At 38.5% G+C, this 115,343-nt stretch carries 91 protein-coding genes and 1 tRNA gene (1 of these 92 only partly in view); 64 read left to right on the forward strand and 28 right to left on the reverse strand.

Features of this window, described 5'->3' with window-relative positions; translation table 11 throughout:
* Positions 1–2,849, forward strand: partial view of a transcription-repair coupling factor gene (gene mfd, locus ACH30E_RS09495; RefSeq protein WP_490824616.1) — the 3' portion only. Its footprint begins 556 nt before the window's first position; 2,849 of the gene's 3,405 nt are visible here — the last part of the coding sequence; the start codon falls outside the window, past its left edge; it ends in the stop codon at positions 2,847–2,849.
* 57 nt (positions 2,850–2,906) lie between these two features.
* On the opposite strand, the gene ACH30E_RS09500 is transcribed toward mfd, so the two are convergent.
* Together ACH30E_RS09500 and gyrB are read right to left on the reverse strand one after the other, a co-directional pair.
* Positions 2,907–3,113, reverse strand: a complete 207-nt coding sequence (locus ACH30E_RS09500) for a hypothetical protein (RefSeq protein WP_026768059.1) — start codon at positions 3,111–3,113, stop codon at positions 2,907–2,909.
* 187 nt (positions 3,114–3,300) lie between these two features.
* On the reverse strand, positions 3,301–5,280 hold the full coding sequence (gene gyrB / locus ACH30E_RS09505; protein WP_294997057.1) for a DNA topoisomerase (ATP-hydrolyzing) subunit B: 1,980 nt from the start codon (positions 5,278–5,280) through the stop codon (positions 3,301–3,303).
* Positions 5,281–5,491: 211 nt separating this feature from the next.
* Between gyrB and ACH30E_RS09510 the strand changes: the two genes are divergently transcribed.
* Both ACH30E_RS09510 and ACH30E_RS09515 read left to right on the forward strand, forming a co-directional pair.
* Positions 5,492–6,415, forward strand: a complete 924-nt coding sequence (locus ACH30E_RS09510; protein ID WP_294997058.1) for a helix-turn-helix domain-containing protein — start codon at positions 5,492–5,494, stop codon at positions 6,413–6,415.
* A 163-nt stretch (positions 6,416–6,578) separates the two neighbouring features.
* Positions 6,579–8,207: an amidohydrolase gene (locus tag ACH30E_RS09515; protein WP_490824617.1), complete on the forward strand. Its 1,629-nt coding sequence runs from the start codon at positions 6,579–6,581 to the stop codon at positions 8,205–8,207.
* Between the two features lie 96 nt (positions 8,208–8,303).
* Here the strand turns inward: ACH30E_RS09515 and fumC are convergent, their stop codons facing one another.
* On the reverse strand, positions 8,304–9,701 hold the full coding sequence (fumC, locus tag ACH30E_RS09520; RefSeq protein ID WP_294997061.1) for a class II fumarate hydratase: 1,398 nt from the start codon (positions 9,699–9,701) through the stop codon (positions 8,304–8,306).
* A gap of 415 nt (positions 9,702–10,116) precedes the next feature.
* On the opposite strand from fumC, the gene ACH30E_RS09525 reads away from it, so the two are divergent.
* Positions 10,117–11,199 (forward strand): alkaline phosphatase family protein, encoded by a 1,083-nt coding sequence (locus ACH30E_RS09525; RefSeq protein WP_490824618.1) that lies wholly within the window; start codon positions 10,117–10,119, stop codon positions 11,197–11,199.
* Between the two features lie 456 nt (positions 11,200–11,655).
* Here ACH30E_RS09525 and ACH30E_RS09530 read toward each other — a convergent pair whose 3' ends face one another.
* The gene (locus tag ACH30E_RS09530) at positions 11,656–12,432 is read right to left on the reverse strand and encodes an enoyl-CoA hydratase/isomerase family protein (RefSeq protein WP_490824619.1); all 777 of its coding nucleotides are present in this window, start codon (positions 12,430–12,432) and stop codon (positions 11,656–11,658) included.
* A 56-nt stretch (positions 12,433–12,488) separates the two neighbouring features.
* Here ACH30E_RS09530 and ACH30E_RS09535 point away from each other — a divergent pair, with 56 nt between their 5' ends.
* Complete coding sequence (locus tag ACH30E_RS09535) at positions 12,489–13,091, forward strand: trimeric intracellular cation channel family protein (RefSeq protein ID WP_294997068.1); 603 nt, start codon at positions 12,489–12,491, stop codon at positions 13,089–13,091.
* Between the two features lie 61 nt (positions 13,092–13,152).
* Here the strand turns inward: ACH30E_RS09535 and ACH30E_RS09540 are convergent, their stop codons facing one another.
* From ACH30E_RS09540 to gltX, 5 genes are all read right to left on the reverse strand, one after another.
* Positions 13,153–14,163: a dienelactone hydrolase family protein gene (locus tag ACH30E_RS09540; RefSeq protein ID WP_490824621.1), complete on the reverse strand. Its 1,011-nt coding sequence runs from the start codon at positions 14,161–14,163 to the stop codon at positions 13,153–13,155.
* A gap of 126 nt (positions 14,164–14,289) precedes the next feature.
* Positions 14,290–14,640 (reverse strand): DUF2200 domain-containing protein, encoded by a 351-nt coding sequence (locus ACH30E_RS09545; protein ID WP_490824622.1) that lies wholly within the window; start codon positions 14,638–14,640, stop codon positions 14,290–14,292.
* 73 nt (positions 14,641–14,713) lie between these two features.
* Positions 14,714–15,130, reverse strand: coding sequence for a cobalamin B12-binding domain-containing protein (locus tag ACH30E_RS09550; RefSeq protein ID WP_490824623.1), 417 nt, complete (start codon positions 15,128–15,130; stop codon positions 14,714–14,716).
* A 29-nt stretch (positions 15,131–15,159) separates the two neighbouring features.
* On the reverse strand, positions 15,160–16,701 hold the full coding sequence (locus ACH30E_RS09555; RefSeq protein WP_490824625.1) for a glycosyltransferase family 39 protein: 1,542 nt from the start codon (positions 16,699–16,701) through the stop codon (positions 15,160–15,162).
* 122 nt (positions 16,702–16,823) lie between these two features.
* Positions 16,824–18,353, reverse strand: coding sequence for a glutamate--tRNA ligase (gene gltX, locus ACH30E_RS09560; protein ID WP_490824627.1), 1,530 nt, complete (start codon positions 18,351–18,353; stop codon positions 16,824–16,826).
* A gap of 156 nt (positions 18,354–18,509) precedes the next feature.
* On the opposite strand from gltX, the gene ACH30E_RS09565 reads away from it, so the two are divergent.
* From ACH30E_RS09565 to ACH30E_RS09600, 8 genes are all read left to right on the forward strand, one after another.
* Positions 18,510–19,121, forward strand: coding sequence for a polysaccharide deacetylase family protein (locus tag ACH30E_RS09565; RefSeq protein WP_490824629.1), 612 nt, complete (start codon positions 18,510–18,512; stop codon positions 19,119–19,121).
* A 381-nt stretch (positions 19,122–19,502) separates the two neighbouring features.
* Positions 19,503–20,270 carry a TatD family hydrolase gene (locus ACH30E_RS09570; RefSeq protein ID WP_490824630.1) on the forward strand — a complete coding sequence of 256 codons (768 nt, stop codon included), beginning with the start codon at positions 19,503–19,505 and terminating at the stop codon, positions 20,268–20,270.
* Between the two features lie 101 nt (positions 20,271–20,371).
* Positions 20,372–20,458 (forward strand) — tRNA-Ser (locus tag ACH30E_RS09575).
* An 80-nt stretch (positions 20,459–20,538) separates the two neighbouring features.
* On the forward strand, positions 20,539–20,799 hold the full coding sequence (locus ACH30E_RS09580; RefSeq protein ID WP_490824631.1) for a GIY-YIG nuclease family protein: 261 nt from the start codon (positions 20,539–20,541) through the stop codon (positions 20,797–20,799).
* 215 nt (positions 20,800–21,014) lie between these two features.
* Complete coding sequence (locus tag ACH30E_RS09585; RefSeq protein WP_490824633.1) at positions 21,015–22,367, forward strand: TlpA family protein disulfide reductase; 1,353 nt, start codon at positions 21,015–21,017, stop codon at positions 22,365–22,367.
* 475 nt (positions 22,368–22,842) lie between these two features.
* Entirely contained in the window at positions 22,843–25,635 is a 2,793-nt protein-coding gene (locus ACH30E_RS09590) for a TonB-dependent receptor (protein WP_490824634.1), read from the forward strand.
* A gap of 261 nt (positions 25,636–25,896) precedes the next feature.
* On the forward strand, positions 25,897–27,249 hold the full coding sequence (locus ACH30E_RS09595) for a beta-helix domain-containing protein (RefSeq protein WP_490824635.1): 1,353 nt from the start codon (positions 25,897–25,899) through the stop codon (positions 27,247–27,249).
* Between the two features lie 74 nt (positions 27,250–27,323).
* Positions 27,324–27,782 (forward strand): hypothetical protein, encoded by a 459-nt coding sequence (locus ACH30E_RS09600; protein ID WP_490824636.1) that lies wholly within the window; start codon positions 27,324–27,326, stop codon positions 27,780–27,782.
* A gap of 311 nt (positions 27,783–28,093) precedes the next feature.
* Here the strand turns inward: ACH30E_RS09600 and ACH30E_RS09605 are convergent, their stop codons facing one another.
* The 4 genes from ACH30E_RS09605 to ACH30E_RS09620 form a co-directional block, all read right to left on the reverse strand.
* A complete protein-coding gene (locus ACH30E_RS09605) occupies positions 28,094–28,531 on the reverse strand; it encodes a DUF983 domain-containing protein (RefSeq protein ID WP_490824637.1) in 438 nt (145 codons plus the stop codon).
* 52 nt (positions 28,532–28,583) lie between these two features.
* Positions 28,584–28,778 carry a hypothetical protein gene (locus tag ACH30E_RS09610; protein WP_490824638.1) on the reverse strand — a complete coding sequence of 65 codons (195 nt, stop codon included), beginning with the start codon at positions 28,776–28,778 and terminating at the stop codon, positions 28,584–28,586.
* 155 nt (positions 28,779–28,933) lie between these two features.
* Positions 28,934–30,211 carry a UDP-N-acetylmuramoyl-tripeptide--D-alanyl-D-alanine ligase gene (locus ACH30E_RS09615; RefSeq protein WP_490824639.1) on the reverse strand — a complete coding sequence of 426 codons (1,278 nt, stop codon included), beginning with the start codon at positions 30,209–30,211 and terminating at the stop codon, positions 28,934–28,936.
* Positions 30,212–30,722: 511 nt separating this feature from the next.
* A complete protein-coding gene (locus tag ACH30E_RS09620; protein WP_294994983.1) occupies positions 30,723–32,288 on the reverse strand; it encodes an SUMF1/EgtB/PvdO family nonheme iron enzyme in 1,566 nt (521 codons plus the stop codon).
* A gap of 387 nt (positions 32,289–32,675) precedes the next feature.
* Between ACH30E_RS09620 and porU the strand changes: the two genes are divergently transcribed.
* Both porU and porV read left to right on the forward strand, forming a co-directional pair.
* Positions 32,676–36,056 carry a type IX secretion system sortase PorU gene (gene porU, locus ACH30E_RS09625; protein ID WP_490824640.1) on the forward strand — a complete coding sequence of 1,127 codons (3,381 nt, stop codon included), beginning with the start codon at positions 32,676–32,678 and terminating at the stop codon, positions 36,054–36,056.
* A gap of 259 nt (positions 36,057–36,315) precedes the next feature.
* Positions 36,316–37,461: a type IX secretion system outer membrane channel protein PorV gene (porV, locus tag ACH30E_RS09630; protein WP_490824641.1), complete on the forward strand. Its 1,146-nt coding sequence runs from the start codon at positions 36,316–36,318 to the stop codon at positions 37,459–37,461.
* 82 nt (positions 37,462–37,543) lie between these two features.
* Here porV and ispF read toward each other — a convergent pair whose 3' ends face one another.
* Complete coding sequence (gene ispF / locus ACH30E_RS09635) at positions 37,544–38,038, reverse strand: 2-C-methyl-D-erythritol 2,4-cyclodiphosphate synthase (protein WP_490824642.1); 495 nt, start codon at positions 38,036–38,038, stop codon at positions 37,544–37,546.
* Positions 38,039–38,301: 263 nt separating this feature from the next.
* Between ispF and ACH30E_RS09640 the strand changes: the two genes are divergently transcribed.
* The 3 genes from ACH30E_RS09640 to ACH30E_RS09650 all read left to right on the forward strand — a co-directional run bounded on the left by ACH30E_RS09640 (position 38,302) and on the right by ACH30E_RS09650 (position 42,820).
* Positions 38,302–38,580 carry a GIY-YIG nuclease family protein gene (locus tag ACH30E_RS09640; RefSeq protein ID WP_490824643.1) on the forward strand — a complete coding sequence of 93 codons (279 nt, stop codon included), beginning with the start codon at positions 38,302–38,304 and terminating at the stop codon, positions 38,578–38,580.
* A 475-nt stretch (positions 38,581–39,055) separates the two neighbouring features.
* The gene (locus ACH30E_RS09645; protein WP_490824644.1) at positions 39,056–41,482 is read left to right on the forward strand and encodes an SLBB domain-containing protein; all 2,427 of its coding nucleotides are present in this window, start codon (positions 39,056–39,058) and stop codon (positions 41,480–41,482) included.
* A gap of 84 nt (positions 41,483–41,566) precedes the next feature.
* Positions 41,567–42,820, forward strand: a complete 1,254-nt coding sequence (locus ACH30E_RS09650; RefSeq protein ID WP_490824645.1) for a nucleotide sugar dehydrogenase — start codon at positions 41,567–41,569, stop codon at positions 42,818–42,820.
* A gap of 4 nt (positions 42,821–42,824) precedes the next feature.
* Here ACH30E_RS09650 and rfbA read toward each other — a convergent pair whose 3' ends face one another.
* From rfbA to ACH30E_RS09665, 3 genes are all read right to left on the reverse strand, one after another.
* Complete coding sequence (gene rfbA / locus ACH30E_RS09655; protein ID WP_490824646.1) at positions 42,825–43,682, reverse strand: glucose-1-phosphate thymidylyltransferase RfbA; 858 nt, start codon at positions 43,680–43,682, stop codon at positions 42,825–42,827.
* Positions 43,683–43,769: 87 nt separating this feature from the next.
* On the reverse strand, positions 43,770–44,822 hold the full coding sequence (gene rfbB / locus ACH30E_RS09660; protein ID WP_490824647.1) for a dTDP-glucose 4,6-dehydratase: 1,053 nt from the start codon (positions 44,820–44,822) through the stop codon (positions 43,770–43,772).
* Between the two features lie 17 nt (positions 44,823–44,839).
* Positions 44,840–45,790 carry a methylenetetrahydrofolate reductase gene (locus tag ACH30E_RS09665; protein WP_490824648.1) on the reverse strand — a complete coding sequence of 317 codons (951 nt, stop codon included), beginning with the start codon at positions 45,788–45,790 and terminating at the stop codon, positions 44,840–44,842.
* 52 nt (positions 45,791–45,842) lie between these two features.
* Between ACH30E_RS09665 and metK the strand changes: the two genes are divergently transcribed.
* From metK to ACH30E_RS09855, 38 genes are all read left to right on the forward strand, one after another.
* Entirely contained in the window at positions 45,843–47,093 is a 1,251-nt protein-coding gene (metK, locus tag ACH30E_RS09670) for a methionine adenosyltransferase (protein ID WP_490824649.1), read from the forward strand.
* A 91-nt stretch (positions 47,094–47,184) separates the two neighbouring features.
* Entirely contained in the window at positions 47,185–48,507 is a 1,323-nt protein-coding gene (locus tag ACH30E_RS09675) for a UDP-glucose dehydrogenase family protein (RefSeq protein WP_490824650.1), read from the forward strand.
* Between the two features lie 69 nt (positions 48,508–48,576).
* Positions 48,577–49,146 (forward strand): dTDP-4-dehydrorhamnose 3,5-epimerase, encoded by a 570-nt coding sequence (rfbC, locus tag ACH30E_RS09680; protein WP_490824651.1) that lies wholly within the window; start codon positions 48,577–48,579, stop codon positions 49,144–49,146.
* Positions 49,147–49,190: 44 nt separating this feature from the next.
* Complete coding sequence (locus ACH30E_RS09685) at positions 49,191–50,126, forward strand: GDP-L-fucose synthase family protein (RefSeq protein ID WP_490824652.1); 936 nt, start codon at positions 49,191–49,193, stop codon at positions 50,124–50,126.
* Positions 50,127–50,539: 413 nt separating this feature from the next.
* The gene (locus ACH30E_RS09690) at positions 50,540–52,960 is read left to right on the forward strand and encodes an SLBB domain-containing protein (protein ID WP_490824653.1); all 2,421 of its coding nucleotides are present in this window, start codon (positions 50,540–50,542) and stop codon (positions 52,958–52,960) included.
* 19 nt (positions 52,961–52,979) lie between these two features.
* Positions 52,980–54,083 (forward strand): Wzz/FepE/Etk N-terminal domain-containing protein, encoded by a 1,104-nt coding sequence (locus ACH30E_RS09695; protein ID WP_490824654.1) that lies wholly within the window; start codon positions 52,980–52,982, stop codon positions 54,081–54,083.
* A 99-nt stretch (positions 54,084–54,182) separates the two neighbouring features.
* Positions 54,183–55,193 (forward strand): N-acetylneuraminate synthase, encoded by a 1,011-nt coding sequence (neuB, locus tag ACH30E_RS09700; protein ID WP_490824655.1) that lies wholly within the window; start codon positions 54,183–54,185, stop codon positions 55,191–55,193.
* Complete coding sequence (locus ACH30E_RS09705) at positions 55,187–55,633, forward strand: GNAT family N-acetyltransferase (RefSeq protein WP_490824656.1); 447 nt, start codon at positions 55,187–55,189, stop codon at positions 55,631–55,633. Before neuB ends, ACH30E_RS09705 begins: the two co-directional genes overlap by 7 nt.
* A gap of 14 nt (positions 55,634–55,647) precedes the next feature.
* Positions 55,648–56,487, forward strand: coding sequence for a sugar phosphate isomerase/epimerase family protein (locus ACH30E_RS09710; RefSeq protein WP_490824657.1), 840 nt, complete (start codon positions 55,648–55,650; stop codon positions 56,485–56,487).
* The gene (locus ACH30E_RS09715) at positions 56,488–57,930 is read left to right on the forward strand and encodes an aminotransferase class I/II-fold pyridoxal phosphate-dependent enzyme (protein WP_490824658.1); all 1,443 of its coding nucleotides are present in this window, start codon (positions 56,488–56,490) and stop codon (positions 57,928–57,930) included.
* Positions 57,930–58,628: an acylneuraminate cytidylyltransferase family protein gene (locus ACH30E_RS09720; RefSeq protein ID WP_490824659.1), complete on the forward strand. Its 699-nt coding sequence runs from the start codon at positions 57,930–57,932 to the stop codon at positions 58,626–58,628. The genes ACH30E_RS09715 and ACH30E_RS09720 overlap by 1 nt, the downstream gene beginning before the upstream one ends.
* Before the next feature lie 5 nt (positions 58,629–58,633).
* Positions 58,634–59,482 carry an imidazole glycerol phosphate synthase subunit HisF gene (gene hisF, locus ACH30E_RS09725; protein WP_490824660.1) on the forward strand — a complete coding sequence of 283 codons (849 nt, stop codon included), beginning with the start codon at positions 58,634–58,636 and terminating at the stop codon, positions 59,480–59,482.
* 1 nt (position 59,483) lies between these two features.
* A complete protein-coding gene (hisH, locus tag ACH30E_RS09730; RefSeq protein ID WP_490824661.1) occupies positions 59,484–60,140 on the forward strand; it encodes an imidazole glycerol phosphate synthase subunit HisH in 657 nt (218 codons plus the stop codon).
* The gene (locus ACH30E_RS09735; RefSeq protein ID WP_490824662.1) at positions 60,130–61,302 is read left to right on the forward strand and encodes an N-acetyl sugar amidotransferase; all 1,173 of its coding nucleotides are present in this window, start codon (positions 60,130–60,132) and stop codon (positions 61,300–61,302) included. The genes hisH and ACH30E_RS09735 overlap by 11 nt, the downstream gene beginning before the upstream one ends.
* Before the next feature lie 17 nt (positions 61,303–61,319).
* Positions 61,320–62,369: a GDP-mannose 4,6-dehydratase gene (gmd, locus tag ACH30E_RS09740; RefSeq protein WP_490824663.1), complete on the forward strand. Its 1,050-nt coding sequence runs from the start codon at positions 61,320–61,322 to the stop codon at positions 62,367–62,369.
* Positions 62,370–62,374: 5 nt separating this feature from the next.
* On the forward strand, positions 62,375–63,694 hold the full coding sequence (locus tag ACH30E_RS09745) for a hypothetical protein (protein WP_490824664.1): 1,320 nt from the start codon (positions 62,375–62,377) through the stop codon (positions 63,692–63,694).
* A gap of 3 nt (positions 63,695–63,697) precedes the next feature.
* Complete coding sequence (locus ACH30E_RS09750; protein WP_490824665.1) at positions 63,698–64,825, forward strand: DegT/DnrJ/EryC1/StrS family aminotransferase; 1,128 nt, start codon at positions 63,698–63,700, stop codon at positions 64,823–64,825.
* A gap of 5 nt (positions 64,826–64,830) precedes the next feature.
* Complete coding sequence (locus ACH30E_RS09755) at positions 64,831–65,871, forward strand: glycosyltransferase family 2 protein (protein WP_490824666.1); 1,041 nt, start codon at positions 64,831–64,833, stop codon at positions 65,869–65,871.
* Positions 65,868–67,163, forward strand: a complete 1,296-nt coding sequence (locus tag ACH30E_RS09760; RefSeq protein WP_490824667.1) for a DegT/DnrJ/EryC1/StrS family aminotransferase — start codon at positions 65,868–65,870, stop codon at positions 67,161–67,163. Before ACH30E_RS09755 ends, ACH30E_RS09760 begins: the two co-directional genes overlap by 4 nt.
* A gap of 265 nt (positions 67,164–67,428) precedes the next feature.
* On the forward strand, positions 67,429–68,592 hold the full coding sequence (locus ACH30E_RS09765) for a lipopolysaccharide biosynthesis protein (RefSeq protein ID WP_490847337.1): 1,164 nt from the start codon (positions 67,429–67,431) through the stop codon (positions 68,590–68,592).
* A complete protein-coding gene (locus ACH30E_RS09770; RefSeq protein WP_490824669.1) occupies positions 68,589–69,455 on the forward strand; it encodes a hypothetical protein in 867 nt (288 codons plus the stop codon). Before ACH30E_RS09765 ends, ACH30E_RS09770 begins: the two co-directional genes overlap by 4 nt.
* Before the next feature lie 2 nt (positions 69,456–69,457).
* Complete coding sequence (locus ACH30E_RS09775; protein ID WP_490824670.1) at positions 69,458–70,747, forward strand: O-antigen ligase family protein; 1,290 nt, start codon at positions 69,458–69,460, stop codon at positions 70,745–70,747.
* A complete protein-coding gene (locus ACH30E_RS09780; protein WP_490824671.1) occupies positions 70,734–71,969 on the forward strand; it encodes a class I SAM-dependent methyltransferase in 1,236 nt (411 codons plus the stop codon). The genes ACH30E_RS09775 and ACH30E_RS09780 overlap by 14 nt, the downstream gene beginning before the upstream one ends.
* 8 nt (positions 71,970–71,977) lie before the next feature.
* Complete coding sequence (locus ACH30E_RS09785; protein WP_490824672.1) at positions 71,978–72,919, forward strand: NAD-dependent epimerase/dehydratase family protein; 942 nt, start codon at positions 71,978–71,980, stop codon at positions 72,917–72,919.
* 24 nt (positions 72,920–72,943) lie between these two features.
* On the forward strand, positions 72,944–73,759 hold the full coding sequence (locus ACH30E_RS09790) for a transketolase (protein ID WP_490824673.1): 816 nt from the start codon (positions 72,944–72,946) through the stop codon (positions 73,757–73,759).
* A gap of 1 nt (position 73,760) precedes the next feature.
* Positions 73,761–74,687, forward strand: a complete 927-nt coding sequence (locus tag ACH30E_RS09795) for a transketolase family protein (protein ID WP_490824674.1) — start codon at positions 73,761–73,763, stop codon at positions 74,685–74,687.
* 72 nt (positions 74,688–74,759) lie between these two features.
* Positions 74,760–76,598, forward strand: coding sequence for a sugar transferase (locus ACH30E_RS09800; protein ID WP_490824675.1), 1,839 nt, complete (start codon positions 74,760–74,762; stop codon positions 76,596–76,598).
* Positions 76,595–77,551 (forward strand): aldo/keto reductase, encoded by a 957-nt coding sequence (locus ACH30E_RS09805; RefSeq protein WP_490824676.1) that lies wholly within the window; start codon positions 76,595–76,597, stop codon positions 77,549–77,551. Before ACH30E_RS09800 ends, ACH30E_RS09805 begins: the two co-directional genes overlap by 4 nt.
* Before the next feature lie 24 nt (positions 77,552–77,575).
* Entirely contained in the window at positions 77,576–78,427 is an 852-nt protein-coding gene (locus ACH30E_RS09810) for a TylF/MycF/NovP-related O-methyltransferase (protein ID WP_490824677.1), read from the forward strand.
* Positions 78,428–78,435: 8 nt separating this feature from the next.
* Positions 78,436–79,125 carry a hypothetical protein gene (locus tag ACH30E_RS09815; protein WP_490824678.1) on the forward strand — a complete coding sequence of 230 codons (690 nt, stop codon included), beginning with the start codon at positions 78,436–78,438 and terminating at the stop codon, positions 79,123–79,125.
* Between the two features lie 312 nt (positions 79,126–79,437).
* Entirely contained in the window at positions 79,438–81,369 is a 1,932-nt protein-coding gene (locus tag ACH30E_RS09820) for a polysaccharide biosynthesis protein (RefSeq protein WP_490824679.1), read from the forward strand.
* Between the two features lie 212 nt (positions 81,370–81,581).
* Complete coding sequence (locus tag ACH30E_RS09825; RefSeq protein WP_490824680.1) at positions 81,582–82,895, forward strand: inositol-3-phosphate synthase; 1,314 nt, start codon at positions 81,582–81,584, stop codon at positions 82,893–82,895.
* A 560-nt stretch (positions 82,896–83,455) separates the two neighbouring features.
* Positions 83,456–84,967 carry a capsule assembly Wzi family protein gene (locus tag ACH30E_RS09830; RefSeq protein WP_490824681.1) on the forward strand — a complete coding sequence of 504 codons (1,512 nt, stop codon included), beginning with the start codon at positions 83,456–83,458 and terminating at the stop codon, positions 84,965–84,967.
* Positions 84,968–85,083: 116 nt separating this feature from the next.
* On the forward strand, positions 85,084–86,736 hold the full coding sequence (locus ACH30E_RS09835; RefSeq protein WP_490824682.1) for a capsule assembly Wzi family protein: 1,653 nt from the start codon (positions 85,084–85,086) through the stop codon (positions 86,734–86,736).
* 263 nt (positions 86,737–86,999) lie between these two features.
* Entirely contained in the window at positions 87,000–88,403 is a 1,404-nt protein-coding gene (locus ACH30E_RS09840; protein ID WP_490824683.1) for an undecaprenyl-phosphate glucose phosphotransferase, read from the forward strand.
* A gap of 139 nt (positions 88,404–88,542) precedes the next feature.
* Positions 88,543–90,183, forward strand: coding sequence for a capsule assembly Wzi family protein (locus ACH30E_RS09845; RefSeq protein WP_490824684.1), 1,641 nt, complete (start codon positions 88,543–88,545; stop codon positions 90,181–90,183).
* Between the two features lie 149 nt (positions 90,184–90,332).
* Positions 90,333–92,606: an SLBB domain-containing protein gene (locus ACH30E_RS09850; protein WP_490824685.1), complete on the forward strand. Its 2,274-nt coding sequence runs from the start codon at positions 90,333–90,335 to the stop codon at positions 92,604–92,606.
* A gap of 12 nt (positions 92,607–92,618) precedes the next feature.
* Positions 92,619–93,704 carry a hypothetical protein gene (locus ACH30E_RS09855; RefSeq protein ID WP_490824686.1) on the forward strand — a complete coding sequence of 362 codons (1,086 nt, stop codon included), beginning with the start codon at positions 92,619–92,621 and terminating at the stop codon, positions 93,702–93,704.
* 203 nt (positions 93,705–93,907) lie between these two features.
* Here the strand turns inward: ACH30E_RS09855 and ACH30E_RS09860 are convergent, their stop codons facing one another.
* From ACH30E_RS09860 to ACH30E_RS09905, 10 genes are all read right to left on the reverse strand, one after another.
* Positions 93,908–94,669: a WecB/TagA/CpsF family glycosyltransferase gene (locus tag ACH30E_RS09860; protein WP_490824687.1), complete on the reverse strand. Its 762-nt coding sequence runs from the start codon at positions 94,667–94,669 to the stop codon at positions 93,908–93,910.
* A gap of 2 nt (positions 94,670–94,671) precedes the next feature.
* Positions 94,672–95,619, reverse strand: a complete 948-nt coding sequence (locus ACH30E_RS09865) for a hypothetical protein (protein WP_490824688.1) — start codon at positions 95,617–95,619, stop codon at positions 94,672–94,674.
* Positions 95,620–95,655: 36 nt separating this feature from the next.
* Complete coding sequence (locus tag ACH30E_RS09870) at positions 95,656–96,837, reverse strand: glycosyltransferase family 4 protein (protein WP_490824689.1); 1,182 nt, start codon at positions 96,835–96,837, stop codon at positions 95,656–95,658.
* Positions 96,838–97,419: 582 nt separating this feature from the next.
* Entirely contained in the window at positions 97,420–98,511 is a 1,092-nt protein-coding gene (locus ACH30E_RS09875) for an acyltransferase family protein (RefSeq protein WP_490824690.1), read from the reverse strand.
* Complete coding sequence (locus ACH30E_RS09880; protein ID WP_490824691.1) at positions 98,504–99,643, reverse strand: glycosyltransferase family 4 protein; 1,140 nt, start codon at positions 99,641–99,643, stop codon at positions 98,504–98,506. Before ACH30E_RS09880 ends, ACH30E_RS09875 begins: the two co-directional genes overlap by 8 nt.
* Complete coding sequence (locus ACH30E_RS09885; RefSeq protein WP_490824692.1) at positions 99,630–101,006, reverse strand: O-antigen ligase family protein; 1,377 nt, start codon at positions 101,004–101,006, stop codon at positions 99,630–99,632. The genes ACH30E_RS09880 and ACH30E_RS09885 overlap by 14 nt, the downstream gene beginning before the upstream one ends.
* 63 nt (positions 101,007–101,069) lie before the next feature.
* A complete protein-coding gene (locus ACH30E_RS09890) occupies positions 101,070–102,062 on the reverse strand; it encodes an NAD-dependent epimerase/dehydratase family protein (protein ID WP_490824693.1) in 993 nt (330 codons plus the stop codon).
* 4 nt (positions 102,063–102,066) lie between these two features.
* Positions 102,067–103,008: a glycosyltransferase family 2 protein gene (locus tag ACH30E_RS09895; RefSeq protein WP_490824694.1), complete on the reverse strand. Its 942-nt coding sequence runs from the start codon at positions 103,006–103,008 to the stop codon at positions 102,067–102,069.
* 157 nt (positions 103,009–103,165) lie between these two features.
* Positions 103,166–104,413, reverse strand: a complete 1,248-nt coding sequence (locus ACH30E_RS09900; protein ID WP_490824695.1) for an oligosaccharide flippase family protein — start codon at positions 104,411–104,413, stop codon at positions 103,166–103,168.
* A gap of 19 nt (positions 104,414–104,432) precedes the next feature.
* Positions 104,433–104,945, reverse strand: a complete 513-nt coding sequence (locus ACH30E_RS09905; RefSeq protein WP_490824696.1) for a hypothetical protein — start codon at positions 104,943–104,945, stop codon at positions 104,433–104,435.
* A 312-nt stretch (positions 104,946–105,257) separates the two neighbouring features.
* Between ACH30E_RS09905 and ACH30E_RS09910 the strand changes: the two genes are divergently transcribed.
* From ACH30E_RS09910 to ACH30E_RS09935, 6 genes are all read left to right on the forward strand, one after another.
* Complete coding sequence (locus ACH30E_RS09910; RefSeq protein WP_490824697.1) at positions 105,258–106,226, forward strand: class I SAM-dependent methyltransferase; 969 nt, start codon at positions 105,258–105,260, stop codon at positions 106,224–106,226.
* A gap of 82 nt (positions 106,227–106,308) precedes the next feature.
* Entirely contained in the window at positions 106,309–106,752 is a 444-nt protein-coding gene (gene dut / locus ACH30E_RS09915; protein ID WP_490824698.1) for a dUTP diphosphatase, read from the forward strand.
* A gap of 230 nt (positions 106,753–106,982) precedes the next feature.
* On the forward strand, positions 106,983–107,888 hold the full coding sequence (gene lolB1 / locus ACH30E_RS09920; protein WP_490824699.1) for a lipoprotein insertase outer membrane protein LolB1: 906 nt from the start codon (positions 106,983–106,985) through the stop codon (positions 107,886–107,888).
* 60 nt (positions 107,889–107,948) lie between these two features.
* Positions 107,949–109,295 carry a murein hydrolase activator EnvC family protein gene (locus ACH30E_RS09925; protein ID WP_490847338.1) on the forward strand — a complete coding sequence of 449 codons (1,347 nt, stop codon included), beginning with the start codon at positions 107,949–107,951 and terminating at the stop codon, positions 109,293–109,295.
* Between the two features lie 126 nt (positions 109,296–109,421).
* Entirely contained in the window at positions 109,422–110,933 is a 1,512-nt protein-coding gene (locus ACH30E_RS09930; RefSeq protein WP_490824700.1) for a glycerol-3-phosphate dehydrogenase/oxidase, read from the forward strand.
* Positions 110,934–110,967: 34 nt separating this feature from the next.
* A complete protein-coding gene (locus ACH30E_RS09935) occupies positions 110,968–111,678 on the forward strand; it encodes an MIP/aquaporin family protein (RefSeq protein ID WP_294997251.1) in 711 nt (236 codons plus the stop codon).
* Positions 111,679–111,899: 221 nt separating this feature from the next.
* Here the strand turns inward: ACH30E_RS09935 and ACH30E_RS09940 are convergent, their stop codons facing one another.
* Complete coding sequence (locus ACH30E_RS09940) at positions 111,900–112,997, reverse strand: AI-2E family transporter (protein WP_490824701.1); 1,098 nt, start codon at positions 112,995–112,997, stop codon at positions 111,900–111,902.
* A 423-nt stretch (positions 112,998–113,420) separates the two neighbouring features.
* Between ACH30E_RS09940 and atpD the strand changes: the two genes are divergently transcribed.
* Positions 113,421–114,923, forward strand: coding sequence for a F0F1 ATP synthase subunit beta (gene atpD / locus ACH30E_RS09945; protein WP_490824702.1), 1,503 nt, complete (start codon positions 113,421–113,423; stop codon positions 114,921–114,923).
* 154 nt (positions 114,924–115,077) lie between these two features.
* Positions 115,078–115,329 (forward strand): ATP synthase F1 subunit epsilon, encoded by a 252-nt coding sequence (atpC, locus tag ACH30E_RS09950; protein WP_294995720.1) that lies wholly within the window; start codon positions 115,078–115,080, stop codon positions 115,327–115,329.
* The last annotated feature ends 14 nt before the right edge of the window (positions 115,330–115,343 follow it).

Consider the following 115,343-nt stretch of genomic DNA (forward strand, 5'->3'; position numbering starts at 1 on the left):
GTATTCTCGATATTTATTCATTCGGAAATGAAAAACCCTACCGCGTCGAACTCTTTGGCAACGAAGTAGACAGCATCCGCATATTCGATCCGGAAACACAGTTGAGTGAGCGAAAATTATTACAGGTAAGTATCATTCCAAATGTTGAAACACAATTCAGCACAGAAGAAAAAGTTTCCTTATTTGAGTTTCTTAGTCCAAATACAACCATCTGGCTGAAAGACTGGGACGTTATATCCGAGAAAGTACAACAACAATATGATGAAATGCTCGGATTTGTTGAGCTGCTGAAAGACGGATACCAGATGAAAGGCAATGAGGATGATGAAGAGATCAGGGTGCTCAAAGAGATATCAGCAGAGGATTTCGTAACTATATCTTCGATCGAAGAAGCTATTCAACAAAGACATATCATCGAATTTGGTTACAAACCACAGCTGGCTAATTCAATCATTGAGTTCAACACAAAAGCACAACCTTCTTTTAACAGACAGTTTGATCTGTTGATACAAAACCTCTCTGTTCATGAAGCTGCTAAATACCAGATTTACATTTTCGCTGAGCAGGTAAAACAGCTTGAAAGACTAAACACCATTTTTGCCGACCTGAAAACGGAAATTCAATTTGTTCCGGTACCAACTGGCATTCATGAAGGCTTTATTGATGAAGACCTGAAAATTCTTTGTTATACTGATCACCAGATTTTTCAGCGTTACCACAAATACAAGGTTAAACAGGCTTATAATAAAAACAAAGCACTTACCCTTAAAACCTTACGGGATCTTCAGCCTGGAGATTATGTAACACATATCGATCATGGTGTGGGGACATATAGTGGATTGCAGAAACTTGAAGTGAATGGAAAACTACAGGAGGCGGTAAGGATTATTTATAAAGACAGTGATATACTTTATGTAAACATCAATTCACTTCATAAAATATCAAAGTATACCGGTAAGGAAGGAACGGTTCCGAAGATCAATAAACTGGGTAGTGATGTTTGGGCAAGATTAAAAGAGAAAACAAAAACAAAAGTCAAAGAAATCGCCTTTGACCTGATTAAACTTTACGCACAAAGAAAAGCACAGGAAGGCTTTGCACATACGCCGGATACTTACCTTCAAACAGAACTGGAAGCATCTTTTATTTATGAAGATACCCCGGATCAAAGTAAGGCAACAGCAGATGTGAAAAAGGATATGGAAAGTCCTTCACCGATGGACCGACTAGTTTGCGGTGATGTAGGATTCGGTAAAACCGAGATCGCGGTGCGTGCTGCTTTTAAATCGGTAGTAGATGGTAAACAGGCTGCCGTACTTGTGCCAACTACTATTCTTGCATTCCAGCATTTTAAAACATTCAAAGAAAGACTGAAAGATTTCCCTGTTACTGTTGATTATATCAACCGGTTTAAATCGGCTAAAGAGAAAAAAGAAACGCTGAAAAAAGTAGAAGAAGGTAAGGTTGATATCATAGTGGGAACACATGGTTTATTGGGGAAAGAAGTGAAATTCAAAGACCTTGGTGTGATGATCATTGATGAGGAACAGAAGTTTGGTGTTGCGCACAAAGAGAAATTGAAAACATTAAAAACCAATGTTGACTGTTTAACACTCACTGCAACACCCATACCACGTACACTGCAATTTAGTTTAATGGGTGCACGTGACCTCAGCATCATAAATACGCCACCACCTAACAGACAGCCTATACAGACAGAAGTGCAGGTGTTTAATGATGATTTTATACGTGAAGCTATTTATTACGAAACAGAGCGCGGTGGTCAGGTATTCTTCATACATAACCGTGTAGTAGGATTATCGGAAATGAGTGCCATGTTGCAGGGGTTATGTCCGGATTTAAGTATTGGGTTTGCTCACGGGCAATTAGAAGGACATGAACTGGAAGAAAGGATCATGGATTTTATTGACAAGAAGTATGATGTACTTGTTTGTACCAATATTGTGGAGAGTGGGGTTGATATACCGAATGTAAATACCATCATCGTAAATAATGCCCACCAGTTTGGATTAAGTGATCTTCACCAGTTACGTGGGCGGGTAGGGAGGAGTAATAAGAAGGCTTTCTGTTATTTACTTGCTCCTCCAATGAGTACTTTACCTACAGATTCGAGGAAACGATTACAAACCCTGGAGCAGTTCAGTGATTTAGGAAGTGGTTTCCAGATTGCCATGCGCGACCTGGATATACGTGGTGCAGGAAATCTGTTGGGAGGGGAGCAGAGTGGATTTATGGCTGAGATAGGTTTTGAGATGTACCAGAAAATCCTGGAGGAAGCGATCAGAGAACTGAAGCGTACTTCTTTCAAAGATTTGTTTAAAGAAGAGATCAGCAAGCAGGATGATTATGTGAGTGATTGTACCATTGATACCGATCTGGAAATACTCATACCGGATAGTTATGTTGAAAGTATTGCTGAGCGTTTATCACTTTATTCGAGATTGGATAATTGTGAGAAAGAAGAAGAATTACAGGCTTTCCACCATGAAATGTTAGATCGTTTCGGCCCGATGCCATCTTCTGTAACAGATTTGTTTACCACTGTAAGATGTCGCTGGAGGGCAGTAGAAATAGGCTTTGAAAAAATGACACTGAAGCAGGATACGCTTCGTTGTTATTTTATCAACCGACCCGACTCTCCTTATTTTGAATCGGCATTATTTAAAAATGTGCTGGCTTATTTACAAACAGGAACTAATAAGGCAAGATTGAAACAGGCGGGTAAAAATTTCTTACTGGTAGTAGATGATATCAAAGATATGGATGCCATGTTGCGATTCCTGGATGGTATGCATAAGGGAGTTATTCAGCAACCTGCAACTAATTAGCTATAAAAAAAGCCGCTCATTTGAGCGGCCTTGAATAAGTTTTTAAGGCAAGTCTTATTAAAATCCTTTTTTAGCAACGCCATCAGCAATTGCCTGTAAGGCTTTGGCTTCTCCAAGTATGGCCGCCATTTTATTTCCTTTTCCATCATGTCCGGCAGCCATATAACCGCCGCGTGCAGTTTTAGTAATCACTGCATCCTGCATGGGAACATTTTTTTCCTTGGTTTTCAGACAGTATGCCTTGATCATTTTTGAAGTGTCCATTTTTTAGCATTTAATGTGTTAGTAAATAAACTAGGGTTATGTTTCCACAACTTAGTCTTTTTTATTGAAAATCAAAAGCAATGGGAAAAATAGTAATCCACAGGGGGGCGGTCAATTGTCAATAGTGAATTGTCCATTTTTTAAGTTTTAAAACTATTGACAATTCACTATTGACAATTGACATCGCTTACACATCTATTTTCGCATACTTCGCATGGCTCTCGATAAACTCGCGGCGTGGGGCTACTTCGTCGCCCATCAGCATACTGAAGATGCGATCGGCTTCTGCTGCGCTTTCGATGGTTACCTGTTTCAGTGTGCGACGAGCAGGGTCCATAGTGGTTTCCCATAACTGGTCTGCGTTCATTTCACCCAAACCTTTGTATCGCTGAATGGTAACGCTGTCGTCTTTTCCGCCACCTAATTTTTCGATCCACATTTTCCTTTGCTCTTCATTGTAGGCGTATTGTTGATCCTTTCCTTTTTTTACCAGATAAAGTGGTGGTTGTGCTATGTATACATAACCTTGCTCTACCATTTCTTTCATGTAGCGGAAAATAAAGGTAAGGATCAGTGTAGCGATATGCGATCCATCCACATCGGCATCCGTCATGATGATGAGTTTGTGGTAGCGCAGTTTGGTAATATTTAAAGCTTTTGGATCATCAGGTGTACCAACTGTTACGCCAAGGGCGGTGTACATATTCCGGATCTCCTCATTTTCATAAATCTTATGTTCCATCGCTTTCTCTACGTTCAGGATTTTACCCCGGAGTGGAAGAATCGCCTGATAGCTTCTGTCGCGTCCCTGCTTTGCAGTTCCACCTGCCGAGTCTCCCTCAACAAGATAAAGCTCACATTTCTGAGGATCTCGTTCACTGCAGTCTGCAAGTTTACCAGGCAAACCACCTCCGGTAAGTACAGTTTTACGCTGTACCATATCACGGGCTTTTTTTGCAGCAACCCTCGCCTGTGCAGCTAATACGATTTTAGAGATAACATGTTTGGCTTCTTTTGGATTTTCTTCCAGGTAAGCTTCAAGTACGCGTGCAACGGTGGTCTGCACTACACCACTTACTTCACTGTTACCCAATTTTGTTTTAGTCTGACCCTCAAACTGAGGCTCTGGTACTTTTACAGAAATGATGGCGCTTAGTCCTTCACGAAAATCATCTCCTTCCACCTGCACTTTTGCTTTTTCAAAAAGCCCTTCTTTATCACCATAACTTTTGAAAACCCTAGTGAGTGCCTGACGGAATCCGGTTACGTGTGTACCACCTTCGATGGTATTGATATTATTTACGTAAGAGAAAATATGCTCTTTAAAATCATCATTATAGGTTAGTGCTACTTCAACCGCCACATTGGTGGTTTCATCATGTCCTTCCACATAAAGCGGATTAGCAATGATAGGGGAGCGGTGTCCGTTCTTGTCGAGCATCTCAACAAACTCTACGATACCGCCTTCGCTGTAAAAATTTTTTGAGTAAACATTTCCTTCCTCATCTTTTTCACGCAGATCAGTTAGTGTGATACTGATGCGTTTGTTCAGGTAGCTAAGCTCCCGCAAACGACCTTCCAGTATATCTTTCTTGTAAACTGTTTCCTGAAAAATAGTTGCATCCGGCCAGAAACGAACATGGGTACCAGTTATACTACTTTCACCGATTTCCCTCACAGGATACTGGGGAACACCAATTTTATATTCCTGTTCGAATATTTTTCCTTCGCGGTGAACGGTTACATGTAAAGTGGTACTGAGTGCATTCACGCAACTTACCCCTACACCGTGCAAACCTCCGGATACTTTATAGGTGTTCTTATCGAATTTACCCCCTGCATGAAGTACCGTCATTACAACTTCCAGGGCACTCTTTTTTTCCTTGCTATGCATGGCTGTAGGGATACCACGACCATCATCCTGTACACTGATAGAGTTATCCTCATGAATGGTTACGCTGATGTTTTTACAATAGCCGGCCAATGCCTCATCAATAGAGTTGTCCACTACTTCATAAACCAGGTGGTGAAGACCTTTTACACCCACATCGCCAATATACATGGCGGGTCTTTTTCTAACGGCTTCTAATCCCTCTAAAACCTGTATACTGTCGGCACCATAATTCTTATTCTGGGCCTCGTTACTGTTCAATTGTTCTTGATCCATAAATGCTTGTGAATCCTGTGTTTAAGTGAATTTTCGCAGGTCGACAAAGCTAACGAAAATAACCCTCTTTTTATGCTAAAAAAAAGGCTGGTTTTCCACATTTTACAGGCTATAAAACGGCTTTTTGCGACCTGCTTTTTTACAGTGTTATGACATCCCCACGGTCTTATTTTACGTTAATTTGATGTTTATACATTAATTTTGTAGACTGATGGTAGAAGTAATGGACATATTGAGGGTAGCGCATAAAGGTGGGATTGAGCCAACCATGGATCTTTTATACCAGAAACAGCAACATATTCCTGGTTCAATTCAATACAATATCAAGAGATATTATGCCCAGCACCCCTGGGTAGCAGACGATACAGGAATGATGGTTTACCACTATAATAGCCGTAAACCCGAGGAGAACTATCTGGAACTTCGGTATTGTACCACAGGAAACCGCTACTGCGCCGAAAAAAGTTGCGCACAATGCACCGAACTTCCTACCAATAATTGCAGCGGAAAACACCAGACAGTAGATGTATTCACTTTCCATTTTACTGCTACTTTTTTGCACCAGTTTGTACATAATGTAAAACTGAGCAACCGGAAAGACGAAGTACTCGCTTTCAAACATCCTTATGCTTTTACCAAAGTATTTCCACTTTGTAGCAAGAAAAGAAATGCACTGGATGCATTACTAAACCATAGTTATTCCGGCGCCCTTGAGAACATATTTGTAAATGCCAAAGTGCATGAACTGCTTTTATACAGTCTCGATTGCCTTGTAGATGAAAAAGAGGAAGGCTTTACCTGTAAATTCCTCGCCGATGAAAGTGGACGCGATCGTATTTATCAAGCCCGTGAAATTTTATTGCAACATATCGGCGATCCTATCACTATCAAGGAACTAAGCCGTAAAGTCGCCATGAACGAATGTTATCTTAAAAAAGGATTCAAAGAAGTTTTTGGTACTACAATTTTCGACTTCTACCAGCAACAAAGAATGGAACATGCCAAATACCTCCTTTATGAAAAAGGACTTAGCGTTACAGATGTTTCAGCGCTATTAGGCTATTCTTCTATCTCGCATTTTTCAGCCGCTTTCAAAAAACATACCGGCTTAAAACCCTGCGATCTGCTGAGATAATTATTACCGTTATGTAGCGGAACAAAATCTGAGAAAGATACTACCGGGCTTCACAAGCGATCTCCATGGACTATGGACCATAGACCATAGTCCATAGTTGCAAACCATCCTTGATTCGCATTAATAGATTTATTACCTTCCTTTTCCCAAAGCCATTAAAACTATGAGAAACTACCTCCTTATTGCCTTGCTATTTCTATTAGGTGCCTGCAACAACCACAAAGTTGATACCATCATTCATAACGCTGTGATCTATACGGTAGATAGTGCATTCACTACTGCAGAAGCAATGGTTATTGAAGATGGATTAATTGTTGCTACCGGTACAAATAAAGAGATCATGGAATCCTATCAGGCCGATGAACTGATAGATGCTGGTGGACAAGCCATTTATCCCGGTTTAATTGATGCACACGCACATTTTGTTGGATATGGACGATCATTGTTTCAGGTAGATTTATTTGGTGCCACTACCTGGGAAGAAACCGTGGCAAGGGTAAAAGCATTTGCCGATCAATATCCCGATATATATTGGATACAAGGAAGAGGGTGGGATCAAAACCGCTGGCCCGGTAAAAGTTTTCCTACCAATGAAGCTCTGAATCAATTATTTCCGGACAAACCTGTGGTGCTTACCAGGGTTGATGGACATGCTTCCATCGCCAATCAAAAAGCATTGGACCTGGCTGGTATCCAGGCCGGACAAACAGTAGTTGGTGGGTCAATTGAAGTGAAAAACGGACAACTTACCGGCGTACTGATTGATAATGCCGACAATAAAGTATATGCCCAAATACCCGCACCAAATAAAGCTACTTATACCCAATGGCTCCAGGCAGCTGAGAAAAATTGTTTTGCACAAGGACTCACTACCATCACCGATTGCGGATTACATTATACGGATGTTGAAGCAATCGATACCCTTCAAAGAGAAGGAAAATTAAACATGCGTTTGTATGTTATGCTTAGCGATGATGAATCGAATTATGAAAAATTTCTTACAAAAGGTCCTTATAAAACAGATCGTCTTTTCGTAAAAGGTATTAAAGTATATGCAGACGGAGCTTTAGGAAGCCGCGGAGCCTGTTTATTAAAACCATATTCTGACAGAAAAGATTGGTCCGGATTTCTATTACGTAATAAAAACCATTACGATTCTTTAGCCGCTGTTTTATCAAAAACAGATTTTCAAATGTGTACACATGCAATTGGTGATAGTGCAAACAGAGAAATGCTCAATATCTATAATAAATACCTGGGTGGCAAAAACGATAAACGCTGGCGCATAGAACATGCACAAGTAATACATCCTAACGATTTTAATCTCTTTGCCAGTGCAAGTATAATTCCGTCTGTACAACCTACTCATGGCACCAGTGATATGTATTGGGCGGAAGAAAGACTGGGCCCTGAAAGGGTGAAAGGTGCTTATGCTTTCAAACAATTATTGCTGCAAAATGGATGGATACCCCTCGGCACAGATTTTCCTGTTGAAGATATTTCTCCTTTCAAAACTTTTCTGGCTGCAGTGGTAAGAAAAGATGCAAAAGGATTTCCTGAAGGTGGTTTTCAAATGGAAAATGCACTAAGCAGAGAAGAAACCATTCGCGGTATGACCATCTGGGCCGCTAAAGCAAGCTTCCTCGAAAAAGAAGTAGGTAGCCTCGAAAAAGGAAAGAAAGCAGATTTTATTATCCTTGATCAGGATCTTATGAAAGTTGCACCCGAGAAAATATTGTCTACAAAAGTAAAAGCAACTTACTCTGGCGGAAAAAAAGTACATGGGGAATAAAAATAGCCACAGATTCACAGATTAATTCGCTATAATCTGTGAATCTGTGGCTAAATAAAATCCTATGCATTTAGCTGATAACAGTCAACTTAGCAACTAAATCTCCCCCACCATATCCCCAGGAATAACCCATGCATCAAATTCTTCCGGAGTAAGATATCCCAGCTTCACGGCCATCTCTTTTAAGGTAGTTCCTTCTTTATGTGCTTTTTGCGCAATTTCGGCTGCTTTGTAATAACCGATTTTAGTATTAAGCGCAGTTACCAGCATCAAGCTATTGTCTACATGTTTTTTGATATTGGCTTCCAAAGGTTCAATACCTACCGCACATTTATCATTGAAGCTTACACATCCATCACCGATCAGTCTTGCACTGTGCAGGAAATTATAAATCATTACCGGCTTAAATACATTGAGTTCAAAGTGACCTGTTGCACCGCCTATATTTATCGCAACATCATTTCCTAATACCTGTGCAGCAATCATGGTAAGTGCTTCACACTGGGTAGGATTTACTTTGCCTGGCATGATCGATGAACCTGGCTCATTATCAGGGATAAAAATTTCACCAATACCGCTTCTTGGTCCAGAACTCAGCATACGGATATCGTTGGCGATTTTCATCAGGCTAACTGCAACAGTCTTCAATGCACCATGGGCTTCAACAATGGCATCATGCGCAGCCAGCGCTTCAAATTTATTCTCAGCAGTTACGAATGGTAAGCCTGTGAGATTGGCAATATGTTTGGCAACATTTTCTGCATATCCTTTAGGGGTATTAATACCTGTTCCAACTGCTGTACCACCCAAAGCAAGTTCACTCAGGTGGGCAAGTGTATTATTGATGGCTTTCAAACCATGGTCTAGCTGACTAACATAACCACTGATTTCTTGTCCAAGGGTTAATGGCGTAGCATCCATAAAATGCGTACGACCAATTTTCACCACATGCATAAAAGCTTTGCTTTTAGCAGCCAGTGTATCCCTCAGTTTCTTAATGCCTGGAATGGTTACTTCCAACAATATTTTATAAGCTGCAATATGCATCGCTGTTGGAAAAGTATCATTGGATGATTGTGATTTATTTACATCATCATTTGGATGAAGGAATTTGTCTTTGTCGTTAAGATTACCACCCTTCATAACATGACCACGATAAGCAACAACTTCATTAACGTTCATGTTGCTCTGGGTACCAGAACCAGTTTGCCAAACTACGAGAGGAAATTGATCATCTAGTTTGCCGGAAAGTATTTCATCACAAACTTCTCCAATCAAAGTAGCTTTTTCTTCTGCTAAAACGCCCGCATCAAAATTGGTAAGAGCGGCAGCTTTTTTCAGGTAAGCAAAAGCCTGGATAATTTCTTTAGGCATTCTGTTGATATCCTGCGCAATGCGGAAATTCTCAATACTGCGCTGAGTCTGGGCGCCCCAGTAAACATGAGCAGGTACTTTAACCTCACCCATCGTGTCTTTTTCAATACGAAATTCCATGTTCCGGATTTTAAATGATCAGGTATAATGAATTGCGGTGCAAAGTTACTAAGAAGGAGAGGTAAATTGGGAAAAAACATTCCTTTTAGCTTCAGGCTGCAGGCCGCAAGCTAAAAGCCTTGATGGGTGCTTATTATAGAAATTCTGCTTTTAATGGTATTAAAGAGGGGGAGAAAATTTAAAGTCAGTTACTTAAAGAAATATTTGGTTGCCGTAAATGCATTATCTGTTATTAATAGAACACGGATTTTCATGATTTTCAGGATTTTTCATGATAGATCTTGAAAATCATGAAGATCTGTGTGCCATCCTAAGTGGGACTCGCAGCAAATTTCCCTGTTGCTTTGTATTTACGTTAAATAACGGATAAATACGATGGTTTTGCTTATTTTTCGTTCTTCTAAAATGATTTGATATGTATAAAATCCTTTTATCCCTTTGTTTAATCCTCAGTATTTCCAGCCGGGCACAACAAACGGAAAATATCATTATCATAACCACCGATGGCTTTCGTTGGCAGGAATTATTCAAGGGAATGGCTGAATCACTGGCAAAAGATAAGCGGTTTAACCAGGACGATAGCGCTGGCATTTTTAAGCAATTCGGGGCAGCTACCGAGGAAGAAAAGAGACAAAAACTGATGCCTTTTTTCTGGAATATCATTGCCAAAAAAGGACAAATATTCGGTAACAGAACCTTGGGGAGTAAAGTAAATGTTTCAAACAGATATTGGTTCTCATATCCGGGGTATAACGAGATATTATCGGGTTATGCGGATGACAGGATTGATGCGAATGATTATCCTGCTAATCCTAATATCACCATTACAGAATTTTTCAATCAACAACCGGCATTAAAGGGAAAAGTAGGTGCGTTCGGTGCATGGGAGGCTTTTAACAGAATATTGAACGAGAATAGAAGCGGCGTACCAGTAGTTGCCGCTTATGATACCTGTGGTGGTGCATCACCTAACGCCAATGAATTAATGATCAATAAATTACTCAGGGATTCCCAAAAGCATTGGGGGGAAGAATGTTTCGATGTATTTACCCATCATGCAGCTATGGAATACCTAAAAAAGGAAGCGCCTAAAGTTATGTACATAGCTTATGGAGAAACGGATGAATGGGCACATGGATGGAAATACAAATATTACCTACAGGCTGCACAGCAGGTAGATAAATGGATACAGGAAATTTGGAACTATATTCAATCTACCCCTGGTTATAAGGATAAAACAACTTTGTTTATTACCACCGATCACGGCAGGGGAGATAAGGATAAATCAAAGTGGACCAGCCATGGCAGCGATATTGAAGGGGCCGATGAAATATGGTTTGCAGTTATGGGGCCTGATACAAAAGCTGCAGGTGAATCAAAAAGAGAAGGGCAATATTTTCAGAAACAATTCGCTCAAACCATTGCCCGTTTAATGGGGTATGAGTTTAAAGCTGATCAGCCCATTGCAGAAGCCATTGATTCGCTATTCAGAAAATAAAAAATATCCGGAGATTTATTATTTTCCTGAAGCACTTAATTGCAATTGGCTTTTAGCTATTAGCCATTTGCAATTAACGCGAATTAAAGATTGAAGTATGCATTAAAGCTTATAGCGTATAATTGTTCAATATAGTCTCCAGGAAAGTTGGAATGCGATCTTTAGATGTCGCGTATGATGGAACACAGATTATCATGATTTTCAGGATTTATCATGATAGATCTTGAAAATCATGATAATCTGCGTTCTATCAATAACAAGGAGTGCACAAACAGCAACAAATATTTCTTTAACCAGCTCATTTTAAATCATCTAATTCGCTTGCCCTGTCATTTATTCGATTAAGAGCAGATAGCCTACAATTACCGCAAATCCTGGCTAACAGCTAACAGCTAAATGCTAAAAGCTGTTTTCCCCCACTCCTCGTTCAACCCTTGATTCGTATTATTAGCCAAATCATTTCCCCTTGAATATCGCTTTTCTTTTTTCAAGAAATGCAGTGGTTCCTTCTTTCATATCTTCTGTACCAAAACAGTCACCGAAGGCATTTACTTCAACAGCAAAACCATTTTTAGTTTCATCAAAAACAGCATTTGCAGCTTCAATACATTTTGCCACAGCAATAGGTGCTTTGGTATTGATTAATGATAATATAGCCGTGGCTTTAGCAATCAATTCTTCCTGTGGTACCACATAGTTTACCAGTCCGAGCTGAAGCGCTGTATTAGCATCAATCATGCCGGCACTCATCAATAATTCCAATGCCCTTCCTTTGCCTATTAGTTGCACCAATCTTTGTGTTCCGCCATAACCCGGAATTAAACCCAGGTTCACTTCTGGCTGTCCAAATTTCGCGTTATCCGATGCCAGTCTGAAATGGCAACTCATCGCCAACTCACAACCTCCGCCCAAAGCAAATCCATTAACACATGCTACAACAGGTTTTGGTGAATGTTCTATTTTAAAGAAAATATCCTGTCCCCTTTTGGCGAGTGCCTTGCCTTCTTCTACCGATGCGCCACTGAATTCGCTGATATCGGCACCTGCAACAAATGCTTTTGGACCAGCGCCGGTTATAATTACGGACTTAATAGCATCATTGCTATATACTTCATTCATTACAGCATCCAGATCGGCCATTACCTGCTGATTTAGTGCATTAAGTTTATCGGGACGATTTATGGTAATAATAAATATTCCATTTTCTAAACTGGTAACTAAAGTTTGATACATGGCAATTTGTTTTCACAAAAATACGATTGCAGACGGGTTCTTTTGTATTTTGTAATATGAATCTGATTGAGGGAATACTCTATACCGGAATTTTTGTTTTTGCTGCAACAGGAGCACTCAAGGCACGTACACATCAAATGGATATATTTGGTGCAACGGTTGTTGCTTTTGCTACCGCTTATGGTGGCGGTACTATAAGAGATTTACTGATTGGTATTCGACCTGTAAACTGGATGAACGATTATTTTGCATTAGGCCTGGTTGTTTCTGCAGTTTTAATTATTTCTCTCCTCAAAACCAATCCTGCACGTTTTCGTAGAACGCTTTTTTTTACAGATGCAATCGGATTGGGCATGTTTACTGCGGGTGGCATTGAAAGAAGCCTGGCTTATGGTGTAAATGAAGGTTATGCCGTAATTATGGGTGTAATGTCTGCCACATTTGGCGGATTAATTGCCGATATGATATGCGGGGAAGTTCCTAATCTGTTGAAGAAAGGAGAGCTATATGCTACTGCCTGTGCAATAGGAGGTGCGATATATATTTTATTGAAGAATACAGGACTGGCCTATAATCCTGGTTTATTTATTTGCGTGGTTATCATAGTTGGCATTCGCATTTTATCGAAAAGAAAAAGATTAAGGCTGCCGGAAATATAGTTGTAGGCCATAGACCATAGACCATAGTCCATGGTCCATGGTCTATGGTCCATGATCCCGATCAGTTAAACAGATAAGTCCTTAAAAAATCCAGCGTTCTTTTCTTCGCAAGTAAATTGGCCTTAGCATCTTCACTTGTTCCTGTACTTCCGTCGAAACTGTGTGCAGCATTATCATACACATGGAGAGACATAGGCGCCGATAAATTAGATTGCTGTGCTTTTAATATCAGTCCATCATACGCGCTGATATTTGTGTTATTGTCGCTATTACTATACAAGGTTGTATATAGCGGATCCTTTCCTGCTGCATGTATCATAATCGGCGCATAAGGAATATATTTTCCATTACTCGGTGTACCCGGGCGACCATAATAACTAAACATAGCAGCTCCGGGATAATAAGATACTGCCGCAACAAAACCACCTTCAGCGGGGCGCTGTGCTGGTGCAAGAACGCCATTTGTATAGGTAACACCTCCGCTTATGAGTGACCATGTAGGTTTACTCACAGCTTGTGCATCAACCATGGTGCTCAATACACTGGTACCTCCATGTGAAAAGCCGAGCAAAGCAATTTTATTTGATTTAATCCTGCTCAGTGTTCTCAGGTAACTAAGTCCTGCATAAGCATCTCTGGGACGGATGAATTCTGCGGCAAGGAAAATGTTTTCCGGTGGAGCTTTATCATGAAAATCTTTCACACCCCTGGCAGAGTAGCTGTCGACAAAAAGTGCAGCAATTTTATTAACCCTGAAGGAGTCGATCCAAATACTGAACTGACTGGTTAATTGTGTATTGGTCAGGTCCGAACTACTCCATAAACCACCACTTCCATGTTGTACTACCACTGCAGGTACACTTACTGAAGAAGCTGGTATAAACAGAATGGCTTTTAATGGGTCGCCACCGGTTGGATTGGTTAAACTGATCGTTTGAATTATTTCAGGCTGAGTATTATTGCCACCTGTAGGCGTTGTGTTTTGAGGTGTTTCAACGGCTTTTTTGCCGCAGGAAATCATGGTGAAAACCATGAAAAATCCGATGATTCCTTTGTGTAATATTTGTTTCATAAACATTGCTCCGGGTAAATGGGCTGCAAAGGTCCACATTGGAAATCTGTAAATGAAATTATATTGGTTCGGTCGGAGGAATAACAGGGTGAACGGTTGCTATAAACGGATGAATTACATAAAACCTTATTGTCGTAGAATCTTTTCCATCGCTTTCCCCTTCGCTAACTCATCAATGAGTTTATCCATATAGCGAATTTTTTGCATGAGAGGGTCCTGAATTTCTTCTACCCTATACCCGCATATAACACCGGTAATTTTTGAAACATTGGGATGCAACTGCGGGGCTTCCGCAAAGAAAGTTTCCAAACTTACTTTCTTGTCTATCTGCTTCTGGTAAGCTTTTTCTGTATAACCCGTTAACCAGCAGATAATGGTATCCACTTCTTCTTTTGTACGCCCCTTTTTTGTTGCCTTGGTAATATAATGGGGATACACACTTGCGAAAGACATTTTAAATACCCGGGCGTTATCCATTCTTTTTTGTTAGATTAAGTTTACGAAATCAACTGAGTATATTATTTCAAAATAGTTTACACAACATCAGTAATTAAAACTCTCTGTTTTCCCGCACCCATTCAGTAATATAACTAGCTATCTCACCTGTTGCTGTGCCTGGTGCAAATAGTTTTCCTACGCCCATATCGTTAAGCGTTTTCATGTCGTCTTCTGGAATAATACCGCCGCCAGTAAGTAAAACATCGTTCATTCCTTTTTCTTTCAGTAATTGAATTACTTTAGGGAATACCGTTAAATGGGCGCCACTGAGTATACTGATGCCAATTGCATCAACGTCTTCCTGTAAGGCAGCATTTACCACCATTTCCGGGGTTTGGCGCAGACCGGTATAAATAACTTCCATACCTGCATCCCTCAACGCGGTGGCAATTACTTTGGCACCACGATCGTGACCATCAAGTCCAACTTTTGCTACCAGTACACGTACCGGGCGATTAGAATTACTCATGCAATCGTTTTATCCTGCAAAAATACGAATCATTTCCTTTGAAAGCGAGCTTTCAGTGCGGCTACACTTCTTTCTGTAATTGCTTTTAGCGAGTCATTGCCATTTTCAAATAAGATGATTTTAGTGCCGGTTTCACGGAATAATGGATAATCGATAACATCCTTAACCGTATGTTTTTCAAATTGCTGAAAAACGATATCATCCTGGTCAGGCATATTTTTACCAATCAGGATGAGATGTTTGAAATTAAAATGGTCTGGCATCCAAAACAGGAATGATGCATTATCACTGTAAACGGTCGGGAGACCTACTGTTTTACTGTAATAATTTAATGCACCTGCTGTATAGTAACCACGACAATAAATCAAGGTTCTTTTTTGTTGACTATCCGGCAAACTTTTGTACAATGCCGCTGTTTTCTCGGCAAGTAATTTCCATCCAATCATATCAGCATAATCCTGTGGGAGAGGATGGTATTGCTGGTCTTCCCATTTAAAACTTCCGGTCTTATTTAATCCTCTTTTTTCATACCATGCTGCCAGAGTTTCTGGTTTTTGAATGGGAAGTAATAATCGAAGAATAAAGAAGCCCAAAATGATCGGAATAAAAACAAACACATAGCGCAGCGCGCGGGCCTTAACGACAGTTAATTTTTCCAGGTAAAAACCGCCGAAAGCAAATAACATAGGATAAACACCGGCAGCATAATAACTTTTACCATTCATATAGGTAAGTAATGCTATTACAAAAAGATAGGATAACCCGATACTGCGATAAGGTTTTCCGGCACTGGTAAACAAAGTGAAATACAAACCTGCTATCCAGATAAATACACAAGGAAGAAACATCATAAACTGATCTGTGAGGAAGTCTAATGGGTTTATAAACTGTAGCTGTTCTTCCTTCAGTTCTGCCATATGTGAAATAATAGGAAAATTATGGTTGTATTGCCACAATATATTAGGTAACATAATGATTAGGGCTAGCGCTGCAGCATAATATAGATGTTTATTGAGTAATACACTTCTTTGTTTTGTCAGTAGCAAACCTGCCAGCAGACTTGCCGTATAAAATGCAACGGAATATTTACTCAGCATGCCAAGTCCAACACTTATACCAAACACATAAAGCCAGGTGTTTTTCGATGTTTGGAAATATCGTATTAAGGCAAAAGCATTAAGGGTCCAGAAAAAAACATCGAGAAAGTTGGGATGGAAATAATAAAACAAACGAATATACCCAGTGCTGATAAATGGAACAAAAGCAAGCAGTATAGCAAATGAGCGACCGCCCAATGCAATTATGATCCTGCCCATCATTATAAAAGTAAAAGATCCTAATAATGCTGGCCACAATTTCACCCAAAAAATGGATGCCCCGAACGCATTACTTATCCAGGCCATGAATGATAGCATTGGCGGAACTTCTAAGAATCCGGCTGCGAGGTGTTTTCCTTCCGCGAGGTAGAGATATTCATCTCTGTGCAATTCATAAAATGGGTGAACTAGAAGAAAGGGGACTATGAATCGGATAATTGCCAGTACATAGAGAAGCCTTACAGGATTTTTCATGCAACTTGTTTGGAGGAAGATACAAATGATCCTGTTAATAAGTGTATTGATTGCCACTGAAGGCACAGAAAGACACTGAAAATTTCTGTGCTCTCTGTGCCTTCAGTGGCAATTATCTTTCCTTAAGCCAGCAAAGAAAGTGTATGCTTAATCCTTCCCACTGTATCTTCTTTCCCAATCAATGCCGCAATATCAAAAACCCCCGGACCAAATTTGCCTCCAACCAGCATGATGCGAAAAGGAAGCATTAGCTCGCCTGGTTTTAATTGATTGGCCGCTGAGAGTTCTTTGAATTCTTTTTCAAGATCAGCTGTTTCCCAAAGTGTACTTAGTTCGTAGGCGCGAATAAGCTCAGTGAAAAATAAATTTTTCTTTTCATCCCATTTAGGTTTGATTGAGTCTAAATCTACTTGTTTAGGTGCCTCAAAAAAGAAAAGAGTTTGCGCAGCAAAATCAGGTAATAATGTACAACGCTCTTTTACAAGATCAATTACTTTATGTAAAAAAGTAGGGGTGGTTATGGTAATATTTTGGTCTTCCAGCAAAGACTGTACTGCAGGAGCGAGTTTGTCTGCATCTGTTTTTTTTATCCATTCATGATTGTACCATTTGGCTTTTTCGTAATCAAATTTCGCACCTCCTTTATGAACACGATCCATAGAAAACTTTTGGATCAGTTCGTCCAATGTAAAAATTTCCTGATCAGTACCATCGTTCCACCCCAGCATTGCGAGGAGGTTAACAAAAGCCTCTGGTAAAAATCCTCTTTCTTTAAATCCAATGGTTGTTTCATTTGTTTTTGGATCCGTCCAGTCCATGGCAAATACAGGGAAACCCAGTCTGTCGCCATCACGTTTGCTTAGTTTGCCATTTCCATCAGGCTTTAATATGAGTGGAAGGTGTGCCCATTGTGGCATGCTGTCGATCCAGCCAAGGTATTTCCATAATAACAAATGAACGGGGGCGGAGGGTAGCCATTCTTCACCGCGGAAAGCGTGCGATATTTGCATCAGGTAATCATCCACTACTACTGCAAGATGGTAGGTAGGCATGCCATCTGCTTTTAATAATACTTTATCATCCACCTGTGAAGTTTGAAAACTTACTTCGCCGCGAATCATATCATTAAAGCTGACGGTTTCATTTTCCGGCATTTTAATACGAACCACATAAGGCATTCCCTCACTCATCAGGCGTGTTACTTCATCATCGCCCAGTGTAAGTGAGTTGCGCATTTTAGTGCGAATCTGCTGGTTGTATTGAGGAGAAGGGTTTTCAGAAGTTTTAAAGTTGTTACGCATCGCTTCCAGTTCTTCCGGCGTATCGAATGCATAATAGGCATATCCTGCATGAACCAATTGCTCTGCATATTGGCGATAATTCTCTTTACGCTCACTTTGCCTGTATGGCGCAAAAGCACCCCCGTGTTTTGGACTTTCGTCTGGAATAAGTCCGCACCATTCCAGTGTCTGAAAAATATAATCTTCTGCTCCCGGTACAAAACGCGTTTGGTCGGTATCTTCAATTCTAACGATAAAATCTCCGCCATTTTGTTTGGCGAACAGGTAGTTGAATAAAACGGTTCTAACCCCTCCCAGATGAAGTCCGCCAGTAGGTGAAGGAGCGAAACGTACACGTACTTTGTTTGTCATAGGGCAAAGATAAAGGATAGAATACAGACCATGGTCAATGGTCCATAGTCCATAGTAAATGGTCAAAGACCAATAGACTTAGTTTGTGACATTGTTCCAATCCAAATACTATGGCCTATGATCTATGGTCCATGGACTAAAACCTATCTTTGAAAAATGTATCTCTCCAAAACTCCATTCTGGCTTCGGGCTTTATACCCTTCTTTGGTATGGCGTATGCCTGGTAAGGAGAAAAAAATTTACCTGACTTTTGATGACGGCCCTCATCCGGTGGCTACGCCATTTGTGTTGGATGAGTTGGCGAAATATGGGGCGAAAGCCAGTTTTTTTTGTATTGGAAAGAATGTGGCGGCAGAGCCAGCTATTTTCCAACGGATTCTTGATGAGGGACATACCATTGGCAACCACACCCACCACCATTTAAATGGGTGGCAGACAGATGATGCTGCCTATCTGGAAGATATACAAACAGCAGATAAGTATATTCAATCGAACCTTTTTCGGCCACCCTACGGACGCATTAAGCGATCGCAGATAAATGCACTGCGGCAACAGCATTTCAGGATCATCATGTGGGATGTGCTAAGTGCCGATTTCGATACGCAGTTAACGCCACAGGCTAGTCTGGCCTATGTAGTTTACCATACCAAACCTGGTTCGATTGTATTGTTTCACGACAGCGAAAAAGCATGGGACCGGATGTCGTTTGCATTGCCGGCTATGCTGAAATATTTTTCAGGAGAAGGTTATGTTTTCGAGTCTTTATAATGTGGGGCAGAGATTAATGCTTTTAGGTGTTAGGTGTTAGGTATTAGGATTAGCTAAGAAAATATTAAAGCTCTAATAATACCTGGCGCCAGGCATCAAGCATCAATCCCTAACCCCTAATACCTAACACCTAACCCAGACGGGGGAAAAGGCAAAAAAATAGCCAGAGTAGACACTCCGGCTTTACATTTTAATCCGTACCCTATGAAAACAATCTTTTATCAGCTGTAGGCTGATATTAAATCTTTTGATCGCCTGTTGACCTTATTTCAAGGTACGCTGATATATAACGAGGGTTTTTGTCTTTTTATTTTTCAGCCGCTAAAAAAATCTACAAAAGCATCTTCTTGCATGCTGGAGATTTATTGTGAACTTTGCCTTATGATATTGATTGATACCCATTGTCACCTGTATTCTACTGAATTTGGTACCGAAAGCCAGGAAACCATTAACAGGGCCAAATCTGTTGGCATTGAAAAGTTTTACCTGCCAGCCATTGATAGTGAAGTAATAGATGCAATGTTAGGCCTGGAGGCAGCTAATCCTGGTGTTTGTTTTGCGATGATGGGTTTGCATCCTTGCTCAGTGAATGAAAGGGTGGAGCAGGAGCTTCAAATAGTAGCAGAATGGCTGGCCAAAAGGCCATTTGTTGCAGTTGGAGAAATTGGGTTGGATTTTTACTGGGATAAAACCTTTGCAGAGCAGCAAAGGGTTGCATTTGTGCAACAAATGGAATGGGCCCTCGAAAGGCGAATGCCCATCGTTATTCATACGCGGAATGCAATGCAGGAAACAATTGATATGGTAAAACCTTTTGCTGCCAAAGGATTAAAAGGAATTTTTCATTGTTTCAGTGGAAGTTATGAGTCTGCCAAACAAATTGTGTCGATGGATTTTATGTTGGGTATAGGTGGGGTGCTTACCTATAAGAATGCCGGACTGCCGGAAGCGCTTGAAAACATTGGTATAGAGCACATGGTGTTAGAAACCGATGCACCCTATTTAAGTCCAGTTCCATACCGGGGAAAAAGAAATGAAAGCAGTTATATGCTAGAAGTTGCCAAAAAGTTGGCAGAGGTAAAAAAACTACCGCTGGAAGAAATTGCAGCCATCACAACAGCCAATGCCCAAAAAATATTCGGAAACTGAGTGGTTTAGCGCTATTTTTGCCATCTTTTAAAATTGAGAGGAGTTCCGCCTGATGCGGATTGAAGGAGCAAGTCTTTCATTTCTCTCAAATAAAATAATACAGAGAGGTGTCCGAGTGGTTGAAGGAGCACGCCTGGAAAGTGTGTATACGGGAAACCGTATCGAGGGTTCGAATCCCTTCCTCTCTGCTTCTATTAATTTTTTATTTGGTATTAATTCACGTATTAATACGAAGCAATCATCAAACCAGGAATGCGACTTTTGTTTGATGAGTCTAAACCGACACTTTTACGTATATATACTATACACTTCAAGATTTAATCGCTATTATATTGGTCAGACGCAAAATTTCAATGATAGATTGAATAGACATAATAGTGGTTATGAATCAGCTACTTCACCCTACATACCTTGGGTACTTGTATGTCTGATTGAAAAGCCAACAAGATCAGAAGTAATGTTACTGGAGAAGAAGTTGAAAAATTTGAATAGACAAAGGCTACTTGCATTTATTGAAAAATATAGCTAAGAGGGCCGAGACGATCAGCCAGGGCTGATGTCTCGGTGCCGACCGTTAGCGTCGGCATTCGAATCCCTTCCTCTCTGCAAACGTCAACTGTCCCGCTACTCGGGATTTTTTTTTGCATAAATCTTTGCTCAGGTATTGCTTTAAAGTAGTTATTTCATTAACAGCCACTGCCACTGGTTATTGAAAAAGTATTATCTTGATCCAATACAAACTGCATGAAAATAATTGTTCATTTTTTAATTATTCTTTGTTTAGCTGTTTCCGGATACGCACAGCCCAAACAGGCATCAGCTACCTTAAAAGGTAAACTGGCCCATTTTGGAGCAGTAGCCACATTGGAAGATTTTTCAGAAATTCAATACATGGTACCTAAATCTTATAATAAGGTTATTGTACCTGAAGTTGATTCTACTTTCGCTATCACAATTCCGCTAAAAGAACCTGGTTATTTTCGACTTGGTAGAAACAAGCTTTATTTATCGCCAGGAGATGATATGCAAGTATTGATTGATCATGCTGATGCATCTAAGTCTACATTTATCGGACAAGGAAGTATAGCCAACAATTACCTTAGAAATGTTCCTTTTCCAAAGGGGGGGTCTTTTCTGGAAGCAGGTAAAAACCTTCAGGATACGCCAGAAGAAACCCTGTTGTTTCTCCTGAAAATCTTCCAGCAAAAAGAAAATGAACTTGCTGCATTGAAGAATATTGGTTCGGCATTCAGGAAACTTGAAAAGGCAAGAAACAAGGCTGATTTAGTAAATAGTATGCTGTCTGTCAAATCTTATGCAGCATATAAATTGAAGAAGGAACCAAAGGAAAAAATAACAGCTTACACAGAAACCTTCGATCGTATCTCAAAACCAGTAAAAGATTCTTTGTTGAATAATTTTGCGAATCCATCTTATTTGCAAATAGAAGTTTATCGGGATATAATAGATGAGTTGGATCTTTCAAATCTAACCCCTTCTTTTAAACAGGCATTTGCAGATTGGAACAATGCTTATACGCTCGCATATAAAAAAATTAAGCCGGAAAGTAATAAAGCAATGGTGCCTGGCTATAAAAAGGATATTCAAGCGATCAGGTCAAAAAAATATCGTGATATTTTAAACTTGCTGGTTATGGACAAATTAAAATTCGGCAATGGTGACCAGGCAATTGATTTTATGGTCTATAAAACCGATGGAACAAAAACCAGCCTTTCTAACCTAAAGGGAAAAGTCATCTATATTGATATTTGGGCAACCTGGTGTGGCCCATGTTTGGCAGAAATGCCCAACTTCGAAAAATTAAAGGCGGAATATGCAAACCGCAGCGATTTAGCCATCGTTTCCCTTTCCGTAGATGATAACGACCCAGTCTGGCTTGAAAACCTTGCGAAAAGAAAGCCAGAAGGTATACAGTGGCGAATTGACCGGGCAAAACTCACAGAATACGGCGTGGAAACGATACCCAGGTATATTTTAATAGATAAATCATTCAGAATAGTAGAAATGGACGCCCCCAGAGCAGCAGATCCGGCTTTAAGGAGAATCCTGGAAAAACTTCTGATATCCACTAACTAAACCCCACTCTTCTAATATAGAACCAGCATTACCCGATATTTCTCTTGGACCCCTCCAAAGCTAGTAGCTAGCAGCCATTGCTGTCCGGGGAAATTTAACCGTGAGCTGTAGGTGTTGCGTATGATGGAACACAGATCTTCATGATTTTCAGGATTTATCATGATAGATCTTGAAAATCATGAAGATCTGTGTTCTATTAATAGCAGATAGTGCGTTTACGACAACCAAATATTTCTTTAAGCAAATGACTTTAAATTTTCTAATACCCAAGCCCTCCGTTTAACTCATTAAAAGCAGAAAGCCTATAATAAGCACGCATCAAAGCTTGTAGCTTGCGGCTTGAAGCTTGAAGCCAATTTTCTTCGATCAGCAATGGCTAGCAGCCAGCAGCCCCCCACTTCAGGTAATATTCCCTTAACATTGGGGTAACATAGTGGTAACATTGCGGAAATACTTTTGCAGCAAAATAAACACTGTGAAATCTATTTTTTCGACCCTGCTGGCTCTTTTCTCATTTACTGCTTTATTTGCTCAAACCGGTACCCTTATCGGAAAAGTGTCTTCCTCTGCTAATAATGAAGTTATTACAGGGGTAGCCATCTTTAACTCAGCAAAGAAAATATCCCTTATTTCTGATGTAGAAGGCCGCTTCAGCATCAAATTGGCTCCTGGAACTTACGAATTAACTTTCTCTATGACTGGTTACAAAACCAAAACCATCAGTGAAATTGTGATCGTTGCCGGACAAACCAATGAACTGAATATTGTACTTGCAGACCAGAAAAAAGAACTGGATGAAGTAGTGGTAACAGCCTCACCGGCTCGCAGGGAATCTGCAAATGCGGTATTGAGCATGCAAAAAAATAATACCAGTGTTTCTGATGGTATTTCTTCAGAATCCATCAAAAAATCACCAGACCGTAACGTGGGTGAGGTTTTGAAAAGGGTTACAGGTACATCTGTGCAAGATGATAAATATGTAATTGTTCGCGGATTAAATGACCGCTATAATGTGGCCACCATCAATGGTGCAGTTATGCCTAGTACAGAACCTGATAGAAGAACCTTCTCTTTCGACATCGTTCCTTCTGATATGATCGATAACGTTTTGATCAACAAAACGGCAACGCCTGATATGCCAGGTGAATTCTCAGGCGGTATTGTTCAGGTTACCACGAAAGATATTCCTTTTAAAAACTCATTTGGACTGGCTTTATCCTCTTCATTCAATACTATTTCTACCGGTAAAAATTTCAATGTAGGTTATATGGGTGGAATGGATTACCTCGGCTTCGATGACGGTTCCAGAGGTTTCCCTTCTTCATTCCCTTCTACCAACAGATGGCGTAGTTTTACTAATGCGCAGAAAATACAGGCTTCTAGGCTGATGTATAATACTTATGGTGATCATAATACCAAAGCATTGCCTTCCTTAAATGGACAAATCAATTTTGCCAGAAAATTCAGTGGCAAGAATGGCGCTACTTTCGGATTGCTGGGTTCAATCACTTACCGTAACTCACAAACTACCCAACTTACAGACAGACAACAATATGGTGATGCAACTACCACCACCAATCTTTTGTTTGATTATGCAGATACTTCTTACTCTTTCAATACCAGTGTTGGTGCTTTGTTGAATATTGGCTACAAAAAAGGAAAAAATAAAATCGTTCTCAAGAACCTTTTCAACCGCGTATTCGAAAACAGCAATACCATTCGTGAAGGGGCCAACTACAATGACCTTCAGTATATCAACAAAAACAGGATTGCTGTTGCGATGGAAAAAACCATCTTCAGCTCTCAGTTAGAAGGTGAACATGCCATCGGTAAAGCAAATGATAAACTGAAATGGAACCTCAACTTTGCATTCACTAAAAAGGACCAGCCAGACTACCGCTCACAACCTTACCAAAAGAATATTTCTCAGGTAAATGATAAAACAATACCATATACTATCGCACTGAGAAATACTTATCGTTTCTGGAGTGAACTGGATGAAAATACATTAGGTGGTAAAGTGGATTACAGCAAAAACCTGAAATGGGGTAACACCACTTCTTCTCTAAAAGCAGGTGTACTGACCCAATATAAAATTCGTGATTTCGGAGCAAGGGCATTCCGTTATGAAGAGGCAAATCCATCAAGCTTTAACACTGCGTTGCTTTCTCTGCCTGCTGGACAAATTTTCAACGATGGTAATATGTACACCAATGGTTTCTACCTGAATGAAATTACCAATAACACAGATCGTTACGATGCAACTTCATTGTTAACGGGCTCTTACCTGATGTTGGATAATAAATTCAATGAAAGCTGGAGATTGATCTGGGGTGTACGTGCAGAAACATTTAATTATGAAGTGAAAACCGGTAACGTTTCAGGTACAAGAACAACCATTAAAAAAGATTACCTGGATATCCTTCCTTCAGTAAACCTGATCTACAGCTTTAGCAATAAGTCTAACCTTCGTTTCTCAGCGTCAAGAACCGTTTCAAGACCTGATTTCCGCGAGGTAGCTAATTTCTCTTATTTCGATTTCGTGAGAGCTGCAATTATTCGTGGTAATGGTAGCTTGGAAAGAAGCCAGAATACCAATATCGACTTACGTTTTGAAACTTATCCTCAAAGTGGTGAAATCATATCTGCCTCTTTGTTCTTCAAACATTTCAAGAAACCAATTGAACAGCGTATGTCTGGTGAATCATCCCTTGAATATCAGGTGATCACTTTCTTCAACCCAGACAATGCTTATGCTTACGGTATTGAACTTGATTTCCGCAAAAAACTGGCTTTCTTCGGAGATGGCAAATTCTGGAACAACACCACTTTCAGCGCAAATACTTCATTGATTAAGTCAACCGTAGACTTGCCTTCATCATCTAATCCTTATGATACCAAACGTCCGATGCAGGGCCAGTCACCTTACCTGGTGAACCTGAGTTTAACTTATGCTGATGCTAACTGGAGCAGTACAGTATTGTTCAACAGAATTGGTCAACGTATCGAAACCGTAGGTGCATTTGGTATTCCCGATGTTTATGAGAATGGAAGAAGTGTACTTGATTTTCAATTAGCTAAGAAAGTATTCAAAAATAAAGGTGAGGTGAAAATCAATATGTCGAACCTCCTGAATACCAGACAAATATTTTACAACAACGTAGAATCTAAAAAAGACAACAGAGCCTATAATAGCTCAGAAGACCGTGTTCAGTGGAGCAACCTGTTTGGTGCTAGTTTTGGGGTAGGGTTTTCTTATAATTTTTAGATTAGCCTCTAGCTACCAGCTTCTAGCTGCTGGATTTTTCTTAGACCACGCAGTTGTTTAAAAATAGTTAAGCCACAGATTCACAGATTAATCGTTCATAATCTGTGAATCTGTGGCTTTTTAATACCGCTGGTATTTAAAAAACATCTGGCAGCTAGAAGCTAGCAGCCAGCAGCTTCTCTCTGGTAACAATTCCTTAATCTTCCCGTAACATACCCATTACATTGTATTAGTTGTTTTGCATCATAAAAAATAACGAAAATGATACGTTCGCTTTTGATTACTCGTCTTGCAATGGTGGCTTTTGCTGCATTGACGTTTACTGCTTGTACTAAGAATAATGATGATGGAGATATTATAGCTCCTCCGGAAGATCCAAATGCAACTGTATTAAGAGGTTCATTACTGGAAAACAAAACCCTTACTGCAGATAAAGTATGGACATTGAAAGGGTATGTATATGTACCAAATGGTATCACCCTTACTGTTGAGCCAGGTACTGTAATCAAAAGTGATAAAACAGAAAAAGGTGCATTGTGTGTAGAAAGAGGTGGTAAATTAATTGCAAATGGAACTGCTGATAAACCAATTGTATTTACTTCTGGTCAGGATGCAGGTTCTCGTAACCCAGGCGACTGGGGTGGTGTGGTTCTTTTAGGTTATGCTAAAACAAACCGCTCTTCTACTCCGGTAATTGAAGGTGGATTGGATCGCCCTTATGGTGGTACAAATGATGCTGATAATTCTGGTAGTTTGAAATATGTGCGAATTGAATATGCTGGTATTGCCGCTTTCCCAGGTTCTGAAATCAATGGCCTTACCCTCGGTGGTGTTGGTAGCGGTACCACACTCGAAAATATCCAGGTAGTATATGGTAATGATGATGCGTATGAGTTTTTTGGCGGTACTGTAAATGCTAAATATCTGGTAGCTTTTGGTACAGCAGATGATGATTTCGATTTCGATTTTGGTTATACTGGTAAAATTCAATTTGGTGTAGCGTTACGTGATCCTGCATTCGTTGATAACGGTGATGCTGGTAATGGTATTGAAGCTGATAACGATGGTTCAGGTACAACAGCTACTCCATATACTCGCCCAACCCTGAGCAACTTTACTTTTGTTGGTCCAAATAATGCTACCGGTACAGCAGCTAACCATAACTACGGTAACAGATGGAGAAGATCAGTACGTTTTGTACTGCGTAATTCAATCCTGATGGGATGGCAGAAAGGTGGATTCTCAATTGAGTCTGATGGTACAGCTAATGATTATAGCAGTGGCGCTTCTGAGTTCAAAAACAACCTGGTACATGCTGTTGCTGATCCTTACAGAATCTCTGGCTTAACTTCTGCAACATTAACTGCTACAGCTATGAAGACCAAAGCTGAATCTGAAGGTTGTGTTACTTATACCAATGCTGCAGATATCAAATTAACCTCTCCATTTACCCTTACTTCACCAAACATGTTACCTGCAACTGGTTCACCAGCACTAGCAGGTGCAAGTTTCACAGGGTTGGATGCATACTTTACTTCAACTACTTATGTAGGTGCATTCGGAACCACCAACTGGTTGGCTTCATGGACAAGATTCCCTGCAAAAGGACAATAAGCAATCGTATATTATATATAAAAACCGCTTCCTATGGGGCGGTTTTTTTATTTCTTTGTATAAAAATAAAAACCATGCGATACCTGAGTGTACTTGCTTTCTTACTGATTGCGTCTGCCTGTAATGATGGAAGTAATAAATCGGCTGAGTCAACACAAGATGAATCAACCACAATGGTAGACATGCATAGACTACCAGAACTGAGAACAGTAGATAGTATTGATATGCATTTCTTCAACGATATCAACGACCAGAAAACCTATAAGCGTTATGGGTTGAATGATACCGCTGCAATACATGTATTCACCCTCACTGAAATTAATCAGGCAATTGTAGACAAAACAAGTTGCGAATACGATACAAAGTTCTTTTGTTTCTCAAAAGGACAAATAGTTAAAACCCTCTATGTCGCTGCGCGACAAGATAGTTGCCATTTTATCGGGTTCATCAAAAGTGGTGGGATTGCAGTAAAGGCTAGTCTTTCAGATAGCGCTGCGGCGTTGGTGAATCGCTGGCGGGGGAGTAGCTACTAGCCACTAGCAGTTAGCTTTTAGCCATTAGCTATTGGCCATTAGCGCTTAGTGCGAATAAAAGATTGAAGTTGAATGTGAGCGGGAAATGGAACGCAGATTTATTAAGATAATCATGATAGATCATGATAAATCTGCGTTCTATCTTAGCGGCTAAATAAGATCAGTAGCTATTATTTAGTAAAAGCCTGTTTAATGACACAAAGAGTCCTCTATTAAAGATTTCCTCATTTTACCCCAGTTCATCACATATCCGCATAATTTGCTAACACCTAATACCTAATACCTAACACCTAGTACCTAGTACCTAGTACCTAGTACCTCTCCGGCTTTTCAATTTCATGCTTATTCCAATCCGGATCGTACTTTACAAACCAACTGAGCCAAAGAGAGCGTGATAAGCGCATAATGAGGGGTTGACAAATGAGCAGTAATGCGAAGGCTGTGCCCATCCAGTAAAAAATACGGTTATCGTCGATGGAGAAGGTCATGCCAATGAGTACTTTCCATGCTACAAATGTTGAAACAAGGAAGGCAACAGATAATGCATAACTCACGTATCCGGTACCATAATAAAATCCTACTTCAATTTCTGTAGGCTGACCGCAAACCGGACAGTTTTCATGCATGTCAACATTAGTCTTGAATTTATATGGCTGCTGACTTTTAAATATTCTTCCTTTACGGCACCTCGGACAACGGTTGTTTAACACACTCCACAGGTACCATCTTTTTTTATTGCTATCGGGCATTTTGTTTCAAGGATTTAAAATACAAAGGTACGATTTAATATTCAGGAGCAGATTACTGGCAGTTTGTATACCCACAACCCCGTTTGGTTTTGTGTGCAATTAGTCCGGTTACAAATATGGTTAAGCCAAATATTGCGGGTAACCAGTCTTTGTAAGCAATTGCGATGGAAATAAATAAACCAGCTACCATTAGCCTAATCACTAATACCCAATCAATCTTTTGTATGAATGAATACAAAGTTTTCATACTGCAAGTTGGGGAGTAAATTGGTAATGTAGCGTGACTTTAGTTACGGCTTTAATTAGCATACCTCATTTCTGTGCCTTTCTGTGACCTCAGTGGCAGTAAATATTGCCACTGAGGTCACAGAAAGGCACAGAAGTATACTGAAGAGATTGCAACTACCCCAATATCTTTTCCATCTGCATGCTCCTCGATCCTTTAATCAGAAAATGGGTTCCCGAGAAATTTTGTTGTTTGAACCAGTTTGCCGCTTCGGTAGAATTGGTAAAAAAGAGGTGGTTATGTGATGTGTTTTTAAAATCACCACCCACCAATACTACATTTTGCCATGGGTAATTATTGATCAGATCAATGATCTGCTGGTGTTCGGTTATGCTGTCTTCACCCAGTTCCATCATGCCTCCCAGCATCAAAACTTTACTGGGGGCTTTGAGTTTTGCAAAATTCTCAATGGCAGCACGCATACTGGTAGGATTCGCATTGTATGCATCAAGGATAATATGATTGCCATCTTTTTTAACCATCTGCGATCTGCTATTAGATGGAATATAAGCTTCGATTGCATCTTTTATTTTTTCATCCGGTACACCAAAAGTTTTACCGATGGCAATGGCACATAAGACATTTGATACATTGTAGGCGCCTACCAGTTGAGTGGAGACTTGTGTAAAAGATGCTCCTTTAGTTATTCTTACTTCAAGAAAGGGTTCACTGGCAATTACTTCCCCGGTTATTGCTCCTTCATGTGTTCCATAACCAATTACTTTTTCAATGCCTTTACTCATTTCATGCAGGTAGTCAAAGTCGTTGAACCTGAATATGGTACCATTATGCGACCTGATATAATCATATAATTCACCCTTACCTTTTCTCACTCCTTCAATACCGCCAAAACCTTCTAAATGAGCTTTGCCACAATTGGTGATGATGCCATGGGTAGGGTCTGTATACACACAATAACCCGCAATCTCTTTCTGGTGATTAGCGCCCATTTCAATTACGGCCATTTCTGCATCAACAGGAATACTTAAGAGGGTGAGTGGTACCCCAATATGGTTATTGAGATTGCCTTGTGTGGTATAAGTTTTAAAATGCGAGGCAAGAACCGTATACACCAGTTCTTTAGTAGTGGTTTTACCGTTGCTTCCTGTAATGGCGATAAAAGGTATGCTGAATTGTTGTCTATGATAACCTGCCAGTTCCTGTAAACTGCTTAATACATCATCAACCAAAATGAATCGATCATCCATTCCTTCAACAGCCTCATCAATCACCGCATAGGCCGCCCCAGCTTCCAATGCCTGTTTGGCAAAAAGGTTGCCATTAAAATTGGGACCTTTCAATGCAAAGAAAATATCACCCTCTTTCAGTTTTCTTGTATCAGTTTGTACAGAAGGGTGTTGCTGATATAGCTGGTAGAGTGCTTCCGTTTTCATATATGCAAGATAAGGGGTTAGGTGTTAGGCATGATAGGTACTGGGTACTAGGTTCTGGGTTCTGGGTTGTGAATGCCTAAAATACGTTGACCGTTTTTAAACATGGGTTAAATTTATTTGATGTCTTTGAGATTTCGTTATGAGATGAAATTTATGCGAAGGATAGAACACAGATTATCATGATTTTCAAGATCTGTCATGATAAATCCTGAAAATCATGAAAATCTGTGTTCCATCTAACTCGTGACTAGATTCACCTATGCAGCAATAAGTGTGAATTGTCAATGGTGAATAGTCAATAATGGGTGTGAATTGTCAATTGTGAATAGTGAATTTGGTGAGTAGTGAGTGGTCAGTAGGAAAAAACTCACTGCTGGCTATTCACTATTAATTATTGACCATTCACCATTGACAATTCACACCATATCAAAAAATCAAAGATCCGATATCTGCCATCAAAAAAGCCACCTCCTTCCGAGAGATGGCTCTTTCTATTTTTACCTTTTCCTTCTTATCGTTTGTTTCTTCTTGTAGGGAAGAATTGGCCGGTTTGGGCTTTTCTTGAAATACCTTCTGCTGCTCCATAATGACTCATTGCACAACGGAAACCGAGGGTGTTGGTACTCAGGTCTTCCTCGAGGAAGCGACGCGCACCTGGACTTAACCAATAAGCCCTGTCATTCCAGCTACCGCCTTTGAATACCCTTGATTTATCTGAGATAAGGGTGGTAGTACCATAACCATAGTATACAAAACTGGATGAATCACCATCCAGGTAGTTGGTAGCATAAGAGCGCTGGTAGTTTCTTCTGTTACGTAAAGTAGAATCTTCTTCCAGTACTGTTTTAATACGGCCTTTATCATCGCGAAGGTTACCCTGACCGCCACTCATATCTATCTTACGGAATTCGTTACCACGGAACAGGTTGAAATCATCACCATCCAATGAGTTCTGCGGACGATATACATCTGCCACCCACTCATTTACGTTACCACTCATGTTATATAAGCCATAACCATTCGGGATGAAAGAAGTTACTTCTGCAGGAATCGCTGCGTTATCGTTCAGTCCACCTGCCACACCCATGTTATCACCCGCACCTCTTTTAAAGTTGGCGAGGAAGGCGCCCTGGTAGGCACTTTTTTGGGTATAACGTACGTTATCGTAACCATTATTTTTCCAAGAATAGATCTGCTTATTCGCAATCAATTCTTCCCCACGCTTAGATCCTTTAGATTTTTTCTGCGGATTCTCAGCGATATAGCCATAAGCGGCATATTCCCATTCAGCCTCTGTTGGCAAACGGTAATCGCCATATAAAATACCATCTTCAAAAGTTACTTTGGTTCTTGGTCGACCGTTGGCATCTTTCAAAGGATTGCTTTTTGTTGTGGCCTGTCTGCCAGGAGTTGCCTGGTATTCATCCATCAGATATGCTTTGGTATTGAAGTTATCCTGACCAGAACCATTCAGCTCACGCTTGATCTGGTTTTTTGGATCCAGGTAACCTTTACCCATCAGGGTAAGCTCGTTAACACGGTCTGTTCTCCAGATACAAAAATCTGTGGCCTGTTTCCAGCTAACACCAACCACCGGATAGTAGTTATATGATGGGTGACGGAAATAATATTCTACATAAGGCTCATTGTAAGCAAGCTCACTGCGCCATACCAGGGTATCGGGCTTGGCTTCTTCCACAATCGAATCCATACCTGCACCACCAAATACATTGGTGAGCCAGTATAGGTATTCACGGTAGTGCACGTTGGCAACTTCCGTTTTATCGATAAAGAATGAGTTTACCGTAATACGACGCGGCACATTGTTCCAGTCGCCCATCACATCTTCCTGTGTTGCACCCATGGTGAACGTACCACCCTGTACAAACACAAGACCTGGAGCGGCTTTAATATCTTTTGGCTTAGCGACATTAAAATTGCCCTGGTTCTTGTCGTTATAATTCCATCCTGTAATAGCAGATTTTTCAGGTTTCTTCTTGAAAATCTTACAGGACGACATGGCACCGGTTAACGTTAACAACAAGATCAGGTTCCGTGTTGTTTTCAATACTTGCATGAGATTCTCTTGTTTGTGGAGTATAGTTTAATCGCTATAGCCGCTATTTAGTACATGCGAATATATATGATTTCCCTAAACTACCAATCGCTGCCCCGGATTCTATTGTTAGTAAAAGCTTAAGATTTAAGGGGTTAAGAGCCGCTTTTACAGGGTTTTAGGGCTCTTTGTAGGGTGAATTCGACAAAAAATAGGGGGGATGGGGACAGGGAGGGGGAGTTCTGATTATCTTCTTCAGTGCTTTTCTGTGTCCTCAGTGGCAATTAACTCTTTTGATACATTTATTGCCACTGAGGACACAGAAGGTCACAGAGATATGCTGCTGGTGCAACCAGTTTTGTGAATAAGCCTCCGAAGTTGGATATTCGATATTCATTATTCATTATTTTGAAAACTTTCCTACCATATTGTCTTCTCCTATGCCTCACCACTTCCCTATACGGACAGCGTAACTATGCACCGCGCTCTGTATTGTCTGGCGGTAACTGGTATAAGATCAGTATTGCTGGTGAAGGTATTTATAAGGTTGATGGCGCCTTCCTCAACACACTAGGTTTAGGAAATAACCTGCCATCAGCTTCCATAAGATTGTTTGGTAATGGCGGAGCAATGTTGGGAGAAAATGCCAATGCTCCTTATACCGATGACCTGGTTGAAAATGCAATCGAAGTTTTTGATGGAGGTGATGGCATCTTTAATACCAACGACTATTTTCTTTTCTATGCTCCCGGTGCTTCGAGATGGATTAAAGATAGCCTGCGTCAAAGTTTTCGTTACCAGAAAAACCTGTACACAGACTCCGCTTTCTATTTTATTACCCTCGGTAATAATGGTAAGCGCATCAACACCCAAACTAATTATCCTTCAGTAAATATTACCGTTACCACTTATGATGAACGATATGCTGTTGAAAATGATGTATCCAATTTTATAAAATCAGGGAAGGAGTGGTATGGCGATTCCTTTATACGCGGACAGGCAAGAACTTTCTTTATCGATTGGGTTGGAGGAGTGCTTACTGAACCCCTTTTGCTTCGCAGCTCTTTTGCCTCCAGAAATGTAAACGCCACAGCTAGCATACTAACTTCTATTAATGGCATCAATGGACTTCCACTGAATTTTCCATCGGTTACCGGCACATTCCTGGATCGTTATGCAACCCATTTGGAGCAGGAGCAAAATATACTGTGGAATGGACAAAACGAGCTGCAACTAAAATTCGAGTACCAGTCAGCCGCAGCAGGTGCTACCTGCCAGTTAAATAAATTTGAACTATTTGGTAGAAGAAGCCTGATGCCCAATTTAACTGCTCCGCTTGGTTTTCGCGATTGGAAATCTGTAGGGGCAGGTAATATAGCCAGATTTCAATTTCCCTATCGCTTAACCGGTATGCGCGTTTGGGATGTCACGGATCCAACTAATGTTGTTACCATGCAGGATAACGGTGCCGGTGCATTTGCTTTTAATAACGACGCAAGCAGGTTAAGAGAATATTTTAGCTTCCTTCCAACACATATCAAAATACCCAGGGCAGTAGGAAGGCAGGATAACCAAAACCTGCATGGCTTACTTGTTCCGGAATACCTCATCATCACACATCCCTTATTTATGGATGCGGCACTAAGGCTGGCTGATTTCCACCGAAAACATTATAACCGAACAGTTCAGGTAATTTCTGTTAAACAGGTGTACAATGAATTTGCCGGAGCTAATCCCGATCCTACCGCAGTCCGCGATTTTATTAAAATGTTGTACGATAAAAAAAGTGGGTTGAAATATGTTTTACTGATGGGTAGTGGTTCTTATGATCCAAGAAGCCGCTTTCAAAACAATTATTCTTTTATCCCAACCTATCAAAGCAGCCAATCACTCGACCCGCTTTCCAGCTTTACCTCTGATGATTTTTTTGGCATGCTAGATGATCAGGATGATATCAATCAACAAAATCTTTTTCAAACCATCGACGTGGCAGTGGGTAGAATACCTGCGCGGAATATTGCAGAAGCTGATATGATGGTGAATAAAATCATCAACTACCACCAAACATCCCGCTTTGGTGATTGGCGCAATAAGTTGATTTTTTTGGCGGATGACGAAGACCAGAACCTCCACCTCAATGATGCAGAAGCTGTTTCGGCAGCAACGGCAAACCCGGTTTTTCAGGTCCAGAAAATTTACCTCGATGCTTTTCCTCAGGTAGGTGGTGCGGGAGGTAACAGGTATCCTGCGGTTAATGAAGCATTGGTTAATAGAGTGAATAATGGAGCGCTGATCCTTAACTACAGCGGACATGGCAATCATTTAAGATTGGCAGAAGAAGCAGTATTAACCGTGGATGAAGTAAACCAGTTTAACAATGCTGCCAAGCTTCCTTTGATTGTTACAGCAAGTTGCGATTTTTACCCTTTTGATGATCCTACTAAAAATGCATTAGGCGCGCAAGTGTTAACGGGAGATTCAACAGGGGCAATTGGGTTGTTGACCACTGCCAGACTCGTATTCGCTTCCAGCAATAAAATCATCAATGAATATTTTATTCAATCTGCTTTACATCCCGATCCCCAAACAGGAAAATATAGAAGTCTCGGTGAAGCTGTTCAGCTAGCTAAAAACAACGCTATATTGAACGCAGGTGAAGTGCTGAACACCAGAAAATTTCTATTGCTTGGTGATCCTGCCATGCAATTGGCATTTCCGGAACACAGGATTCGGTTGACCAAATTTCAAAACAATACAATAACAGGTGTTGATACTTTACGCGCCTCCAATACTTATCAATTGGAAGGGATAATCGAGGATGTGTCAGGTATTCCTGTTCAAAATTTTAAAGGACCCCTTTCACTTACTGTTTTCGATAAGCCACAAACAGTTCAAACCTTAGGAAACGATCCGGCAAGTCCGGTTACCGGCTTTCAACAACAATCGGCCATTCTTTTCAAAGGAACTTTTAGTGTTGATTCAGGTTATTTCAAACTAAAACTTATCCTCCCCAAAGATGTATCCTTTCAACCTGGCCGCGCAAGAATCAGTCTTTACGCCAACAGCAATACAACCGATGCCGCAGGTGCTGATAAAGGATTTGTGCTGATTGGAAATAACCTGGCCCCCGAAGATAAAGTTGGCCCTGCTATACGTTTGTACCTGAACGATACTTTGTTTCGTAATGGCGGACTAACACATGAAACCCCAACGTTATTAGCATACTTGTCGGATAGTGCTGGTATCAATACATCGGGTAATGGTATTGGGCACGATATAACACTGGTGATTGACAACCAGGTGCGCGACATTCGGGTATTGAACGATTGGTATGTAGCTGATTTAAATAGCTGGCAGTCTGGTACGATTCGCTATCCGCTTCCGGTTCAAACAAAAGGGCCACATAGCCTTGTGCTGAAAGCCTGGGATGGAGCCAACAATTCTACAGAAGCCCGGTTGGATTATGTTGTAGCAGAACAGGAAAAACTAGCCATCAGCAAAGTGCTCAATTTTCCCAACCCCTTCCGCGATCGCACCCGCTTCTCTTTTGAACATAACCAGCCCGGAAAAAAACTGCAGGTAGAATTACGTATTTACAGCACTGCCGGACAACTCATCAAAAGACTCACCGGTCCCTACCAGAGTGCAGGAACAAGAAATATCCAGGTTGAATGGGATGGACGGGATGAATCAGGCAGAAAAATCCAAAAAGCTGTCTATATTTACCAAATAATCATACAATCCGGCACACAACAATCCGTTCATGCCGGGCAACTTATTCTGCTTTAAATGTATCTGATGGTTTGATTTTTACTAATGAATACTGAGCCTGTCGAATAATACTGAGCCTGTCGAAGTATCCCCCCGAATATAGGAGGGCTATGAATGTAGCCTTTAATGAGATGCTGCTATCACAGAGAGGTCCTTCGACTTCGCTGCGCTACGCTCAGCGGGGGACGGCTTTCGGCGCTTCGAGGGGGTCCTTCGACTTCGCTGCGCTTCGCTCAGGATTCACATTTTAGTTTAAACTTTTTAAATAAATTGCTTCATGTTTTCAAAGCAGAAAAAAACCCTTATAGCCATCCTTGCATTGATGTTGAGTTATAGCTCTTTTGCACAGGATTCCATCAATATCGTTTCTACCGCCGTTCCCTTTCTCCGTATTTCACCCGATGCAAGAGCGGGTGGTATGGGTGATGTGGCCATCGCTACTACACCGGAAGCAAATGCCCCTTTCTGGAACCTTTCCAAAGTGATGTTTGCACCAAAAAGATCTGCAATCGCGGTTAACTATACTCCCTGGTTAAAAGACCTAGGTCTTAATGATGTTTACCTGGCCAGTATGGCTGCGTATCATCGTTTGGATGATGAACAAGCTATTTCATCTTCACTTCGATTTTTCAGTTTAGGTAATATCCAGCTAACCGATTTTTCAGGTAATATATTGAACTCTGTTCGTCCAAGTGAATTTTCTTTTGATCTGGGTTATGCCCGAAAACTAAATGAAAAATTAAGCATTGGGGTAGCATTACGTTATATCAATTCAAGATTGGTTGTAGGTGATGTGGGAACAGGTGTGGTATATAAAGCAGGTAATGCAGTAGCAGGTGATGTATCATTATATAATAATGGATTAAATGAAAATGGAGAAGGATGGAGTTGGGGTGTTGTTTTATCGAACCTGGGAAGTAAAATTGGTTATACCAATGATGCAAGGAATAAAGACTATATACCTGCCAACCTGGGTATCGGTGTATCTTATACCAAAGTATTGGATGAAAACAATAAAATCAATTTCGCGCTCGACATGAACAAACTACTGGTTCCTGCAGCACCTGTTGCTACTGGTAATTTTTCAGTAGACAGTGCCAATCTGGTAAGCTACAGAACCACAGGAGTAGTAAGTAGCTGGATGAAATCTTTTGGTGATGGAACAGGCTTTGGTAAATCACTCCAATTTTCTGTCGGAGCTGAGTACGGATACAATAACCAGTTCTTTTTCCGCTCTGGTTATTTCTATGAAAACAAATACCGCGGCAACAGAAAATACTTCAGCGTAGGCGCCGGCTTCCACTTAGATTTTATGGATATCAACTTCTCTTATCTAGTGCCCTCCGGCAGCGGGGTAACAAGAAACCCGCTTTCGAATACGTTGAGGCTTGGAGTTGTTTTTAATCTTGAACCGAAGGAGTAATTTGGAAATTTGAAAATTTGAAAATTTGAAAATGAGGAGTTTAGTATTTGGAAAACCTCAGAATTAGAAATGTGCTTCATTTTCAAATTTCCAAATTTCCAAATTTCCAAATTAATACCACCGCATGCGCAACTAGTCCTTCCTCTCTTCCCACAAATCCCATTTTCTCGGTTGTTGTTGCTTTGATGGATACGTCTTTGATTGTAATGCCCAGGATATTGGCTATGGTTTCCTGCATCTGGGGAACATAGGGTTTTATTTTGGGGGCTTCGAGGCAGAGGGTTGAGTCTATATTGATGACTTTATAGCCTTCGGCTTCTATCAATGCTTTTGTTTTAGCGAGTAAAATTTTACTGTCTATATCCTTGAATTCACTGGAAGTATCAGGGAAGTGAACGCCTATGTCTCCCAGCGCGGCTGCGCCGAGTAAGGCATCGCAGATGGCGTGCAGGAGTACATCGGCATCGCTATGTCCGAGTGCGCCTTTGTGGTGGGGAATTTTTATTCCTCCGATAAATAAATCTCTTCCTTCAACGAGTTGGTGGTAGTCGATGCCGTAACCTATTCGGATGTTCATAATGTAAATATAAGGTAAGCACAACATCCCCGAGCGTAGCGCAGCGAAGTCGAGGGGGCTCCTGAATGGTAGCAGCATCCCCGAGCGAAGCGCAGCGTAGTCGAGGGGTCTCCTCAATGTTAGCAGCATTTAAATGCTGCTATATTTAAAATACTGCTCTTAGTTAGGAGGCCCCTCGACTTCGCTTCGCTGCGCTCGGGGCTCATTGTTTTTATTGCGGTAACCCGCAATAAAAACAATGAGATTTTTATAAAAAGAATAAAATGGAAAAAGGAGGATGGATATATATCCTAACCAATAAACATCACACCACCCTATACATCGGTGTTACGAATAACTTAGCAAGAAGGGTAAAAGAGCACCAGACTAAATATTATCGAAAGAGTTTTACGGCTCAGTACAATGTTTGTAAGCTTATTTATTATGAATTTTTTCCCTCGATGAAAGATGCCATGCTTAGGGAGAAGCAATTGAAGAGATGGTCTAGGGTGAAGAAAGAATGGTTGATTGGGATGAAGAACCCGGGGTGGGAGGCCCTTTGACTGCGCCACCCTGAGCGAAGCGTAGCGGAGTCGAATGGGGGTGGTGCTAATATTGAGAGGGCCCCTCGGCTTCGCCACCCTGAGCGAAGCGTAGCGGAGTCGAAGGGGGCAACTAATAATTAACCCCAATCAGTTATTAATCGGGCGATGAAGTAGGTCGCTCTGATTTGATATTTGGGGGAGGGAAGTAGGTCCATAGTCCATAGTCGATGGTCCATAGTAAAACCCATTTCGGCTCTCCTATGGACTATGGACCATGGACTATGGACTTCTTCCCCCAACACTTAATTTGCGTAAACCTTAAAATTTGATTAAATTTGTTATATAATAGTATTACCCGGCTTTTCAACCGTTTTGAGCCTTTTCAAAGTAAGGGTAATTCATCATCCAATTCCACTGAAAAACAGGCTTTTTTGTTGCCTGGCGATGTATTGCATTGCTGCGCCATATCTAAAACTATGAATCAGTATTTACAATGCGCTTGAAATTTTTACTACTGCTATGTTTTTTTGTTTCACAAACTAACATCTTCGCTCAGGATATCCTGAATGGCAAAGACCTAAGTAAGGTTAAAATTGACCATGTTTCTGATGCAGATATTACCCGTCTTATCGCGCAACTGAAACAGGCTTCCCTTTCCATTGCACAGGCAGAACAGATCGCTGCCGCTAAAGGAATGCCCCAAAGCGAAATTTCCAAACTTAAGCAACGCATCGCAGCACTTGAAGGTAAACAGGGTGTAAATAAACCAGATGCCGATCTGCCAAATAGTACCAGAGAAACCATACCGGGCGATTATCCGGTAGTAGAGAAAAAGGAAAGCACAGAATCACCGGTTTTCGGCGCACAACTTTTTACAACAGCTTCGTTGTCTTTCGAACCCAACCTACGGATTGCTACACCTTCTTATTACCAGCTTGGTCCGGATGATGAACTCGAAATAAATATTTTCGGAGTGCAGGAAGCCAATTACAAATTATTAATCCAGCCGGAAGGCGCTATCAATATTCCAAATGTAGGGCTATTAACCGTTGCCGGACTTACCATAGAAGAAGCCAAAAAACTTATTCGCGATAAACTCGTTAAGACTGTTTACCGGTCAATCGCTACAGGAGTTACTAATTTCACACTTACCCTGGGTAATATACGCAGCATACGTATTACCATATTAGGCGCTGCAAAACCGGGGAACTATACGGTGTCTTCCTTCACCACACTTTTCAATGCATTATACCTTTGTGGTGGACCTGAAAAAATTGGTTCTTTCCGGTCTATTGAACTAATCAGGAACAATAAAGTTCACCTGAAAGCCGATCTGTACCAGTTTTTACTGAAAGGCAATACCAGCCAGAATATTCTGTTGAAAGAAGGCGATATCATCAATATTCCCGTTTACCAGAAAAGGGTAACCATTGCTGGGGAAGTTAAAAGACCGGGTTTGTATGAATTACTGGAACATGAAACGGCACAAACGCTGCTAGACTATGCTGGAGGCTTCACAGAAAAAGCTTACACGGCCAATATAAAAGTGAACCAGTTCACCAGCCGCGAGCGAAAAGTTAAGGACCTTAGTCAAACAGACTTTTCAAAATATTTACCCGGCAAAGGAGACAGTATTGCCATTGAACCCGTATTAGACAAATACGAAAACAGGGTAACAATTACTGGGGCCATTTATCGTCCGGGTTTATATGAGTTGAAAGAAGGGATGAAACTGAGCGACCTGCTGAAAAAAGCAGAAGGTATTCGGGAAGATGCATACCTCAACAGGGCACTCCTTAAACGACAAAAACCCGATCACAGCAAAGAAATGATTGCCTTCTCCCTGAATGAACTGTTGACCAATTCTTCGAATGATCTTTTCTTACAAAAAAACGATTCGGTACTGATCAGCTCGGTAAAAGATATGGCAGATGAAAAACTCATCACCGTTTCCGGGGAAGTAAGAAAACCCGGTACTTTCCTGTATCGCAATAACTACACACTTAAAGACCTGCTGCTCGAGTCTGGCGGATTTACCGAAGCAGCTTCAGCCTATAGAATAGAAATTGCCAGACGTATCACATCAACAGATACCAACACCATTTCAGATAACCTGGCCGATATAATGCATATCGATATTGACCGTAACCTTAACACAAAAGGAACCCAGCTCTTTCTCCAACCCTTCGACCTTATTACCGTAAGAAAAAATCCGGGCTATGCAGAACAAAAACAGGTACAGGTGCAGGGGGAAGTTTTGTATCCGGGTAATTATACCATCCGCACCAAAAAAGACAGGGTGAGCGATTTATTGGAACGTTCAGGTGGGTTCACAGATATTGCCTACCGCGATGCCATTTCACTTACCCGTATCAACAGGCAGGGAAGGGCACAACAAGATGAGAAAGCCAAAATAATTGCAGATGAACTTGCCGATTCAGTAGACTATCGCCAGGTGTCTGAACTACTTGACCCTTCCGTTAAAATAGCCCTTGATATTAATTCCATTTTGAATAATCCCGATTCAGATGATAACCTCTTCCTAGAAGAAGGTGATGTATTAGAAGTACCCAAAAAAGACCTGCTCGTTAAAATAAGCGGCGAAGTATATTCTCCCACCAAAATAACTTTCGAACAAGGTCGCTCCCTCAAATATTATCTGGGCAGGGCAGGGGGCATAACGGATAATGCCCGCAGAAAAAATATTTATGTGGTTTATGCCAATGGACAAATAGCCAAAACTGAAAAATACCTGTTCGGACTAATCAAAAACTATCCCCGCATCCAAACCGGCGCCGATATAATAGTACCGCCCAAAGCCATCAAAACAAAAGCCACCACTGGTGAGGTACTTGGTATTGCCGGGGTATTGGTTTCCATGGCCGGGGTGGCGATTTCGATTATGAATACGTTGAAGTAGATGTGAATTGTCAATGGTGAATTGTCAATAGCTAGTAGAACTAATCAATATTGACAATTCACATCTACCCTATCTTTGCCCTCAATGGCAAATCAATCTATTGGTATTATCGGACTGGGGTATGTGGGGTTACCGCTGGCGGTGGCTTTTGCCAAAAAGTTTTCCGTTATAGGATATGATATTGATGCCAATAGAATACAGGAATTAAAACTTGGGGTTGACCGTACCCATGAATTAACAAAAGAAGCCATTACATCAGTTCCATCACTGCATTTTACCAGTGAAATATCAGATATAAGTAAGTGTACAGTTTATATCGTTACAGTTCCTACGCCTTTACATCCCGATAAAACACCTGACCTCAGTTTTCTGCAGGATGCTTCTAAAATGATTGGGGCAATATTAAAAAAAGATGACCTGGTGATTTATGAATCAACCGTATACCCAGGTTGCACGGAGGAGGAATGTGTACCTCTACTGGAGCAATACAGCAAGCTGAAATTTAATGAAGATTTTTTTGTGGGATATTCTCCGGAACGCATCAATCCGGGTGATCGGTCAAGAAATATTGAAGACATAAAAAAAGTGGTATCAGGTTCTAATCCTGCAACTGCAGATAGCGTAAAATATTTGTATGATCAGGTTATAAAAGCAGGTACCCATCTCGCCCCTTCTATTAAAGTGGCAGAAGCTGCCAAAGCCATTGAAAATGCTCAGCGCGATGTGAATATTTCCTTTATGAACGAACTGGCTTTGATGTTTGATAAAATGGGTATTGATACAGGAGATGTGTTAGAAGCAGCGGCTACCAAATGGAATTTTCTTCCCTTCCGTCCCGGATTAGTGGGCGGCCATTGCATTGGAGTTGATCCGCATTACCTTGTGCACAAAGCCAAACAGGTTGGGTACGAACCCAAACTTATTGCGGCAGGTAGGGAAATCAATGATAGGATGGGAGAGTTTGTAGCAGACAAAATGATCCGTACATTGGTAAACTTACATAAAGGCAATATCCGTGGTTTAAAAGTTTTAATACTGGGTTTTACATTCAAAGAAAACTGCAGCGATACACGTAACACCAAGGTTGCTGATCTCTATCATGCATTAACAAATGCAGGGCTTGATGTATTTGTGCAGGATCCCTGGGTGAATACAGACGCACATCCTGATATCCGGTTTATCGATGATGGGTTAGCATTGCATCTTTCCGCATTGATTGTTGCTGTTAAGCATGATCTGTTTAGGGGAATTAATTTCCTTTCATTGCATAAAAGGGAAGTTGTAATTTTTGATACGCAAGGGGTGGTGGAGAGGGAATTGGTTAAGTTACGTTTGTGATTATTTAGCGTAAATTCCGTAGGTAATCTCCATAACCGCTTTTAGCATATTTTTCTGCCAAGAATAGTAATTGTTCTTTATTGATAAAGCCCATTCTCCACGCTACTTCTTCAATACAGCCAATTTTTTGTCCCTGTCTTTTTTCGATGACCCGTACAAATTCACAGGCATCGCTTAAAGAGTCAAAAGTTCCTGTATCTAACCAGGCTGTACCCCTGCTCATGATACCCACTTGTAATTTTCCTTGTTGCAAATATTCATTGTTTACGGTAGTTATTTCATATTCACCCCTGGGTGAGGGGGCAATTTTTTTGGCAATATTTACAACTGTATTATCGTAAAAATATAAGCCTGGTACTGCATAATTTGATTTTGGTTTAGTTGGTTTTTCTTCAATAGAAATTGCTTTGTTATTTCTATCAAATTCAACCACACCATATCGTTCAGGGTCTTGCACCTCGTAGGCAAAAACGGCTGCTCCTTCCAGGTTATTAAATGATTGTATGAGCTGTACAAGTCCAGAACCGAAAAAGATATTATCACCTAATATAAGTGCTACTTTATCGTTACCGATGAATGATTCACCAATTACAAATGCCTGAGCTAGGCCATTGGGAACTTCCTGGGTGGCATAGGAAAATGTACAACCCAGCTCATCACCGCTACCAAGTAGCCTTTGAAACTGTGCATTATCTTCTGGAGTTGTAATGATTAATATTTCACGAATACCTGCTAGCATTAAAATCGACAGCGGATAAAAGATCATCGGTTTATCGTAAATGGGCATTAATTGTTTGCTGATGCCTTTAGTGATGGGGTAGAGACGAGTGCCAGAGCCGCCTGCAAGGATAATACCTTTCATCTGTTTAATTTTTATCTTTTTTGCCAGACATTACACCCTGTGTAAAATTGTGCCTAATGAAATACTTTACATAGGGCATTTAATTATTTATCTGTTTTGATACATTGATTCATAATACTTCTGGTAATTACCAGAAGTTACATTTTTTAACCATTCAGTATTTTCCAGGTACCAGTCAATAGTTGCTGAAAGCCCCTCTTCAAAGGTTACACTTGGTTTCCAACCTAATTGTTTATTAAGTTTAGAAGCATCGATGGCGTATCTTCTATCATGTCCCGGACGATCTTTAACGTAGGTGATTAATTGTTCACTTTCACCCTCAGTTCTTCCCAATTTTTTATCGAGAAGTGCACACAATAATTTTATAAGGTCAATATTCTTCCATTCATTAAACCCTCCAATATTATAAGTCTCACCAGGATTTCCCTGATGAAAGATTAGATCAATTGCTGCTGCATGGTCTTTTACATATAACCAATCCCTGGTGTAGTTACCGTCTCCATAAACGGGTAATGATTTCTTTTCTATAATATTATGAATGAATAGGGGGATTAATTTTTCAGGAAAATGGTTTGGGCCATAGTTATTACTACAATTGGAAATAATAACAGGGATGCCGTAAGTTTCATGATATGACCTTACAAAATGATCTGAAGATGCTTTACTGGCTGAATATGGGGATCGCGGATCATAGGAGGTTTCTTCAGTAAAAAAACCATTCTCCCCTAAACTACCATATACTTCATCTGTTGAAATATGGTAGAATAAGTGGTTCTGTTCTGAACCCCAAAACTCTTTAGCAGTATTTAGTAAATTAACAGTTCCAACAATATTAGTGTATACAAAATCTAATGGAGAAACGATTGACCGATCTACATGAGATTCTGCTGCAAGATGGATGATGTCTGTTATTTTGTATTCTTGAAATGTCTTCTCAAGTTCTAATGGTTCTAGGATATTCCTTTTTACAAAGAAGTAATTTTTATTATTCTCAATATCCTTTAAATTTTCAAGGTTGCCAGCATAAGTTAGGCTGTCCAAATTTATAATATTGTAATTGGGATATTTACCAACCAGTAACCTGATTACATGAGAACCTATAAACCCCGCACCTCCCGTAACAAGAATATTTTTTTTCATAAAATTGGGTCAGATAGTTATAAATTTTTTATTGTATTAGAAATTATTTTTGGTTTGCCCAAAGTGTAATAATGTAATACAGGAACGCCATAATTTTTCAATTCCTTGCTTTGGAATATTAACCACTCAGTTCCCACTTTTTCACAGTCAGCATCGGTTCTGCAAGCAAGTATATTTTTTGCTAACTCTGTTGGAATATCTACATGAAATATACGAGGAAGAATGGTCAATTGTTTTTTACTGCTAATTGGCTTTAATCCTGGTATAATTGGAACTGAAATTCCGATCTTTCTGCAGGCCGATACAAAATCAAAAAATTTCTGGTTGTCGAAAAACATCTGTGTCATAATGTATTCGGCACCAGCATCTACTTTCGCTTTCAGGTTTTGCAAATCAATTTCCAAATTCGGTGCTTCGAAATGTTTTTCTGGGTAACCCGCTACACCCATGCAAAAGCTTGTTTTGCCACCGTTTTTAATGTCTTCATCTATATAAATTCCCTGATTCATATTCCTCACCTGTTCCAGCAATTCGATGGCATAATGGTGGCCTCCAGGTTGAGGGTTAAAATTTCCCTCATGTTTTGAAGCATCTCCTCTTAGTACCAAGACATTGTCTATGCCAAGGAAATCAAGGTCAATCAATGCATCCTCTGTTTCTCTTTTGGTAAAACCACCACAAATTAGATGCGGTACAGCATCTACCTGATAATGGTTCATAATTGCAGCACAAATGCCTACAGTGCCTGGCCGCTTTCTCATTTCCACTTGTTCAAAGGCTCCATTTGGCATGCGTTTGAAGCTACTTTCACTACGGTGGTAAGTAACATTAATCCACGAAGGTTTAAACTCCATTAACGGGTCAAGATGGTCAAAAACTGATTGAATGGTTTTGCCCTTTAAGGGAGGTAATATTTCAAATGATATCAGGGTTTCTGACCTATTAGTGATTTTGTCAATGACTTTCATGGTTCTTTGCGCAATACGTTATAATATTGCAAACTTAAATTATAAATTGTATATGCCTTATTTATTTACTTCTGAGAGCGTATCTGAAGGACATCCGGATAAAGTGGCCGATCAGATCTCTGATGCATTAATCGATAATTTTTTAGCCTTCGATGCTCAATCTAAAGTTGCCTGTGAAACCCTGGTAACTACTGGTCAGGTGGTACTGGCAGGAGAAGTAAAATCAAAAGCATATCTGGACGTACAGGAAATTGCCCGTGGAGTTATCCGCAAAATCGGATACACCAAAAGTGAATACATGTTCGAAGCCAATAGCTGTGGTATCCTTTCTGCTATCCATGAGCAGTCTGCTGATATAAACCAGGGTGTAGACAAAAAGAAAAAAGAAGAGCAAGGCGCCGGTGACCAGGGTATGATGTTTGGTTATGCCAGCAATGAAACCGACGATTATATGCCACTGGCTTTAGACCTGGCACATAAAATATTGATTGAACTGGCTGTATTAAGGAGAGAGAACAAGCAGATCAAATACCTGCGTCCAGATGCAAAAAGCCAGGTTACACTGGAATACGATGATAACAACCAGCCTGTAAGAATCGATGCGATTGTGGTATCAACCCAGCACGATGATTTTGATACAGAAGCAAAAATGCTGGCTAAAATTAAATCTGATATCATCAATATCCTGATTCCTAGGGTAAAGAGCAAATACAAGAAATACGCTAAATTATTCAACAACAATATCAAGTACCACATTAACCCAACCGGTAAATTCGTGATCGGTGGTCCACACGGAGATACGGGCTTAACGGGTCGTAAGATCATCGTGGATACATACGGTGGTAAAGGAGCCCACGGAGGTGGAGCATTCAGCGGTAAAGATCCCAGCAAGGTCGATCGCTCAGCTGCTTATGCTACCCGTCATATTGCTAAGAACCTGGTAGCTGCAGGTGTTGCAAGTGAAGTATTGGTACAGGTATCATATGCTATCGGTGTAGCACAACCAACCAGTATCAACGTAAACACATACGGTACCGCTAAAGTTAACCTGACCGATGGTCAGATTGCTAAAATCGTAGAAGGCATCTTCGATATGCGTCCATACTTTATCGAACAGCGCCTGAAACTGCGTAGCCCGATATACGGCGAAACTGCAGCTTATGGCCACATGGGTCGCAAGAGCGAAGTGATTACCAAAACCTTTAAATCACCAGATGGTAAAGAGAAGAAAGTAAAAGTAGAGTTGTTTACCTGGGAAAAACTGGACTACGTGCCAAAAGTGAAAAAAGCTTTTGGTTTGTAAGTATAAATTTTACAATAAACAATCGCCCTTCATGTCTATGAGGGGCTTTTCTCTTATAAAATAATATGACTTTAACCTTAGTATATATATTATGAAGATAGCAGTTATTGGCACTGGATATGTGGGTCTTGTTACTGGAACCTGTTTTGCTGAAACTGGTAATAGTGTTACTTGTATAGACATCGATCAATTAAAGGTTAACCACCTGTCAAATGGTAAAATAACCATTTACGAACCTGGCCTAGAAAAGCTTTTTCTCCGTAATCTTAATGAAGGTAGGTTGAACTTTACCACCAACTTAGTTGCAGGAATTACCGACGCAGACATTATTTTTTTGGCGTTACCTACTCCTCCCGGTGAAGATGGTTCGGCAGATCTCAAATACATTTTAGGTGTAGCAGATCAACTTGGTAACATAATTTCAGATTATAAAATTATAGTAGATAAAAGCACTGTTCCGGTTGGAACCGCAGAAAAGGTTAGACAAACCATACAAAAAAATTACCAGGGTGAATTTGATGTTGTGAGTAATCCGGAATTTTTGAGAGAGGGAGTGGCTGTTGAAGACTTTATGAAACCAGAAAGAGTAGTCATTGGTGCTTCTTCAGACCGGGCTAAGAAATTAATGGGTGATTTATATGCACCTTTTGTAAGGCAGGGTAATCCTATCCTGTTTATGGATGAGAAATCGGCAGAACTTACTAAATATGCTGCAAACTCTTTTTTGGCTACTAAAATCTCTTTCATGAATGAAATTGCCCAGTTGTGTGAACGAATGGGTGCTGATGTTGATATGGTAAGAAAGGGTATAGGGAGCGATGGCAGAATTGGAAAGCGTTTTCTTTTTCCTGGCATTGGTTATGGAGGTAGTTGTTTTCCAAAAGATGTCAAAGCTTTGATTCATGCATCCGAGAAATGTGCATATGATTTTCATATATTAAAAGCAGTAGAAAAAGTTAATGAAAATCAGAAAAAACACATGTATTATAATATTTTAAAACATTTTAACGGAGATTTGAAGAATAAGCGTATTGCCTTTTGGGGGGTGTCGTTTAAGCCAAATACAGATGATATCAGAGAAGCGCCGGCAGTTTATATCATTAATTTATTATTAAGCGAAGAAGCTATTATTTGCGCTTTTGATCCGGAAGCGTTAAGTAATTTAAAAGAATTGTTTGGAGATAAATTAATCTATTCAAATAATATGTATGATTGTTTAGAAGAAGTCGATGCATTAATGATTGCTACAGAGTGGAGTGAATTTCGTACACCGAATTTTGAAATGATGGTTAATAGGATGAAGAAAGCAGTCATATTTGATGGTAGAAATCTATTTGATTCTTCACTTATAAAAAATTTCGGATTTGAGTATTACAGCATAGGAAGAAAAAGTATAATTAGTAGATCCAAGTAGGTAAATAAGTATTACTTATTTTTAACTAATCAACATTTTAGAGCCTTTAATTACAAAATCTGTCATATAATGAGAATTGAGTATACGGAGTTGGAAGGTTGTCTTATTTTACATGATCAAGTCTTTTTTGACGAACGTGGTTATTTCTTTGAAACTTTCAATAAGGCTGAATTTTATCAAAAAACAAATATTAATGTAAAATTTGTTCAGGATAACCAATCGATGTCGAAAAAGAATGTACTTCGGGGGCTGCATTTCCAGACTGGAGAATATTCACAGTCGAAATTAGTACGGGTTTTGAAAGGAGAAGTGTTAGATGTTGTAGTGGATTTAAGAAAATCCTCGCCTACCTATTGTAAACATATTAAGGTGAATTTATCTGAATCGAATGCAAAACAATTATTTATTCCTCGTGGGTTTGCTCATGGTTTTATAGTTAAAAGCGAAGAAGCTATTTTTTTATACCAATGCGATAATTTTTATGATAAACAATCAGAGAAAGGCATTCGTTATGATGATTCTACAATCAATATAGACTGGGAGATTAAACCGGGTAACCTGATTCTTTCTGAAAAAGATGGCCAATTACCAACTTTAAAGGAAATTGAAGACGATTTGGTTTTCAATTATTTAGTATAACATCAGGGTCAGTATAATGATCGATAGACATTAATCTAATATATATGGAAAAGACAGATAAAATATATGTTTCTGGGCATAATGGAATGGTGGGCTCAGCAATTGTCCGGAAATTGCAACAAGAAGGGTTTGAAAATATTATTGCTCGAAGTTCAAAACAATTAGACTTGCGAAAACAAGCTGAGGTAAATCAATTTTTTGAAGTTGAGAAACCGGATTACGTTTTTCTTGCAGCAGGTAAAGTGGGTGGAATAGGGGCAAATAATAAATACCGAGCGGAATTTATATATGATAATTTAATGATAGAGTCTAATATCATTCATGCTTCATATGTGATGAAAGTAAAAAAATTGCTTTTTTTAGGTTCATCATGTATATACCCCAAATTAGCTCAACAGCCAATTAAGGAAGACTCTTTACTTTCCGGATTTTTGGAAAGTACTAATCAGCCATATGCTATTGCAAAAATTGCAGGCATCGAACTTTGTAATGCTTACCGAATACAATACGGCTGTAATTTTATCTCTGCAATGCCAACAAATCTATATGGGCCTAATGACAGCTATGATTTAAATAACGCACATGTATTGCCAACGCTAATTAGAAAATTTGTAGAGGCGAAACGACGAAATGATAACTCTGTCGAAATCTGGGGTACTGGAAAGCCTATGAGAGAATTTATGCACGTTGATGATTTGAGTGATGCGCTTCTTTTTCTAATGCAAGAATATGATAAGCCAGACCTTGTAAACATTGGAGTTGGGAAAGATATTTCGATTTTGGACCTAGCCAGGCTTATCAAAAAAGTCTCTGGTTTTGAGGGTGAAATTCTTACCAATCCTGATAAACCAGATGGGACACCTAGGAAGTTACTTGATGTTTCACGTCTAAAACAACTTGGTTGGGAGGCGAAAATTGATTTATATGAAGGAATTCAAAAAGTATATGAAGAAATCAAGAATCATCAATGGGAGGAATAAAATTCACATTTCATACTTCAAGTCTTGTAAAAGGTATTGAATAAGTAATTCTTTAAGATGATTTGGATCGACTTAGCCAAATATTCCGTTGGATTGGGTCCATATTTTATTTCGACACTTTAAGCACTTTTATTAAACCTAATCTTAATAAAACATTTGTTCCAAAAGCCCCATGTTCATATATTTGCTTGATTCAGTAGGTTATAGTCTTAATAGTAATAGTTTAATATATTTAAATTTTAATTTATATTATTAAATTACTGTAAAGATTTTTAGTTGGGTCATTTTTTTTTGGTTAAAAATTGTACCACGAATGTGACTCAGACTGGCGTAGCCATGCTCTTTTTTCAATATAAATTTTATTACTTATGAGATATTGGGTAAAAGTATTTATTGTATGCATACTGATGTGTATGGCGAATAATGTATTTGCCCAAGATATTCTCAAGTCAAAGGACTTAAGTCAAATTAATGTCGACCAACTTTCTGATGAGGATATTGAGAAAATTAGGATTCAACTTTCAACATCTAATTTAACTACTGAGCAATTAGCTCAGTTGGCTCTGTCAAAAGGAATGAGTTCATCCGAATTCGAAAAATTGCAAAAAAGATTAAACCAACCGACGACTAATAAAAGCGTTACTGGAAAAATGTCAATGAATGGGGATCGTAACATTAAAAAAGATGTTGCACGATCAAATAATAGTTCTGATACAATTGATGTTGCTAACTATGAAAAAAAATCGATTAAAAAATCATTGATTAATCCTATGATTTTTGGATCTGAATTATACACTTCTTTTTCTCCAAGTTTTGAGCCTAATTTAAAATTACCAACACCATTGAACTATGTGCTTGGTACTGAAGATGAAATACAGATATCAATTTATGGAGTTCAGGAGTATAATAATAGTTTTATCGTTTCTCCTGAGGGAAATATACTGATACCGAACGTTGGACAAATTTCAGTTTCTGGTCTTACCATTGATGCTTCTACGCAGAAAATCAAATCAATACTCAGTTCAACGGTTTATGGGACTTTAAGAACTGGGGCATCTAAAATGACTTTGTCTTTAAGTAAAATCAGGAGTATTCGGGTTACCATCATTGGCGCCTACAGACCAGGAAATTATACGCTTTCATCCCTTTCCACTGTATTTAATGCATTATTTGTATGCGGTGGGCCTTCTGAGTTTGGAAGTTTTCGTGAAATTGAATTATTGAGAAATAACAAACCTTTTAAGAAGATTGACCTTTATCGATTTTTACTTAAAGGAGATCAATCTGATAATATTGGACTGAAAGATAATGATGTTATAGTTATTCCTACCTATCAATCAAGGGTTGAATTAAAAGGCCAATTTAAGCGACCTGGTATTTTCGAATTATTAAAAGGGGAAACACTTCAAGATATTATCAGCTATGCTTCTGGATTTACTGATACTGCCTACCAGGCATCTATTAAAGTAATTCAAAGTACGGATCGTGAACTTGCTTTAAAGGATATGAAAGAAGATGACTATAAAAATTATATACCTGTATCAGGGGATGTTTTTATAGCCTCTAAAATTTTAAACAGGTATAAAAACCGCATTATTATTTCAGGCGCAGTTTATAGGCCAGGAATGTATGAATTGAGCAATCAGATGCGAATAGCTGATCTGGTAAATAACGCAGATGGTCTTAAAGAAGATGCGTTTATGCAAAGAGGGCAGTTGATCAGAATTGGAACTGATATGAAGAAAAATATTCTCTCATTTGATGTTAAGAAGGCAATAGAAAAGGACCCGGAGCACAATTTACTGCTTCGGGCAGAGGATGAAATCTTAATTACGTCGGTATATGATTTGAGAGATTCAGCAAAAATTATCATACAAGGTGAAATTCGATTGCCAGGCGAATATTATTATCTGGAAGGATTTACTTTAAAGGATTTAATCTTACAAGCTGGTGGTTTTACAGATGCTGCATTTAAGAGTATTGAAATTGCGAGGTTAATTAAGAGAGATAGTATATCTCCTGCAGACGATAGGATGAGCATTATTATTAATGCAAACCTCGACAACGATTTAAGTATTTCAAGTGCTGAAGCAAATATTCCGCTTATGCCATTTGATGTAATAACTATAAGACGTAAAATTGAATATACGATACCTGTTTCAGTAAAAATTGATGGACAGGTTCAATATCCAGGCCCTTATGTTCTTGGGAAAAGAAGTGAACGTATCAGTGATATTATTAAAAGATCCGGTGGCTTTTTACCCGATGCTTACCTGGAAGCAGCATACCTAAAGAGGTATAAAGTAGATACAGACAACCGTAATACGGAAGATGTGATTCGTAAATTCCAGCAGAATAACCGCGATACTTCAGAACTGTTGATTAAGGAAGTAACAAAAGAATATAGTCAAATCCCCCTAGATTTAAATGCAATAATTACTACACCAGGGTCAATAGAGGATATAGTATTACAAGCAAATGATGAAATTGTAGTTCCAAAATTTAGTGGACAAATTAAAGTTAGTGGGGGAGTTTTATTAGCAACTCAATTGCCATACAGAATAAGTTATACATTTAAAGATTATATTTCCGCAGCAGGCGGTTATAGTGGAAATGCATGGAAAGATAAAGCGTACGTGATTTATCCTAATGGGAAAGCTGCAACTGCTAAGAAATTCCTATTCTTCAAATCTTATCCGAAGGTCACGCCTGGCAGTGAACTCATAATTCCATTGAAGCCCGAAAAAAAGAGCATGAGTACAGGCGAAATTATTGGATTGTCTAGTGCGTTTGCAAGCTTAGCAGGTATTGTTGTTGCAATATTGAGATTATAAAATAATTACACGTTTTAGTATGAATAGCCAAAACCAAAATACTTCCAATGAAAATAATTCGGGGATGAATTCGCTTTCCGATTTCTTTGTTAAGCTTATTTTATTGGCTAAGTATATAAGGCGTAATGTGTATGTAATAGTATCAGTAGGAATTGTCATGGGCATTGCTGGAGTTATTTATGCGTATTTGAAGCCAGTCTCATACAAAGCCACTTTGACTTTTGCATTGGAAGATGAAAAAGGAGGAGGTTTGTCTGGTGCATTAGGTTTAGCAAGCCAGTTCGGGATTGATTTAGGTGGAGGAGGCGTAAGCGGGGCTTTTGCAGGTAATAATCTTATCGAGCTTATGAAATCAAGGGCAATAATAGAAAAGACCTTGCTTTCTTCTGCTAAAGTTAATGGGCAACAAATATCTCTTGCAGATTATTATTTAATTCAAAATAATAAAAAGGAAAAAGAAGACAATTCTCCAAAGCAGGGCAAAAGCACTTTCCCGCTGAATATGGCTAGAAATGAATATTCTATCTATCAAGATAGCCTATTAGGCGTAATTCAGAAAGAGATATTATTAAATCATCTTTCAGTAAGCCAAAGGGATAAAAAAATCAGTATCATTTCAGTTGATTTTACTTTTGAAGATGCCCGATTTGCTAAAGCTTTTGTAGAAAATCTCGTTCATGAAGTATCCGAATTTTATGTAGAAACAAAAAGCAAAAAATCAAGGATTAACGTAGAAATATTAACCAGGCAAGCAGACTCTATTCGAAAACAATTGAATGCTGCCATATCCGGTGTTGCCTCTGCTAATGATAATATTTATAACTTAAATACTGCATTGAATATTCAGAGAGTGCCATCAACACAAAGGCAAATTGATGTTCAAGCAAATTCAGCTATTTTGACTGAGTTGGTAAAAAATTTAGAGCTGGCTAAAGTTTCCTTAAGGAGAGAAACTCCATTAATCCAAATAATCGATACACCCATTTTGCCGTTGGAAAAAATAAAACTTAGTAAAATTAGAATTTTTGTTCTATTATTTTTCGTAGGGATCGTACTTACTATTACCTTTTTATTAGGGAAAAAATATTTTGAAGACTTAAAGGTTTTCAACAAAAAAAATTGACGAGTTTCTCCTTGGCTATTTGAAATGTCAAATGGGTATTGGCTAATTTAATTATAGTTTACTTGAGTAATAAATTAGCAACTTAAATAATCTGAATTTATGAAAACTTATATTATTGCAGAAGTAGGTGTAAATCATAATGGAAGTTTGCAAATAGCATTAGAATTGATTGATTCAGCTAAGAAGGCAGGAGCCGATTGTGTTAAATTCCAAACATTTAAGGCTGATCGAATAGTTACAAAGAACTCACCAAAGGCCAAATATCAATTAGAGGTTACTGACCGATCAGAAACCCAATTCGATATGCTGAAAAAATTAGAATTAGGATTTCCAGAGTATAAAATACTTATGGAAAGATGTAAAACAATTGGTATTGATTTTTTATCCACTCCATATAACAAAGAAGATGTTGATTTTTTAGAGTCTTTAAATGTAGATGGTTATAAAGTGGCATCTGGACAATTAACCGAATTGCCTTTTCTTAGGTATGTAGCATCAACCAATAAAAAAGTAATAATCTCTACAGGGATGGGTACACTTTCAGAAGTGTTTGATGCTGTTCAAGAAATTAGAAGTCAGGGTAACAATAATATTGTTGTATTGCAGTGTACCACCAATTACCCATCAAAGATTGAGGATGCGAATTTATTGGCAATGATTAGTATGAAAGAAGCCTGTAAAGTTGAAATTGGATATTCTGACCATGTAGAGAATAACTATGCATGCTTTGCTTCAGTTGCCATGGGGGCGTCTGTAGTTGAAAAGCATTTTACGCTAGATAAATCAATGCCAGGTCCAGATCATTCATCTTCACTGACTCCTGTAGAATTTGCAGATTTGGTATATGGTATAAGGCAGATTGAGTTGTCATTAGGCAATGGAATAAAGCGCCCTACACAAAGTGAAATCGATAACAGTTATGGGATGAAAAGAAGCCTAGTGCTTAATGAAGATTTAGCCGAAGGAACTGTTTTGACAGAAAATCATATTGGATATAAGAGACCAGCTTCAGGCTTACCAGTAAATATGGTAGATGCCGTAATAGGTAAGAAACTGAAAAAAACAATGAATAAAGATGAAGTGCTCCAACTTGATTCAATTGTATGGTAAATATTAATGAAATAAGCATAGTAGAAGTGACAGCCGATGACACTTCCTTACTTGAAAAGTTCTTAGCAGAAGAAGCTGGATCAGCATTAAACACTTTTCGTTATTTTTCTAGTAGGCCATTATCAGTTTTATCAAATCACCTGGTAACGGTAATTATTCTTGGTAATAATAGGCCATTAGGGTATGGCCATTTAGATAAAGATGGGAGTACAATATGGCTGGGAATAGCTGTAGCCGAAAATGCACAGGGTATGAAAATTGGTAATACTATTATGACATACCTCACTAAATATGGTGATGATCAGCAACTCTCTGAAATTTATTTAACAGTGGATCAGTCAAATGAGAAAGCGATAGCCCTGTATAAAAAATTTGGGTTTTTAAATGTCGGAACTATTCAAGAGTGTAAACTAAAAATGAAAAGGCAGAAATCAAGGTGAATAAAACGGACAGAATGGAAATCTATATTAGTACAGTGGCCTTCTCTGGAAATTCAATTGAAGAAATTATTTCAGTTGCAAAGGAAAACAATTTCTCCCTTGAATTTAGTTCCGGGTTGCCCTACCGTTCTGATATAGAAGACATATACAGAAATTGTTCTGTCAAGCGTATGCCTCACAATTATTTTCCTGCTCCCGATAATCCTTTTGTTATTAATCTGGCTAGTTCAAATGAAGCTATCCGCGAACGATCTGTCAATCACTGTATAAAAGGCCTTCAACTGGCAAAAGAATCTGACTCTCCTTTTTTTGCTGCACATGCTGGTTTCTGTATTGATCCCGATCCGAAAGAGTTGGGTAAGACAATTGCAATAAACGAATCTTTTGATAGAAAGTTGCATGTGGAATTGTTTTATAAGTCAATTGAGACAATTCTTTCGTATGCAGGCTTATATGAAGTTGATTTTTTGATTGAGAATAATGTACTTGCAAAGTTTAATTATAAATTTGGAGAAATTCCATTTTTATGTTGTACATCTAATGAGATGGGTGAAATGATTACCTATTTTAATCACCCTCGTTTGGGTATATTGTTTGATACAGCCCATTTTAAAGTAAGTTGCACAACGTTATCTTTAGACCAGGATACAGAAATAGCTTCACTCATACCTTATATTAGTGCTGTTCATCACAGCGATAATGATGGGGCAGTAGATTCAAATTCGCCATTTGATACGTCATATTGGTTTTTAAAGTATATGCATCACTTCAATACAGTTGAACATGTAATAGAAGTGAAACATTTAACAGTAAAAGAAATTAATAAGCTTATATCTATATTAAAAAATATATAAATGGATGTAAAAGAAATCTCAATTAAGCATACCGACATCATTAAGACAGCATTGTTGGTTTTGGATAAAACAGGCCTTGGGATTGTATTTGTCACGGATAATAGCGACAAATTGATCGGTGTATTAACTGATGGTGATATCAGGAGATCTTTATTGGGAGATAAAACACTAGACACCCCTGTTAATATTGTTATGAATCACAATTTTGTTGCAATGCCTGTTGATACAGATAGTGCAACACTATTGAGCATGATAAATGATACAGTTAAAGTGATACCATTAATTGATTCTGATGGTAGGTTAGTTGATTTTTCAACAATAAATAAAATACGTAGAATTTCTATCGCAACTCCTGTACTTACAGGAAATGAATTAGCATATGTTACAGATTGTGTTAAAACTAACTGGATTTCTTCTCAAGGGAAATATGTTAAACAGTTTGAACAGATGTTTTCCGAATACCATCAAAAATTTAGTGCATTAGCGGTAAGTAACGGCACTGTAGCCTTACATTTAGCAATTGAAGCATTAAATATTGGTCAGGGGGATGAAGTACTTGTTCCTGATTTGACATTTGCTGCAAGTGTTAATGCAATTCTATACGCAAAATCTACCCCAGTCTTAGTTGATATTGATCGGGATACATGGAATATTGATGTTCAGAAGATTGAATCAAAAATTACATCAAAGACAAAGGCAATTATGGTTGTACATCTTTATGGACAACCCTGTAACATGACTGAAATACAAAAAATTGCTGAAAAGTACCAACTGTTTGTAATTGAAGATTGCGCTGAAGCACTTGGTAGTTATTATAAAGATAAGCCTGTAGGAACTTTTGGTGATGTGGCAACATTTAGTTTTTATGGAAATAAGACTATTACAACAGGTGAAGGTGGTATGGTAATCTTTAAGAATCAGGAAGTGGCAGAACGGGCAGCTATGCTAAGAGACCATGGAATGCTTAAGTCAAAAAGATATTGGCATGCAGAGGTTGGGTATAATTACAGATTAACAAACCTTCAAGCCGCTGTTGGAGTAGCCCAGTTTGAACGCCTTAATGAATTTGTTAATGCAAAAAGACGAATAGCAAAATCATACAATGATGCATTCGGCAAAATTCCCTTTTTTCAATTGCCATTAAACATACCTGATACAATAAATTCCAATTGGCTTTATACCATTGTGGTAAAACCAGATTCGCCATTTCAAAGAGATGAACTAATTGATTTCTTAGGAAATTTAGGTGTTGAAACAAGACCGGTGTTTTATGCAATGCATAGCATGCCACCCTATAAAAATTTCGGAGATGCGGATGAGTTGCAAGTGTCATCTAGGATCTCTAAATCAGGATTTAGCCTGCCATCTTCGGCAAATCTTTCTGAAATGGAGCTAACTTATATTTGTAATTGTATCGTTTCATTTGCAAATAAATACCAGTAATGGTTGAAATGTCAAATGTGCTAGCGATTATACCTGCAAGAGGCGGAAGTAAAGGATTGCCAAATAAAAATATTAAAACATTACATGGCAAACCTTTAATTGCCTGGACTATAGAGGCAGCAAAAAATACTTCCTTTATTGATAAAGTAATTGTAAGTACTGATAGCGAAATAATTAGAGATACCGCCCTTGATTATGGTGCTGAAGTTCCTTTCTTACGACCTGCATCTCTTGCAACTGATGAATCTAAAAGTATAGATGTTGTATTACACATACTTGAATACTATAATGACTATAAGTACGTATGTATGCTACAACCAACCTCACCTTTAAGATTCGGTTTCGATATTGAAAAGGCATTTAATGACATGCAAAAGGCACAAGCAAATGCATGTGTTAGTGTTTCTCTGTCAACTGAGAATCCATACTGGACTTTTAAGCTTTCTTCTAATGGACATCTAATTTCGCTATTCGATATTGAAAGCTTACCATCAAGAAGACAAGATTTGCCAGATACTTTTTTCCTTAATGGCGCAATTTATTTAGCTGAAGTTTCATGGTTGAAAAAAGTTAAAACCTTTCTTACTAATGAAACAATGGCATACGTTATGCCAAATGACAGATCGATTGATATAGATTCCCTTGCAGATTTTGAAGAAGCAGAATCCGCAATTAAACGAATATTAGATAATCCTTAATTTTTATGAACATTCGAATCATTCCCAGAATTGATATTAAAGGCCCCAATCTTGTAAAAGGAATACATTTGGAAGGACTTAGGGTTTTGGGAAAACCATCTGACTTTGCGAAGTTTTATTATGAAAATGGAGCAGATGAATTATTATACATGGATGTGGTTGCTAGTCTCTATGAAAGGAATAGTTTGATGAAAATTATTGAAGAAACTGCAAATGAAATTTTTATACCATTGACTGTGGGCGGAGGGGTAAGAAGCATTGAAGATATCCGTAATATACTTCGAGCTGGGGCAGATAAAGTACTGATTAATACTGCAGCCATTAAAAGACCTACTTTTATTCGTGATGCAGTTTTAGAGTTTGGTTCTTCGACAATCGTTGTAGCCCTCGAAGCCATCAAACAACCCGATAATAACTATCTATGTTTTATTGATAATGGTAGAGAGTATACAGGACTAAATGTAGTAGATTGGGCAAATGAAGTTGAAGATTTGGGTGCCGGGGAAATAGTTATAACATCAGTTGATAGAGATGGAACAGGAAAAGGGTTCGATTTTGAATTAATTAATCTGGTTAGTAAGAATCGAAAAATTCCGGTTGTAGCACATGGTGGCGCAGGCTCAAAGGAACATGTATTATCAGTGCTAAATGAATGTAATATTGATGCAGTTTCACTGGCATCGATATTTCACTATGATTTTATCAAAAGAGTTCCCACACATAATAATGATTTTATAGAAGGGAACCTGGATTTTTTGAAAAGCGGAACGCTGGTAAAACATATTGAATCCATTAGTATTAAGGAGTTGAAGAGATATTTAAGTAACAATAAAATTCAATTGAGAGTTAGTTAGTATGTCAAATTCAGAAAAATTAGTTGCTATAATTGATTATGGAATAGGTAATCTTTATAGTGTAAAAAAAGCCTGTGAAAAAGTAGGTATAAATGCTATAATTACCTCTGATAAAAATGAATTAAAGAAAGCTGATGCAATTATTCTCCCAGGGGTTGGTGCATTTGGGGTAGCTATGGGTAATCTTAAGAAGAATGATCTCATTGATGTAATACATGATTTTGCTCAAAAGGGTAAATATATAATGGGTGTCTGTTTGGGCATGCAATTATTAATGAGTGAAAGTGAAGAGTTCGGAGTGCAGCAAGGTATTGGACTAATTCCTGGTAAGTGTATAAAATTCGATGCAACTATAGTAGAAAAGATTCCACAAATAATGTGGAATAAAATTTACTGTAAAGACAAGAATTCCGAATTTCCTGAAAATACACCACTTTCAAAATTTAGTAATAATGAATTTATGTACTTCGTACATTCTTTCTATGTACTCCCCACAAATGCAGAAAATATCTTATCTCTAACAAAATATAATAATTTTGAATATTGCTCTTCTGTTGTGAAGAATAATATATTCGGATTTCAATTCCACCCCGAAAAGAGTGGACAGCATGGATTAAATATTTACCAAAATTTTAAATCACTAATAAATGAAAGTTGAACCCAAAAACACAAAAGCAAGGTATAATCTGCCCGATGAAGTTATATTTTGCAAACGATGTGTTATGTCAAACCAGCGTCCGCGAATTACGTTCGATGAAAACGGAATTTGTTCAGCATGTACATTTGCTGATTTAAAGAAAAACTCATTCGATTGGAATCAAAGGGAGCAAGAGTTGGTTGCATTACTTGACAAGCATAGAAGAAATGACGGAACATATGACGTAATTGTTCCCTGTAGCGGTGGTAAGGATGCAGCATATATAGCCCATGAATTGAAACATAAATACAACATGAATCCATTAACGGTAACCTGGGCACCGCACCTTTATACTGATATTGGTTTTCAGAATCTGCACAATATGATTCGAGTGGGAGATTTAGCAAATATACTTTCAACCCCACCAGGCATTACACATAAGAAACTTACAAAACTATCTTTTGAAATACTTGGAGACCCATTCCAACCATTTATTTACGGTCAATACAATTTTCCCCTAAAAGCTGCAGTACAATACCAGGTACCGCTAATAATGTATGGAGAGAATGGGGAAGTAGAATATGGTGGTGATATGAAGAATGCATTTAAACCAACCAGAGATTATAAAGGTGATCAAAAGAAACACTATTTTTCAAATCTATCTCCTGAAGATTTTGTAAAATACGGTATAAAGGAAGAGGATCTGGTTCCCTACATGCCACCATCTGATGAAGAACTGGATAATTTAAATACTGAAATCCATTTTTATGGTTATTATAAGAAATGGGTGCCTCAGGAAAATTTTTATTATTGTGTAGAAAATACAGGTTTTCAAGCCAATCCTGTGCGTAGCGAAGGAACCTATTCAAAATACGCTTCACTAGATGATAAATTAGATGGTTTCCATTATTATTTGTCTTTCATTAAGTTTGGTATTGGAAGATGTACATCTGACGCGGCACATGAAGTTAGAGATGGGCACATTACCAGGGAAGAAGCTGTTCAACTGGTGAAGAAATTTGATGGAGAATTTCCGAAAAAATTTTTCCCCACTTTCCTTGAATACTGTAATATAACGGAAGAGTATTTTTGGGAAGTTATCGACAGTTGGAGGTCTGATCACATTTGGACTAAATCAGCCGAAGGAAATTGGGAATTAAAGAAACATATCTGGGAACAATAAAACTTTATTTAAGATAAATGAAAAAAGCACTTATTACGGGGGTTACCGGTCAAGACGGATCATATTTAGCAGAACTCCTACTGAGCAAAAATTATGAAGTTCATGGTATTAAACGTAGAACTTCTCTTTTTAATACAGAAAGAATAGACCACCTTATAAAGGACCAGCATTTGGGTTATAACCAGTTTAAGATACATTATGCTGATATGACCGATTCGTCTAGTTTGATTAGGGTCATAAAGGAGGTAGAACCTGATGAAATTTATAACCTGGCTGCGCAAAGCCATGTTGCAGTTTCTTTTTTGGAGCCTGAATATACTGCTAATGCAGATGCATTAGGTACACTTAGAATATTGGAAGCTATCCGTACACTTGGTTTAACTAAAAAAACCAAGTTTTACCAAGCTAGTTCTTCTGAATTATACGGGTTGGTACAAGAAATTCCCCAGACCGAAAAAACTCCATTTTATCCACGGAGCCCCTACGCTATTGCTAAATTGTATTCTTATTGGATTACGGTGAATTATCGTGAGGCTTATGGAATTTACGCTTGTAACGGTATTTTGTTCAACCACGAATCGCCTAGAAGAGGCGAGACTTTCGTTACAAGAAAAATTACACGTGCTTTAGCAAGAATACATCATGGTATTCAGCAAACACTTTATCTTGGTAATCTCGATTCAAAACGAGACTGGGGGCATGCAAGAGATTATGTTGAAATGCAATGGTTAATGCTTCAGCAAGATGAACCAAGAGATTTTGTTATTTCAACTGGAGTTCAGTATTCTGTAAGAGAATTTATTGAAAAATGCACACAGAAGATAGGCATGCAGATTACTTGGCAGGGTGAAGGTGAGAATGAGACAGGTGTTGATCAAAATGGAAGAGTAATCGTTAAAGTTGACCCATTTTACTATCGTCCGGCTGAAGTAGAAACATTACTTGGCGACTCTTCATTAGCGGCAAAACTTCTCGGATGGCAACCCAAAACCGGTATTGATCAGTTAATTGACGAGATGCTTGAAAACGACCTGAAAAGAGCATTAAACGAAAGGAACGCGCAATAGTAAATTTGAGAATACTATTTCACCCTTATTTCGGAAGAGCTTTTCATACTACATTAATTGGTGTGTTGTATGATTTATTGATGCACCATGAGGTAGTACTGCTTGCAGACGATGACATCGAATTGATCTTATCAAAACATGAATCAATTCTGTCACATAAAAACCTTATTGTTTATAAAACTGATTTGTTTCCCACATTTGGTTTACGTAGTTTATTTTACCAGGCAAGAACAGTTAAAGAAAACATTGAAGTTATATATAATGCCTACAGGCCGGATGCATTATTGATTGAGAATGATTGTATGTCTTTCATTTCAATGGCCTTTGCATCATTTTTTGAGAAATTAAAAATTCCGATTGTATGTGTACAGTCAATGGCGGAAGTAGATATAAATTTCAATATAAAACTTAAAAAACAACTGTTAAAAACCAAGCTAGTTAACATAAATAGTCTTTTTAGGAATTCACTTATATCGGAATTTCTGATTCAAACTTATTACATTCTTGGTTACTTGTATATTCACGTTTTTCTTTTATTGCTAGCCGGCTTTAAACCTAAATTTCGATTTCGGAGCTATATTAACATGAATTGTGTAAGTGGAGAACTTTTCAATTCATCGGCGATTGTTTATGAGAAAAGAGCGTATGCCATTTATAAGAGTCGATCCATTGTAAGCAATAAAGTTAGTTATATTCGACACCCCATTTTGAACCTATCAATTCCTATCGATCTTTTTATTTCTGATATTGATATTGATAAGTTAAATAGTAGTGGTTCAATACAACTCTTGTTTCTTGTACACCCCCTCTTTTTTGATATAGAAAATGGTAATCAGGAACTTATAGTTAAGTCTTTGAAGAATTTTATTCTTCAGCATAATATAACTGAAATTGTAGTAAAACCGCATCCCGATTTTACTACAAAGTACGAACTTGATAACTTTTTCAATAACATCAAATCTGATGATGTAAATGTTTTAATCGTAAACAAAACAGAGAATGTTTTGAAGTACGTGGTGCGAAGTAAAATTATAATAGATTTACCTCCCGGACTTTCAACCATATTATTAATTTCTTCTCTGATTAGTAGTAGGTATAAAGAGCATAAATTTATTTGCGGCATTACTTCACATCTTGAATTACATACTTACCTTGATGGTGAAATAAATCGATATGATCAGCTTATAAATGAAAAGAGTTTATATCGCTGTTTTAGTAGCTTAACTGAGAGTTTTCATTTTCGTAGTTCCAATGATGAAAGTGATCCGGATTTAGCTCTTTTCCCATCTTATTCCGACTACTTTTTTAAATTAAATAAAACCTAAACGATGATCAATATCTTTCAACCTGATTTAGGTGAAGCAGAGCTTTCTAAATTATCTGAAGTTTTCAAATCAAACTGGATTGGGAAAGGCGATTATGTATTGAAGTTTGAGGAAGGATTTGCAAATGTACTCAAGTCAGAGTCTAAGTACTTTACATCAACCAATAGCTGTACTGAAGCTTTATTTCTAGCGGCCAAATTGTATGATTTTAAACCAGGTGATGAAATAATTGCGCCAAGTGTAAGTTTTGGTGCAGTAGGTAATTGCGTTGTAGATGCAGGTGCCAAGCTGGTTTTATGTGATGTTGATAAGCATACACTCAACGCAACAGCCGAGCACATCAACAGATGCATATCAAAAAATACAAAGGCTGTTATAATTACCCATTATGGAGGTGTTCCTTGCGAAATGGACGAAATTATACAATTGTGTAAAGAACATAATATTATTTTAATAGAAGATAGTGCCTGTTGTCCTGTTAGCTTCTATAAAGGCAAAGCTGCTGGTACTTTGGGAAATATGGGAATGTGGTCTTTTGACGCCATGAAGATTATCTGTACCGGAGATGGCGGGATGATATATATAGATGATGAAGAGCAAAAGGAAATATTAAAAGAATTAATCTATCTTGGATTACCCAACAGACAAAAAAGTGGAATCGATAGTTATAAAGGAGGCAATACTACTTGGTGGGAATACCAAATAACTAGGCCTGGCAGACGATCAATCATGAATAATATAGCAGGGGCTATTGGCATTGCACAACTTGAGTCTTTACCAGGAAAAATTGCACGCAGAAAAGCTATTCATGAAAGATACACAGAAGAATTTAAGCAATTAGATTGGCTAAAACTACCTCCTGCGATTCCTTCTTACATGGAAAGCTCATACTATTTTTACTGGGTTCAATTAGACGAAAGAGATAGGTTTGCAAATTTCCTTAAAGAAAAAAATATTTACTCTACGTTTAGGTATTTCCCACTTCATAGAGTAGATTATTTTAAATTGAATGACGCAGAATGTCCAAACTCTGATTATGCAGCTGACAGAACACTCTGTATTCCTCTGCATAGTTCCCTGTCTGACAGTGATGTTGAATATATTATTGATATGGTTAAATCGTTCAAATAAAAGTAATGGGAACCCCCTTTTTTTCTGTTCTGATACCATCTTATAACAGACCTGAGTTTATTGTAAAGGCAGTTGAATCGGTACTTAAAAACACATACACTGATTTTGAATTGCTTATTTCTGATGATAAATCGCCAAGAAGAGATGAGATTATCTACAATTTGCAGCCTTACCTGGCAGACCCCCGTGTGAAATTTTTTAGTCAGGAGAATAATTTACGAGAGCCTGCAAATAGGGCTTTTCTGATCGATAAGGCAAGTGCTAAGTGGGTAATATTTCTTTGTGATGACGATTTATTAATGCCTAACGCTTTGGAGACTATTTATGATTATATTCAGCATAATAGTAATAGTCATGTATTCAACTTCGGTTATAATTATATAGATCAACACGAGTTAGTTAAATATGAAAGGTATTCTCCAAAAACTTTCGATTTAGATATAAGCAATATAAAATTGGTGAAAGAATTTTTATGTTGCGACATTTTTCCATACTGGTTTTACTCACCTGTAACTTTCTGTTTCAATAAAGAAGCTACTCGAAATATTAAACCTAACTATTCAATTGGTATAGGAGATGATTTAATGTATTTAATGGATGTTGTCTTATCTGGATTGAGAATAACAGTAATTCCTAAAGTATTGATGTCGTATAGGCGATTTGATGCTGTTGGAACAAACTACCAGCCTAATCAAACGGCAGGCATTTTGCCCAACCTAATTTCACGTGCACTAATACTCCGAAATCTTTGTTTAAGAAATGACATAGAACCAGCCATTGAACGATTCATCAAATCATATCCTTTCAGGAAAACTTTTGTATACTTACAGGTCGTACAATCTAAATTACCTTTCGAAGAAATTAAACAGAGTATAAATCTGAATGAGAGTGAATTTGCAGAACTTAAATTATATTATCATAAGCAGTCAATAATCGACCGGTTAAAAATTAAAGCATGGAGGGTAATTAAATTTTCTAGCATTACTGGTATGAAAGGATTTCTTCATGCGCTTAAATTATCACTTAAACCAAACTTCAAATTATGAATGAACTATTAATGGAAAATGTTAAATCTGCACTTGCAGATAAATTACCACCATACATATATAATGCTAAAGAATTTATTCCTGGTAAATCCACTGTATATTATTCTGGACCATATTGGGATGAAAAGGAAATACTTGCGGCAGTTAATAGTCTACTTCATGGCAAATGGGTAGTTTCTGGAGAGAACGTGCACAAATTTGAAAGTAGATTTAGCAAGTATTTCAACTTCAAATTTTCTCATATGGTCAATTCGGGAAGTTCTGCGAATTTGGCTATGATTACTGCATTAAAGAAACATATGAATTGGAATGATGGAGATGAAATATTAGTATCTCCAGTTGGTTTTCCGACGACAATTTCTCCACTTATCCAAAATAACTTAACTCCCGTTTTTGTAGATATAGAATTCGAAACATTAAATTTCGATTTGAATCTTCTGGTTGAAAAGATAACCAACAAAACAAAGGGGATCTTTATTTCTCCTGTATTAGGTAATCCTCCTAATATTGATCGTCTTATTGAAATTTCAAAAGAATATAATCTATTATTGATTGGGGATAATTGTGATAGTTTAGGTTCGAAGTGGGGTGGTGCATATCTTACTGATTATTATTATTGCTCATCTTGTTCTTTTTATCCAGCTCACCATATAAGTACGGGTGAAGGTGGAATGATTTCCTCTAATGATGAAAAATTTATTGATATAGTTAGAAGTGTATCATGGTGGGGAAGAGATTGTTATTGTGTGGGCTCTGCTAATCTACTTTCCTGTGGAACTTGTAAGAATAGATTTGATAAATGGCTGGAAAGCTATAACGGAATTATCGATCATAAATATTATTTTACTAATATTGGATATAACCTTAAGCCTTTAGATCTTCAGGGAGCAATTGGGTTAGAACAATTGCAAAAATTTGAAGAGATTGAGAAAAACAGAAGAAAGAATAAAAAAAGGGTCCAGGAGCTTTTTGCAAAATACGTTCCTTCTGTTACACCTGCTGCAGTCCTCGAAAAGGCTGATCCATCCTGGTTTGGTGTGCCAATTATATGTGAGTCTCAAGCTCATAAAGAAAAGCTTGTAACGTTTTTGGAAGACAATAAAATTCAAACAAGAAATTATTTTGCGGGTAATTTACTTTTGCACCCGGCATTCAGTCATCTTGATGAATACCAAAAGTATCCTAATGCTAATAAAGCATTAAGCCATGTTTTCTTTGTTGGTTGTTCTCCACATTACAACGATGATATTTTTACTTACTATGCTGACGTTTTGAGTAAGATCAACTTTTAAGATGGAGACTGCGAAAAGTAAAATCGGCTCTCTATTTAATTATCTGACTAGTTCGGTTATATCAGCTTTAGGAAATATCCTGCTTCTCTTTATTATTTCCGCAAGGGTTGGAGTAGTGGATTTTGCGAGATATAGTATTTTGTTGTTTTTAATACAGATGTTTTCTAAGTTGAATATTTTCGGCATGGATGCAGCTATTATCAGGTTCTACAGGAATAGCAATTTGCGTAAAACTTTTTTTTTTACTGCATTAGTGATCGTTTCAATGGCTTCTGTTATTACATCACTTCTTTCAATCTGTTTAGGACCTTCAATATTTAGCAAAATAGTAAATGTTGATTTTATACTATTACTGTTGGTGATTTTATTGGGGGCAGGAGAGGCTTTTTATCAATTCTACCTTTCACACCTGGTTTCATTAGGGCAGTCCAGAAAGTACAGAAGCCTGGTAATTGTAAGATCTATATCGCAGGTAGTAATGATCCTTTTGTATCTATATATCGATTCGTCATTAACTGGAGTCATATGTTGTAATTTGTTTTCATTGTGCGTATTATTTTTTCTGATTAGGAAGCGTACAGATAACTATACGATTGATGATGATGGGGAATTCAAATATGACCGCTCTGTTGCCAAGGAATTGCTCATTTACGGTACTCCTTTGGTTTTTTATATAATCTTTAGCGTAGTGGCCGATTATTCGAGTAGAATAGTGATGTCGATTGATAAGCAAACCATTAATTTGGCTTCTTTTCAATTTTATCTTCAATTTATTGTGTTTGGTCAAGGCCTCATTTCAATGTTGAACAAAACATGGGGGCCATATGCGATGGATAAAATTTTAGGCAATGATGGTAGTATTATATTCTTTGTTAAGCGTATAAATCAGGTATTTGTACTGCTTACAACTATTTCTCTTTTTGCAACTGCAGGTTTTTATCAGTTGGGCCTACTGGATATTATTATTAAGAAAGAGTATGTAAAGAACATCAACATTTTCTTTTTGCTTCTTCCAAGTTTAAATTTTATTTTCTTCTTTATGATAATATCGCCTTGGTATTATATAAGGAAGAATACAAGTAAACTTGCGCTCGCTAATGTAGTTTATAGCGTAATCAATATTTTGGTTTCTTATTTTTTAACTACCTATTTTGGAATAAAAGGTGCTTCTTTATCTTTTATTTTAGTTAATGGTTTAGCATTGGTGATTTTCCCGTTTTTTTTCCGCGAAATGAATACATTTTCAATGATACTGATTCCAGTAATTGAATCAATAGTATTGCTAACAGGTTTATTCTTTGCATTATTTTATGTTGAATCATTTACACTATTTATTAGTATTATAATCTTTTTTTTACTATTTCTTTTATTTAGGGAATACCAGAATAAGGAATTTTATCTCAAATATTTAAAACAGGTTCGATTTTGATTACGATTTTCTCACCAATGCGCCCATTTGTAAGGGATATAGGTCAAGTGCAAATCCAGGCCATTTTAAGCTGGTTAAATATTGATTCTTCTTGTGAAGTGATTATTATAGAAGATGAGGACAAAACTGTTTACGAAGCATTGAAAGGACTGAATGTTAAAATTTTAAATACCGTCAAGAGATCACGTTCTGGCGCTCCTCTGCTGGATAGCATGTTTGAAGAGGTATTTAAAATTGCAAAATATGATGTTATATGTTATATCACTGCAGATGTTTTGTTGCCAAAAAATTTAGGTAAAGATATGTTACTGTTTGACCAGCGTGCATCACAACAATTTGGTCAGTATCTTGGTATATGTTGCCGGTATGATGTTAAAGATCCTTCCATAAAAATGGGGGATCTAAGGTCAGATGATTATTTTAACCTCTGTCTTCAACACGGAATTAAAAGGGAGAGAAGTGGTATAGATTTATGGGTATTGCACAAAACAACTAATATTCCCTTTCCTCCATTTCCAATTGGAAGGTGCCTTACAGACAACTGGGTGGTGTATTATTGCAGATACAATAATATAAAAGTGATTGATTTTTCCGATCAGGTAAAAATTATTCATCAGTATCATAGCAAGCCCGCAACATCCAATCCTTTTTTTCATGCAGAAAAAGAGGAGTGTCATGCACTTTTTAGTGACGGAGCTATGAAAGGGATGGATTTATATGACGCGGAATTATTATACTCAAATGAAGCAGGTTTTTATCCCCCAAAAGGAACTCGCTGGATTTATTCAAAATTATCTAAATTCTGGCCATATCGTCTGGTATTAAGTATTAGAAGAAAACTTAAAAATCCACTATACAGATAGGCATGGATAATGTACGAGATAATAAATCTTATTTCATTGATATTTCATTGCAATTATTCTTTATAACTGTTTTTTGTAGTAAATGGTATTTTGATTTTGGTTTCAGGGTAGGTTTCTTTGTTCCGTTTTATTTTATTGTAATCCTATTATTGAGTTTAAAACCAAAATTCCTATCAATCAGCTTTAGTAATGAATTAATAAAATTGTGGGGTATTAAAATGTTGTTTTTAATACCAATTACGATTTCGATTATTCCTATGCTGATTAATAATATAGATGGATCATTGTTATATAAAGGAGTTATTTTTTACCTTGTTCTTTATGGGCCGCTTATACTGATTATGATTTTCTTTTCAAGTATTTCTGGCCAAAGAGCTATTAAATATTTTCGTTATTTTTTCTTTGGAATCGTTTTTGTACTCTTTTACGCATTTCTGGAACAAATTCTTCAGTATACATTCGATATTGATATCTCTGCTAAAATCAGCGAATTAATGCCAATGTTAGATGCTGAAAACCGGTCATCCATTAATGATGATATTTTTGGTATAGGAGATACTATTTTCTACCGTTCATCTGCCTTGAGCGGTGATCCAAGTCAGGCGGCACTTATTTTTTTGTTTGGCTTTATTTTGGTTCAAAGGCATGCAGACTTATTAGGTATCAAAAATAAAAAAATTTGGAGGTTCCTGTTTTTTACAGGTATTCTTATTACTTATTCTTCATCTATCCTTTTAATACTTTTAGTGTATTTAATTTATAATAAATTTGTAAGGTCGAAGGCGAAATTTGCTTTTATAGCTTTGTTTTTGTTTCTTATAATAGGTGTCGTTTTTGCAGCCAATTTTTATTTAAAGGATACTGTACTATACGCAATATTGGAGTATCGATTTTCTCCTGAATCTTCTGCTGCAAGTCATGCTTCTTTAACTTCAGAAGTATTAGATATTTTTTATAAATATCCAATGGGCATTGGGTTTAACCTTATTTCAGTGTATGCACCTGATATCTATAGTGCCCATAACTCGGTTTTACAAATATTGGTAGAACTAGGTATTTTTGGTGTGCTGTTTTTACTTATCTGGTTATTGCAGCTTTATTTCTTTATTAAAATCAATTCAAATGTAATTGCCAAAACTCTAGCTATAGTGGTAACACTTAGTTTACTGTCCTCACTTTCGCACGATACATTTTCTAAGTTTGAGGTACAGTTTCTAATATTTTTTCTTATTGCTCTATCAACTAACTCTAATCTTTTAACATTAAGCGTACAATCAAATGAAACAAAGTAAATCAATGGTTACTGGTTCAGACAATATCGAGTCATTTATTAGGCTTGGTGATCAACCAAACGGAAATATTTTCTTTAGTAAAGAGGATGTTCATTTAGAAAAGAATTTTACATTAAATATGTCTGTTTGTAAGGATTCCTGGCTAGTGCAGCTTGATGAATTTCCTACTCCGGAAGAAATGTTTTCTAATCATCCGTATATTTCTGGTTATAGCACTCCTGTTGTTCGTCATTTTAAATGGTTGTCAGAACACGTAGTAAATAAATTTAAACTCCCTAACAACTCTTTGATTGTAGATATAGGTGCGAATGATGGTTCTTTACTATCTGCTTTTAAAGAAAGAGGCATGCTAACTTTGGGTATAGATCCAGGCTCCATAACAGGAAAGCTCGCTAGAGAGAATGGTATTTTAGTAGCTAAAACATTCTGGAACGAAGAAGTTGGCAATATGCTAAAGAGAATTGGTTTGACTCCAAATGTTATTACAGCTACAGCAGTTTTTTATCATATTCCTGATTTGCATGAATTTGTAAGAGGATTATACGCTGCTATGGATGATGAATCTATATTTATGTGTCAGTGTGTTAATCTAAAAGATGTAATAGAAAAGCTTGAGTATGATCATTTCTATCATGAACATACTTGTATCTATTCTGTTACAGCTTTAGATATCCTATTTGATAAAAATGATATGAAAATCATCAACGTTGAGCATAATGATATTCATGGAGGATCTGTAATTGTATTTGCGGCAAAGAAATCTTCCTCGCATAATGTGGATGAATCTGTTTCTAAGGTAATGGCAGAGGAAGAAGCGTTCGGTATCAAAAACATCAATACATATCATGATTTTGCGAAAAGAGTTAAAACCACAACAGATGAGCTTGTATTGTTGTTAAAGAAATTGAAGGATGAGGGTAAAACAGTATATGGTTTAGGAGCTCCAGTAAAAGGTAGTACTTTGCTGAATTATGGTAAAATTGGCCCAGAATTAGTATCAAAGGTTGTAGAAGTAAACCCATATAAAGTTGGTAAAGTTGTGCCTGGGGTTCATATACCTGTTGTACATGAAAATGACATTACTGAACAACCTGATTATTATTTGGTACTTGCATGGAATTTCAAAGAATTTTTTATTGAGAAGTATAAAGACTATCTTTCTAAAGGTGGAAAATTCATCATGCCTAATCCTGATGTACATATTTACGAAGAAAAAAAATAATTGAATTAATGAAAGATATCATTATTACAGGAGGAACAGGTTTTATTGGGAAACATCTCGCTGATTATTGCAGGTTAAATTTTCCTGGGTCAAAGGTGTTCGCCCCATCTTCGTCGGAGTTAAATTTAACTGATTATGCAGCCGTTAATAGTTATTTTGAAAAAATATCGTGGTCGAATGAAGTTTCTAATATTTTTCATTTAGCTGCATTGTATAAAGCCGGAGGTTGGCCTGTTCACCATCCGGCAACGCAACTTTTTGTTAATACTGCGATGAACAATAATTTTTTCGAAAATGCAAAGAAGTATTTTTCTAAAGCGAGAATAACAAGCGTAGTTTCATATTGCGTGTATCCAGACCATGATAAACCACATCCGGAGACAGAAATATTCAATACCGAACCAGAGGATTACCTCTATGCATATGCTTTTACTAAAAAAGGCATTGTGATTGCAAATCGGGCTTATGCACAGGAATTTGGCATGTCATTAACCAGCGTTGTACTACCAACTGTATATGGGCAGGGAGATAGTATTTCTGAAGATTCCCATGTTATGGGAGCATTGATCGGGAAATTTTTAAAGGCAAAATTGAATAATCTACCAACGGTAGAAATATGGGGTAATGGTGAACAGGAGCGTGAATTTATTCATGTTGACGATGTGGTACAAGGAATTTTGCATGCGGCAGAAAAGGCAACATCAACTATGCTAAATTTAGGAGTTAATAAATCTTATGCTATCAGGTATATTGCTGAAACAATCAAAGCGAAATTGCAATATGATGGTGAAATTGTTTATAATACGAATAAGTTTACGGGCGCATTAAAGCGTGTAATGAATAGTGATAAAATTGCCGAAGAATTGGGGTGGTCACCTGAGATAACAATAGAACAGGGGATTGAAAAAACGCTGAACTATTATCTTAGTAATCCCTCTAAGGTAAAATGAAAATTATTTATAAAAATGCACCCAATGGATATTAGTGAAATCAAAACACTTTCTAAGCAATTAAGAATACAAGTATTAGACCTAATTAGTGAAGCAAATAGCTCTCATGTTGGAAGTGCTTTCTCGATTGCTGAAATTCTCGCTGTCCTTTATAGTGGAGTGATGAATATTACGCCAGCTAATTGCGAGGATGAGGATCGGGATATTTTTATTATGAGTAAAGGCCATGCTGTTTCTATCCTATACGCAATCTTGGCCAATAAGAATTTTTTCCCAAAAGAATGGTTAACTACATTTTATAAGAATAATACTTTACTGGCTGGTCATGCTACTTCTAAAGGAGTTCCTGGAATTGAGTTTTCAACTGGTTCATTAGGACATGGTTTGCCTGTTGGTGTTGGATATGCATATGTTGCTAAGTTAAAACAACAATCAAAAAAGATTTGGTTGTTGCTAAGCGATGGTGAATGTAATGAAGGAACTATATGGGAAGCTGCTCTTTTTGCAGGCCATCATAAATTACATAATCTGGTTGTTATTATCGATTATAATAAAATTCAAAGTATAGGGTTTGTAGAAGATGTAATGCGTTTGGAACCTTTTGCAGAAAAATGGAAATCATTTGGATGGGATGCAATTGAAGTTGATGGTCACAATATCGAACAACTATCAGCTACCTTTGATAAGATCAAACAAACAGCTATTGGACCTACTGTCATTATTGCCCATACCATAAAAGGAAAAGGCGTTGATTTTATGGAGAATACTGTTCTGTGGCATTATAGAACTCCAAAGGGAGATGAACTTTTACAAGCTAAACTTCAAATCGAAAAAGGATAGTATGAGAACAGCGTTTATTAAGACATTAGAAGAAGAGGCATCGATAGACAAAGATATTTTTTTAATTGTTGGAGACCTGGGTTTTGGTGTGGTAACAAAATTTGCCGAGAAGTATCCCGATCAGTTTCTTAATGCTGGTATTGCAGAGCAGAATATGACTGGTATGGCAGCTGGTATTGCGATGTCTGGGAAAAAAGTTATCACCTATTCAATCGCTAACTTCCCAACGCTTCGTCCATTTGAACAGATTAGAAATGATATTTGTTATCATAATGCTAATGTAAAAATAGTAGCTGTGGGAGGTGGGTTTTGTTATGGAGCATTAGGACCAACACATTTCGCTACAGAGGATTTGGCTGTTATGCAAGCATTGCCAAATATGACAGTATTAGCACCCGGTGACCCCTGGGAAGCAGAAGCAGCAACAAGAGCTATGTTGAAATACAATGGTCCTGTATATCTTCGGTTAGGTAGGGCTGGAGAACCTGAAGTTCATTCTGGCAAGGTTGATTTTCAGATCGGAAAATCTATTCAAGTTAGACAAGGAAGCGACATTTCACTAATCGCTATAGGTGGCATGGTTTATAATGCTACCAAAGCGGCAGATGCATTGAAGGAAAAGGGAATAAATGCCCGTGTGATTAGTGTAGGATCTCTAAAACCTTTTGACGAATCAGCTATATTGAATGCAGCAAAAGATACAGGTAACATCATATCAATTGAAGAACACTCTTTGATTGGTGGATTAGGAAGTAAAATAGCAGAAATCCTGGCAGAACATAGACTTTCTCCAAATTTCAAGCGTTTAGGAGTGCCATCTGAATTTCCTTCTAGAGTAGGTGATCAGGAATGGTTTATTAACCATTATAAATTAGATGTTCAGAGCATTGTTAATCAGTCATTGGTTATGCTTGGAAAGGAATTTTGATATAATATGAAAATTTGGCTGATACAGCGATCGGAGCCCACGCCTCAAGATAATAACGGAAAACAAAGAATAATGCGTACTGGCATTCTTGCAGATAAATTAGCTGCAAAAGGCCATGATGTGATTTGGTGGACTTCAACTTTTGATCACTATAACAGGCGACAAAGGTATACACATAACGAATGTGTAGTAATCAATAAGCATTACAGGATTCAGTATATTAAAAGTTTTGGCTACAAAAAAAATCTTTCGATTGCCAGAATATTTGATCAGATTATTTTGTCAAAACGATTTGATAAAATAATCAATGATACTATAGAGAAACCTGATCTTATTGTTGGATCTATTCCTTCTGCAGAAATGGCCTTAAAAGCGGTTCGATTCGGTCGCAAACATCAGATTCCTGTAGTGCTTGATGTACGCGATCTTTGGCCTGATGTATTTATTGATGTCGTGCCAGTTTTCCTTAAGCCTCTAGTACGAATCCTGATATCACCAATGAAAAAGTTAAATCGTAAGGTGTTTACGAATGCAACTGGAATAATTGGTCTGACTAATTATTTTTTGATTTGGGGACTTGATTATGCCAATAGGAAGTTAGATAAGTTTGATAAGGTTATTCCAATGGGCTACATTAATTTCAAAAGAAAAAGTGATGATGATTTTAGAGCAAATAACATTGAGTTCTGGTCTAAGCATAATATTGTCAAAGATGAAAACTACCTAACTGTACTTTTTTTGGGAACGATTGGTAATGTTTTTAATGTTGCACCAATAATACAAGCAGCAACTATTCTAAGTAACAACAGACAACCAATACGATTCATAATCTGCGGATCAGGCGATAAATATGAGTCGTTTGCTGAGTCAGCAAAAGGGTTGGACAATATTTTTCTACCGGGGTGGATTGATGGTCCTAAAATAGAAGCAGTACTTTCCATTTGTGATATCGGCATTGCGCCATACATCAATTCAGATAATTATATTAAGAATATTCCCAATAAACCTGCTGAATATTTTTCAAAAGGGTTACCTATCGCATTAAGTCTTGACAAAGGTCCATTATTCGATATTTTAGCAACGAGAAGATGTGGTTTTACCTATTCAAACAATGGGGAAGAACTGGCTAGTCAATTAGTAGCTTTAGCATCAAATCGAACTCAGTTAAATGAGATGAAGCAAAATGCAGTGCAAACTTATAATGAAATGTTCGATGGGGAAAAAGTGTATGATGAATATATAAATTTTCTCGAAAAAAGTTTTGATAAAAAATCAGCTGAAATTGAAAGTACAATTGTTTATAATGAAGGGAGTTATGGATTCATAAAACGTTTTTTTGACCTGGTATTTGCCATTTTTGGAATTATTTTGTTGGCACCAATTATGCTTTTAATTGCCATTTTTGTAATGGCTGATTCACGTGGACCAGTTATTTATAAAGGCCTTCGGGCGGGTCAATTTGGTATGCGTTTTTATATCTTGAAATTCAGGACAATGGTTGTAAACGCCGATAAGGGAGCCGGAACCACCAGTAAAAACGATTCGAGAATAACGCGCGTTGGAAAAATACTACGACCATTGAAATTAGACGAACTACCTCAACTTTTTAATGTTTTGATGGGTAATATGAGTTTTATTGGACCTCGCCCAGAACTAACTCGTTATACTGATGCATACAAAGGGGATGAAAAAGTGATATTAACTGTAAAGCCAGGAATTACAGATTATTCATCGGTTGAATTTTCGAATTTAAATCAATTAATTGGTGATGCTGATCCTGATCAGTTTTTCGAAGAGCATTTTCTTCATAGAAAGAATCAGTTAAGAATAAAGTATGTGAAAGAACAAAGTTTTTATACGGATATTAAGTTATTATTTAAAACAATCGGAAGAGTCTTACGAATTTTATGAAAAAAAATCGGTTACAATATGCTGGTTCGGTACCATCTAAACTAGTAATGGGGTGCGAGCAGCTTGGTGGAACAGATTGGGGAGTAGTTGATCGTAAACATCTGCACGACGCCGTTAAAAAGGCAATTGATTTAGGAATTACTGTTTATGATACTGCGGATGTTTATTCACTTGGGAAAAGTGAAGAAGAATTAGCAGAAGCTTTGGGCCATTTTCGGCATGAAGCCTTTATCATTACAAAATTTGGAATTCGATGGAACATTGCGGCAGATGGGAAACGCGCTGAAACATTTAAGGATTGTAGTGCTTCATATGTTCGAATCGCTGCGGAAAATAGTTTAAGACGTCTTAAGATTGATACAATTCCTTTATACTTTGTTCATTGGCCTGACCCTTCTACGCCATTGGTAGAAACCTTAGATGCACTTGAAGAGTTGAAAAGTGAAGGCAAAATTTTGAATTATGGGCTTTCGAATTTTAATGAAGAAGCAATTCTTACTTATGCGAATAGTTATAACATTTCTGCCGTTGAAGCCTCATACAATTTAATTGATCGAAAACGATATGAGCAAATGTTTTCAGTTTGCAACGATTTCGGAATTAGTAGATTTGCATATGGAGCTTTGGCCCAAGGCCTATTAACAGGTAAGTATATGCATGATTCTAATTTCGACAAATCAGACAGAAGACATCGACTGGTTCATTTTTCACAGGATGAATGGAAACGGAATTACCAGATTTTACACCAGCTTAAGCAAATTTCACAGGCTTATAACAAGAGTATGGCTGAAACAGCAATAAGGTGGGTATTAGATTCTGGAGTCATTGATTACACAATTGTAGGAGTAAAATCTGCTGAGCAAATAGCGAATAATATAGCAGCTTTACAATGGAACTTAGATAAAAAAGATATCGAAATATTGAATGAATGCTCCTTATCTTCTACCCAATAATTTTTATAGTATAAATTTAAAATAATGGAAAATCAACAAATTGTTTACACACCATCATTCGCTGGTAAGGCAGCCAGATTAATTATTCCAGCATTGAACAGGCTGTTGCCCCAAAAGATATACAAATTGGTATATAACTTGTTATACAAATCGTATAAGTATTTTTTATATGTAACTTATGTATTTAAGTATATCTTTACGCATTTGAGTTTTGACAAAAAAAAGATTAAACGAGCCGGTCTTACTTTAAAATTATTGCCTTATACAATGGGTGGGCGCAAGGCTCTTGAAAATGCTTTTGATGTAATAAATGACATCGAAATGAACGGCGTAAAAGGGGATATTGTTGAATGTGGGGTAGCTGAGGGTGGAACTGCAGCCATGTTGGCGCTTTCATCACTGTATTTAGGAAAAGATGAAAGAAAAAAGTGGTTTTTTGATTCATATGAGGGGTTGCCTGAACCAACAGCTGAAGATTACGAAAATGGCAAAGCTGGTATGTTTATTAGACCTTTGCCAAAAGGATCTTGCTTGGGTACAATTGAACAGGTTTCAGAATTATTGTTTGATAAATTGAAATTAAACCGGGATAAAGTGGTCCTTGTTAAAGGATGGTTTCAAGATACCGTGCCTCAAATGCGAGATAAAGTCGAATCAATTTCAGTTCTTCGTTTAGACGGTGATTGGTATGAGTCAACAAAAATTCCTTTAGAAAATTTTTATGATAAAATTTCTTCAGGTGGATATGTTATTATCGATGATTACGCAACTTGTTATGGTTCTAGTAAAGCAGTAGATGAGTTTAGAACAAATAGAGGTGTCAAAACTCCTTTGGCACAAGATGGGCGTGGTGGAGTTTATTTTCAGAAACCCTAATTTTCTTTATGAGTTTAATGTTGTTTGATTATTATACCTCTTTTTTATTAAAGAGAGAAATTGACAGATATGTCGAGTCTGCATCTGGGTTGATCAATAACCAGCAAGTACTTAATCTTTTTAATAATCCGACAAAAGAATCCTTTTTTAAATCAATTTTTATAAATCACAACTATAAGATTTCACTTTTTAATTTATTGGTAAAAGAGTATTCATTTTCTAAGTATAACAGGGTAGTTGATCTTGGCGGAGGATCTGGGGTGTTTTCTTATCTTTTTTCGTTAACTAATATCCCTGTTCATTATGTTGAACAAGATGAAGCATCTTTCTCTTTCTTTAAATCATTAGCGTTTAAAGGCATCACTTCCGATAATCAGAGCCTACTTGATTACACACCTATGGAAAAGGATCTTTTATTCCTCTCGGAAGTTTGTTATGCTTTAAGTGAAGATGAAATTAGACAGTTTTTTGAAAAATCAAAGTCCGCTTCAACCGATATTTTATTAATTTATTCCCAGTGGTTTGGCCTACTTCGGTATATCAAAGAGAAGTTTATAAATATGCGCAATAAGAATAGATTTCAATTTGGTAAAAGAAGGCCAATTGGTTTTTATAGAGAGCTGGCAAAAAAAATGGGTTACAATTTACAGGTAAAAAGACTTGAAAATAATTACCTTGTTTTGTACTTCAAAGTTTAAGCAAATCAGACAGGCATAAAACTTCGCTTCTGTTTAACTTGAAATAACTAGAAGCTAGCTCAATTCCCTACAAAAATTGCCATGTTTTGCTGGCGGAAATAGTAGTTTAGGGATGAACTAAGTTTACTGCTCATTATAAATTAGCATAAATGATGCTCAAATTTCAGTTTATAGTGCGACTTTTGAATTTTGGATCTCTAAATGGCAAAGATCCCCTAAAAGGGGTGATATTTTGGAAAAACAGATAATCTGATTAATTTAACTCTCGCATCTTATTTGAATTTAGATTAAAGTATCAGCTTTAATTCAAACATGATTAAAAAAATAAACATATTACCTCGCTGGATAATATTTATAATTGACCTTATAATTTGTGCGTTTTCATTATCATTCGCCCATCTTATCAGGTTCAATCTGAATGTTTCTTCTATCGACTTACAGATTTTGAGCGGTGATATCGTCATATCGTCACTTATTAATTCAATTGTCTTTATCAATTTTAGAACATATGCTGGCATAATCAGATACACAGGTATACAGGATGCGTTAAGAATTTGCTATGCAATTTTATTAACTACCTCTATCCTGTTTTTTATAAGTTTTGTATCAGTAAATACTAAGGGAATACCCAGTTTTTCTACTGCCACATTGATAATTTATGCTCTTTTTAGTTTTTTATTTTTGATTTCATACCGGGTAGTCATAAAATACGTTTTTGCTTATTTGCGTATTTACAAAATGGATCGCAAAACCGTAATCTTATACGGTGCAGGAGAAGCAGGATTTGCAACAAAAAGAGTTTTGGAACATGATGCTACATCAAACATAACCGTTGTTGCTTTTCTAGATGATGATATGCGAAAGGTTGGTAAGGTAGTTGACGGAATAAGAATTCACCATAGATTAGATTTACAAACGTTAAGTTTATCTCAGAAGATTGATGAAATTATCATAGCGGCATTCAATATGCCCCCAGACAAGAAAAATGAGTTGGTGGATTTCTGTCTTGATCACGATATCAAGGTATTAAATGTTCCTCCATTAGATAAATGGATCAATGGCGAGTTTTCAGCACAGCAATTACAAACGATTAAGATTGAAAATCTTCTGGAGCGTGAACCTATCAAAATCAATAATGAAGAAATTGCTCACCAGATAAAGGGAAAGCGCGTATTGGTAACGGGAGCTGCAGGTTCGATAGGAAGTGAAATAGTACGACAACTTTTACGCTTTCATCCTCACATAATTATTTTATGTGATCAGGCCGAAACACCTTTGCATCAACTTGAACTGGAACTGCAGGAGATTAATTCCCAAACAGCCTGTATTCCTTTCTTGGGTGATGTAACCAATGAAGACCGGATGCTGGAAATGTTTTCCATGTACGAACCTCATTATGTTTACCATGCTGCAGCCTATAAGCATGTTCCTATGATGGAATTATGTCCATCTGAAGCCATTCTCACGAATGTAATGGGTACCAAATTAATAGCTGACCTTTCAGTAAAATATCATGTAGAACGCTTTGTTATGGTTTCTACAGACAAAGCTGTAAATCCTACAAATGTAATGGGGGCATCGAAAAGATTGGCTGAATGTTATGTACAGTCTTTATGCCATTCTTCAGCAAATAGTATTTATAAAGAAAAGTTTACCAAATTTATCACCACTCGTTTTGGTAACGTACTTGGCTCAAATGGGTCAGTAATCATTCGTTTTAAAGAACAGATAGAGAAAGGAGGACCTGTTACGGTTACCCACCCCCAAATTACCCGTTTCTTTATGACTATTCCTGAAGCTTGCCAGTTAGTACTAGAAGCTGGCAGCATGGGTAGTGGAGGAGAGATTTTTGTATTTGATATGGGTAAGCCGGTACCCATTGTTGACCTGGCCAAGAAAATGATTCGTTTATATGGTTATGTGCCAGGTATTGATATCGACATAAAATATACCGGACTCCGCCAGGGAGAAAAACTCTACGAAGAGTTACTCATGGATTCAGAAAATACCTTACCTACCTACCATGAAAAAATCATGATTGCCAAGGTAAGAACCAATGCTATAGAATCTATACAGGAAGAGTTTGCCGCATTGATACATCTTGCCAAACAAAAAGCCAATAACATGGATATGGTGGCTAAAATGAAGCAGTTGGTGCCCGAGTTTGTGAGCAATAACTCGGTATTTGCTGAGTTGGATAAGAAGCAGGAAGAAGGGAATGTGGTGGCGATGAAGATTAGTTAGTCTCGTCTAAGGCGAGATAGCTATTAGCCATTAGCTGTTAGCTTTTAGCCTTTTTACTTGCTCCAGAACCTGTTCTTAATTAATGAACTTACCTCACAAGAAAGTTTTATATACTGAAGTATTTGAACCTAAGAGTAAGCTAATTGCCAATAGCTAAAAGCTAATAGCCCTCTTTTCCTTAACTTTGCAGTCTTTTTAACTACTACACACAGATGTCTACTAAAATAAGAGTTGCCATTGCTGGCATTGGGTCTTGTGCTTCTGCACTGGTGCAGGGCGTTGAATTTTACCTGCGTAACCCGGAAAATACCATTGGGTTAATGTACCCTGAAATCGGGGGCTATAAAACACAGGATATTGAGTTTGTACTCGGGTTTGATATAGATACACGTAAAGTAGATACATTTCTACAAGAAGCATTGTATGCATTGCCCAACTGCAATATGCGGGTGATTGATCCTGCTTCTAAGTTTCAGTGTATAGAAACCAATGCACGTACTTTCCGCGGACCAACACTCGATGGTATAGCTCCACACATGAGGAGATACCATGGTGATATTACCTTCCAGGAAGATACCAAAGCCCATGAAGTTAGTGCAGAAGAGTATAAAGAGTTGCTGAAGAAACACCAGGTAGACATCCTACTTAACTATATGCCTGTTGGGGCAGAAGAGGCTTCAAAATGGTATATCAATAACGCCATTGAAGCAGGGGTGCATGTAATCAACTGTATGCCCACATTTATCTCAACAGAAGATGCCAAACAACTGGAAGTAAAAGCCATTGAACATAAAGTTACCATTGTGGGCAGCGATATGCGCTCCAGCTATGGTGCCAGCCGTTTATCGGAAGTATTACAGGGCAGTATGATGGATGCCGGACTGGTAGTAACCCAGCATATTCAGATGAATATGGCCGCCGGCACCACGCAGGGACAGGAACACATCATCAACGGACGCTCCGCAAACACCGACTTCCTCAACATGGCCGAAAAAGCCCGATTGCATAATAAACATGTGTCGAAAGAAAACGTTCTCAGCGGACAGTCGATCGTAAGAGGTAAAGGTCTTGAAGGCATGACCATGTTTGCCGGTCCATCCCTAACCGTGGTTCAGCGCCCGGGTGGCGAGTACATGGGTACCGATAATAAAGTATGTAATATAGACCTGGTAGCATACGGCTTTGCCGGCGCTCGCTATGAGCTTACGGCAAGGTTATCGGTACAGGATAGTCCAAACAGCGGCGGTATCGTAGTAGACGCTATCCGCTTCTGCCGTGTGGCCCGTGAAATGGATATTGTAGGCTATCTCCGCGGCCCATCAGCCTGGTCACAAAAAACCCCACCCGTTCAAATGACCACCGCCGACGCCAAATTTGAGTGCGACGCCATGGCGAGAAGGGTATACACTCCCATAACAGAGAAGCAAAAAATCAGTAACCTATACACACCAGATAACAAAGTATCCGCTGAAAAAATCAGTGAACTTGATTATACTTTCCAAAAAGGGAAAACAGAATACGAATAAAAAATGGCTGATGTCGGATGGCGGATGTCGGATTTTTTTTGCTTTGATGATTGGCGGAGCTAATCATCAAAGCTGTTTCTCCCCACCTTTTGGCCGTCATCCCGAGGCGCATTAATAACCCCCGGTTATTATCTGCGACCGAGGGATCTCCTATAGTTGGAGCGGTTTAAGGAGTTCAACATTTAATAAGGGTATTAATAACCTCCGGTTATTATCTGCGACCGAGGGACCTCCCAAGCAATTGAAGCATCCCGATGCTCAAAAATATTCGACATTATTTTTTTACTCAACGAAGTACTTTCAACTCTTAAAGTTCTTCGAAATAAAAAAGGTCTATAAGTTCAGCAGGTCATCAAAATATGCTAAGCCTTTTAAAAACAATAAATAACAATCCCCAAATCAAACAGATCCTTCCTCGCAATTTCCGATCAAAGATCGGAATGCTCGTCAGGATGACGGCAAAGGATAGAGGGGGATTAGTCATCCCGACTTCGTCGGGACAAATTCCCCAATTTTCACCCGCCTCAGGCGGATCAAATTTTCAAACTCTAAAGTTTTCAATGCTCCTCAAAAAAATACAACTAACCACCTTATTTAGTTTAGCTACCTGCTTCTTGTTTGCACAAACACTTGATGCAGGTATTACCCGCGACCAACACCAGCGCGATCTGCAGTTATTGGGTAGGGGAAATGCTGACCAGAGCTTTACCTTGCGAACTATTCCTTTTGGGATAGAATCAGATACTGTAAAGGGTAGTTTTAAAAAGCCGTTAGTAACGGTACTGCCATTGAGCTGGCTTACGCAGTTTAACAGCAGGCAGCCATTTAGTGAGAATGATGGTTCTTTGATTGCGGCGAAGGGATTACAAACACGTTTAAGTGGCGGGGTACAGGTAAGGGCTGGATTTATTGAAATGCAGTTGGCACCTGAATTAGTGTGGGCGGCCAATCCGGCTTATCCGGTTACACCAGCGTATGGTTACAATAGTGGAAAATCTTTTCAGCGTGTTTATCCTGGCCAGTCAACTGTACAGTTGGTGGCAGGTGGGTTTCGTGCGGGCATTTCAACGGCTAATCAGTGGTGGGGACCCGGGGTGAAGAATAGTTTACTGATGACTTACCAGGCACCTGGTTTTGAACATTTTTTTATCGGAAGCAGAAGGCCTCTTAAAACACCTATTGGTAGTATTGAATGGAAATTGATGGGAGGATGGTTACGTACCGATGGCGATCGGTCAATGGAAAATACCCATTTGCAGAAAGCCGATGCAATATTAGGAACGCGTAAAAGATACCTCAGTGGATTAACCATAGCTTACCAGCCTAAATGGGTGCCGGGTTTATTTTTGGGATTGAACAGGGTGATACAAACTTTCAGCAATGATTCGCTTACAAGTACATTGGGCAGTTTTGAAAGATATTTTCCGGTAATAGCCCTTGCCGCTCAGAAAAAAAATGTTGTGAATGAAGACCTGCTGAGTCGCGATCAGATAGCTTCTTTTTTCCTACGCTGGCTTTTCCCGAAACAGCATTTTGAATTTTATATTGAATACGGCTACAATGATTACAAAGTAAATACCCGTGATTACCTGATGGGTACCAGTCATTCAGCCGCCAATATAATTGGCTTTAAAAAACTGATTCCGCAAAAAGGAAAAGATCGTTGGATAGATATTGTGCTTGAACTCACCAAAATGAGTCAGACCCCCGATTACCTTGTGCGTAATGCGGGCAACTGGTATGTACATGGTCAGATTCATGAAGGCTATACCCAGGACAACCAAATCATGGGATCTGTATATGGATTTGGTGCCGATGCAATTTATGCAGGAGTGAACCTGGTGAATGGTGCAAAACGAATGGGCTTTTTTATTGAACAGATAAATCGTGATCCCATTGGTCGCACACAAAAATGGGTGGATCTTGGTCTCGGATTTACTCCTCAATGGGAAAAAGGTAAATGGATATTTGCCGGTAAATTAGAACTGGTAAGATCGAGGGGATATGCCTGGCAGAAAGGCGTAAATGTAATGAACCTCCATGCCCAGGCCGGCCTGCAATATCGCCTATAATATTCTGTGTATCTCAGTGCCTTCAGTGGCATTAATTAATTGCCACTGAGAGCACTGAAGTACACTGAAAGATTTCATTTGGAAATTCGATATTTCTCTGTTTTCAACCCTGTTTCATGCAGAAAAAACTCTTTATCATTTTTTGTTTATTCATCTCCTCTGGTGCCATTGCCCAGGGTATTTCAAATGATTTGCTGCGCGATTTGTTGCGCAACAAACAATTGCTGCTCAATAGTCAGGAGAAACAAAGCTCGTATATGATCAATCCCAATCGGGTTGATTTTAATGAGCTGGATTCTTTAATGGGTTCTCCATCAACCGTAATACAACTAAACAAAAAGGAGCAGGGTATTCGATTACGCGTATTGCCGCTAACGATACAGCAGCAATATAATTCAGCATTGCCCTACCACTGGAATATTGCACCCATGATACCGGCAAAAGGGTACCAGTCTGTTATCAGCACAGGTGTACAGCTTCGTGCAGGTAAACATTGGGTGATGCAGGTGGCACCGGAATTTGTATATGCCGATAATAAACCATTCGAAGGTTTTTCTCAGCAGTTAAGTACGGCAAGCTGGGCAGCTTATTATCGTTTCTTAAATACTACTGATATACCAACCAATTTCGGGGAAGACACCTATAGAAAAATATTACCCGGACAATCAAGTATAAAATACCAGTTCAAATCATTTGCGGCGGGTATTTCAACCGAACAGATGTGGTGGGGGCCGGGTAATAAAAATGCATTGATCATGTCAACCAATGCACCCGGATTTTTGCATGCAGGTATTCAAACGATACGTCCGGTGAAAACCGGTATTGGTGATTTCGAAGGACAGCTCATTGCAGGACGTTTGTCTGAATCTGGCATACTGCCACCACGCATCAACAGTGTAGATACCAATGGACAGTTTTTATACCAACCCAAGAACAATGATTGGCGTTATATAACAGGAATGATGTTAAGCTGGCGGCCTAAATGGGTTTCCTCCCTTTATGTAGGATTTGCCAAAGCATCTTATTTATACAATACGGATATATCAAGTCCACTGGACATACTACCCCTCCAGGGTTTTTTCGGAGGGGCGGTAACAGGTTCAGAAAAATCGGGACGTAAAGCCTCACTTGGTTCATTCTTTGCCCGGTATGTGATGCCGGAAGAGCATGCGGAGATTTATATAGAATATGGCCGCAAAGATGTATCACTGATGCCATGGAACGTCATTCGTACCGATGCATACCGTAGGGCTTATGTAGCGGGTATCAGGAAATTATTTATGCGGAAGCGAGGCGGAGCCATACAATTACATGCCGAACTAACCCAAATGCAGGCCCCTACCGCAGAGTTGATTCATGATCCGGATAGTTGGTACACGCACCGTTATGTACGTCAGGGATACACAAATATGGGACGTTCATTAGGTGCTGGTATTGGTCCGGGTAGTAATAGCCAAACCCTGGAAATAAGCTGGGTGGATGGTCCAAAGAAACTGGGTATACAATTCGAGCGCCTGCGTTATAATAGTGATTTCTACTATTATGCATTTGAAGGGCTGCAAGATTTCAGGCGGCATTGGGTGGATATATCCACCACATTTATGGCTGCATGGAATTATAAGAAATGGTATGCCAATGCCCAACTGTCAGTAATCCGCTCCTATAATTACCAATGGCTCATCATAGACTGGGACCCCACCAATTATTTTGTTCCAGGCAATGAATACCTGAATGTATCGGGGAGACTGGGGATTGGGTGGAGGTTTTAGGATAGCAGATTTTTGATGGCAGATGTCAGATGGCAGATATCAGATCGCTGATGTCTGATGGCGGATGTCTGATTTAAGAGAGGAGAGGTAATGCAACGTTTTTACTAGATATTAAGACAAGAGGGATGACAATACTAAAACTAATTCCTAAAATCTAGTACCTAGTACCCAGTACCCAGTACCTAATTCCTAACCCCTAGCAGCCAGCAGCTAGCAGCTCAAAACCAGGCATCATTTTTGCCCTAAGAAGCGTCTAATATCCAATGCGAAAAACATATAACAGATATACATTAATACGTCACGTAATTGATGCCCCACTTGTGGGGCTGTCTTATATACTGGCACATAATGTAGACAGAGGCGGCTTAATATGGGGAGATGCGGGACAGTCATCTTTATTTGCCATATTGGCCACGGTTTTATGGTATGTTGCGGCATCTGTTTCGAAATTATACCGCGATCGTCGCTCGAATAAATACTCTGAAGAAATTGTCTTCATTGTTTATACACTGTTATTGTATGCAGTGTTACTAAGCTCCGTAATGTTTTTCCTGCAAAAAACAGTGCATTATGGCAGCGCCTTCCTGGTTTGGCATATCGGTTTCCTCTTCGTTTTTCTCGTCTTCACAAAATACATCATCCGTAAATACTTACACTCGGCACTATACCAGGGACGATTGTATGATAACCTGCTGATCATTGGAGTAACTCCTGCTGCTTATGAGTTTTATGAAACCATCAATAAGTATTATTACTATGGATATAAATGTATCGGGTTCATTGACGACCAGAAGAAAACATTAAATGGTTGCATGTATTTTGGTAAAGTGGCACAATTATCACAGGTACTTCAACAACAACCTGTTGATGAAGTGATCATAGCATTGCCCAATGAAGACAAAGAAAAAATTCAGCAGTGTATAGAAGTCTGTGATTACCATAAAGTAAGAACGAGGATATTACCTGACATACACCAGTACAGCAGTTCATCAGTACAGGTAAATAATATTGGTCAGTTATCGGTGATCAGTATTCGTGAACTGCCATTGGATAAATTAGAGAACCAGGTATTAAAACAAGTATTCGATACATTGTTTGCAACCCTTTTCTTTGTATTGATGGGTTGGTGGTTATTACCCATCATTGCCCTGACAATAAAAATAACATCCCGCGGACCTGTATTTTTTAAACAGGAACGTTGGGGACTCAATAACAAAAAGATCACCTGTTATAAGTTCCGCACGATGGTGGCGGAAAGCTCAGATATTGATGATGACGGAAATTATCGTCAGGCGAGTAAAGATGATCCACGTATAACACGTGTGGGGGCTTTTTTAAGAAAGTCGAACCTCGATGAATTACCACAGTTCTGGAATGTTTTTTTAGGAAATATGTCGGTAGTTGGTCCAAGACCCCACCCAACCCCATTAAATATCGAAGCGATGCATACGGTAGACAACTATATGCAGCGCCACCTGGTTAAACCAGGCATAACAGGATGGGCGCAGGTAAACGGATGCAGGGGCGAAACAAGGGAGCCGGGATCGATGCAACGCCGCGTAAATTTCGATCTGTATTATATCCACCGCTGGACTTTCTGGCTCGACTGTCAGATCATTCTCCAAACGGTCATTAATATTTTCAGAGGAGACCAGAATGCTTATTGATGGCAGATATCAGATCTCAGATTTCAGATCTTTGATTTTTTGATCTTTTGATCTTTGATTTTGAGAGATATGAGTGTCTAATTTCACCATTCACCATTGACAATTCACGCTCCCTATTCACCATTCACCACTCACAACAATGAAACTCAAGATATTCTTCTTCTTCCTGCTCATTTCCACCTTTAACTACACAAAGGCCCAGGTTGTAAGTGAGCATCATGATAATGATATTTATCAATACCTGAGTAGGATGGCTGCAAAAGGGTTGATAAAATTTGATGATCAGATAAGACCACTTAGCAGAATATATATAGGAGCCTGTTTGGATAGCCTGGCAGCTAAGCAGGACCAGCTAACAAAAATGGAAAGGACGGAAATGCTTTTTTACCAGAGAGATTTTTCAGATGAAAAAGCGATTTCAATAACACAGGAAAAAGCATCTGGTTCTTTTTTTGGAAAAGATAACTGGAACAGAATACGTGGATTGAATATAGTGGGTAAAGATTTTTTGATGCGTGTAGATCCCATCCTTAATGGTGGCGTGATTGCAGGTTCTGGCAGGTCCATAAAGTTTTATGGATCTGGCGTTCGTTTTTATGGTTATAGTGGGAAACACTGGGCCTGGCATTTTTCCTTTAATGATATTACAGAAGAGGGGAAAGGTGTTGACACATTGCGAAATAGTTCAGGGGTTACCGGTGCTGTAGGTAGAATCGGTGCCAATAAGAAAAGTTTTAATTATTCGGAGTTCCGGGGAGGAATTAGTTATAGCTGGAAAAATGGTTCTATAGGTTTTGGACAGGATTATCTTTTAACTGGCTATGGTGAAAATGGGCGCATTATTCTTTCAGAAAAAGCACCCAGCTTTCCGCAAATCAGACTCGATTACCAACCATTACCCTGGCTGAAGTTTAATTATACGCATGCATGGTTGCAATCTAATATCATCGACTCAAACAGAAGTTATAATACAGGGGTGGGCACTTATGGAGGAAGGAGAGATGTATATATTCCTAAATTCTTGGCTATTCACAGTTTACAGTTTACGCCGGTAAAAGGATTGGATATTCAGATCGGCGAATCAATGGTTTATAGTGACCGGTTGAATGTTGGTTATTTATTGCCCATAATGTTCTTTAAGATCAATGATTTACTGGCAAGTAATGAAAATATCAATGCCGGTTCAAATGGTCAACTTTTCCTCCAGGTAAGTTCCAGGAATCACCTCCGAAAATCTCATATCTATGGTTCCTTATTTATTGATGAAATTAGATTTGGATCCATTTTTAATAAACAAAAAAGTCGGAATCAATTGGGGTATACCCTCGGGATGAACGTTACAGATATTGCCCTGCCTTACCTCACGCTTGGAATGGAATATACCCGGATCAATCCATTTGTATATCGTAACCTGCAGCCTGCACAAAATTATACCAATCATGATTTTGTAATGGGCGACTGGATGGGTAACAATTCGGATAGAATGTTATTATTTGCGCGATACACCCCGCTTGCCCGCCTGCGACTAATGCTTCGTTATGAACATATACGAAAGGGTGGCCCGGGAACCCTGGATCAGCAATACTTCCAGCAACCCCAGCCTTCATTCCTCTTCGACCCCCAATACCGCAAAAATAATTTGTATGGCGAAGCCGTATACCACTGTATGCCCGGCTTCCAGGTCTTCGCCAACTTCACCCACTCCCGCACCACCAACCAACAAAACAATACCAGCACAACAGATAAATGGATGATGGTAGGGTTCAGGTTGGGGAGATGATAAAAGATGGCTGATGTCTGATGGCTGATGTCGGATTTAATGCTAAAGATTCTAATAAATCAGATATCCGCCATCAGACATCAGCCATTTAACATCGAATTCCTTTTTTCCCTTTAATGCCTGATATTTGCTATATGATAGAGGTTTATATGAAAAAAATCGGATTGACCCTTATGGGGGTTATTATTGGGTTTACTGCTATTGCACAAAGACAAATTGGTAAAGTAGACAAGTTGTCTGATCAGCAGATTATTCAATTATGGAACCAGGGTCAGCGGGGAGGCATGTCGGAATCGGATGTAATCAAGGAATTGGTAAAGAGAGGATTGAGTACTTCGGAAGTTGATATGTTTAAGAAAAGATTGGTGAAGCTGCAGGGATCAAATAAAACTTCCTTTAGTAAGGAAGCACTGATAAAAGATACTTCTTTTTTTGTACGCGATAGTTCCTGGATCATCGACCTTCCGGATGTACGAATCAAATCACCCTATTATGGTTTTGATTTTTTCAGCAATGCACAATCGAATTTCATTCCTAATATGAATATGGCCACTCCGGTCAACTACATACTGGGGCCATTGGATGAACTAAATATATCTGTTACAGGATTAAATGAACTAACCCATACCAGCCGCATAACACGCGAAGGTTTTTTCGAAGTGCCCCATGGTGGAATGGTACAACTGAGTGGCCTAACCATTGAACAGGCAACAGCAAGAATAAAGAATAAGTTGAAATTACCCTATCCGGCTATTACCAGCGGACAATCGCAACTATTGGTAACACTGGGTAATGTGAGAAGCATCAAAGTAACGGTAATTGGTGAGGCCGACAGACCCGGTGATTATACGGTTTCATCACTCGCAGGTTTTTTCCAGGTATTGTATTTGTCTGGTGGTCCTGCTGAAACCGGTTCATTGAGAGCTATTGAACTGATCAGGAACAACAAAGTAATTGAACGGATAGATTTTTATACTTTCTTGCAAAAAGGGTTATTCGACCAGGATTTCCGCCTGCAGGACAAAGACATCATTCGTTACCCTCTCTATCATAAGCGGGTGAATTTAAGCGGAGAAGTGAAGCGCCCTTCTATTTATGAGCTTCAGGAAAAAGAAACCTTATCGGACCTCCTTCGCTTTGCCGGTGGATGGGGCGATATGGCATTCAAAGGCTCCGTTAAAGTAGCACAGGTTGGTAAACAAGACAGGATATTCAGGGATGTGGCAGATACTGATTTTGACTATTTTATTCCTAAAAATGCCGATTCTATATTTGTAGATAAAATACGTGAGCGTTTTCTAAACAGGGTAATCATAGCGGGAGCTGTTACCAGACCTGGTAATTATGAGCTGTCTGACGGACTTACCTTACTCAAGCTGATACAGAAAGCAAATGGTTTAACAGAAGAAGCATTTATCAATCGGGGCTATATCAAACGACAGGCACCTGGTACATCAGAGCCATTATTGGTTTCCTTCAATGTAAAAGATTTATTATCGGGGAGCGAAAAAGATATTCCCCTCTTCAGGGAAGATTCAGTGGTAATACAATCACGCAGCGATCTCATTTCTCAAATGAGTATAACCGTTGGTGGTAATGTTCGAAAACCCGGAACCATCCTGTTTCGTAAGGGTATGACATTGGAAGACGCCATTTTACTGGCCGGAGGCTTTACCAATGATGCGGCTACACATAAGGTGGAGATTTCGCGCCTCCAAAAAAACAATGCAGATACTTTAGCGAATCGGTTACTTACCCTGTTAACGGTAAAAGTAGATTCGGCATTGAACAGTCGCACAGCCTCTATTAACCTCGAACCACTCGACTATATATTCGTTCCCAAACTCTTGAATTACCAGTTACCCGGTAGTGTAAAACTGAGGGGAGAAATTTTATACGAAGGCGACTATGCCCTGGAAAGAAGAGATGAAACGGTAACCGAGGTATTGAAGAGAGCTGGTGGAATTAGTCCTTATGCATCCATGCGCGATATACAGGTATTCAGAAATAATCTGCGTGTGGCAACAGATTTATTTGCAGAAGGAGAGCGCTTTGTATTATTGCCCAACGATAGTATACATATTCCGAGAAGTACCAATTTTGTGGAAGTAAAAGGAGCGGTATTTAACCCACAGATATTAAGTTTCGAATCAGGTAGTCTGCGTACTTATATAGCTAATGCAGGTGGCGTAACCGATAATGGTAACCTGAAAAAAGCGTATGTGCAATACAGCAATGGTATAAGCAGAAAGACAAAAAAATTCCTGTTTTTCCGCACCTATCCAAAAATACAGCCGGGTAGCAAAATTGTAGTGCCAGAAAAATCACCTAATGAACGAAAAGGACTTTCATTCATTGAAATCAGTTCGCTTACGGGTACACTTACAGCACTCATAAGTTTGATAGCGGTGCTTCGCAATTAAAATATTTAGTAAATGCAACAGGAAATACCTAATAATAATCTTGTACAGGAAGAAGCGGAGTTCTCTTTTAAAGATGAGATCAACAATATTTTTTTGCGTCTGCTTGCTGCATTACGTAAATGGAAACAATGGAGCCTGTTTCTGCTGGCAGGAGCATTGATAGGTATAGCATTCAGTATATTCAAACCCATTGTTTATTACGCAAGAACCACATTCGTTGTAGAGGAATCCAAAACAGTAGGAGGCGGTTCATTGATGTCGGCTTTAGCAGGACAATTTGGTGTTGACATGGGTAGTTTATCTGGTGCCAGTGGCATACTAGCAGGAGACAATGTCTTACAATTATTGAAAAGTCAACACCTGGTTAGAAGTACTTTATTAAGCTGGTACGACAGTTCAAAAAACACTACCCTCGCAGATGAATATGCAAGGGTATATAAGCTAGAGAAAAAATGGGAAGGCAAAGTGAAATTACCCGTATCATTTGCTGTTTTACGCAAGAAGCCTTCTCGTGTTGAAGATAGTCTATTGCAAAAAATGATCAGCCGCATTACGGAGAAAGAATTGTTTGTTGCCAAACCGGATAAAAAACTGGGATTCTTTGAATTAAGTGTAGGGTTTAGAAGTGAAGAACTAAGTGTATTGCTTTCTAAAAGACTGCTCAAAACAACCACCGATTTTTATATTGAAACAAAAACAAAAAGAATTCTAACCAATGTCCAGCGGTTACAGGCGAAAGCGGACAGTTTATTAGCTGCACTTAATCGAAAAACTTATTCTGCGGCCGATGCAAACAGGATGTTATTAGATGTGAACCCGGTTTATGCTACTCCTGGGGTATCTGCAGAAATTTCTTCTCGTGATAAATTTTTACAAAGCACTATTTACGGTGAAATACTCAAGAATCTCGAAATGAGTAAAACCTCCCTCATCCAGGAAACGCCCACCGTTCAATTGGTAGATGAACCTATATACCCCTTAAACAATAACCGCCTTTATTGGTGGGAAGGATTATTAATTGGCGCATTTATCGGAATCTGCGCAGGATTGTTGGTGCTGATGCTGATGGGGAAAAAGGGGTTAGGGGTTAGGCGTTAGGTATTAGCCATTCGTTCTCCGCGACATCTCCCTCTATCACCGAAGGTGAAAGAATGGGGACGTTGCGGCAGGCTTCACATCTGGAGTGTATCATTTAGTTAAGTGTTGAGAATAAGATATTAGATTGGGTGCTGGGTACTAGGAAAACCAATCAAATCGCTTCAATAGCTAACCCCTAACCCCTAATACCTAACACCTAAATCCTACCGCATCTTCTGCCTGATAATCATCGGAATAAAAGCGGGAGCTTCAACCAGGTACCTTCTATACATTCTTTTAGGCTCGCAGTACAAGCGATAAAGCCATTCCAATCCATTTTTTTGCATCCATTTCGGGGCGCGGGGTATGAGACCGGCGCTCACTTCAAAAGCACCGCCTACGCCTATGGCAATTTTAACATCAAGGCGATGCAGGTGTTTAGCGATCCAGTAATCCTGTTTGGGGGCGGTTAGGCTAACCCATAGTATATCGGGTTTTGCCTCATTGATTAACCGGATCATTTTTTCATTTTCTGCATCAGCAAATTCATCGGCAAAAGGTGGTGAATAAACACCTGAAATTTTAATGCCGGGATATTGTGATTCGTATTGCTGCTTAAGTATATTTCCCACACCTTCTTTTGCCCCTAAAAAAAACATGGAATGCCCATGTTTTGCACAACGTTCAATGTATTGGGGCATGAGGTCTAATCCGGTAACCCTTCCTTTCAAAGGTTGATTCAGAAATGAAGCGGCCCAGAGCAGTGGAACGCCATCGCAAAGGGTTAGATCGGCGGTATTGTATAAGTCTTGGAGGTTTTTATTTTTATTAGCCCAAACTATACAGTTTACTGGTGTAACGCAAACTCTTTTTTGTTTGCCCGAGTTAATCCAGTTGTCGAAGATATCCATGGTTTCAGTGAGCGATAAATTACTGATACCTGTTCCGGCGATATTTACTTTTGGAGCTGTGGCTTCGTTCATCATGTTTAAAAGATCTTTTTAAACAATAATGAAAAGTAGCGGAAGCTAATAAAGCCCATCCATAGTTTTCTTTTTGAGGAACCCAGCATGGCTTTAAATAATTTGTCGCCGAAAAGCTGATAGCCTTTATCAGCCAAAGTATAAGCGAAGCTATGCTGACCGATTAATGTTGCAGTTATCCATCCCATCATCAGTGCCCTTCGGGTTTGCATCTCTGTGCTTTTGAAAGTATTGCAGTAAGTCATTTCAGCCCATCCCGGTGCAATTGGACCTACTTTTCCCAAAAGTTTTTGCAGGAATTGATTCGGAACTATTTCACTGAGTTTATCATGAGGAATTCTGAGTGGACCTTTTACGATTAATTCAGCCAGCCAGAAATGATTGTATTCATCCTGGTAGCTAAGCATGCCGGTTAGTTTATCTTCTCCTTTATAGGCATCAAGTATACCGGGTTCGAATTCAGCGATGCTGATATTTTTTCTGATATTGTCCGGGATACTTTTTAAAAGTTGCAGGTCGATACCTTGTGAATCAGATTTGTACCAATCGATATACGAAATACCAAATTCGGTTAATGTGGTGTTGATATCAGTTGTGGGTAGTTGGATGGTTTTTTCAACGGTGAAAATTGGAGCGTAGGCCCAATCTTTCAGCGCATCCAAATCTGGCTCCAGTAAACTGGAGCAGTGAGGGGAATTTGTTAGGTAGAAATTAGTGGCAGATCCTGCTTTATCGCTAACAAGTTTTTGTTTGATAAGAAGTTTCCTGTATTTGCTTTTTTCTGTGGAAGCCGGATCAAAATCGCGGTCGTCTGCATCGAATGCAATGCAGATGGCATAGGGAGCTATTTTCTTCCATTTTTTATGGATGGCTCCTGAAGCTCCGATGTCTATTAGAACGGGCGGGGATTGTATAAATTCTTCTGAACTAAGTATCCTGTCTATTAACCCCATGCTAAAATATTTATGCCGGAAAAATATCCTGGCTGCTTAAAATTGGTACAACTGTTTAGCGGTATCCAGGTATTTTTTTTCAGAATACTGATCGAGATATTGCCGGTAAACATTGTCAGATAAACGATTGTGTTCATCTGTATTTTGCGCCTCAAATATATTAATAACTGCTAAAAGACTGTTGATATTACCGGCTTCGTATAAATAGCCTGTTTTGCCGTTTTCAATCATCCTGGCTGTATTTTCCGAACCCGCTGCAATAGTGATGGTTCCGGTACTTTGGGCCTCAATGATGGTCATAGGCATACCTTCCAGCCATAAAGAGGGAAAGATCAGTGCCTTGCATTGGGCATATAAGCGAAAAATTTCCTCCTGTAATAGTGCTCCCCTGTAATCAATATTTGCTGTTTTATTTTTTTGTACAAAATTGGCCAGTTCTCCGTTTCCTACAACAACCAGCTTTTTACCTGATTCTTTAAAAGCTTCAATAAGGTGTTCAATTCCTTTTTCTTTGCTTAACCTGCCTACATACAAATAGAAGTCGCCCCTTTTACTGTAATCTGTTTTAGTAGTATGCAAATTTTGCCCGATGATATTGGGCTTATAAATAATTTTCTCTTTGGAAATACCGATATCATTAAGCAGGATAGCCTGATAAGGATTGATAACGACAAATTTGTCCAATTTTTTTGTCCAGGTACCTGTTGCCCGGTGAAAAAAAGTTGCTTTTGCTAAGGCATAAGAAGAAAGTTTGGACGACTTAAAACATTTTTCTGCAATCCCTTTATTAAAGTGTTTGTTGGTATGACATTCCATGCAGATATGACCGTTGCGAAAGAAAATGCCATTTAAACAAAACAGGCGATAATTGTGTAAGGTAAATACGGTGTTAGCACCCGCTAATTTAGCGGCCCAAAATATAGAAGGAGAGGCAGTGTAGAAAAAATTATGAACATGTACTACCGATATTTTTTTACGCTTTACCAGGAAAAAAATTTCAATAAAGCTGAAGGGATTAAAAAAGAGAAAAACTGGTGCCAGCAAAATGTTAAGAGGCTTTTTATTGAGTAGTTCATTAGTGTATGTTTTTAAATGAACCGTATATCCGTTTCTTTTGAGGATAGCTATTTCATGCTCAACAACAGAGTCTTCTCCTCCTTTCTGCAGGTATTTATTATGGATGAATAGAATATTATGTTTTATGCTTTCTTTATTCATTGACCTTTCGGCTTCTAGTTTTTGACTTTTGACTTTTGACTTTTGACTTTTTTGAAAAAGCAAGATACAAGTTAGATATGATTAGTTTAATATACTGCCATAGAATATATCAACATATATAGGCTTTGCTGGAAGCTGTTGTTGTTCGGTAAAAAGGCTTCTGGCTTTTTGCTATGAATTTACCATCCACAAACCTAAGCGTAGCAATTTGTAAAAGAAGATTTTTAAGTTACTTAGTTTTATAAGATCCTTCGTCGCAATTTCCGGCATAAAGCCGGAATACTCCTCAGGATGACTCTGATGGAGGGTAATAGTGCTTTTGTGATTGGCTTTGCCAATCACAAAAGCAGGTTCACTCTATTTGCCCAAGTCATCCTGAGGAGCATTCCGATCGAAGATCGGAAATTGCGACGAAGGATCTATTAAGTGGTAGCTGGATGCATTATTTCTAAACAAGCACTTTTAAAGCCAACTTTTTTAATTATTACTTCGAAAGCCTTATCATTAATTCCATAAAAGCAGAAAGTCTAAAATAAGCACCCATCAATGCTAGTAGCTAGCGGCTTGCAGCTTGCAGCCATTTTACCCCCTCCCTGCTACCTGCGACCCAAACCTCTTACGTAAACTGATAAAAGTGCGTTCTACCAAATAATAGGAGGCGAGAGTCATGATAATTGTCAGCGGCCAAAAAACCAGTTGCCATTGAAAGGAATGTTCAGTAGCATAACTGTTGGCATATTTGGAGGCGATCCAATGAAAAAGGTATAGGCTATAACTTATATGTCCTATGAAAATGAATGGTTTGCTTTCGAGTACTTTTAAAGCTGGCTTTATACCATGATAACCAAGTGCAGGGATAACCAATGCAAGTCCTAGTCCCTGGAAACTGAATATGAAAGTTTCCCTGAAAAAGCTATTTCTTATAGCTACAGAAAGAAACAACAAGAGCAGTCCGAGCCAGATACTTTTTTTGTTTTGTAGTATACGGAGGTACCAGCTTGGTTTTAGGTGATAATATAAAATGGAAGCAATACATCCCCATAATATGGAGTCCATACGTGTGTGCGTAGAGAAGTAAACCCTACCTGTTACGTAAGAGATATCGGTTGGATTAGAAATGTATAATTGTATCCTGGCCAACAATGCTATAATGCAAAGAAGGAATAAGCATTGCAGGAATGACTGAAGTTTTGCTAATCCTTTTTTCAGAAAGAGTGAGAGTAATAACGGGAAAAAGAGGTAGAAATGTTCTTCAACAGACAATGACCAAAGTATATCGAGCATTCTTTTACAATCTGTAACGGGGTCTCTTATCCAGCCTACATAATAATTGGTATAGTAGAACAGGGCACTCAAAACATCGTTTAAAGGGAGTGGACAGTCTAATATGCGTGAAAATAAGATTCCTGTTAAGATCATTGCGATCAGGGCAGGGTAGAGTCGGAAAAAACGACGCAGGTAAAAGTTTTTCATCTGAATATGACCTTTCCCGATTCTTTCTTCCAGTAATAATTTTGTTATTAAGAATCCACTGATAAAGAAAAAGAGGGTAACGCCAAACTTGCCGGGAATAATATTTCCCAGCCCGGCATGTGATAGTACAACGATAAGAATTGCCATACCTCTGCAGCCATCTATATAGGGTATATAGTTAGATTTTGATGGGTTACTCATCGGCTACACTTTTTTTAAACAGTGATTTAAATGCATTGGCTGTTTTTACTGTTGAAAAAAGGGATAGTCTTTCTTTTCCTTTTATAATCAGTGATTCCCTAAGCTGGGTATCTTGTATCAACTTATGGATGGTTTGATAAATTTCATGGGTGTTATAGGGATCGAAAGAAAGTACGGCATCCCCTCCAACTTCAGGTAAAGCAGTATTGTTGGCTACCAGAACAGGAAGATTGTATTGAAAAGCTTCAAGTATCGGAATGCCGAATCCTTCATTGAAGGATGGGAATACATACATATTTGCATGTTGGTAAACATAAGACAGTTCTGCATCAGTAAGGTAACCTGTACAGATGATGCGGTCTTTTACGCCAGACTTTTCAATGGCATCCTGAATCTGTACCGTATCATCGGAATATAATTTACCATTGCCTTTACCCACCAGTACAAGTCGGTAGGTGGTATTGCCATTTTCACATAGTAACCGGAAGGCGTCAATTAGTCTGGGTATATTTTTTCTTTTTTCAAGCACACCAACATGAAGGATATAAGGGAAGTTGGTAAGTGTTTGTAAAGCGGGTGTTATAGGATTATCGGATAAGGTTTGCTGTAGTTGTTTAGGACTGTTGTAAATCGTTACAATTTTTTCCAGTGGTATACCGGAATGGGTGTGAATGCTTTGTCGGGCGAAATCACTGACTGTTACCAGATAGCGGCATTTACGTGCAGCGGATACTGCAAACAGGTGAAATATTTTTAGCCATAGTTTATTATAATGCGATGGGTATTCAAAAAAGAAAGCATCGTGAAAAGTTACGAGGGTTTTAAAGCGCAGGTGAATGAGTGGCGCAAAATAATCGCCACAGAAAACGATGTCACAACCTTTTATAAATGCTTTTAAGGGCAATGCTACCTGTTTCCAGTATTGGAACAGGATATGTTCAAGCATTAGCCTTATTTTATTTTTACCACTGTAAATGGGGAGGGAAGAGTCGAGGAAAACAAATTCAAAATCGGGATCCTCCTGTTTGTTAAGATAGTTGCACAGTTCTTCCATTACGGTTTTCTGACCCGTTTTAGCTACACGAAGATCTCTAATGTCGATGCCTACTTTAATTTTTTTAGGAAGCTTCATAGTTAGGAAGTATCGATGTTTCAACCGGATATTTTTTTAGGCTAATCAACAGGCCAGTGCAAAACCACGTAATATATGAGATGTAAATATAGGATTCAATATTTGCAGTAAGCATCGGTATAACCAATCCGGCTTTTGTTAGGAGTAATGCCAATGATAATTGTTTTTCTTTTCCTTTTTTTTGTTTAAATGTTTGCAAACAGGTAGTAATGGTGAAGATATAGATGAGGATATATATTAAAACGGCAATAATACCCGTTTGAACACCTATGATTAAAAGTTGATTTTCACCACCAATATTGGATTCTGTTTCATTGGAAACCCTTCCGGCCATTCCCAGCCCTAAGCCTAAAGGACGATTGCCAATTGCTTCAAGACCATCCAGCCATTGGTAAACATGGTAAGCGCTCGATGGATCACTGAAATCAAGCGTAGTGATAATCAGATCATAAATATCACCACTTAGCCAAAAAGCAACAAAGAGACAAACGCCTATCAGTGCATAATGGAACATGCGTAAAGCTTGTTTTCGATCAGTGATGAAGAGATATAGGTAAATAATAATGAAATAGCTGGCAAATGAAGCCCTGGAAAAAGCAAAAATGATAGATAATAAGGTCATTGCGAAAACAAAAATGATAAACCAGTTCAGCTTAACTTTATTATTATCTGTAGTAAAAAGTGCAATAATTATAGAAATAGTAAATAGGGTATTGGTGCCAAGCTCCAGCGGTCCACCAAAAAAACCGGCGAAACGTTTAATTCCGTTTGCTGTTTCAAATGTCCAGCTGAGTCCATAGCTCCCGCTAGGTTCTTGCCCAAAGAAGTAACGGTTAAATTCTGCATATCCGGTTAGGGTTTGTAAATGCTGGTCGGTTACGACTTCACCTATTAGTACTATGGTTGCCAGAATAGCCACTAGACAGATATAATGCATATATCGTTTAAGACTCACATCATTTGGATCCATTAACCGTCCGGTAAAATAGATAAATGGAAAAAAAGAAAGACTCTTAAAAGCCAATAGTTTATCAATTATACCAAAATCGCCCAGAGGTAAAACCATATAAACTATACTTAAGAAAAGAAAGGATAGTACCAGATAATCGATGGTATGCAGTACGATTTTTTTCTTTCTTGAGAATAGCAATACAGTTAGGGCACAGACTACGATGATTTCCTTAAAAGACTGAAGTAGTGGAACTGTGTTTTTAAAACCGTAGTTTACCGCAATGGATAGAGAAGTTATATATATTGGAAGGCCGAATATAAAAAATAGCAGGATTTTACCTGTTTCCTTATGGAGAACTTTATATAGTGCAATTAAAAATGAAACGATGTATATGCATGGAAAAATAAACATATACAGTGTTGTTTTTTTTGATTTAGAGTAAAGTGCTAATGCCCAATAAGCAATAAAGCCTGGTTATTTTTTCCAGAATTGGTATATTCCTTTTTCCAGTTCATATTGTCCCCATTCCATTCTTGCTCTCATGGGTTGTTGTTTTGCCCATTCCCACATTTGTATGAGTCCGTCTTTTAGGTTAGTTTGATCCTGGTATCCAAGAATGGATACTGATTTTTGATAAGTAGAAAAAGCGTTTTGCACTTCGTGTCTTTGTTCCAGGAAGGCGATTTCGGCCCCACCAACTACTCCACGAAGTAATTCGGCTGCTTCAACTATTTTGGTTTCCACGCTGCTGCCCACATTGATGATTTGTTTTGCTGCGGCTGCTTCAACTGCTGCTGACCAGAGTGGTTTGAGGCAATCATCGACACAACTGAAAGCCCGTTGTTGTTGTCCATCTCCAAAGATGGTAAAAGGCTGGTTATTGAGTTTTTGGTACATCCAGATACCCAGTACATTTCTGTATTTATCCCAGATATTCTGATTGCGGCCATAAACATTATGTGGTCTTATGATGCACCAGTCGAGCCCATGTTGTTCACCAGCGATTTGAATATCCATTTCACAGGCATATTTTGCAACGCCATAAGGATCTACCGGGCAAGGTGTATGTGCCTCATCGAAAGGGGGGGTACCATTGCCATAAACTGCCATGCTGGAAGTAAATATGAGCCGTTTCGCATCATACTTAATACAAAGATTGATAACGGAAGCCGTTGCAACAAGATTATTAGTATAGTTGAATTTTCTTATAAACGGACTTAATCCTTCTGCGGCATAGGCGGCAAAATGGTATACATAAGTGATATTATTGCCTTCAAAGATGTCGTCGAGTGAATCGGTAGCGAGGTCGCGATTAAAAAACTGAACAGAAGGGTGAATGTTTTCGAGGTAACCACCGCTGAGGTTATCAATTCCGATAATGGTATAATCGGGTTGGTTTTCTACCAGCCATTCAGCCATCCTTGAACCAATCAAACCTCCAACGCCTGTAATCAGTATTGCCTTCATAATATTATTTGTATTGCACGCTCCCCGTCAGGCCATCTTTTACAGCTTTGACTACTGAAGCCAGTTTTTTGAACCTAAAACGCAGTGCAAAATAAAACAATACAGCAAGGGTATAAAAAAAATTATATACTATAACAGTTGGGGCAAATATCAATGGTGTATATTGCTTAAGGAGCCAAATCCTGTTCCTGAAGTTAAGGTAATGTACAATTGGGTTTACAAAACCTTCTTTTCCCTTGTTTTTTGTTTTGTTGGAAACACCTGCAATATGATATATTATTGACCCAGGGTGGTAGATGAGTTTAGCGCCTGTTTTTTTGATCCTGAACGACAGGTCAACATCTTCGTAGTAAATAAAGAAGTTTTTTGCAAGTAAACCTGTTTGTTGAAGTATACTATTCCGGGTAAGAAAACAGCATCCTGTTATCCAGTCTACTTCTTTGATTTCTTCATGTTTCTTCTTCGGTGGCTTTCCATGGCCCGACGTAAAGGTAATTCCAAAAAACTGATTAAAATAGGAACCGCCATCCCAAAGTATGGATCTGTCGTGGTGGTAATAAATTTTTGGCTGTACAGCACCAACTTCTGGATGATTATCAAGATACCTGATAAGTATTTCGAGAAAGTTGGGTGCTACTTCCGTATCGTTATTTAGCAACATAGAATACTGGTAACCTTTTTCAAGTGAGTATGCTAATCCTAAATTGTTGCCTCCTGTAAAGCCAAGGTTTTCCGGAGAGGGTATCAAGGTAATCTCCGGAAATAATGATTTTAATGCTTCTCCGGATTTGTCTTTGGAGCCATTATCCACGACAATAATGTGGTATTCATTTGATGGGATTTTTTGTAAGGATAAAATACATTGTTTAGTATACTCGAAGCTATTCCAGTTTACTAAGATGATGGCTACGGGAGGAAGTGTATTATTTAATTGAATATTACCCATAAAGATGAAATTCACATATCAGTATCTAGATCCTGATATTTCGCCCAATAATTTATTTTCGGACAAGCTATGATTTAATTCTTTTCATGCCAAGCAAAAGTACGGTGTATTTAACCTTGGAAATTGTACTTGTAATTGCTGTATTGGATAAAATCCTTTACTTTTTATTTATAAAATATAATGTAGCAGTAAGTGATAAAGTTTCAATAATAACCGGGTATGCACCAAACCAATTGGATTGGTTGGTTAACAATAGCAATAATCCAAATAAAATGGTTCCTGAAAATATAACAATTGTTGTGTGAAATAATGTCCTATACCTATTGCTGATAAGTAACTCTATAACATTTAAACTGTTCATTGCTGCCAAAAACGGCACTATGCAAACCATTTTCAGGTAATGTGAAGCGAGTTCATTGTATTCGCCGGTAAAAATTTTAATAATTGGTGTACTTGCAAAGAAGAGGGTTAGCCCTGCCATAATAAAAATTACTGCTAAGAAATAATTAAGCTTCCTTTTTTGTTGATACCAGTTTTGATTGTTCTTTTCGTAGGTTAGGGTAGCTTTCGGATAGATGGCACTGGAAAAAGCAATTAGTATCATTCGGAAAGACCATATAATTTTATCACAAAGGGAGTAGGCGCTTAGTACTGCCGGGTTTGCTGCAAGTGGTAACAAGAAAATTATAAATGATTGTTGAAGGTGTGCCGCAACATTATTAAAGACGAGAAAGAAATTGGTTTTTAAAAGTGATCGAATATTCAAGTTCGAAATTGAGGAATGAATAAGTTTATACTTATGGATTGCAAAGCCGGTTAAAGCCAGAAAAAAGAATAGGTTGCTGATACCTAGAAAGAAATTAACCCAAACAGGTGATGTTGTGGATTTGATTAAAAAAATAATCAACAAGGCCGAGCATATTCTTGCAAGAAGGTTAGTGTAGTTGTATAAGCTGAGTTTTTCAATCCCATTAAAGAAAAACAAGGGATTAATTGCTTCTGCCAGAATGATCGGTGTGGCAAATAGCAGGTACTGAAAAAGAGGATCTCCAATAAACCATAATATTAATGGGGGAATAAAGCTTATGATACAAATAAGTGACCTCGTGTATAAGATAGAAAAAAATGTTGCTGAAAGCTGAGACTTATTATTTTTTGAAAGTGCAACTTCTTTGATGCCGGATAAATTAGTACCGTAATTCACTAACATTCCCATAAGGCCAGCATAAGCATTTCCAAGGGCTATGTATCCAAAAGATTGAAACCCTGTAATGCGAATAATAATGGGGAATAACAATAATTGAATAAGCGCATTGGACGCCTGGATAAAACCCAGATTAAAAAGATTCGAAAAGACTCCTGTATTTCGCTTGGCCAGATTAATATAAAATTGTCTTTTCGTCATAATTAACTATAGGACAATATTATTTGTACTGACTGGTAGTTATTTTTATGTTATCTACTGACCAGCTTTTAGTACAAAAGCTATTAAATGGCTGCAAAACATCATTGCAGGCCAATTTTATCTTATTAGCGGTATGAGACGTTGTAATATCTATTTTATACATGCTTGAGCCATTAGCCGATTGTTTCAACAAGCAAAGCCCAGGTAGATTTTTGTTCCATGAATTACTTCCCGCAGGTTGTAATGCTTGTCCCGGGGCATAATTATTAGGAAAAGCCTGTCCATGTATGCTATTTGAAAATGTGGTCAGGTAAAAAGGATACCCATCAATAGTCATCTGCCATGCGTCAGGAATATTTGATCCTCCGGGAATCAGGTAATTGCCAGTCCATTCATCGTGGATATATAGATCGAACTCAATTCGCAAAATATTGTGTTCCGGGAGTTTTTCAATTTCTAATTCAATTCTGTTATTATTAAAGTTGCCCAATACCTTGCTGCCATTAAATGTAAATATCTTCGTGGAATCCACTACTCCACTATGGTTGAAAATGACAATGTTTTCAGTTGAGTCATTTTCAAAATTATTATTGTAGACAACTTGCTTTAAGGGTAAATTTTTGAAGCAACCAGATGCAAAATAAGATAGGATTGCGACTAAATATATCCAGCCATAAAAGGATGAAAATCTCTTCATGAGTTGCTTAATGTATGATCTCAAAGGTATAGTATTCTCAGTTCATAAAGCACATTCTACTGATTCCTGAAACTTATTCTCTAACAACCCCAAGGGGGTTAGGTGCGCCAAACAAACTTTCATATATTTGCATCTTGAAAATTTGAAATGAAATCTTTACTGAAGCGACTACTTTTTCCTGTCTATGATCTTTTTCTGATTCCTTTCAGTTACCTATATCTTCCTTTGCTTAAACAGGTTAGAAAATTTGGGGTTCACCATTTCCCACTGCATAAAACAGCATTTAAGCGAACAGGAGTTTTCCCGATTTGGGGTCATTATTATGAACCCCAGTTTGAGTTTCCTGAATCATTCGATGCTTCTTTAAAAAGAGAATTGCATATTGATTTTAAAGTTGAAGAACAATTAGTGCGACTTGCCTCTTTTGATTATTCAGAAGAGCTGAAAAATCTTCATTTAGAGAAACAATCAGATCAAAGCTCGGGTACTCCTTCTTTTTACATCAATAATAACTCGTTTGGCCCGGGAGATGCCGATTTATACTATTTGATGATTAGAAATATTAAACCCAAACGTATCATTGAAATAGGGTCAGGTTTTTCCACCTTACTTGCATTGGAGGCAGTTAGGAAGAATGCAGAAGAAAATGCACCTACAAAACTCATATGTGTTGAGCCTTATGAAAGAAACTGGCTCGACAATTGCAATGAGATTGAACTAATTAGAAAAAGACTGGAGGAACTTGATCTTTCATTTTTTTCACAATTAGAAGAAAATGATATTTTATTCATAGACTCTTCACATATCATTCGCCCTGATAATGATGTACTATATGAATATCTACGGCTTTTGCCAATCTTAAAAAAAGGAGTTCTGATACATGTTCATGATATTTTTTCTCCTCGAAACTATCGTCAGGATTGGATTACGGACGAAATAAGGTTATGGAACGAACAATATTTACTGGAGGCATTTTTATATTACAATCAATCATTTTCAGTGGTCTTTGCTTTAAATCTCATCAAGAATGATCACTTTCAGGAAGTGTCTAAGATGCTGAAAAATGTTACCCAGGCATCACAACCTGCCTCATTCTGGCTTCAAAAGGTAAAATAATGGTTGTTTTTAAAGTATTTAACAAGTAACCAACTTCAACTTTGCAGAGGTATCTAATTGGATAATTGTTATTTTTGCATTAATGTCTCAGATCAGGATTCCTGTCATTAATAAATCGGCTAATGAACATCCGGCTTATGCTACACAAGGGGCATCAGGTATGGATATACGAGCTTCTATAGAAGAGGCAGTGGTATTAAAACCTTTAGAACGAGCTTTGTTGCCCACCGGACTTTTTGTAGCAATCCCACAAGGCTATGAAATCCAGATCCGCCCGCGTAGCGGACTTGCCATTAAGCAAGGAATCACTTGTTTAAATACACCTGGCACGATTGATGCAGACTACCGTGGTGAAATAAAAGTAATACTGATCAATCTTTCTTCCGAGGAGCAAACCATTCAGCCCGGTGATCGCATCGCCCAGATGGTGTTGCAGAAAGTTGAAAGAATTGAATGGCAGCACACAGAAACACTGGATGATACGGATAGAGGAACAGGTGGGTTTGGAAGCACGGGGAAGATTTGAGGATGGCAGATGGCAGATGGCAGATTTTATGGCTGATGTCGGATGGCGGATGTCGGATTTGAGAGGGATTTAGATGTCAGATAGCAGATTTCAGATTTGGGTGTATGGGGTAGGTATAAATTATTTTTGAGAGTAGCGTGTAATTAACCGTCAGCTTTTGCTAATGGCTAACAGCTAACAGCTAACAGCTAATAGCTAATAGCTTTTAATCGTTTTAAATAGTAGTTCAATTGAGAAGTATAGCATTAATTAGATCGAGGGTAGCAATCGTAAACAAGGTTCTAGTAGCTAGCAGCTCGAAGCTAGCAGCTAAAAGCACAGCACTGCTGCTTTGCGGATTACTACTGTTCTCTTGCAAGACCGTTAAAAAAGTAGAGCAGATCCAGGAAGCAATCACTAAAAAAGATACCGCCCAGGTTGTAGTTATTAAAGAAACGCCGGTTGTTGATTCTGCTGCAATTGTTGCAGATATCATGAGTAAAGTGGCCAGGAATAAGATCGACTTCAACACCTTTAATGCCAAAATTAAAGTGGATTATGAAGGACCGGAGAAAAATGATAACTATACTGTTTACCTGAGTATGCGTAAAGATAGTATCATCATCATCCGCGTTAAAGGTTCATTTTTGGGGATTTCTGCTGAAGGACTTCAACTCAAAATCAATAAAGACAGCCTGATACTGGTACGAAAAGTAGGGGAGAAATACGTGATGAACCGCTCAATCAGTTATTTACAGGAAGTAACTGAAATACCTTTCGATTTCGCTACACTACAGGATATGCTCATCGGTAACCCTATTTTCATGAGCAATAACCTTATTTCGTATAAAAACAGTAATACACAGCTATTGGTACTAATGGTGGGCGACCTGTTTAAACACCTGATTAACCTGGATAAAACCGATAATCGGGTATTGTACAGCAAACTGGATGATATTGACGTTCAAAGAAACAGAACCTGCGATATAACCTTTGGAAACTACCAGCCCATGGGCGATTATCTCTTTGCCACTAATAGAAAAATATCCATGGCGGAGAAGTCTAAATTGAATATTTTCCTTGATTTTAAGGAGTTTACGTTAAATGATCCGTTAAAATACAACTTCGAACCACCAAAAAACTACAAGCGTAAGTAATTTACGACTAATTTATTCGTTGTATAACTGATCATCCTCCTGAGGGTTAAAATTTTCATCATGTTCAAACCGCTTTTTTGTTTTCTGATAGCTTCTTTATTGGTTATAACTACTTATGCCCAACAAACCCGTGAAGAATTACAAAAGCAGGAACAGGATATTAAAAAAGAACTGGCCGAACTTAACCAGTTACTTTCCCAAACCCAGAAAAACAAAAAACTATCACTTAGTCAACTCGCCATCATAAAACGGAAAGTTACCATGCGCGAGCAATTGGTAAACTCTATCAACAGACAGATCAGGGATCTCGACAATACCATTTACCTGAATGAAAGAGATATTTATCGGCTTAGGCGTGAACTGGATACACTTCGGGTGAAATATGCGAAGAGCATTGTGATTGCCTACAAGAACAGGAGCAGCTATGAATACCTCAATTTCATCTTCTCTTCTAAAAGTTTTAATGATGCCATCAAAAGAATAACCTATCTCAAGAGTTATCGCCAGAACAGGGAAACACAGGCAGATGCAATTATACAGTCGGAGCAATTGCTCAAATCAAAAATTGAACTCCTGAGCAGCAATAAAAAAGAACGCGTAACCACCCTGGAAAAACAAAGTGAACAACTCAAGGTGTTACAGGATGATAAAAAAGTGCAGGACCAGGTAGTCGCGCAACTAAAAGGAAAAGAAAAGGAACTGTCGACCCAAATCCAGAATAAAGAAAGACAACGCCAGAAGATGCAGCAGGCATTGATGGCCATCATCAGAAGAGAAGCCGATGAAGCTGCGAGAAAGGCAAAACTAAAAGCGGCAGAAGATGCTAAAAAAGCGGCTGCTAATAATACCAAACCAGCAGACGGAACGGCTAAACCAGCCACCGGCAATACTACCACAGCTAAAAATCCGGCCGTAAATGAACCGCTAGAAACAAAAGTAGTAGCAGACAGGCCATATACCGTTTTTGAAACCACACCCGAAGGAAGAGAGATATCCATTCAATTTGAACAAAATAAAGGTCGCCTTCCCTGGCCCGTTGATAAAGGAAATGTATACGTGCCATTTGGTATCTCTACCGTACCCGGAACAAAAATTACACAGAAAAGTGATGGCATACAGATCGCTTTACCAGAAGGCTCTTCCGTAAAAAGTGTAGCAGATGGGGAAGTGGCATACGCCAGTGAAGTAAATGGAGACCTGGTGGTATTTGTACGTCATGGAAAATATTTTACTACCTATACGCAATTATCATCAATTTCAGTTGCAGTTGGACAACAAGTAAAAGCCGGCTCTGTAATTGGCAGATCAGGCAAGAGCATCGACGGCGAAGGCGCCATCATTTTCATGATCAACAACGACAAAGGCACGCTGTTTAACCCGGAGCAATGGCTTAAGCCGAGACGGTAGGGATGGGAAATAAGGAATAAGAAATAAGGAATAAGGAATGAGAAAGGGGGGGGTAAATGAAGTAGGTAGCCACCCTTTTCTTTTTTTCATTTCCTATTTCTAGCTCCTGTTTCCTAACTTTCCTTTATGAATAGATCTCTGCATATAGAAAGGCTCAGTGCTGAAAAAAATTGGGATATGGTGGTAATTGGCGGAGGGGCGACGGGGCTGGGGATTGTGGTGGATGCGGCTTCCAGGGGGTATAAGATATTATTGGTAGAGCAGTATGATTTTGGGAAAGGAACTTCCAGCAGGTCCACCAAACTGGTTCATGGAGGTGTTCGATACCTGGAACATGGTAATCTGAAATTGGTAAAAGAGGCATTACGGGAACGTGGATGGCTACTTAAAAATGCCCCGCACCTAACTTCTGTACAACCATTTATTATTCCGGTAAAGAGTTTTTTTCAGAAGTTTTATTACGGTATCGGATTACGTCTGTACGATTTTTTATCAGGAAAACTTTCACTGGGAAAAACAGCTTTTCTCTCCAAAAAACAAACACTCGATTTATTACCTGCCCTTGATCCTGCGAGAGTGAAAGGAGGTATTTTATATTATGATGGACAGTTTGATGATAGCCGTCTATGCATCGATCTGGCAGCCACTGCAGTATTACATGGGGCTACCCTGGTTAACTATTGTAAGGTTACGGATCTGATAAAAGAGAAGAAAAAAATCACGGGACTTCAAATTCAATTAACCCAAACAGGAGAGGAGTTTACTATTCACACAAAATCTGTGATCAATGCAACAGGTGTTTTCACAGATCATATCCTGAAAATGGACGATCCCGAAGCTGAGAACCTGGTAGAACCTTCACAGGGTATACACCTGGTAGTCGATAAAAAATGTTTCCCCGGACATCATGCATTGATGATTCCTAAAACCGATGATAAAAGGGTATTGTTCGCGGTACCCTGGCTCAATAAAATTGTTATTGGTACTACAGACACACCCGTAGATGAAATTACAGAAGAGCCTTTGGTTTTAGAAGACGAAGTAGATTATATCCTCGCACATATTAACCGTTATGTAAAGCCTGCGATTGATCGAACAGATATCTTATCTGTATTTGCTGGTTTAAGACCGTTGGTTAAATCGAAGGAAAATACAAGTACGGCCTTATTATCCAGAGACCATGTGCTTATGGTTTCTGCAAGTGGATTGGTTACTATTACCGGTGGTAAATGGACCACCTATCGTAAGATGGCTGAAGATGCTGTTGATAATGCAGTATTTATTTCCAAACAAGACAAGCGCCTTTGTATTACTAAAAACCTGCCCATAGGAGACCCGATTGCAGTGAAGCATAAAAAAGAGTCCCTGGTTAAAGAAAGGCCGGAACTTGATCAATACCTGCATCCTGAATTTACCTATAAATGGGTAGATGTTGTTTATGCAGTTAATCATGAAATGGCTATTACTGCAGAAGATGTGCTTGCAAGAAGAACAAGGATTCTTTTTCTCAACGCAAGTGCAGCAATAACCGCATTGGATACTGTGTTGTCATTAATGCGGGAATGTCTGAATGAATCTGAAACCTGGGTAAATCAGCAGCGCGAGAACTTTCACGAGCTTGCGAAAGGATACCTTTAATGCTATATATTTATATCCGATTGAATCCATCTATATGACAACATTCCTTAGCGAATTAATAGGCACTGCAATTCTAATCATCATAGGTAATGGCGTAGTAGCAAATGTGGTATTACCTAAAACAAAAGGAAATAACGGAGGATTATTATCTATCTGTTTTGGTTGGGGACTTGCCGTATTTATTGGTGTATATGTTACTGCATCCAGTAGCGGAGCGCATCTCAATCCGGCAGTAACTTTTGCCCTGGCATTTGCCGGTAAGTTTTCCTGGGCTGATGTGCCGATGTATTTAGCTGCTCAATTACTTGGTGCTATGTTGGGAGCATTAGCAGTATGGGCCACCTACCGCCAACATTTTGATATGGAAGATAACGCATCTGCTAAACTGGCTTGTTTTTCAACCGGACCTTCTATTCGTAATCCTATACAGAATCTGTTTACAGAAACCATTGCCACATTTGTATTTATTATAGGTGTACTTTTTATCACCAGAGCGGAACATAGTCTTGGTGCATTAGATGCTTTACCTGTAGCATTACTGGTAATGGCAATTGGCCTTGGACTGGGTGGTCCGACAGGCTGGGCAATTAATCCGGCACGTGATTTGGGGCCGAGAATCATGCATGCCTTATTGCCAATTAAAAACAAAGGAAATAGTGATTGGTCGTATAGCTGGATCCCGGTATTGGGGCCATTGCTTGGCGGCTCGCTGGCAGCCTGGGTGTATTTGGTTATTAGCCTTTAGCTGTTAGCCTTTAGCCATTAGCAATTTAATCGAACTAAGTATTGAAATTCTATTTATGCAGTAAATGGAACGCAGATTTATCATGATTATCATGATCATCATGATAAATCAGTGTTCCATCAAGCCTTCAAATATCATTTCTACCAACTTTATTCAATAGAGAATCAATTAGTCACCAACAACTGGCTAAATGCTAATAGCTAACAGCTAATGGCTAACAGCTAATGGCTACTCCCCTTTCTTCCCCCCGACCGCATAAAAGGCAGGCTTAAGTAGCCAGGCTGAGAGGCTTTGGGTTTTCTTAGTCTTGTAGGTTTTTGGTATTCGTTGTAATAAATACGTAGCAGTATAATGAAATAAGAAATTAAGAGGGGACCGAAAATAAGTCCGGTGATGCCAAAGTAGTTTAAGCCCACAATGATACCAAGAACAGTAATAACCGGATGAACATCAGCCATTTTTTTAGCGAGCAGAAAGCGAACAATATTATCCATGCTGCTTAATACAATCGCACCCCAAAGCAGCATAAATATTCCCTGCCAGTTATTACCTGTAATGAGGAGGTAAATTCCTGCGGGTATCCAAACCAGGCCTGTTCCAACAATTGGTATTACAGATGCAAAGCCGGTAATGAGTGCCCAGAAGCCCGGATCTTTCATACCTGTAATCAAAAATGCGAAGTAGGCCATCAATCCCTGCACCACTGCAATCAGTGGAAGTCCTAATGCATTGCTGAGTGTTTGTGCCCTGAGTTCTTTTCCAAATAAGGCAATCTGGCTTCTCTTAAAAGGTAAGAACAGGTAGAGAGAAGCTTCCATTCTGCTTCCATTGGTGATCATGAAGTACAAAAAGAAATACATCATGATGATAGAACTGAATAGGTTAACGCCTTGTGTTAGTGCAGAAGAAACAAAGTTGGTTACGTATGATTGGAGTTTGTTGATGTTTTCAGGGGAGAGAATACTGAACTGAAATTCTTTTTGCAAATAGGCGTCGATTTGGGCGAGGGGTTCAATAACAGAAGGGAAATCCTTTGTAGCCATCGAAATTTCCTGGTACATCATAGTACCGAGCATGCTGATGGGAAGCAGGATGATAAAAAAGGATACCAGGATCACGAGTATTGCGGTCCATGATTTACGCCACTTTTTTTGTTTAATCAACCATTCAACTGGTTTTTTGCTCAACACATAAAACATGATGGCCCCAAGAAAAGCGGTAAAAAATGCCATAAGACTGTAAATCAGGAAAATGGCAATCAAAAGAATGAATCCCAGAAAAATATAACGATTAACCTTATGGTCAGGGGTATTTTGCATAGAGCTAAATTATAATATAATATTGCTTTTAGTAGTAAAATACTGAATTATCAGTGATTTCCTGGGGAAAGCGTAATTAGAGCTGCAAGCTGCAAGCCGCAAGCTGCAAGTATAGCGTAGGATTGAACATGGATTTTCAGGATTTTCAGGATTTATCATGATAGATCTTGAAAATCATGAAAATCTGTGTTCTATTATTAGCAGATAGCCTAAAATAACTGCCAATAAGGGTTTGTAGCTTATGTCCTTTGGACCATAGACTATGGTCTATGGTCCATGGACACCATCTTTTTCAACAGCTAAAATTTAGTTGAAGAATTTGCCATTTTTTAGGGCACATCCCCTTACCTTTGCCGCCAAATCGGAAAACCTGTTTTCCGGCCCGAAAGGGTACATTTATAAAACCTAATTATATCTCCTGATATGGCTACAAAAGGTAAGATCAAACAGATCATCGGTGCGGTGGTTGACGTTCATTTTCCTGATAAAACTTTGCCTGAAATCTACAATGCACTTGAGATTTCCAAAGAAAGTGGTGAAAAACTGGTTCTTGAAGTGCAGCAGCACCTTGGTGAAGACAGTGTTCGTACCATCGCGATGGACGGTACAGAGGGTCTGGTTCGTGGAATGGATGTGATCGATACAGGTAAAGCGATTGCCATGCCTACCGGCGACGGTATCAATGGTCGTCTGTTCAATGTAACAGGTGATGCAATTGATGGTCTGCCTCAGGTAAGCAAGGCAAATGGTCGTCCTATTCACAATAAGCCCCCATTGTTTGAGAACCTGAGTACCGCTACTGAAGTACTGTTTACAGGTATCAAAGTAATTGACCTGATTGAGCCTTATGCAAAAGGTGGTAAAATCGGTTTGTTTGGTGGTGCGGGTGTAGGTAAAACCGTATTGATCCAGGAGTTGATTAATAATATCGCAAAAGGTTATGGTGGTTTGTCGGTATTTGCCGGTGTGGGTGAGCGTACCCGTGAGGGAAATGACCTGCTGCGTGAAATGATTGAAGCGGGCATCATGAAATATGGTGATGCCTTTAAACATAGCATGGAAGAAGGTGGATGGGATTTGAGTAAAGTGGATATGGAAGGATTGAAAGATTCAAAAGCAACTTTCGTATTCGGTCAGATGAATGAACCTCCCGGAGCTCGTGCACGTGTGGCATTATCTGGTCTGACCATCGCTGAATATTTCCGTGATGGAGATGGTACCGGTAAAGGAAAAGATATCCTGTTCTTCGTTGATAATATCTTCCGTTTTACACAGGCTGGTTCTGAAGTATCGGCCCTGTTAGGACGTATGCCATCAGCGGTAGGTTACCAGCCAACACTGGCCACTGAAATGGGATTGATGCAGGAACGTATCACTTCAACCAAAAATGGTTCAATTACCTCCGTACAGGCGGTATATGTACCTGCGGATGACTTGACTGACCCGGCTCCGGCAACAACTTTTGCCCACCTTGATGCAACTACGGTATTAAGCCGTAAGATTGCTGACTTAGGTATCTATCCGGCAGTAGATCCATTGGATTCTACTTCAAGGATCCTTACCCCGGCTATCGTAGGTGAAGCACACTATGAAACTGCAAACCGTGTTAAACTGATTCTTCAGCGTTATAAAGAACTTCAGGATATCATCGCCATCCTTGGTATGGATGAATTGAGTGAAGAAGATAAAATGACCGTACAACGTGCGCGTAAAGTGCAGCGTTTCCTTAGTCAGCCTTTCCACGTTGCCGAGCAGTTTACAGGTCTGAAAGGTGTATTCGTAAGTATTGAAGATACCATCCGTGGTTTCAACTCTATTATGGATGGTGAAGTGGATGAATACCCTGAAGCAGCATTCAACCTGGTAGGTACACTGGAAGATGCGATTGAAAAAGGTAAAAAACTGTTGGAAGCAGCGAAGGGATAATTAATTAATTTGAAAATTTGGGAATTTGAAAATTTGAAAATGAGGCAGGCCTCAATCATCAGATTTTCTCACAACCATTAAGTGATTATAAGTATAGAGGTAACTAATCTTATAGAATTTCCAAATTTTCAAATTTCCAAATTTTCAAATTACTATGACGCTCGAAATATTAACGCCAGAAAAAAAGCTTTACAGCGGAGAAGTTTACGGTATTCAATTACCCGGTATTACTGGGTTATTTGAAGTACTCGACCAACACGCTCCATTGGTAAGTGCTTTGGGTAAAGGGAACGTAAAAATACTGAAGGATAAATCCAACACAGAGATGTACAGTATTCAGAGTGGATTTGTGGAAGTACTGAATAATAAAGTAACCGTTCTGGTAGAAGGCGCAGCCGCTTTATAAAAACTTATCCTGAT

The sequence above is a fragment of the Sediminibacterium sp. FW305-C-61 genome (assembly GCF_058231065.1).

Bases quoted from the DNA above. Each gene is read 5' to 3' on its own strand.
- ACH30E_RS09500 (WP_026768059.1), bottom strand. From the start codon at position 3,113: ATGGACACTTCAAAAATGATCAAGGCATACTGTCTGAAAACCAAGGAA.
- gyrB (WP_294997057.1), bottom strand. From the start codon at position 5,280: ATGGATCAAGAACAATTGAACAGTAACGAGGCCCAGAATAAGAATTAT.
- ACH30E_RS09510 (WP_294997058.1), top strand. From the start codon at position 5,492: ATGGTAGAAGTAATGGACATATTGAGGGTAGCGCATAAAGGTGGGATT.
- ACH30E_RS09515 (WP_490824617.1), top strand. From the start codon at position 6,579: ATGAGAAACTACCTCCTTATTGCCTTGCTATTTCTATTAGGTGCCTGC.
- fumC (WP_294997061.1), bottom strand. From the start codon at position 9,701: ATGGAATTTCGTATTGAAAAAGACACGATGGGTGAGGTTAAAGTACCT.
- ACH30E_RS09525 (WP_490824618.1), top strand. From the start codon at position 10,117: ATGTATAAAATCCTTTTATCCCTTTGTTTAATCCTCAGTATTTCCAGC.
- ACH30E_RS09530 (WP_490824619.1), bottom strand. From the start codon at position 12,432: ATGTATCAAACTTTAGTTACCAGTTTAGAAAATGGAATATTTATTATT.
- ACH30E_RS09535 (WP_294997068.1), top strand. From the start codon at position 12,489: ATGAATCTGATTGAGGGAATACTCTATACCGGAATTTTTGTTTTTGCT.
- ACH30E_RS09540 (WP_490824621.1), bottom strand. From the start codon at position 14,163: ATGAAACAAATATTACACAAAGGAATCATCGGATTTTTCATGGTTTTC.
- ACH30E_RS09545 (WP_490824622.1), bottom strand. From the start codon at position 14,640: ATGGATAACGCCCGGGTATTTAAAATGTCTTTCGCAAGTGTGTATCCC.
- ACH30E_RS09550 (WP_490824623.1), bottom strand. From the start codon at position 15,130: ATGAGTAATTCTAATCGCCCGGTACGTGTACTGGTAGCAAAAGTTGGA.
- ACH30E_RS09555 (WP_490824625.1), bottom strand. From the start codon at position 16,701: ATGAAAAATCCTGTAAGGCTTCTCTATGTACTGGCAATTATCCGATTC.
- gltX (WP_490824627.1), bottom strand. From the start codon at position 18,353: ATGACAAACAAAGTACGTGTACGTTTCGCTCCTTCACCTACTGGCGGA.
- ACH30E_RS09565 (WP_490824629.1), top strand. From the start codon at position 18,510: ATGTATCTCTCCAAAACTCCATTCTGGCTTCGGGCTTTATACCCTTCT.
- ACH30E_RS09570 (WP_490824630.1), top strand. From the start codon at position 19,503: ATGATATTGATTGATACCCATTGTCACCTGTATTCTACTGAATTTGGT.
- ACH30E_RS09580 (WP_490824631.1), top strand. From the start codon at position 20,539: ATGAGTCTAAACCGACACTTTTACGTATATATACTATACACTTCAAGA.
- ACH30E_RS09585 (WP_490824633.1), top strand. From the start codon at position 21,015: ATGAAAATAATTGTTCATTTTTTAATTATTCTTTGTTTAGCTGTTTCC.
- ACH30E_RS09595 (WP_490824635.1), top strand. From the start codon at position 25,897: ATGATACGTTCGCTTTTGATTACTCGTCTTGCAATGGTGGCTTTTGCT.
- ACH30E_RS09600 (WP_490824636.1), top strand. From the start codon at position 27,324: ATGCGATACCTGAGTGTACTTGCTTTCTTACTGATTGCGTCTGCCTGT.
- ACH30E_RS09605 (WP_490824637.1), bottom strand. From the start codon at position 28,531: ATGCCCGATAGCAATAAAAAAAGATGGTACCTGTGGAGTGTGTTAAAC.
- ACH30E_RS09610 (WP_490824638.1), bottom strand. From the start codon at position 28,778: ATGAAAACTTTGTATTCATTCATACAAAAGATTGATTGGGTATTAGTG.
- ACH30E_RS09615 (WP_490824639.1), bottom strand. From the start codon at position 30,211: ATGAAAACGGAAGCACTCTACCAGCTATATCAGCAACACCCTTCTGTA.
- ACH30E_RS09620 (WP_294994983.1), bottom strand. From the start codon at position 32,288: ATGCAAGTATTGAAAACAACACGGAACCTGATCTTGTTGTTAACGTTA.
- porV (WP_490824641.1), top strand. From the start codon at position 36,316: ATGTTTTCAAAGCAGAAAAAAACCCTTATAGCCATCCTTGCATTGATG.
- ispF (WP_490824642.1), bottom strand. From the start codon at position 38,038: ATGAACATCCGAATAGGTTACGGCATCGACTACCACCAACTCGTTGAA.
- ACH30E_RS09640 (WP_490824643.1), top strand. From the start codon at position 38,302: ATGGAAAAAGGAGGATGGATATATATCCTAACCAATAAACATCACACC.
- ACH30E_RS09645 (WP_490824644.1), top strand. From the start codon at position 39,056: ATGCGCTTGAAATTTTTACTACTGCTATGTTTTTTTGTTTCACAAACT.
- ACH30E_RS09650 (WP_490824645.1), top strand. From the start codon at position 41,567: ATGGCAAATCAATCTATTGGTATTATCGGACTGGGGTATGTGGGGTTA.
- rfbA (WP_490824646.1), bottom strand. From the start codon at position 43,682: ATGAAAGGTATTATCCTTGCAGGCGGCTCTGGCACTCGTCTCTACCCC.
- rfbB (WP_490824647.1), bottom strand. From the start codon at position 44,822: ATGAAAAAAAATATTCTTGTTACGGGAGGTGCGGGGTTTATAGGTTCT.
- ACH30E_RS09665 (WP_490824648.1), bottom strand. From the start codon at position 45,790: ATGAAAGTCATTGACAAAATCACTAATAGGTCAGAAACCCTGATATCA.
- metK (WP_490824649.1), top strand. From the start codon at position 45,843: ATGCCTTATTTATTTACTTCTGAGAGCGTATCTGAAGGACATCCGGAT.
- ACH30E_RS09675 (WP_490824650.1), top strand. From the start codon at position 47,185: ATGAAGATAGCAGTTATTGGCACTGGATATGTGGGTCTTGTTACTGGA.
- rfbC (WP_490824651.1), top strand. From the start codon at position 48,577: ATGAGAATTGAGTATACGGAGTTGGAAGGTTGTCTTATTTTACATGAT.
- ACH30E_RS09685 (WP_490824652.1), top strand. From the start codon at position 49,191: ATGGAAAAGACAGATAAAATATATGTTTCTGGGCATAATGGAATGGTG.
- ACH30E_RS09690 (WP_490824653.1), top strand. From the start codon at position 50,540: ATGGCGAATAATGTATTTGCCCAAGATATTCTCAAGTCAAAGGACTTA.
- ACH30E_RS09695 (WP_490824654.1), top strand. From the start codon at position 52,980: ATGAATAGCCAAAACCAAAATACTTCCAATGAAAATAATTCGGGGATG.
- neuB (WP_490824655.1), top strand. From the start codon at position 54,183: ATGAAAACTTATATTATTGCAGAAGTAGGTGTAAATCATAATGGAAGT.
- ACH30E_RS09705 (WP_490824656.1), top strand. From the start codon at position 55,187: ATGGTAAATATTAATGAAATAAGCATAGTAGAAGTGACAGCCGATGAC.
- ACH30E_RS09710 (WP_490824657.1), top strand. From the start codon at position 55,648: ATGGAAATCTATATTAGTACAGTGGCCTTCTCTGGAAATTCAATTGAA.
- ACH30E_RS09715 (WP_490824658.1), top strand. From the start codon at position 56,488: ATGGATGTAAAAGAAATCTCAATTAAGCATACCGACATCATTAAGACA.
- ACH30E_RS09720 (WP_490824659.1), top strand. From the start codon at position 57,930: ATGGTTGAAATGTCAAATGTGCTAGCGATTATACCTGCAAGAGGCGGA.
- hisF (WP_490824660.1), top strand. From the start codon at position 58,634: ATGAACATTCGAATCATTCCCAGAATTGATATTAAAGGCCCCAATCTT.
- hisH (WP_490824661.1), top strand. From the start codon at position 59,484: ATGTCAAATTCAGAAAAATTAGTTGCTATAATTGATTATGGAATAGGT.
- ACH30E_RS09735 (WP_490824662.1), top strand. From the start codon at position 60,130: ATGAAAGTTGAACCCAAAAACACAAAAGCAAGGTATAATCTGCCCGAT.
- gmd (WP_490824663.1), top strand. From the start codon at position 61,320: ATGAAAAAAGCACTTATTACGGGGGTTACCGGTCAAGACGGATCATAT.
- ACH30E_RS09750 (WP_490824665.1), top strand. From the start codon at position 63,698: ATGATCAATATCTTTCAACCTGATTTAGGTGAAGCAGAGCTTTCTAAA.
- ACH30E_RS09755 (WP_490824666.1), top strand. From the start codon at position 64,831: ATGGGAACCCCCTTTTTTTCTGTTCTGATACCATCTTATAACAGACCT.
- ACH30E_RS09760 (WP_490824667.1), top strand. From the start codon at position 65,868: ATGAATGAACTATTAATGGAAAATGTTAAATCTGCACTTGCAGATAAA.
- ACH30E_RS09765 (WP_490847337.1), top strand. From the start codon at position 67,429: ATGGCTTCTGTTATTACATCACTTCTTTCAATCTGTTTAGGACCTTCA.
- ACH30E_RS09775 (WP_490824670.1), top strand. From the start codon at position 69,458: ATGGATAATGTACGAGATAATAAATCTTATTTCATTGATATTTCATTG.
- ACH30E_RS09780 (WP_490824671.1), top strand. From the start codon at position 70,734: ATGAAACAAAGTAAATCAATGGTTACTGGTTCAGACAATATCGAGTCA.
- ACH30E_RS09785 (WP_490824672.1), top strand. From the start codon at position 71,978: ATGAAAGATATCATTATTACAGGAGGAACAGGTTTTATTGGGAAACAT.
- ACH30E_RS09790 (WP_490824673.1), top strand. From the start codon at position 72,944: ATGGATATTAGTGAAATCAAAACACTTTCTAAGCAATTAAGAATACAA.
- ACH30E_RS09795 (WP_490824674.1), top strand. From the start codon at position 73,761: ATGAGAACAGCGTTTATTAAGACATTAGAAGAAGAGGCATCGATAGAC.
- ACH30E_RS09800 (WP_490824675.1), top strand. From the start codon at position 74,760: ATGCGTACTGGCATTCTTGCAGATAAATTAGCTGCAAAAGGCCATGAT.
- ACH30E_RS09805 (WP_490824676.1), top strand. From the start codon at position 76,595: ATGAAAAAAAATCGGTTACAATATGCTGGTTCGGTACCATCTAAACTA.
- ACH30E_RS09810 (WP_490824677.1), top strand. From the start codon at position 77,576: ATGGAAAATCAACAAATTGTTTACACACCATCATTCGCTGGTAAGGCA.
- ACH30E_RS09815 (WP_490824678.1), top strand. From the start codon at position 78,436: ATGAGTTTAATGTTGTTTGATTATTATACCTCTTTTTTATTAAAGAGA.
- ACH30E_RS09820 (WP_490824679.1), top strand. From the start codon at position 79,438: ATGATTAAAAAAATAAACATATTACCTCGCTGGATAATATTTATAATT.
- ACH30E_RS09825 (WP_490824680.1), top strand. From the start codon at position 81,582: ATGTCTACTAAAATAAGAGTTGCCATTGCTGGCATTGGGTCTTGTGCT.
- ACH30E_RS09830 (WP_490824681.1), top strand. From the start codon at position 83,456: ATGCTCCTCAAAAAAATACAACTAACCACCTTATTTAGTTTAGCTACC.
- ACH30E_RS09835 (WP_490824682.1), top strand. From the start codon at position 85,084: ATGCAGAAAAAACTCTTTATCATTTTTTGTTTATTCATCTCCTCTGGT.
- ACH30E_RS09840 (WP_490824683.1), top strand. From the start codon at position 87,000: ATGCGAAAAACATATAACAGATATACATTAATACGTCACGTAATTGAT.
- ACH30E_RS09845 (WP_490824684.1), top strand. From the start codon at position 88,543: ATGAAACTCAAGATATTCTTCTTCTTCCTGCTCATTTCCACCTTTAAC.
- ACH30E_RS09850 (WP_490824685.1), top strand. From the start codon at position 90,333: ATGAAAAAAATCGGATTGACCCTTATGGGGGTTATTATTGGGTTTACT.
- ACH30E_RS09855 (WP_490824686.1), top strand. From the start codon at position 92,619: ATGCAACAGGAAATACCTAATAATAATCTTGTACAGGAAGAAGCGGAG.
- ACH30E_RS09860 (WP_490824687.1), bottom strand. From the start codon at position 94,669: ATGATGAACGAAGCCACAGCTCCAAAAGTAAATATCGCCGGAACAGGT.
- ACH30E_RS09865 (WP_490824688.1), bottom strand. From the start codon at position 95,619: ATGGGGTTAATAGACAGGATACTTAGTTCAGAAGAATTTATACAATCC.
- ACH30E_RS09870 (WP_490824689.1), bottom strand. From the start codon at position 96,837: ATGAATAAAGAAAGCATAAAACATAATATTCTATTCATCCATAATAAA.
- ACH30E_RS09875 (WP_490824690.1), bottom strand. From the start codon at position 98,511: ATGAGTAACCCATCAAAATCTAACTATATACCCTATATAGATGGCTGC.
- ACH30E_RS09880 (WP_490824691.1), bottom strand. From the start codon at position 99,643: ATGAAGCTTCCTAAAAAAATTAAAGTAGGCATCGACATTAGAGATCTT.
- ACH30E_RS09885 (WP_490824692.1), bottom strand. From the start codon at position 101,006: ATGTTTATTTTTCCATGCATATACATCGTTTCATTTTTAATTGCACTA.
- ACH30E_RS09890 (WP_490824693.1), bottom strand. From the start codon at position 102,062: ATGAAGGCAATACTGATTACAGGCGTTGGAGGTTTGATTGGTTCAAGG.
- ACH30E_RS09895 (WP_490824694.1), bottom strand. From the start codon at position 103,008: ATGGGTAATATTCAATTAAATAATACACTTCCTCCCGTAGCCATCATC.
- ACH30E_RS09900 (WP_490824695.1), bottom strand. From the start codon at position 104,413: ATGACGAAAAGACAATTTTATATTAATCTGGCCAAGCGAAATACAGGA.
- ACH30E_RS09910 (WP_490824697.1), top strand. From the start codon at position 105,258: ATGAAATCTTTACTGAAGCGACTACTTTTTCCTGTCTATGATCTTTTT.
- dut (WP_490824698.1), top strand. From the start codon at position 106,309: ATGTCTCAGATCAGGATTCCTGTCATTAATAAATCGGCTAATGAACAT.
- ACH30E_RS09925 (WP_490847338.1), top strand. From the start codon at position 107,949: ATGTTCAAACCGCTTTTTTGTTTTCTGATAGCTTCTTTATTGGTTATA.
- ACH30E_RS09930 (WP_490824700.1), top strand. From the start codon at position 109,422: ATGAATAGATCTCTGCATATAGAAAGGCTCAGTGCTGAAAAAAATTGG.
- ACH30E_RS09935 (WP_294997251.1), top strand. From the start codon at position 110,968: ATGACAACATTCCTTAGCGAATTAATAGGCACTGCAATTCTAATCATC.
- ACH30E_RS09940 (WP_490824701.1), bottom strand. From the start codon at position 112,997: ATGCAAAATACCCCTGACCATAAGGTTAATCGTTATATTTTTCTGGGA.
- atpD (WP_490824702.1), top strand. From the start codon at position 113,421: ATGGCTACAAAAGGTAAGATCAAACAGATCATCGGTGCGGTGGTTGAC.
- atpC (WP_294995720.1), top strand. From the start codon at position 115,078: ATGACGCTCGAAATATTAACGCCAGAAAAAAAGCTTTACAGCGGAGAA.